This is a genomic window from Kytococcus sp. Marseille-QA3725 (assembly GCF_054950055.1).
Map to the genome: position 1 here is coordinate 336,478 of NZ_JBUCLA010000001.1, position 115,343 is coordinate 451,820.

The window sequence follows — 115,343 nt, forward strand, 5'->3', positions numbered from 1 at the left end:
GCCCACCCCGGAGGGCGGCTACCCGGGTGAGTACGTGCAGGAGCTCGGGGCGAAGGTGCTGGAGCAGCGCGCCGACCTGAAGGACCTGCCCCGGGACGAGGGGATCGCCGTGGCGCGGGAGCTGGGCTACCCGCTGATGCTGGGCATGATCCGCTCCACCCTGGACCGCTTCGGGGTGCACTTCGACGTGTGGTTCAGCGAGAAGTCCCTGCACGACGCGGGGGACGTGGACCGCGCCATCAACCGGCTTCGCGAGCAGGGCCACGTGTACGACGCGGAGGGTGCCACCTGGCTGCGCACCACCGACTTCACCGACGACAAGGACCGCGTGCTGGTCCGTTCCAACGGTGACCACACCTACTTCGCCAGCGACGCTGCCTACTACCTGTCCAAGAAGGACCGCGGGTTCACCGAGAAGATCTACCTCCTGGGCGCCGACCACCACGGCTACGTCAACCGGCTCAAGGCCATCAGCGCCGCCGCGGGGGACGACCCCGCGCGGAACATCGAGATCCGCATCGGTCAGCTGATCTCCATCAACGGCGCCAAGCTGAGCAAGCGCGCCGGCAACGTGGTGGACCTGGACGACATGCTCGACTGGATCGGCGCCGACGCCATCCGCTACTCGCTGGCCCGGTACCCCGCGGACACCCCGCTGAGCCTGGACGGGGAGGAGCTGCGCAAGCAGACCAACGACAACCCGGTCTTCTACGTCCAGTACGCCCACGCGCGCACGGCCAACGTCGCGCGCCTGGCGGACGCGGACGGCGTGGACCGCGCCGACGGCTTCGACCCCGCCCTGCTGGACCACGAGACCGAGGCCACCCTGCTCGCCGCGCTCGGTGACTTCCCGCGCGTGGTCGCCCAGGCCGCGGAGCTCCGCGAGCCGCACCGGGTGGCGCGCTACCTGGAGGGCCTGGCCGGTGCCTTCCACAAGTGGTACGACGCCTGCCGCGTGCGCCCGCGCGACGGTGAGGAGGTCACGGACCTGCACCGCTCCCGCCTGTGGCTGAACGACGCCACCGGGGTGGTGCTGCGCCGCGGTCTGGACCTGCTGGGGGTCTCCGCGCCCGAGCGCATGTGAGCCCCTGTCCCGGTGTGCTGAGTGCCTGCCGGGGCCGGGTGATACGGTGACTGCGTCGGCAGGGACAACGTTCCCTCCCGGCTTCCCAGACCTGAGGGTCGTCCCCCCGCTTCGGGCACACACGTCCGACGCGTGGACGTGATGACGGACCCGGTTGCACATACCCTCCTCGCCACGACGGCGATTCCCGCAGGTCGACCATCGAGCACGACGGACCACGCCCTCCTTCGGCGTGCCCGCGGCGTGCCGACATCCATCACCGCTGCGCCGTCCGGGCGCAGGTTGGAAGGACTTGCATGACAGACCAGACCCAGCCGGCCGAGAGCCCCAAGCGCTCCACTGCGCTGAGCACGCTGCGCCTGGCCGAGCTCCAGGAGCTGGCCGCGAGCATGGGCATCGACACCACCAAGAAGCGCAAGGGGGACCTGGTCGCCGAGATCCGCCAGGCGCGGGTCGACGCCGGGTCTGCGCGTCCCGAGCCGCAGCCCGAGTCCACCGTCACGGCCCCGGCCGCAGCGGTGACCAAGGTCGAGGAGACCGGGGCGGCCGAGTCGCGCGCGCCGGAGTCCACCGACGAGTCCTCGACGGTGGGGAACCGCCGGGGCGAGGACGCCGACGACTCCGAGGGCGGCTCCTCGCGCACCCGCCGCGGTCGCCGTGGAGGTCGCTCGCGGGGCGAGTCCGGGTCCGAGGAGGGCGACTCCTCCCGCCAGGGAGAGGCCGAGCAGGGCACCGACTCCCGTGATGAGGACGCCGAGCGTCGCCCGGAGGGTGGCCGCGACCGCCGTCGGGACGACCGGGGGCGTCGGCAGGACGACGACCGCGACCGTCGCCGCGAGGACGACCGTCGCGACGACTCGGGCGAGGAGCGCTCGCGGGACGACCGTCGTGACGACTCGCGCGGGGGCCAGCGGGACGGCAACGGCCCGAACCGGGGCAACGGTTCGGACCGCCGCGACGACGAGGAGCGGGGCGGCCGTCGCCGCAACCGCCGCAACCGTCGCAACCGGGGCCGCAACCGCGACGACAACAACGACGGTCGCGACCAGCAGGGGCGCGGCGGGCAGGAGAACGACGCCGACCTGGTGCCGATCGCCGGCATCCTGGACGTCTTCGACTCCTACGGCTTCGTCCGCACCACCGGCTACCTGCCCGGCCCCAGCGACGTGTACGTGCCGATGCAGATGATCAAGCGCCACGGCCTGCGCAAGGGTGACGCCGTGGTCGGTCGCATCAAGCCGCGCCACGACCTGGACGACGACATGCCGACCCCGCAGCCGCAGCAGGGCCGCCGCAACCAGAAGGCGAACAAGAACAAGTTCAACGCCCTGGTGAAGGTGGACCAGGTGAACGGGATGTCCGCCGAGGATGCCCGTCGTCGCGTGGAGTTCGGCAAGCTCACCCCGCTGTATCCGCAGCAGCGCATGCGGCTCGAGGGCGAGCAGAAGAACTACACCAACCGCGTCATCGACCTGGTGGCCCCCATCGGCAAGGGGCAGCGCGGTCTCATCGTGGCTCCGCCGAAGGCCGGCAAGACGATGATCCTGCAGTCGATCGCCAACGCGATCACGGAGAACAACCCCGAGGCGCACCTCATGATCGTCCTGGTGGACGAGCGCCCCGAGGAGGTCACCGACATGCAGCGCACGGTCAAGGGTGAGGTCATCGCCTCCACCTTCGACCGCCCGGCCGACGACCACACGACCGTCGCGGAGCTCGCCATCGAGCGCGCCAAGCGCCTGGTCGAGATGGGGCAGGACGTCGTGGTGCTGCTGGACTCCATCACCCGTCTGGGGCGCGCCTACAACATCGCCGCCCCGGCCTCCGGCCGCATCCTCTCCGGTGGTGTGGACTCCTCGGCGCTCTACCCGCCGAAGCGCTTCTTCGGTGCCGCCCGCAATATCGAGAACGGCGGCTCGCTGACCATCCTGGCCACCGCCCTGGTCGAGACCGGCTCGAAGATGGACGAGGTGATCTTCGAGGAGTTCAAGGGCACCGGAAACATGGAGCTGCGCCTCTCGCGCCAGCTGGCCGACCGCCGCGTCTTCCCGGCCGTCGACGTGAACGCCTCGGGCACCCGCAAGGAGGAGATCCTGCTCTCCTCCGAGGAGCTCAAGGTGGTCTGGAAGCTGCGCCGGGTGCTCACCGCGCTGGACACCCAGTCGGCGATGGAACTGCTCCTGGACCGCATGAAGAAGACCTCCGGCAACGGGGAGTTCCTCATGCAGGTGCAGCAGACCTCCTCGATCAAGCTCGACGACGAGGACTGACCCGCTCCGGGGCGAGCCTGCACTCGAGCCCCTGGTGGGAGAACCCGTGACCCCCTGACGCATCGCAACGCGTCAGGGGTCACGGCTGTCCGGGGAGGTGCTCGGGGTGCGGCGCGAAGGGGGAGTGCCGCCGGGCTCGGAGCGGATGCGGCGGCGGTGTTGCACCGTTAGGGTGAGTGACATGACACCCACCGAGAAGCCCGCCGCCAACGCACCCACCGAGGGTGGGTACGACCGGGACGCCACCTACGTCGAGGACCGCATCAGGGCCGACGCACCGGCCGGCGGGCCCACCGGCGAGGCCGTCGGTCGGATGGTCTGGCCGGTGGAGCCCGGGCGCTACCGCCTGGTGGCCGCCCGCGCCTGCCCGTGGGCGCACCGCGTCGTCATCGTGCGCCGGCTGCTCGGGCTGGAGGGGGCCATCTCACTCGGGCTGGCCCATCCCGTGCACGGGGAACCGTCGTGGAACTTCAACCTGGACCCCGATGGGAAGGACCCCGTCCTCGGCATCCACCGCCTGCGCGAGGCCTACGAGGCGCGTGTGCCGGGCTACCCGCGAGGCATCACCGTCCCGGCCCTCGTGGACGTTCCCAGCGGACAGCTGGTCACCAACGACTTCCCGCAGATCACGCTGGACCTCTCGAGCCAGTGGCGGCAACACCACCGGCAGGGGGCCCCCGATCTGTACCCCGAGGAGCTGCGGCAGGAGATCGATGCGGTGTCCCGCCGTGTGTACACCGAGGTGAACAACGGTGTGTACCGGGCCGGTTTCGCCGCGGACCAGGAGCACTACGACGAGGCGTACGACCGGTTGTGGGTCGCGCTGGACTGGCTGGAGGAGCGCCTCTCCACCCGCCGCTACCTGGTGGGCGACCACATCACCGAGGCCGACGTGCGGCTGTTCCCCACGTTGGTGCGCTTCGACCCCGTGTACCACGGGCACTTCAAGTGCAACCGCCAGAAGATCCGCGAGATGCCGGTGCTCTCGGCCTACCTGCGGGACCTGTTCCAGACCCCCGGGTTCGGTGACACCACGGACTTCGAGCAGGTCAAGGAGCACTACTACGCCGTCCACCACGAGGTGAACCCCACCGGTGTGGTGCCCAAGGGGCCGGACATGTCCTGGCTGCTGGAGCCCCACGGGCGCGAGACCCTCGGGGGAACGCCCTGGGGTGAGGGGACCGCCCCGGGTGAGGTGCCGCCCGGGGAGCGGGTGCAGGCGGGGCACAACCCGCTGTACCCGGCCTGACCCGGGTACACGGACGAGGGCGCCCTCCCCGGCGGTGGGGAGGGCGCCCTCGGCGCGACCGGTGTGTCAGCCGCGGGGCGGGGTCCCGCCCTGGTCGCCCGGCTGGTCGCGGTGCGGGATCTCGCGGGTGGGCTGGTCCTCGCGCATCGGCGAGTTCTGCTGCGGCAGCTGCTGCGTGCGGCTGTCGGCAGAGCCCGTGTCCAGACCCGGGTCGCTCTGCACGGGGGCCTTGCCGGCCGGCGTGGACCCACCGAGTCCGCCCATGCCCGAGGCCGAGCCGCGACGCGGGGTGTTGGAGTCCGCGGCCTCGTCGGTGGCACCGGCCGCCTCGGCACGCGCCTTGCGCAGCGCCTCGGCCGGGTCCTCCAGCGCGGTCTCCTCGATGTCCAGGTCCATGGCCTCGCCCTGGGTGTTGGCCTTGTGGACCGACGAGCGGTTGCCGTCCATGCCCGGCTGGCCGCCGAGCACGCCACCGACACCCTTGAGCGCGTCCGTGATCTCGCTGGGGAAGAAGAACATCTTGTTCGCCTCGCCCTTGGAGATCTCGGGCAGCGCCTGCAGGTACTGGTAGGCGAACACCTTGCTGTTCGGGTTGCCGCGGTGGATGGCGTCGAAGACCTGCATGATCGCGCGGGACTCACCCTGGGCGCGCAGCACCGAGGACTGGGCGTCACCCTCGGCCGTGAGGATCGCGGCCTGCTTCTCACCCTCGGCCGTGAGGATCTGCGACTGCTTGATGCCCTCGGCGTTGAGGATGGCCGCTCGACGGTCGCGCTCGGCGCGCATCTGCTTCTCCATCGAGTCCTGCACGCTGGGCGGCGGGTCGATGGCCTTGAGCTCCACGCGGTTGACGCGGATGCCCCAGCGGCCGGTGGCCTCGTCCAGCACGCCACGGAGGCGGCCGTTGATCTGGTCGCGGCTGGTCAGGGTCTGCTCCAGGTCCAGCGAGCCGATGACGTTGCGCAGCGTGGTGACGGTGAGCTGCTCGATACCGGAGATGTAGTTGGCGATCTCGTAGGTGGCGGCCTTCGGGTCGGTCACCTGGAAGTAGATGACCGTGTCGATGGACACCACGAGGTTGTCGCTGGTGATCACCGGCTGCGGTGGGAAGCTCACGACCTGCTCACGCAGGTCGACCGTCGCACGGGGCTTGTCGATGAACGGGATGAGTACGTTGAGACCTGCCTGCAGGGTCTTGTTGTAGCGGCCGAGTCGCTCGACGATGACCGACGTGGCCTGGGGGACGATCTTGATCGCCCGCGCCAGGGCCACGACGACGAACAGGAGCAGTAGTCCGATGACTACGGCGATGGCTCCGGGCACGTCTTCCTCCTTGGGGACGGGGTGGGTCGGGTCTGTCAGGCGGGGAGGCGCTCAATGCGGGCCGTGGCCCCGTCGATGCGCACGACGCGGACGCGCTCGCCGACGGCGAACGTCTCACCGTCCCACTGCGGGCGGGCAGTCCAGGTCTCCCCGGCGAGCTTGATGGTGCCGGCCAGCTCGGTGACCGGGTCGGTCACCCGGGCGTCCTGGCCGGCCAGAGCGGCGGCGTTCGTCTCGTGGTACGGCGCGCTCTCCATGAGCCGGCGTCGCAGCACCGGGCGCACCAGGAAGAGCAGGGCCAGGGCGGTGAGGGAGAACAGGACGAACTGGCCGGTGAGGTTGAGTCCCAGCGCGGCGGCCACCATGGCCACCAGGGCGCCGGTCGCGAGCATGAGGAACATGAAGTCGAGTGTCATCATCTCCACGGCGGCGAGTGCCAGGGCGGCTCCGAGCCACCAGAGCCACTGGGATTCGCGCAGGATCTCGAACATGGCTGCACTGTAGGCCGCCGCAGGGGCCGCGAGGATGGAACCGTGGGCGGAGTTCGGTGCGCGTCGCAGGCCCGCGGGTGGGCCGGTGGACGGCGGGTCTGTGCAGCGGTTTGGACGTTCTGGTAGGGGGTGGCAGAATGGCCCGTTGCGTCCGGTTCACGTCACGCCCCGTCGCGGGGCACGCGGCGATCCGTCCACACGGGCACGCGGACGACCCGGACATCCCACCCCCATCGAGGAGAGACCCATGCGCAAGGACCTTCACCCCGCGTATGACACCACCGAGGTCGTGTGCACCTGCGGCGCCACCTTCACCACCCGCAGCACCGCTGCGAACGGTCGCATGAACGTTGACGTCTGCAGCAAGTGCCACCCCTTCTACACCGGCAAGCAGAAGATCCTGGACACCGGTGGCCGGGTTGCGCGCTTCCAGCAGCGCTACGGCAAGAAGGCCGGCAACTGAGACATCTGGTCATGGCCGGGGTACCCCACGGGGACCCCGGCCATCATCATGTCTGGATGAGGACGACGACATGAGTGACGCCCTGCAGGAGGCCCTCGCCGAGCACGCCCGGCTGGAGGAGCTCATGGCGCAGCCGGAGGTGGTGGCCGACCCGGTGCGCCTGCGCAGGGCCGCGCGTGAGTACGCGGCGCTGGAGCCGGTGGTGCGTGCGGCGGGACGGGTCGAACAGCTGGAGGGGGAGCTGGACGCGGCCCGGGAGCTGGCGGCCGACGACCCGGACTTCGCCGCGGAGGCCGAGGGGCTGTCCGAGGACCTCAAGGCCGCCCGGGACGAGCTGACGCGCACCCTGCTGCCGCGTGATCCCGACGACGACCGGGACGTGATCCTGGAGGTCAAGGCTGGCGAGGGTGGTGCCGAGTCCGCCCTCTTCGCCGGGGAGCTGGTGCGGATGTACCTGCGGCACGCCGAGCGGGAGGGCTGGTCCGCCAGCGTCATGGAGTCGACGGACTCGGACCTGGGCGGCGTCAAGGACGCCCGGGTGGCGATCCGCGGGGGTTCCGGGCAGGAGCCGGGCCGTGCGCCCTGGTCACGGCTGAAGTTCGAGGGGGGCGTCCACCGCGTGCAGCGGGTGCCGGTGACCGAGTCGCAGGGGCGCATCCACACCTCGGCGGTCGGGGTGCTCGTGCTCCCCGAGGTCGACGACCCGGCCGAGGTGGAGATCGCCCCGGCGGACCTGAAGGTCGACGTTTTCCGCAGCTCCGGGCCCGGTGGACAGAGCGTGAACACCACCGACTCCGCGGTGCGGATCACGCACCTGCCGACCGGGGTGGTGGTCACCTGCCAGAACGAGAAGTCCCAGCTGCAGAACAAGGAGGCGGCGCTGCGGGTGCTTGCCTCGCGCCTGCGACGCGCGGCGATGGAGGAGGCCGCGGCCGAGGCGAGCGAGGCCCGGCGGGCGCAGGTGCGCACCGTGGACCGCAGCGAGCGGGTGCGCACCTACAACTTCCCCGAGAGCCGGATCAGCGACCACCGCAGCGGGTACAAGGCCCACAACCTGCCGGCGGTGTTGGACGGCGACCTCCGTCCCGTCGTCGACTCGCTGGTGGCCGACCACGAGGCCAGGCTCCTGGCGGGGGAGGGCTGAGTGGTGTCGCAGGGCCCCGCGGGGGATTCGCTGGACTCCCTGCTGCGTTCCACCACGGCCCGGCTGGGGGAGGCGGGCTGCCCCAGCCCCGCGGCGGACGCCGCGACCCTCCTGGCCCACGTGCTGGAGTGCGACGGCTCCGAGCTGCACCGGCAGGTGCTGTTGGGCCGGGGGCTGTCCGGGGACGACCCGCGCAGGAGCCGGCTGGAGGAGCTCGTGGGGCGGCGGGTGGCCCGGGAGCCGCTGCAGCACCTCACCGGTGTCGCCTGGTTCGCGGGCGTACCGCTCGAGGTCGGCCCCGGGGTCTTCGTGCCCCGCCCGGAGACCGAGCTGCTGGTCACGCGGGCCCTCGAGCTGCTGGAGTGCCCCGGGCGTGACCCTCAGCAAGAGGTCGAGGTGGTGGACCTGTGCGCAGGCAGCGGGGCGGTGGTGCTCGGCATCGGCTGCGGCGTGGAGCGCCTGCGTCAGCAGGGGGAGGACGCGCCTGCGCCGGTGCTGCGGGCGGTCGAGATGGACCCCGTCGCCGCCGAGTACGCACAGCGGAACATCGAGCAGCTGGGGCTGACCGTCGACCTCAGGGTGAGTGATGCGCGGTTCGAGTTCGACGACCGGGAGGGTCAGGTGGACCTGGCCGTGAGCAACCCGCCCTACGTGCCGGACGGTGCGCTGCCGGTGGACCCGGAGGTCCTGGAGCACGACCCGGCCGCCGCCCTCTACGGCGGATCGCCCGACGGCCTGGCCCTCCCGCTGGCGCTGACACGCCGGGCGACGGGGCTGCTGCGTCCCGGTGGTCACCTGCTCATGGAGCACGACGACAGCCAGGGGGAGTCGATGCCGCGCATGCTCACCGAGCTGGGCTTCACCGACGTGCGTGACCACCTGGACCTCGCCGGCCGCCCGCGTTTCGTCGAGGGGCGCTGGCCGGGGCGCTGAACCGGCTCGGGCGCGGGTGGCCGGTGCGGTCGCCCCCCCCCCGTGAAAGACTGCACCGACCGCACTTCAGGAGGACTGGATGAGCCCGGTGTTCGACTGCACGGACCCCACGGACGAACAGCGCGACGAGGCGCTCGGGGCGGCCCAGGAGGCCATCTCCGAGGGCCGTGTCGTCGCCCTGCCCACGGACACCGTCTACGGGGTGGGGGCGGACCCCTTCCATCCCGATGGCGTGCCCAACGTCCTGGCGGCCAAGCGCCGCACGGCCTCGATGCCACCGCCGGTGCTCGTGCCCTCGGTGCGGACCCTGGACGGCCTGGCCACAGCGTTGCAGCCCTACGTCAAGGGCATGGTCCGTGAGCTCTGGCCCGGGCCGCTGACGATCGTCGTGCAGGCCCAGCCCTCCCTGCAGTGGGACCTGGGTGAGACCAATGGCACCGTCGCCCTGCGCATGCCGGACCACGACCTGGCCCTCCGCCTGCTGGCGCGCACCGGCCCGCTGGCGGTCACCAGCGCCAACATCACGGGACAGCCGGCCTCGACCACCGTGCTGGAGGCCGCGACCCAGCTGGGCGCGGCCGTGGAGGTCTACCTGGACGGCGGAAAGACGGCCGGCAACCGCCCGTCGACGATCGTCGACTGCACCCGACCCAGCCCGGTGATCCTGCGCCTGGGCGCCCTGTCCGTCGAGCGGCTGGAGGAGGTGCTGGGAGAGGACGTGCATCTGCGGCTCTCCCCGGCCGAGCCGGAGCCGGCGGCCGACCGCGAGGCGCTGGAGAAGGAGCTGAAGGCCACCGGTCGCTCGGTCTCACCGGGTGCTGAGTCCGCACCGGTGAACGAGGCTCCCGGACTGGCTCCGGGGGAGGGGGAGTCGGACGGCGTCGACGCGATCGACGACGAGGACGAGGAGGCCGGTCGCCGCGAGGAGGCCGAGCAGGAGGCCTGGCTGGCCCAGCTGGGGGAGCAGGAGAACGCGCCCGACGAGTCGACGGGGGCGGCGTCCGAGTCGCCGCCCGTGCCCGAGCTCGAGCGGCGCACCGCGGGGGCGACCAGCCTCTGGTCCACCGCGTCCGACGCGTCCTCCGAGCCGGAGCCGGATCCGATCGAGGACGACGGTGTGAACCAGGCCCACGAGCCGACGGCGTCCACCCTCCGCACGGTCGCGGTGCCGGTGGAGCAGGAGTTCGACCTGGTCGGCGTCGACGCGGAAGGACACGAGCTGCACGACCAGCCGGCGCGTAGGCTGCGCAGTGGTCGCGCCCACGACGCAGATCCCGCGGCGCCGGCGCAGGACGCCCCATCGGCCAACGACGACAGGAGCACAGCATGAGTCGGACCCCCTTCTTCGGGCCGGACTACGACCTTCTGCAGCAGCAGGACCCGCAGATCGCGGAGATCCTGCTGTCCGAGCTGGAGCGCCAGCGCACCGGCATCCAGCTGATCGCCAGTGAGAACCAGACCAGCCCGGCCGTGCTGGCCGCGCTGGGGTCGACGCTGTCGAACAAGTACGCCGAGGGCTACTCCGGCAAGCGCTACTACGGCGGCTGCTCCGAGGTGGACAAGGCCGAGAACCTGGCGATCGAGCGCGCAAAGGGGCTCTTCGGGGCCGACCACGCGAACGTCCAGCCGCACTCCGGTGCCTCGGCGAACCAGGCCGTGTACGGCGCCTTCGCCAAGCCGGGCGACACCATCTTGGCCATGAGCCTGGACCACGGTGGACACCTGACCCACGGGTTCAAGGTGAGTTTCTCCGGCAAGTGGTTCAACGCGGTCCACTACGGCGTGAACGCCGAGACCGAGCACATCGACTACGACGAGGTGGAGCGCCTGGCCAAGGAGCACCGCCCCAAGATCATCTTGGCCGGCGGCTCGGCCATCCCGCGCCTCATCGACTTCGAGCGCTTCCGCGCGATCGCCGACGAGGTCGGGGCCATCTTCTGGGTGGACGCCGCGCACTTCATCGGCCTGGTGGCCGGTGGCGCCATCCCGTCGCCGGTGCCCCATGCCGACGTCGTCTCCTTCACGACCCACAAGGTGCTGCGCGGTCCGCGCGGCGGCGCCATCGTGTGCAAGGAGGAGCACGCCTCCAAGATCGACAAGGCCGTCTTCCCGATGATGCAGGGCGGCCCCCTCATGCACGGCGTCGCGGCCAAGGCGGTGAACTTTCACGAGTGCCTGCAGCCGGCCTACAAGGAGTACGCCGCCCGCGTGGTGGAGAACTCCCAGAAGCTGGCCGGCGCGCTCGGTGAGCACGGGCTGCGCCCGATCTCCGGCGGCACCGACACCCACCTGTCGCTGCACGACCTGCGTGAGCTGGGAGTGTCCGGCAAGGACGCCGAGGCGCGCTGCGACGCGGCCGGCCTGGTGCTGAACAAGAACACCATCCCGTTCGACCCGGCCCCGCCGATGCTGGCCTCAGGTGTCCGCGTGGGCACCCCGGCCGTCACCACGCAGGGCATGGGCACCGAGCAGATGCAGGTGATCGCCGACCTCATCAAGAAGGCCGTCACCGAGGGTGACGCCGACCGCGAGTCCGCGGTGTCCCGGGAGATCCGGGCCCAGGTCGACGAGCTGACCGACCAGTTCCCGGCCTACAAGCGCTGAGCCGACGTGCGGCCCGGCCCCGGTGACGGGGCGGGGTCGTGACCCGCTGCCCGACCGACGAGGAGGTGTTCGCCCGTGCGTGAATACCTCCTCGTCATGCTCGTGGCCGGCGTCATCACCCTCTGGGTCACGCCGCTGGTGCGCTGGTTCGCGGTGCGCGCGGGGGCCATCACCCCCGTGCGCGGCCGGGACGTGCACGCCGTGCCCAAACCGCGGCTCGGGGGGCTGGGCATGCTGGCGGGGCTGCTGGCGGCCACGCTCGTGGCGGCGCACCTGCCCTACCTGAGCCAGATCTTCGCCGACACCCAGGTCTACGGGGTGCTGCTCGCGGCGCTCGTGGTCTCCGCCCTCGGGGCCGCCGACGACCGCTGGGACCTCCACTGGGCGCTCAAGCTGGGAGGGCAGGCGGCCGCGGCGATCGTGCTGGCCTCGCAGGGGGTGCAGCTGGTGAGCCTCCCCGTGCAGGGCTACACGATCCTGCCGGGCCCGGTCTCGCTCGCGCTCACCATCCTGCTGGTGGTGGCCACGATGAACGCGGTCAACTTCGTCGACGGGCTCGACGGCCTGGCCGCGGGCATGGTGGGCATCGCCTCGGCGGCCTTCTTCGTGTGGAGCTACGAGCTGTCGCACACCTACGACCCGCCGAACGTCTTCTCGACCGCCACCTTCCTCACCGCGGTCCTGCTGGGTGTGACGGCCGGGTTCCTGCCGCACAACTTCCACCCCTCCCGCCTCTTCATGGGGGATGCCGGGTCGCTGCTGCTGGGTCTGCTGATGGCCGCGGCCACCATCTCTCTCACCGGGACGGTCGACCCCGCCGCGGTGGACGGCAGCTCCCGGACCGCCGCGGTCGTGCTGCCGCTCGCCCTGCCGGTCGCGGTCGTCGCCGTGCCCCTGGTCGACATGCTGCTCGCGGTCGTCCGGCGCACGCTCGCGGGGCTGAAGCCGTGGGACGCCGACGCCCGTCACCTGCACCACCAGCTGCTGCGGCTGGGGCACAGCCACCGGTCGGCCGTGCTCACCATGTACCTGTGGTCCGGAGCCGTGGCCGGGGGAGTGCTGGCCTTCAACTACCTGCCGGCCTGGGGCGCGCTCGTCCTCCTGGCCGCGCTGCTGCTGTGCGCCGTCGTGGTCACCTGGGTGGTGCCCCGTCGTGTCACCCCGAAGGAGTCCGCCGCGTGAGCAGGTCCCCCTGGTCCCTGATGGTCGCGCGAGGGCCGCTGGCCTCGCTGCTGATGCTCGCCGTGGCCGTCCCGGTCGCGTTGTGGACCCGTGGTCCGGAGGGCGCGGTCACCGCCGCCGGTGTGTGCCTGACGACCGCGGTGGTGCTCACCGGGGGACTGGTGATGGTGCGGGTCGTGCTGGGCGGCGCGCCGGCGCTGGTGGTGCCGATGGCGCTGCTCGTGTTCTTCCTGCAGGTGGGCCTGTTCGCGGCTGCCGTCTTCCTGGTGCCCTGGCCCGACGGGTACGTCTTCGCCCTCGTCGGGGGCCTGGCGGTCGTCGCCTGGCAGGCGGGGGTCGTCCAGGGCTACCTGGCCGGTCGCCACGAGATGGTGGTGGATCCCTGCGAGCCGGGGAGCCGAGATGGTTGACGGCCGACCGGAGCCGCCGGAGTACCGAGGGCCCTGGGTGGGTGACGACGAGCCGGAGGACGAGTGGGCCAAGGAGGCCTGGCGCGGCGGCAGCAGCCGGGGGGCGGACCTCGGTGCGGCCGTCCTCGGGACCCTTCTCACCGGCATCCTGGTCTTCGCCGGTCTGGGGTGGCTGGTGGTCGAGCTGACGGGTCTCGACTGGCTGATGCCCTTTGTCATCCTCCTCGGCGTGGGCGTGTCCCTTTTCACGCTCATCCTCAGGTATGGTGACGCCTGACAACGACGACGCATCGTTTCCCGCGGGCCGTCGCCCTGCCGGATCATGACCCCTCGTCGCCGTCTGACCCCGTGCGTCACGCACGAGATCGGGGTCGACACCCCAGACCCCGTGGAGGAGTAACACGTGAGCCACGCACCGGCCATGCTTGCGAAGGTGGAGTTCCACCAGCCGAGCACCAACGACTTCTGGCTCCCGTTGTTCGAGGTGGGTGGCTTCGCGTTCACCCGCCAGATGCTGGTCGTCGTGCTCGTCACCGCCGCGCTGTGCGCGTGGATGATGTGGGCCGCCAAGCGGGCCGCGGTTGTCCCCTCGAAGGGCATGTTCGTCACCGAGGGCATCTACGACTTCGTGCGCAACGGCATCGCCCGTGACCTCATCGGCGGTGAGAAGTTCAAGCCGTTCGTCCCGCTGCTCTTCTCGCTGTTCGTCTTCATCCTGGTGAACAACCTGATGGGCATCATCCCGCCCGTGCAGATGCCGACCATGGCGTCCATCGCGTTCCCGGTCGTCCTCACGATGATCGTCTACGTCGTCTACCACGTGGTCGGCATCCGCAAGCACGGCTTCGGTGGCTACCTCAAGACCTTCGTCCCGAGCGGCCTCCCCAAGGTGATCGTCCCGGTCGTGTTCTTCCTGGAGTTCATCTCCAAGACCGTCACCCAGCCGCTGACCCTCGCGCTGCGACTGTTCGGAAACATGCTCGCCGGTCACATGGCCCTGGTGCTCTTCATCATGGGTGGATGGTTCCTTGTGAACTCCGGCCCGATGCTGGCGATCGCCGGTGCCGGCTCCTGGATCATGGGTCTGCTCATGACCTTCTTCGAGATCCTGATCCAGTGCCTGCAGGCCTACGTGTTCACCCTGCTGTCGGCCAGCTACATCGGCGCCTCGCTCTCCGAGGACCACTGATCCGGCGCGTCGCGCCCACCGGCGGGGAGACCCGCCCCCAGACTTCCTGACGTACAACTGAACAGCACCACCCCCTGAACCCAGCCCTGTGCGGAACGACCGCGTGGGACACAAGGAAAGAGGAACATCCATGGAAGGCTCGCTGAACCTCGTCGGTTACGGTCTCGCCACCATCGGCCCGGCCATCGCCGTGGGTCTGATCTTCGCCGCCTACATCAACGGTGTCGCGCGTCAGCCCGAGTCCCGCTCGCTCCTGCAGCCGATCGCTATCCTCGGTATGGCCATCGCCGAGGCCCTCGCCATCCTGGGCTTCGTGCTGACCTTCATCCTCTGACGGATCCGCGTCACACCGCGTGACCACCTCGGTGGCACGCACCCCCTGTCGAATCCGTTGAAGGAGACACCGTGCACTACCTGAGTGTGCTGGCTGAGGGCGAGGAGCACGCCGCCGGTCGTAGCGGCACCGACGCGCTCATCCCGTACCTGCCGGAGCTCATCTTCGGTCTCATCGCCATCGGCATCGTCTACTTCGTGGCCAGCAAGTTCTTCGTGCCGGCCATGGAGAAGGCCTACGCCGAGCGGCGGGACGCCATCGAGGGCGGCATGGCCCGCGCCGAGCAGGCGGAGGCCGACGCCAAGGCTGCGCAGCAGAAGTACGAGTCGCAGCTCGCCGAGGCCCGTGCGGAGGCCAACGCCATCCGCGAGAAGGCCCGCGAGGAGGGCGACGTCATCCGTGCGGAGAAGCGTGAGCTCGCCGATGTGGAGGCGAACCGGGTCCTGGAGACCGCGCAGAAGCAGATCGCTTCGGAGCGTCAGCAGGCCCAGGTGCAGCTCCGCGGTGAGGTCGGCCGCCTGTCGACCGACCTGGCCGGCCGCATCGTCGGCGAGTCGCTGACCGACGAGGCCCGTCAGAAGGGTCTGGTCGACCGCTTCCTGACCGAGCTCGAGTCCGGTCGGGCGGACGTCACCACGAAGGCCCGCTGATGCAGGGGACTTCGATCGGTGCCTACGCCGCCTCGCGCCAGGTGCTCGAGCAGCAGCTCGAGGGCGGTGCGCAGGGTATGGACCTGGCCGACCAGCTCTTCGGCGCGGCCGAGGTGCTGGGCGACAGCGGACAGCTGCGGCGGGCGCTGACCGACCCCACTCGTGAGGGTGGGGACCGGGCGGCCCTGGCGGAGAAGGTCTTCTCCCCCGTGGCCGAGCCCGCCCGCGCGGTGCTGTCCGCGGCCGCCGGCCAGCGGTGGCGCACCGAGGGCGACCTCGGTGAGGCCGTCATCCGCCTGGGGGTCGAGGCCCTCATGGCCTCGGCCGAGCGGTCGGGCAACGACCAACGCGTGATGGACGAGTTGTTCACCGTGCAGGAGCAGTTCACCGAGGACGCCGCCCTGCGGAGCACCCTGACCGACCGCCGTGTCGAGCGGGGAGCCAAGCGGGACCTCGCTCAGCGCCTGCTGGGCGACAAGGTGGCCCCCGAGACGCTGCGGCTGACTCAGCAGGCCGTCGCCGGCGCCAAGTCGCTGCGCTTCGACCTCGCCCTGCGGGCCTACCGCGAGATCGCCGCGGCCCGTGCCGAGCGTCTGCTCGCGGTGGCCCACACCGCCGCCCCCATGACCGACGAGCAGGTCCAGCGCCTGCGCGCGGCGCTGACCACGCAGTACGGCCGTGAGATCACGCTCAGCACCGTCATCGACCCCGAGGTCGTCGGCGGCGTCCGCGTCGAGGTCGCGGACGACGTGATCGATGGCACCGTCTCGCGCCGCCTGGCCGAGGCCCGCGACGGGATGGTCGGACGCGTCTGAGCGTCAGTCCCCCCACCCCACATACACCGGCCGAGACACTGACCCGGGCCCACGAGCGGCCCACCAAGGAGAGATCATGACGGAGCTGTCGATCCGTCCGGAGGAGATCCGGGACGCTCTGGACTCGTTCGTCCAGTCGTACGAGCCCCAGGCTGCTGCCAGCCAGGAGGTCGGCCGCGTGGCCGATGCCGGTGACGGCATCGCGCACGTGGAGGGCCTGCCCTCGGCGATGACCAACGAGCTGCTTGAGTTCGCCGACGGGACCCTGGGCCTGGCGCTGAACCTCGACGTGCACGAGATCGGTGTCGTCGTCCTGGGCGACTTCGCCGGCATCGAGGAGGGGATGGAGGTCCGCCGCACCGGTGAGGTCCTCTCGGCCCCCGTGGGCGACGCCTTCCTCGGCCGCGTGGTGGACCCGCTGGGTCAGCCGATCGACGGCCTGGGCGACATCCCCGCCGAGACCCGTCGTGCGCTGGAGCTGCAGGCCCCCTCGGTCGTGCAGCGCCAGTCGGTGCACGAGCCGATGCAGACCGGCATCAAGTCCATCGACTCGATGGTGCCGATCGGCCGCGGTCAGCGTCAGCTGATCATCGGTGACCGCCAGACCGGCAAGACCACGGTGGCGATCGACACGATCCTCAACCAGCGTCAGAACTGGGAGTCCGGCGACGTCAACCAGCAGGTGCGCTGCATCTACGTGGCGATCGGCCAGAAGGGCTCGACCATCGCCGAGGTGCGCCGCACCCTGGAGGAGAACGGCGCGCTGGAGTACACCACCATCGTGGCGGCCCCCGCGGGCGACCCGGCCGGCTTCAAGTACCTGGCCCCGTACACCGGCTCGGCCATCGGCCAGCACTGGATGTACGACGGCAAGCACGTCCTGATCGTGTTCGACGACCTGTCGAAGCAGGCCGAGGCCTACCGGGCCGTGTCGCTGCTGCTGCGCCGCCCGCCGGGTCGTGAGGCCTACCCGGGTGACGTGTTCTACCTGCACAGCCGCCTGCTCGAGCGCTGCGCCAAGCTGAGCGACGACATGGGCGCCGGTTCGATGACCGGTCTGCCCATCATCGAGACCAAGGCCGGTGACGTCTCGGCGTACATCCCGACCAACGTCATCTCGATCACCGACGGTCAGATCTTCCTCGAGTCCGACCTGTTCAACTCGGGTGTCCGCCCCGCCATCAACGTGGGTGTCTCGGTCTCCCGAGTGGGTGGTGACGCTCAGATCAAGTCCATGAAGGAGGTCTCCGGCCGACTGCGCACCGACCTGGCGCAGTACCGCGAGATGGAGGCCTTCGCCATGTTCGCCTCGGACCTGGATGCCGCGTCCAAGGCCCAGCTCGAGCGTGGTGCCCGCATGGTGGAGCTGCTCAAGCAGCCGCAGTCCGCGCCGATGTCGGTGGACCGTCAGGTGGCCGTCATCTGGGCCGGCACCAACGGTCACCTTGACGACGTGCCCACCCAGGACGTGCAGCGCTTCGAGGCCGAGTTCCTCGACTTCATGCAGCGTGAGCACGCGGGCTTCTTCGAGTGGGTCCGGGAGAACTCCGGGTCGAAGCTCAACGACGACTCGCGTGGGATGCTCGAGACCGGGATGGCGCAGTTCAAGCGCCAGTTCCAGCCCTCCGAGGGCGCGGGCATCCGCCCGGGCTCCGACGAGGCCGAGGAGAACACCCCCGAGCTGGAGGACGGCGACGTCAACCAGGAGCGGATCGTCAAGGCCAAGCGCTGAGCGGCTGCCGGGGAGACGCCACGGCGTCTCCCCGGCCGTCCCCGGCAGCGCCCCTGGACGGGGCGCACCGCCCGAGCGATCGGGCCCCGGTCGTCCTCGGACGACCACCCGCAGGACGCGGGACCTGGAGAACGTGCACTGACCACCACCGGAAGGCGGAACGACATGGCAGCGGGGCAGCGGGAGTACCGCCAACGCATCAAGTCCGTCAAGGCCACCAAGAAGATCACCAAGGCGATGGAGCTGATCGCGGCCTCCCGGGTGATCAAGGCGCGCACGCGGGTCGAGGAGACCACGCCGTACGCGCGGGCACTGACGAAGGCCGTCTCGGCCGTGGCCACCAACTCGAACGAGGACCATCCCCTGACGACCGAGCACGACGACCGTCGTCGCGGCGGCATGGTGGTCATCTCCTCCGACCGCGGGCTCGCCGGCGGCTACCCGTCCGCCCCGCTGAAGTTCTCGGACCGTCTGGCCGAGCAGCTCCGCGACGAGGACGGCCTCGAGGTCGTGCCCTACCTGGTGGGGCGCAAGTCGGAGGGCTACTACCGCTTCCGCAACCGTGACTGGGCGCGGGACTGGTCCGGCTTCTCGGACGCGCCGACCGTCGAGGCGGCGCGCGAGATGGCCGACGCCGTGATCGAGGCCTTCATGACCCCGACCGAGGAGGGTGGCCTGGACGAGGTGCACGTGGTGTACACGCGCTTCGTCAACATGGTCAGCCAGGAGGTCACCGCGGCGCGCATCCTGCCGCTCGAGGTGGTCGACGCCGAGGAGGGCGTGGGCGCCGAGGGCACGCAGCAGGACGGCGACGGGCTCGTGCCGGAGTACGACTTCGAGCCGAGTGCCGACGAGGTGCTGGACGCGCTGCTGCCGCAGTACGTGACCTCGCGCATCTACAACATGATGCTGCAGTCCGCGGCCTCGGAGCTGGCCGCGCGACAGCGGGCCATGAAGTCGGCGACGGACAACGCCGAGGAACTCATCAAGGACTACACGCGACTGGCCAACCAGGCCCGTCAGGCCGACATCACGCAGGAAATCAGCGAGATCGTGGGTGGCTCCGCCGCCCTCGCCGACTCCCAGTGACTCCAGCAGTGACGGACAAGAAGGAAACGGATCACATGAACGCCACCATCGCCGCGGAGAACTCCTCCGCCACTCAGCAGGCCGGTGCGGTCGGCCGTCTGGCTCGGAGCATCGGGCCGGTCGTCGACATCGAGTTCCCGCCGGACGCCGTTCCGCCCATCTACAACCTGCTCAAGGCCGAGGTCGACCTCGGCGGCGTGACCAAGACGCTGAACCTCGAGGTCGCCCAGAACATCGGTGACAACCTGGTCCGCGCCATCTCGCTGCAGCCGACCGACGGTCTGGTGCGCGGCGCCGAGGTGCGCGACACCGGCGGCCCCATCAGCGTGCCCGTGGGTGACGTCACCCTGGGCAAGGTCTTCAACGCCACCGGTGAGTGCCTGAACCTCGCCGAGGGCGAGCAGCTCGAGGTCACCGAGCGCTGGGGCATCCACCGCAAGGCGCCGGACTTCGACAAGCTGGAGTCCAAGACCCAGATGTTCGAGACCGGCATCAAGGTCATCGACCTGCTCACCCCGTACGTTCAGGGTGGGAAGATCGGCCTCTTCGGTGGTGCCGGTGTGGGCAAGACGGTGCTCATCCAGGAGATGATCGCCCGTGTGGCCCGCGACCACGGTGGTGTGTCGGTGTTCGCCGGTGTCGGTGAGCGCACCCGTGAGGGCAACGACCTCATGGTCGAGATGGAGGAGGCCGGCGTCCTCGGTCAGACCTCCCTGGTCTTCGGCCAGATGGACGAGCCGCCGGGCACCCGTCTGCGCGTGGCCCTGTCCGCGCTGACGATGGCGGAGTACTTCCGCGACGTTCAGAAGCAGGACGTGCTGCTCTTCATTGACAACATCTTCCGCTTCACCCAGGCCGGTTCCGAGGTCTCCACGCTGCTGGGCCGCATGCCCTCCGCGGTGGGCTACCAGCCGACCCTGGCCGACGAGATGGGTGTGCTGCAGGAGCGCATCACCTCGACCCGTGGCCACTCGATCACCTCGATGCAGGCGATCTACGTGCCGGCCGACGACTACACCGACCCGGCCCCGGCCACGACCTTCGCCCACCTGGACGCCACGACCGAGCTCTCGCGCCCGATCGCGTCGATGGGCATCTACCCGGCCGTGGACCCGCTGACCTCCACCAGCCGCATCCTGGACCCGCGCTACATCGCCCGGGACCACTACGAGACCGCGGCCCGTGTGAAGTCGATCCTGCAGAAGTACAAGGAGCTGCAGGACATCATCGCGATCCTCGGTATCGACGAGCTCTCCGAGGAGGACAAGATCCTCGTCGGCCGTGCCCGTCGCATCCAGCGCTTCCTGTCGCAGAACACCTACGTCGCCAAGCAGTTCACCGGCATCGAGGGTTCGACCGTGCCGCTGGCCGAGACCATCGAGGCGTTCACCAAGATCGCCGACGGTGAGTACGACCACCTGCCCGAGCAGGCCTTCTTCATGTGCGGTGGCCTCGAGGACGTCGAGCGCCAGGCGCACGAGCTGGAGAAGAACAGCTGATCGCCCGGTCCTCTTGGACGACACGACGGAGCCCCCACCTGGAAGGCGGTTTCAAGGGGTCCTCGCAACACCTGATGGCCTAGTTGGTTGTCAGTAGATCACGCAGGCGCTCGGCTGGGTTTGCCCAGCCGAGCGTTTTGCGTGGGCGGCCGTTGAGTTCCTGGGCGACGTATTCGAGTTCGGCCGGGCCGTGGACCGACAGGTCGGTGCCCTTGGGGAAGTACTGCCGCAGCAGTCCGTTGGTGTTCTCGTTCGACCCGCGCTGCCAGGGTGAGTGTGGGTCGCAGAAGTACACCGGTACACCGGTGGCGATCGTGAACTGCCGGTGAGCGGCCATCTCGCACCCCTGGTCCCAGGTCAGCGACCCACGCAGGTGCTCTGGCAGGGTCCCGATCAGGTCGACCAGGACGTCCCGGACCTCCTCAGCGGTGTGCCCACCGGGCAGGTGCCCGAGCATCACGTACCGGGTGGAGCGTTCCACCAAGGTCAGGATCGCGCTGCGTCCACCAGCGCCCAGGATCAGATCACCCTCCCAGTGGCCCGGCACGGCCCGGTCTTCCACCTGCGCGGGACGATCACTGATCATGACCATCGGGTCGGTGAACCTCTTCTGCCGCTGATCGGGCCTGGTGCGGGGCACCCGGCGGGCCCGCCCGGTCCGCAACGCGGTGGCCACCTCGCGGCGCAATCCGCCGCGGGCCTGGAAGTACAACGCCTGGTAGATCGTCTCGTGACTCACCCGCACAGTGTCGTCCTGCGGGAACGCCCCTGGCAGGGAACGGCTGATCTGTTCCGGGGACCACCGCAGGGCGAGTTTCTCGCTGACGTAGTCCCGAAGCGCTCCCGGTCGAGCCAGCTTCGACTCCTTCGGCCTGGCCCGCGACCGGGCCCAGGCCCGCTGGGCCCGGTGGGGCAGGTACACCCCGCCAGTGCTGTACGTGTCCAGTTCCCGCTTGACCGTGGACGCCGACCGGCCCAGCACCCGGGCGATCCCTCGCAACGACATGCCCTGCCGGTGCAGGTCAGCGATGGTCTCCCGGTCCGTCACGGTCAGATACCTGGGGTGCAGGCGTTTCTCCACCACCGACAGGGAGGGCTCTACCGACACGATCCTGGTCATACCCGTGGTGTAGTCCACCCGTCGCCCATCGGGATAGATCCTGGCCCCGTTGGTCCTGCGCACTCCCCGGTCCCAGTCCTCGGCCGTACGCACGTGCACCCCGACCCGTTCGGCGGCATCCCGACGGGTGACTCCAGCAGCACGTAACCGGTCGTACTCACCCCGCCGCGGATGAGGCCCTGTCCCCGGCCGACCCCGACCAGACAACCCCGCCTTGCGCACCCACCCAGCAGCGGTGTTCTCGTTCGCCCCGACCGCACGCGCAGCAGCCCGCACATTCCCCTGATGAGCATCCAACGCCGCCCAGAACGCGCTCTTGACCTCAGACAACCACATGGTCCTCGCAACTCCCTGAAGAACAGGGTGTTGCGAGGACCACTAGAACCCGCCGAACGGTGGGGGCTCCGTCGTGCGTGGGGCCGATGCGCCGGGAACGGGTCCCGGCCTCGGCGTCACTTGCGGTGGAACAGGAACCAGCTGGTGGCGATGTACTTGTCACCGCCGCGGGGCATATTGCCGCGGTGGGTGTGGGTGAAGGCGGCCGGGGCGATGACCAGGGAGCCGGTGCGCGGCTCCACCAGGCGGTCCTGGTAGAGGAACTCGGTGCCGCCCTCGGAGAAGCCGTCGTTCAGGTAGGCGGTCCACAGGCAGTGTCGGTGCAGGGCCTCGTGGCTGGAGTCCGTCGGCATGGTCTCGCAGTGCCAGTAGGGGTAGCCGCCGTCGTCGGCCGTGTAGCGCTGCACGTTGATGCCGCCGGGCCGCAGGGCGACGCCGGCCATGTTGATGACCTCCTGGTCGCTCATCTGCGACAGGTCCTCGGCCGTCAGCCGGGCGGTGCCCCCGTCGGGCGTCTTGCGCTGGAACATCATCGGCGCCAGCAGCACGTGCGGGTAGGTGCGCACGTACTGCACCAGGCACCGGCTGGCCGCCGCGACGAGCTCGCTCTCGAGCTCCCGCCACTCCGGCTTGTTGGAGATGAAGACGTCGACCGACTTCTTCATGCTCGGGTCCACCCCGCCGCCGGTGCGACCGGGGGACTGGGCCTTGCTCGCCTCGAACGCGTCGATGAGGCGCTGGCAGAGCTCGGGGGAGAGGGCGTCGGGGTAGACCTCGATGAAGTCCCCCCGCCCGGGGGCGGGTGCGTGTTCGGTGGTCGTCATGGGGCCATCGTGGCACCGTCGCCCACCGATGGCGGGGCGCCCCTCCGAGGAGGTGCCGGGCCGGCGGTCGGGCGGGGCGGATCCGACCGCGATGCCGCGTAGTATGGGGGCCTCCCACCCCCGAAACCCCTCAGGAGTACCCGGTGAGCCACCTGACCGTTGACCTCGTCGCAGCCGACCGCCAGGTGTGGAGCGGTGAGGCCTCCATGGTGACCGCACGCACGACCGACGGCGACCTGGGCATCATGCCGGGTCACACCCCGATGCTGAGCACCCTCGTGTCCGGTGCGGTGGGCATCCACACGTCCGCCGGCAAGCAGGAGGTCACCGTCGACACGGGCTTCCTGTCCGTGGACAGCGACAAGGTGACCGTGGTGGCCGAGAAGGTCGACGCGAGCTCCCTCTCCGCCTGACCGTTCGTGGGGACCACCTTCCTCACCGTCGAGTTGGTCCTCGGCGCCCTCCTGCTGCTCCTGCTCGCGTGGCTGGTCTTCAGCTGGTGGCGGCGGGTGCGGATCGCGGGCGGGTGCTTCACCGCCCTCTGCCTGGTGCGGCGTCCTGAGTCCACCCGTTCGGCCATTGTGCGGCTGGGCCCGCGCGCCGTCGAGTTCCACTCGCTCTGGGGCGCGGGGACCACGCCGTTCCTGGCCCTGGGGCGCACCTCCGTCGAGATGGAGTGGCTCGACGAGAGCGGCCCGGCCACCGGGGGGCGCTGGGTCCGCCTGACGGGCCTGCCGGCCTCAGGGATGCACGCGAACCCCTGCTCCGGTGCGGACGCGGGGGTCGACGTGGCGCTCTCCGCGGGGGACGGGCGCGCGCTGCGGGCGTGGCAGGAGACCCTGCCGCCCGGTCACTCCTTCTCGGCCGAGCTCTGACGGCCCTTCGGCGCGTTCTGGCGACCGCCGCCCGGCTGCCAGAGCACGTCCCCGTCGGGGCCGGCGGCACTGCGGGCCAGGATGAACAGCAGGTCCGAGAGCCGGTTGAGATAGCGACCCGGCAGCGGTGAGACGCCGCCGGTGCCCTTCTCCGCGCCCTCCGGGGCCTTCTCCTGACCGTGCACGGCGACGGCCGTCCACGCGGCGCGCTCGGCGCGGCGGGCGATGGTGCGGGCGACGTGCAGGTGCGCCGACAGCGCACCACCACCGGGCAGGATGAAGCTCCGCAGGGCCGGCAGGTCGGTGTTGAACCGGTCGCAGTCGGCCTCCAGGTCGTCGATCCACTCCTGCGCGACGCGCAGCGGTTCGTACTCGTAGCTCGACCGCAGCGGCAGGGAGAGGTCGGCGCCCACGTCGAAGAGCTCGTTCTGCACGCGGCGCAGCACCTCGGCCACGTCGGGCCGGTCGGCCGTGTGCAGCATCGCGACGCCGAGTGCGGCGTTCGTCTCGTCGGTGTCGGCGTAGGCCACCAAGCGGGGGTCGTCCTTGCTGGTGCGCCCGAAGTCGCCGAGGCCGGTGGTGCCGTCGTCGCCGGTGCGCGTGTAGATGCGGGTGAGGTTGACCATGGGCACAGCCTGTCACCGTCGCGGGCGGACCCCGCGGTGGGGCGGGGCCGGCTGCCGGCTCAGAAGAGCTTGCCCTCGGCGTCGTCGAGTCCGCGCAGGGCGTCGTAGTCGAGGGTGACGCAGCGGATGCCGCGGTCCTCGGCCAGGGTGCGGGCCTGCGGGCGGATGACCTGGGCGGCGAACACGCCCTGCACCGGTGCGAGGTGGGGGTCCCGGTTCAGCAGCTCCAGGTAGCGGGTCAGCTGCTCAACGCCGTCGATGCCACCCCGCCGTTTCACCTCCACGGCCACCGTGCCGCCGTTGGCGTCGCGGCAGAGCAGGTCCACGGGGCCGATGGGCGTCATCCACTCCCGGCGGACGAGGCTCCAACCGCCGCCCAGCGTGGTGATGTGCTCGGCCAGGAGGGCCTGCAGCTGCGACTCGACGCCGTCCTTGACCAGACCCGGGTCGATGCCGAGGTCCCGCTGCAGGTCCTCCAGCACCTCGTGGAGGTGGATGACGAGCTGGTCCCCGGACTTGGCGTGGGTGACGGTCCAGACGGCCTCCACGCCCTCCTCCCGCAGCTCCTCGCCGGGTTCGGACTCCACCGTGGTGCAGGGCGGGCTCATCCAGTTCAACGGCTTGTAGGAGCCGCCGTCGGAGTGGACGAGCACGGACCCGTCGGCCTTCACCACCAGCAGGCGGGTGGCGAGGGGCAGGTGGGCGGTGAGCGCGCCGGTGTAGTCGACCTGGCAGCGGGCAATGACGAGTCGCACGGGGGAACTCTAGGTGAGGGGCCGCGTCCGGGCGGGGGGAGCGGGGCGGGAGTGTCCGCCGGGCGCGGACGGGTGGGAGAGTGGGGTGCATGACGCAGATCGCATCGGTGGGAGTTGTGGGCCTGGGCACCATGGGTGCCGGCATCGTCGAGGTCTTCGCGCGGGGTGGCCTGCGCGTGGTGGGGGTCGAGATGACCCCGGAGCTGGCGGAACGGGGGCGCTCCCTGCTGGAGGCGTCCACCGCTCGCGCCGTGCAGAAGGGCCGGCTCGACGAGCAGGGGCAGCAGGCCGTCCTGGGGGCCGTGACCTTCACGAGCGAGCTCGGGGACCTGGCGGACGTCGACCTGGTCGTCGAGGCCGTGCCGGAGCGGATGGAGATCAAGCAAGACATCTTCGCCCGGCTGGACGAGGTGACCCGTGACGACGCGATCCTGGCGACCAACACCTCGAGCCTGTCGGTCACGGAGATCGCCGCGGGCACCGGCCGTCGCGAGCGCGTCGTCGGCATGCACTTCTTCAACCCGGCCCCGGTGCAGAAGCTGGTCGAGGTGATCCACACGCCGGTCACCGACCCGGGTGCCGTCGAGGCGGTGCGCGAGCTGGCGTCCTCGCTCGGCAAGGAACCCGTCGTGGCCGGTGACCGCGCCGGCTTCGTGGCCAACCACCTGCTGTACGGGTACATGAACCGGGCCGGCCGGCTCTACTTCGACGGTGCGGTCGACGCGGCGGACCTGGACACGGCCATGCACGTGGGGGCGGGGCTGCCGATGGGCCCGCTGACGCTCATGGACCTGGTCGGCCTGGACGTCTGCGTGGGGATCGGCCCGATCATCCACTCGCTGACCCACAAGGACATGCACGCGCCCTCCTACGAGCTGGCGACGATGGTGCGGGCGGGCCTGCTGGGCCGCAAGAGCGGTGCCGGCTTCCACCCCTACTCCCCGGAGGCGCGGGCCGCCGCGGCCGAGCGCACCGCCGACCCCGCACGGGCACGGGAGGTGTCCGTCGTCGGCGTCCTCGGTGCCGGGCAGGACGCCGAGGACCTCGCCGCCGCCCTCACCGGGGCGGGGGTGGAGGTGCTGCGGGTCAGCGAGGCCGGGGCGGACCTGTCCGAGCTGTCGCGCGCCGAGGTCGTGTTCGAGGCCGCCGAGGTGGTGGACCCGGTCCAGGAGGACTGGGACGAGCCCGACGCCGGGACGCTCGAGGAGGACGACGCGCTCATCGAGCTCGACGCCCTCTTCCTCGAGCTCGGGCGGGTGCTTCCCGCCGACGCCGTCGTCGTCTCCCTCACGGCGGACACGACGCTGGACCTCGCGGCCACCAGCGGCCGGCACGCCGCCGCGCTGCGCGGGGTGCTCCACGAGGCGACCCCGCACGGGCGCCTGCTGGAGCTCGGCCGGATCACGACCACCTCCCCGGAGGTGGAGGCGACCCTGCGGGCGCTCGCCGAGCGGGCCGGTCTGACCGCCGTCGTCGTGCGGGACCAGCCGGGGCTGGTCGTCGAATCGCTGTTGATCCCCTTCCTCAACGAGGCCGTGCTGATGGCCGAGTCGGGCTACGCGAGCGCCGCCGACGTCGACGCGGCGATGGTCCACGGCTGTGGCTACCCGATGGGCCCGTTCGCGATGATCGACCACCTCGGGGCGGACCACGTCCTGGACGCCCAGGCCGAGCTGTTCGCCGCCACCCAGGACCCGGGTCTGGCGCCCGCGGCGGCGCTGGTGGACCACGCGGTGATCGACCTCCCGTTCGGGGCCTGAGGTGGGTCGCGGACGTCGCCGTGGCGGGGCCCGGGGGAGTGCCCGGGCCCGCCAGACGCCCTCCGTCCCAACGCCGGTGGGCGGTTCGCTGCGCCACACCCCCGACCAGGTGGAGTGGCGCGGCGGCCGCGAGTTCCTGGTGCGGACCCTGCACGGCAACGACCAGGGGCGGGTCTACCGCTGTCCCGGGTGCCACCACGAGGTGCTCTCCGCCCAGCCGCACCTCGTCGTCTGGCCGCACGACGGCGTGCTCGGGGTGGAGGAGCGACGTCACTGGCACACCCGCTGCTGGGCGATGGGCTGACCGGGTCACAGGACGAGCACAGTCAGCTCACAACCCACCCCGTGACGTGCCCCGGACCGCTGTGGCGCGTACGGTGGAGGTGTCGACCGAGGCCCGCCCGGGTCGCAGTGGCACCCACCGGGGGTGTCGCGAGGTCGCCCACGAAGGAGGGGAACGCATGACTCACGAGAACGCACTGATCGTCGATCGCCGCCACGCCCTGACCGGCGCCGCCGCCGTGGCAGCCGGAGGGGCGGCTGCCCTGGCCGGTGCGGAGGGGGCCTCGGCCGCCTACCGCGTCAACCGCCGCACGCTGCGCAAGGGTGACCGCAACGACGACGTGCTGTACTTCCAGCGCAAGGCTCGTCAGGCCGGCTTCTACCCGGGCAAGCCCGACGGCATCTACGGCTTCCAGACCCAGCAGGTCGCTTGGGCCGTGCAGAAGGCCTACGGCCTGGTCCGCGACGGCGTGGTCGGCCAGAAGACCTGGCTGAAGGTCATCCGCCAGCCGCAGATCAAGGTCCGCACCACCTCGGGCACCCGCATCGAGGTGGACCTGGACCGTCAGCTGCTCTTCTACATCAAGAGCGGTGAGCTCCAGGAGATCCACAATACCTCCACCGGCAACGGCGAGGGCTACGAGTACCGCGGCAAGTACTACCCGCACGCCCGTACCCCGCGCGGCACCTGGGGCGGCATGTGGAACGAGGACGACGGCTGGCGCAACGGCGAGCTCGGCAGCATGTGGCGTCCGTACTTCTTCGCCGCCGGCGGCTACGCCATCCACGGCTCGCGCTTCATCCCGCCGTACCCGGACAGCCACGGCTGCGTGCGCCTGTCGATCAAGGCGATGAACCACCTCATCTCCATCGGCGCCATGCGCTGGAACCGCGACACGCTGATCTACGGCACCGGCCCGAACCAGGACCCGGAGGGCGCCTCCGTGGCCGGTGCGGCCTCGGGCTCGGCCGCCGGTGGTGCGCCGCAGCACGTGGTCGACCTCCGCCTGAAGGACGTGCGCAGCACGATCTGAGCCGATCCGGCACCGCCGTGGGCGGGCGTCACGTGAGCAGGTGGAGAACCAGCCTCGTGGCGCCCGCCCACGCGCATGCCCAGAGGATGCTGGCGAAGGTGCCGATGATGAAGCGCTCGGAGACCGCGCCCGTCTTGGCGGTGCGCAGCTCGGGGTAGCGCCCGAGCGCCTTGACGGCGACGACCAGTGCGAGGGCGTAGTCGGACCCCGCCAAGACGGCGGAGTAGGCCGAGGCGCGCTCCAGCAGACCGATCCACCGTCCGCCGGGCAGCTCGAGGCCGTCCGGGTCGGGGGACTCGACGTGGCCGAGGAACCACACGACGACCGGTCCGCCCAGCAGGGTGGCGGCCACCCCGCAGAGCAGCACGACGGGGATGACCTGCGGGTCCCACCAGTTCACGTCTGCTCCTGCTCGTCGGACGGCTCGGGCCCGCCCAGCGTCGCACAGGCGTCCCACGCGTCGTCCAGGAGCGCTGCGCAGAGCAGCCGGGCGCGCTCGTCCTCGGCCCATCCCGCGGCGCGGAGGCGCTGGCTCACGGCGCTGGGGGAGACGCCGAGGTCAGCGGCGACGGCCCGCTGGGTGGGGGCGGTGGCCATGGCGTCCACGACCTCCCACCCCTCGTCCGTGCGCCGGGTGAGCAGGGCGCTCCAGAGCCACAGCGCACCCTCCGCCCGGAGCAGCAGGTCGAGCTCCTCGGCGGCCCGGTCGACGGTCGTGTTCGCGTCCAGCGCCACCGGCTGGGGCGTGCGGTGACTGCGCTCCACGGCCCGGCGGGCCGCGATGAAGGCCGGCCCCCTGGCCTCGCGGACGGAGGCCGGCAACGGTTCCTCGACGGGGCCGATGCCGATGCCGATGCGCCAGGTACCGCTGCGCAGGAGCCGGCCGACCAGCTCGACCACCTCCGCCCCCGAGGTCACGAGCCCTTGGACCTCGTCCCCTGCGGCCCGCTCGAAGGGCAGTCCGTGCTCCGGGGAGGTGGGTGCGTCGGTGAGCAGGGCGAGGGCGTCGGGGACCGCGTCCGCGTGGTGGCGCGAGTCCCGCTGGTCCGCGGTGAGGACGAAGTGGCGCCCACCCGGGACCCTTTCCTGCAGGGTTTTCCCTTCACTCATGGGGGTGAAGGGTAGTATCTTCACGGCGTGGGTGGCAGGTGTCACCGTCCGTGGCGGGGATCGCGGCGTGGGCCGACCGGGGCCTGACGGTGGTGCCGCCTACGCTGTGCGCGTGGCAGACACCCGTACCCGACGTTCCTCGACCACCTCCCGCTCGACCGCCTCCCGCTCCGCCGGAGGAGCGCGGCCCGCCCGGGGTGGTTCGCGGAGCCGTGGGCCGGCGGAGGGGCGCAGCCCCCGGTCGTCGGGAGCCAAGGCGGCTCCGCGCGGGGGATCCGGTGCACGGGGTGGCTCGCGCAGCCGCAACGCGCCGCAGCGCCCGGCCGGCTCGGGTGTCCTCGGCCGCGCGGTCGCGGGGGTCTGGAACGGGCTGACCGGTGTCGTCGGCGGAGCCGTCCGCAGCGTCGGCGGGTCCGCCCGCGGCCTGGAGCGCGACCACGCGCGCGACGGCGTCGCGTTCGTGCTGCTCGCGCTCGCGGTCATCATCGCCATGCGCGAGTGGTGGGGCCTGGCCGGTGCGCTGGGCGGGGCCATCCACGCGGTGGCCGCGGGCACCTTCGGGGTCGTCGCCCTGGCGCTCCCGCTGCTGCTGCTCTGGGCCGGGCTACACATGATGCGGCGGCCCGCGGACCAGGCGGACAACGCACGACTCGTGGTCGGTTCGGTGGCGGCGGTCTTCGCGGCCTGCGGGCTGACGCACGCCGCTCTCGGCTTCCCGGACGCGACCCACGGTCTGGGCGGAGTGCGCGAGGGCGGAGGGATCCTCGGCTACCTGGTGGCCAATCCGCTGCGCGTCGGCCTGACCGGTGTGGGTGCGGTCGTCGTGCTGGTGCTGCTGGCACTGTTCGCGCTGCTGGTGCTCACCGCCACGCCGGTCCACCGCATCCCCGACCGGCTGGTCGAGCTGGGGGACCGCCTGTTCCACCCCGGTGACGTGTACGACGACGAGGTCGAGCACGACTCGCGCGGCTTGCCGCGTCGGCAGCGGGACGAGGAGGACGAGACCGCCCCGCGTCGTCGTCGGCGCCGGGAGGTGGACGAGGACACCGTCCCGTTCGACCAGGCCGCGGAGGTCGACGACTCCTCGCGTCGCCCGGTGCGGACCGCCCGCCGGACCCGGAAGGCCGACCTGCCGGAGGAGCCGGTGGAGGACTCCTCGACCCGCGCCCTGCCGGTCCAGGAGGAGGCGCAGGACGAGGCGGCCTCCCCGGCGCCGGAGGAGAAGCCCGCCCGGTCGGCCCGCCCGGGTGCCAGGCCGGGTGCGAAGCCGAAGCCCGCCCCCGAGCCGGACCCGGTGCCGCCGCCCACCTCGCAGCTGCCGCAGCGGGTGGAGCAGCTGGCGCTCTCGGGCGACATCACGTACACGCTGCCGGACACCTCGCTGCTCAAGCCGGGTGGCCCGCACAAGGAGCGCTCCGCGGCGAACGACGCGGTGGTCGCGGCCCTGACGAACACCTTCGACGAGTTCAATGTCGACGCCGCGGTGTCCGGGTTCACCCGTGGCCCGACGGTCACCCGCTACGAGATCGAGCTCGGCCCGGGTGTGAAGGTCGAGCGCATCACGGCGCTGTCCAAGAACATCTCCTACGCCGTGGCCAGCGCCGAGGTCCGGATCCTCTCGCCGATCCCGGGCAAGAGCGCCATCGGCATCGAGATCCCGAACACCGACCGCGAGAACGTCTCGCTGGGCGACGTGCTGCGCAGCGACAAGGCCCGCAACCAGACGCACCCGATGGTGATGGGCGTCGGCAAGGACGTCGAGGGCGGCTACGTCATCGCGAACCTGGCCAAGATGCCCCACCTGCTGGTGGCCGGTGCGACCGGATCGGGTAAGTCGAGCTTCGTGAACTCGATGATCACCTCGATCCTCGTGCGCGCGACGCCGGAGGAGGTCCGCATGGTGCTGGTGGATCCCAAGCGCGTGGAGCTGACCGCCTACGAGGGCATCCCGCACCTGATCACCCCGATCATCACGAGCCCGAAGAAGGCGGCCGAGGCGCTGCAGTGGGTGGTCCGCGAGATGGACCAGCGCTACGACGACCTGGCCAACTACGGCTTCAAGCACATCGACGAGTTCAACAAGGCCGTCCGCGCCGGCAAGGTGCAGACGCCCCCCGGCTCGGAGCGGGAGCTCGCTCCCTACCCGTACCTGCTGGTGGTCGTCGACGAGCTCGCCGACCTCATGATGGTGGCCCCGCGCGACGTCGAGGAGTCGGTCGTCCGCATCACTCAGCTGGCCCGTGCCGCCGGCATCCACCTGGTCCTCGCGACGCAGCGCCCGTCGGTGGACGTCGTCACCGGCCTCATCAAGGCCAACGTGCCCAGCCGCATGGCCTTCGCGACATCCTCCCTGGCCGACTCCCGCGTGGTGCTCGACCAGCCCGGTGCGGAGAAGCTCATCGGCCAGGGTGACGCGCTCTTCCTGCCGATGGGGGCGAGCCGCACCCTGCGCGTCCAGGGCGCGTGGGTGAACGAGTCCGAGATCGTCGACGTGGTGGCCCACGTGAAGGGCCAGTTGTCCCCGAGCTACCGCGAGGACGTCACCCAGGCCGCGCCCAGCAAGCAGATCGACGAGGACATCGGCGACGACCTCGACGTGCTGCTGCAGGCCACGGAGCTGGTGGTCAACACGCAGTTCGGCTCCACCTCGATGCTGCAGCGCAAGCTGCGCGTCGGCTTCGCCAAGGCCGGTCGTCTCATGGACCTCATGGAGTCCCGCGAGATCGTCGGCCCCTCCGAGGGGTCCAAGGCGCGCGACGTGCTGGTGACTCCGGAGGACCTGCCGGCCACGCTCGCCCGCCTGCGCGGCGAGGAGCCGCCCGAGGACGCCGCGGAGGACGCGGCGGCGCAGGCCGCGGCCGATGGTTCGGTCGACGATGAGCCGACCGCTCCCGAGCAGCCGTCCGAGGTGGACGGTGCGCCGGCTCGTCCGGCCACTGACCGCTACGCGCAGGTCGACATCGGTGAGGGGGTCGTCTCCGAGGAGGAGGAGGACGACGACGAGGACGCCTGGCAGCTGACGGGCCGATGATGTACCGCAACCGGGTGCGGCCGCCGACACCGTGGCACGTCAGGGCGCGTCGCGGCATCGCGAGCAATCCCTCCGCGGTGCTGCTGGTGGTGCAGCTGCTCAGCGTCATCGCCTACCCGTTCACCAGCGCGAGCGGTCCCGGACGGCTGGCGATCGCCCTCATCGGCCTGCTGGTGCTGGTGCTGGCTGTGCGCGCGGTGCGGCGCACCCCGCTGCTCACCTGGGTGGCGGTGCTCGTCGGGGGGCCGGCGGCCCTGCTCACCGTCGGGGAGGTGGTCTGGCCCGACGTGGCGGGCGTCCAGCTGGCCTCGACGATCTTCCACGCGATCTTCTACTTCTACGTCGTGTTCGCGCTGCTGGTCTACATGTTCGCGGACAACTGGGTGACCAGCGACGAGCTCTGGGCCACCGGGGCCACCTTCACGGTGGCCGTGTGGGCCTTCGCCTACACCTACGGGGCGGTGCAGATCATCTGGCCGGGCTCCTTCTCCGCCCCCCACGGCGGTGAGCTGACGTGGTTCGAGCTGATCTTCCTGTCGTTCACCACCATGACCGGCACCGGGCTCTCGGACATCACGCCGGCGGGCAACCACGCGCGCTCGTTCATCATCCTCGAGGAGATGGCGGGCATGAACTACGTGGCCCTGGTGGTCGCCCGCCTCATGGGTCTCACGCTGGCCAAGTTCCGCGGCCGCTGAGCGGGCCGCGGAACCGGCAGCGGGTTCAGCCGTCCAGCTGGCCGATGCGCCAGCGGCGGCTGGGTTCGTCGGAGAGCACCTCGGCCACGGTGTCGGCCGTCTCCAGCACCCGCAGCACGTTCGCGCCGCAGAGCTTCTCGAGGTCGTCCCGGCTCCAGCCGCGGTCGTCGAGCGCGGCCAGCAGGCGCGGGTAGCCGCTCACGTCCTCCAGCCCGGCCGGCAGGGAAGGGGTGCCGTCGTAGTCGCCGCCGAGCCCGATGTGGTCGATGCCGGCGACCTCGCGCAGGTGCTCCACGTGGGCCACCACGTCCTCCAGGGTGGCGCCGGGCACCGGGTGCTCCTCGGCCCAGGTCTCCATGAAGGGCTCCCACCCGTCGTCGGTGGGCTCCAAGCCGGCGGCCCGGGCGGCCTCCTCGCGCTGCAGGCGGTGGTCGGCCGCCCCCTGGTTCACGAAGCTGGGCACGAAGGTGGCCATGCAGACCCCGCCGTTGTCGGGCAGGCGCTCCAGCACGTCGTCGGGCACGTTGCGCGGGTGGTCGGTCACGCCGCGGGCACCTGAGTGGGTGAACAGCACCGGGGCACGGGTGGCGGCCAGGGCGTCGCGCATGGTGCCGGCGGAGACGTGGGAGAGGTCCACCAGCATGCCGATGCGGTTCATCTCGGCCACGACCTCGGTGCCGAAGCGGCTCAGCCCGCCGATGTTCACCTCGTCGGTGGCGCTGTCCGCCCAGTCGACGTTGCTGTTGTGGGTGAGTGTCATGTAGCGCACGCCCAGCTCGCGCAAGAGGCGCAGCGTGGCCAGGGAGTTGTTGATGCTGTGGCCGCCCTCGGCACCCATGAGGCTCGCGATCCGGCCGGCCGCGTGGATGCGCCGGACGTCGGCGGCCGTGTCGGCCAGCTCGAGGCGGTCGGGGAAGAGCTCGACCAGGGCGCGCACGCGGTCGATCTGCTCCAGGGTGGTGCTCACGGCGTCGTCACCCGCCAGGTGCGCGGGCACGAAGACGCTCCAGAACTGGGCGCCGACGCCACCGTCGAGCAGGCGCGGCAGGTCGGTGTGGGTCTCGGCCGTCGTGCCCAGGGTGCCGGCCCCGATGTCGGCCACCGTGAGGTCGGTCGACTCCGCATCGGCTGCGGACAGCGCGTGCAGGCGCCAGGGGAGGTCGTTGTGCCCGTCCACGAGCGGGACCTCACGGAGCAGCGAACGGATGGCGGCGATGTCGGTCATAGGCCCCATTGTGCCCGGAGGCGTCTATACAGGTGGTAGCCGAACCGTCTATCTGAGGGAACCACCCGAGGACGCGCCGAGTGCAGGCAGCGTGATTGCCACGGTGGCATACGGGTTCCCCCAGAATCGAGGCAGCGCGGCGGGTCGGTAGGTGCAGGGGGTGGACAAACGGCTGGAACTCGATATCCTCGCAACCGGGCCGTTTCCGGCCTGGGGAGGGCCCAGATCGCACATCGCAACTCACGAAGAGTCACCGTGAACGTCAAGACGCTCGGCGCCGAAACATTCGGCGCTCAGACAGGTCTGGCACCTGCCGGTGCCAGCTGCTGTTGCTGCAACTGCTGGACATGTTGTTGCTGCTCCTGTTGTGCGGTGGGCGCCGCAAGCGCCTGCAGCACGCTGGATAGCCGAGAACTTTCTGGCGGGCTGTACCCCGTCTGAGAGCGAGGTCTTCAATGTCCGACGCCATTGCGCCCGTCATGTACGCGACCATTCCGACAGCGACCTACTACCCGCTTACCCCCAACGAGGTGATGGTCAAGGGGAGTCTCTTCGAGGGCTTTACCGTGCTCATTGAGGACCCCGATTCCCGCAACCTCACAGACTCGTTGATAGGTAAACTGCAGGAGCGTCCGCACACTGTTTCGGAACTAGTGGAGTCGACGGGCGCAGTGGCGTCGTACGACGCGCTTGAGTCGCTGTTAGAGGATCTCGTTGACGGCGGCGTCCCGATTCGATCGTCAACGGATCGCGGAGCAAGCGAGCGGGAGGCAGCGTGGCACCGATTTGTTCGCTTTGGCGTTCTCCCGCCCAATGACTTGCTGATGAACGTCACGGTGGTGGCCGACTCGGATATCTCTGAGATTCTCGAGGTGGCCAATGACTGGGGGATCCCGACGACTCAGGAACACTCCTCTGAAGTCGAGTTCCAGGCCTTTCAGCGTGGCAGTGAAACAAATGAGGGGGCTGACCAGCGAGTCGTCGCGAGCAGGACCGCGACACCCCTTGTGCACGTCAGCACCACCGGAGGCCGAACTGCGCAGCAGACTTTCAATTCTGAGGCGGCTCGGAGTGGTGTTCCGGTCCTGTACGTCACAGTCGACGGAGTTGAAACGGTCTTGGGTCCTTACGTCGTTCCCGGCGAGACAGCATGCTATTGGGAAGCGGAACGACTCCTGTCTCGGACGGTGTCTGACCGCCCGTACATGGATGTTCTGGACCGAGCACGCCGCCATCAATGGGGGGCGCAACCTGCAGAGGCCGGTCGCGCGATGTTTGCCGTCGAGCTGGCCGTCGCCGTGCTCGAGGTTTCACTACGTGGGACGTCCCAGTTTGCTGGCCAGGTTCGGCACGCACGTGCCACCTCTCTCCAGTCCTCCGTCCACCAGGTGATGCGCCTGCCGCGATGCCCGGTATGTGACCCCCTGACCCCCCAGCCGCGAAACGCGCTTTATTGAAGGAGGACGGAATGAGTTCCAGTATCCCGGAAGATATCACACTCATTGGGGATCCCACTGGTGAGACTTTCTGGCGGGACAGGCTGAGTGACTGGGACGAAGTGAACCGGGCGGGGGAGACCTTTCTTCTCAATTCGCATGTCACGCCGACACCTACTCGTCGCACACAATTAGTGCCGCCTGATAGTCGGGAGCAGGTTGCTTCGTGGCTCCGGTCATCCACGCCGTCGCAATCCACAGGACAGGAAGACGACGATGGGTCCGCATCCGATGGCCTCTTGAGGTCATTCGGTCTCTCTTGGGAAGACCTTCCCGCCGCCCACGAAGGTTGGCGATTTTCCACTGAATTATACTTGATCGCCGAAAGAGCCGTCTACCTGACATCAAACCGTAGATTGATTCGAGGGCAGTCACTTACACCGGCAGCCTACGCCGATCTCCTCGCACCGAGCTGTCTGCCGTTCGCGGACGAGGAGGCAGATCCGAATAGTGGAGTGATCGTGGTGGTAGGCGTGCCCAACCGGCAAGCGGCCATCGGAGGACTGCGTGGGTATCGCAGCGCGCTTCTTGAGTGCGGGGCTGCTTTGATGGAGTTGCAGATGATCCTGGAAGGACGCGTAGAGGCGAAGTGGCATTCGCAGTTCTATGATGAGAGGGTTTCGCGAATCCTTGAACTGGACGGTCTTGAGCGATTCATTGCGGGGATCGCGACCGTAGACCGCGTGACGGAGGCAGCATGAGGGAGAACGAAGATCCGCTCGAATGGTCCGAAGAGGTCGGCGAGGGGTTGGTAAGACTTGCACGGGAGAATGGAGTTGAGGGTGGCACGGCTTCAGCTTCGATCCTCAACCTCCTCACCAGGATCTCGACCGCTCCTGACTCAACTTTCGCGACGCCGCCTGAGCACGTGCGTGCCATTCCTTCGTCACCGCCCATGACGCCACCGGAGCCGGCGCTCGCCTCTGATCACACATTTTTCGACGTGGTGAAGGCGCGAGCGTCAAGGCGGGACTTCACGGGTGCGCCGTTCAGCGCGGATCTGGCGCGCTCCCTCTTGGCCTGGTCCTTCGGAAAGCGGGGAGACGTGCCGGCGTACGACTGGGATGGCTTCCCCCAGAGGTACGTGCCGAGTGCTGGAGGACTAGTTGGTATCGACGCCTACTGTCTAGCATTCAACGTGGAAGGTCTGGAGCCGGGCTCCTACTACTATGATTACGAGCGTGGAATGGTCCCAATCTTTGAAGGTGGCGCCGCTCACGTGATCGCGGGCGCAATGCCCGGGCAAGAGTGGGTGGAGCGCGCTGCTATGCTCGTCGTGCTGGTGGCAAATACCAGTCGTGTTGACCAGAAGTACGGGTCCATGGCTGCGAAACTGCTCCTGCTCGAGGGAGGCGCAACGGCCGCCCACCTCGAGTTGGTGGCTACCGCGCTAGAATGTAGGGCCTGCATCCTCGGGGGGCTTCCTCACGGACCTATCCGTGAAGTGCTAAATCTTGACGAGACCCGGGTCCCTCTCGTCTCGCTAGCCATGGGGGCTCGAGCATGACACTCGCGCAGATCGTCGGAGTGTGCGCGCTGGGAGCGCCACTCTTGCAATTGATTGCCATGGGGTTCATCGGTTACCCGATCGCTCGCCGTTCCCTTGCGGAAATGGAGCGTTTCAATCGTTCCGGATTACTGTGGTGGATCGGTGTCCTGTTGGCCATCGTAGTCTTTGCAATGTGGGTGGCGCCCTCGCTTCTGGGTGTTTCGAGCCCTGATTCCGCGCCCGGCTGGGTCACGTGGATGATCTGGACTGTGGGCGGCATGGTGGTGCTGCTAATCAGGCTCATCCGATCTGAGGGTGTAGTCGTGGTCTGAAGCCGCCGGCTTCGAGGAGGGATCGGGCGACGTAGTGGGTCAGGTTGCGGAAGCCGAGGGCGGACCCTCGGAGGTGCTCGAGGCGGCCGTTGATCGCCTCGGTCGGGCCGTTGCTCGTGCCCGGCAGGTCGAAGAATGCGAGTACGTCTTCGGCCCGCTTGGTCAGCGTCCGCCCGAGCGTGACGAGCTCGCTCAGGGCGGTGGGAACGCCACGAGTCACCGAGTCGATCACGGCGGTCATCAGTGCCCGGCCTTCGCGCCGGTCTGGGTGGCGGTAGGCGGCGATCATGCGTTGGTAGATGCCCCAGGTCGCCTCGACCTCGACGTGCTCCTCGTCGGCGAACAGGGACTCGATCCTGCGGGCCTGCTTGTCGGTGAGCAGGTTGGCGCCAGTGTGCAGGGTCCGCCGCGCGCAGTAGAGCGGATCGCCGGCCCGGCCGCGGTGGCCGTGGAGATCTTGCTGGACCCGTCGGCGACAACGGTCCAGGGCGTCACCAGCGAGCCGGACCACGTGGAAGGGATCCATCACCGCGACCGCGTCGGGGAGCTCCTCGGCCGCAGCAGTCTTGAACCCGGTGAACCCGTCCATCGCCACCACCTCCACCCTGTCGCGCCATGCCTGGGTGCGGGCAGCGAGCCAGGTCTTGAAAGTGCTCTTCGATCGCCCCTGGACCATGTCGAGCAGGCGTGCTGGACCCGTCCCGTCGCGGATCGGGGTCAGATCGATGACGACGGTGACGTACTTCTCGCCGCTTCGGGTATGGCGCCAGACGTGCTCGTCCACTCCGACCACGGTGACGCCGTCAAACCGGGTGGGGTCATCGATCAGGACCCGTCGGCCCTCGGCCAGGACCGCGTCATTGGCGGTGTCCCAGGCCACTCCCAGAGCCTCGGCCAACCTGGCGACAGTCAGGTGCTGGGTCACCAGGGCCACCAGCGCCCACCGCACCGCTGCACGCGACAGCTTCGCCCGCCGGTCCGCCGCCGCAGTGGTGTCCTGGCGCCACACCCGCCGGCACGCCTGACAGCCGAAGCGACGCACCCGGATCAGCAGCGTGGTGGGCCGCCACCCGAACGGCTCATGCGCCAGCTGCCGGGTCACCGTGCCCCGCGCGGCGCCCTCGGCCCCGCAGTGCCGGCAGAACGCGTCGTCATCGCCCGCGACCACCCGGCATTCCAGCACCGCCCGGTCAGGCTCCACGCGCTGGCCAACCGCAACGAGGCCAAGCTCGTCCAGGCGGGCGAAGGTCGTCAGATCAGGGGCATCAAAGGTAAGTTCACGCACGTCGAGGTCTTCTGGTCGGGTCGGTGTAGGAACCCCCATCATCAGGGGACCTCGACCCCTACCTCGGCCCGGTCACACCACCACTGCTACACCCTCAGATCGGAAGAGCCCCGTAAGTTGGTGGACTTCCTGGGAATCAATGCCGGGGTGATGTTTCTCTTGGTCATCGGGATCTACGGCATGGGGGTCGGGCTTGCGTCGATGATCGAGTCCAGGACCTTGGCCGGCGCTGCGATCCGACCGGGGGGCGCCGGGTTGATCGTCGGCGCTTACGCGCTGGTCCTCATTCTTCTTGTTGTCGTAGGGTGGTCCATCTCCGTGCTGGTTCTGCGCCTTGGCTGGGACGCGGCGCTCCCTGAGAACGTTCCGATGGTCATCCTCCTAGCGGTGCTCGGGATGGTCTCGTTTCTCGGGCTGGGTACTGTCTTCGCTGCCTTAGGTGGCAATGCGCGAAGTGCCCAGGGTATCTGTTCGGCGTCTTTCTTCCCTTTGCTGTTCCTGTCTGGGGCGGTTTTCCCGCTGGAATCGTTTCCGTCGTTCGTGCAGCAGTTGGCGGAAGTGCTCCCGGGGCATCACGTGACCGCGGCCTTCACCTGGGCATGGTTCTCTGGCGAGCCTGTTCCGTCAGGCAGCCTAGTCTACCTGGCGCTCATGCCATTTCCGATCATCCTGTTGGCACTCTGGGCTCTGAACCGTCGTGAGGACGTGTGAACCTTGGGGGTGGCCGCCTTGGCCTCCTGACATCCGGGGCCTAGAATGGGGCCATGGGATTGGGGCCGATGAACGATCACTGCGATACTGTCGGGCGCAGCGTCCACATCGCGACCCTCGGTTGCACCCGCAACGAGGTCGACTCCGAGGAGCTGGCCGGGCGCCTCTCGGCCGCCGGGTGGGAGCTCGTGCAGGACGCCGACGGTGCGGACGTGACCGTCGTGAACACCTGCGGCTTCGTCGACTCGGCCAAGAAGGACTCGATCGACGCCCTGCTGGACGCCCACGACCTCAAGGAGGAGGGGCGCACCGGGGCCGTCGTCGCGGTCGGCTGCCTGGCCGAGCGCTACGGCGCCGAGCTGGCCGCCGAGCTGCCCGAGGCCGACGCCGTCCTCGGCTTCGACTCGTACGCGGACATGTCCGCCTCCCTGCGTGCGGTGCTGGCCGGCCACGCCCCCGAGCCGCACACCCCCGGCGACCGGCGCCGGCTGCTGCCGCTGTCCCCGGTCGCCCGGCAGGAGGGTGCCGCCGCGGTCTCGCTGCCCGGGCACGGCACCGCCTCGGCGCAGGAGCTGGCCGAGGCAGGACTGACGACGGTGGAGGACATCGCCCCGGTGGAGCCGGGGGACGCGGGGCTGGACGCACCGGCACCCGCCTCGGGGCCCTCGACGATCATCCGCCGCCGCCTGAACGACAAGCCGTGGGCGCCGCTGAAGATCGCCTCGGGCTGCGACCGGCGCTGCGCCTTCTGCGCGATCCCCGCCTTCCGCGGGGCCTACCTCTCGCGCCGACCGCACGACGTGCTCGCCGAGGCCCGGTGGCTGGCCGAGAACGGCGTCAAGGAGCTCTTCCTGGTCAGCGAGAACACGACCTCCTACGGCAAGGACCTCGGCGACCTGCGGCTGCTCGACACGATGCTGCCGGAGCTGGCGGGGATCGAGGGCATCGAGCGGGTGCGCGTGAGCTACCTGCAGCCGGCCGAGATGCGGCCCGAGCTGCTGCGCACCATGGTCGAGACGCCCGGGGTGGTGCCCTACTTCGACCTCTCCTTCCAGCACGCCTCCGGCCCGCTGCTGCGACGGATGCGCCGGTTCGGCGACGCCGAGGGCTTCCTCGGCCTCATCGACCAGGTGCGCGAGCTGGCGCCCGAGGCGGGGCTGCGCTCCAACGTCATCTGCGGCTTCCCCGGCGAGACCGAGGAGGACGTCGACCTGCTGGCCGACTTCGTCGCCCGCGCGCAGCTCGACGTGCTCGGCGTCTTCGGCTACTCCGACGAGGACGGCACCGAGGGCGAGGGCCTGGACGGCAAGCTCCCCCAGGAGCTCGTCGACGAGCGGGTGGCCCGCATCCGCGACCTCGCCGAGGAGGTGATGGCCCAGCGAGCGGCCGACCGCGTCGGCGACCGTGTGAGCGTGCTCGTGGAGGCCGTCGAGGACGAGGGCGAGGCCGGCCTGCAGGTCGTCGGTCGCGCCGAGCAGCAGGGGCCGGAGGTCGACGGCGTGACGGTCCTGGTGGACGCCTCCGGTGCGCCCGTCGAGGCCGCCGCGGGCGACGTCGTGGACGCGACGGTGGTGGACAGCCAGGGCGTCGACCTGGTGGCGCGCGTCGAGGGGAGCGCGGCATGAGCACCGCCGGCCGGAACGGGGTGGACGGGACCGACGTGACGACCGCGGGCGATCCGCCCCAGGCGAGCCCCTGGAACATCGCGAACGCCCTGACGGTGCTGCGCATCCTCATGGTGCCGCTCTTCGTGTGGCTGGTGCTGCGCGACCCGGGCGCCGGGCAGGAGCACCTCGAGCTGTGGTGGGCCTTCACGGTGTTCGCCCTCGCGGCGATCACCGACCGCATCGACGGCGAGCTCGCCCGGCGCAAGAATCTCATCACCGACTTCGGCAAGATCGCCGACCCCATCGCCGACAAGGCACTGGTGGGCTCGGCGCTGGTCTGCCTGAGCCTGATCGACATCCTGCCCTGGTGGGTGACCGTGGTCATCCTCGCCCGCGAGCTGCTGGTGACGGTGGTGCGCTTCGTCGTGATCCGCTACGGCGTCATGGCGGCCAGTCGCGGTGGCAAGCTCAAGACGGTGCTGCAGTCGGTGGCCGTCGGGCTCATGCTCATGCCCGTGGGTGGCATCGTCGCCACCGTCGCGTGGGTCGTGATGCTGGCCGCGGTCGTCGTGACCGTGGTGACCGGCATCGACTATTTCGTCGACGCCCGCCGGCTGTGGGTGAAGGGCCACCGGAAGTCGTGAGCACGGCGCCGTCGGAGGGTGCTGCGGCACGTCTGGTGGCCGAGCTCACCCGGCGCGGGCAGACGGTCGCGGTCGCCGAGTCGCTGACCGGGGGACTGGTGACCGCGGACCTCACGTCCGTGCCCGGCGCCTCGGTCGTCGTGCGCGGAGGCGTGGTGTCCTACGCCACCGAGCTCAAGGCCGAGGCCCTGGGTGTCGACCCCGACCGGCTGGCCGCGACGGGTCCGGTCGACGGCGTGGTCGCCGAGCAGATGGCGGCCGGGGTCGCCCGGTGGGGCGGTGCCGACTGGGGGGTCTCGACCACCGGCGTCGCGGGGCCCGGGCCGGCTGATGGCCACCCGGCCGGGACCGTCCACGTGGGGGTGGCCGGGGAACACGGGACCCGGCACCGAGCGTTCCACCTGCCGGGTGACCGGGCAGCGGTCCGACGCGCCGCTGTGGACGCCGCGTTGGCCGAGCTGCTCGGCCAACTAGACTCCGTGGAACCCCTCGGGGAGTCCCGGCCGGACCGGCCGACCCCGGAGGGCGACACCGACCCCGACCCCCGGTCCTGACCGCGGGGCGACCGACCCGACGACCTGAGGAGGCGCGCATGGTGATCATTCGACGCGAGATCGGTGACGTCCTGCGCGAACGCCGCCGTCACCAGGGCCGCACCCTGCGCCAGGTCTCCTCGGACGCCGCGGTCTCCCTGGGCTACCTCAGCGAGGTCGAGCGCGGCGAGAAGGAGGCGAGCTCGGAGATGCTCACCACCATCTGCCGCGCGCTGGACCTCCCGGTCTCCCAGATGCTCAACGACGTGGCCGTGCGCGTGGCCATCGCCGAGGCCGAGGAGGCGATGTCCGTTCCGGACTCGCCGGCCGACATCCGCCCCGGCGGCCCCACCGAGGAGGCCCTGCGCCCCGCGCCGGTCGGCTGACGCCGCCGGTCCGCCCGCGGTGCGGTCTGCGCTACACCCCGCCCGGTCGTCGGACCCGGCCCGCCTGACAGGCCGGGCAGTGGAAGAGGACCCGGTCGGTGGGGGCGACCCCGATCGGGTCCACCCGGATCAGGGTCCCGCAGCGCAGGCACGGTCGGCGGGCACGCCCGTGCACCCACGTGTCCTCCGGCACCGACGGCGGGGTGGTGCGTTGGACCGCCCGCGCACAGTTGGCCGCCAGCGCCGAGCGCGCGGTGGTGAGCACGGCGGCCAGAACCTCCGGTGGCAGGGCACCGACGGGGCTCCACGGGTGCACGCGCCGCAGGAAGAGCGACTCGGCGGCGTAGAGGGTGCCGATGCCGCAGGCCAGCCGCTGGTCGAGGAGCACCTCGCCGACGGGCCGTTCGCCCTGGGCCGCGTAGCCGGCGGTGACCTGCTCGGTGTCCCAGTCCGGGCCCAGCAGGTCCGGTCCGAGGTGGCCCACGAGCCGGTGCTCGTTCCCTGTGCACACCAGGTCGAGCATGCCCAGCGAGGTGCCCACCGCCACGTGCCCGTCCGTCGCGAGAACCGCCCTGGTCGTGCCAGGCAGCCGGTCCGGGACGGGCGCTGGGCGCACCCGCCACGCGCCCTCCATCCGCAGGTGGGAGTGCAGGGTCGACCCGTCGTCGAGGCGGTGCAGCAGGTGCTTGCCGCGTGGCACCACCTCGACGGTGGTGCGACCGGTGAGGTCCACCGTCGCGAGCGTGGGCCAGCGCAGGTCGCAGTGCGTCAGCGGACGGCCCGCCAGTGCGAGGTGCAGCCGACGCGCCGTCCGCCCGACGGTGTCGCCCTCAGGCACGCAGCCGCCAGCCCTTGGGTGTCGCGGAGAACCCGGCCTGCTCGAGGGCGGTGAGCAGGGGCGACTCGCTGCGCAGCGCGGGCTCCCCGTCGACGGTCTCCACCGACAGCCCCGCGATGCGGCGGGAGGTGACGGCCTCGGCTGCGGCCCGGGACGCCACGGCGAGCCGCTGGGGGTCGGTCGTGAAGGTCAGTGCGGTCCGTCCGCCGCGTTCCCACCAGACGGCTGGGACGCCGTCGACGAGAGCGACCATCGCGCCCGCCTTGCGTGCCGGCCGGTGTCCGCCGCCGGTGGTCGTGGGCCAGGGCAGGGCGGCGCCGTGGACCACGGCGGGGTCGCACGCGCTGAGCAGCAGGGCCACTGGGGAGCGGTCGTCGCCGCGGGTGGGTTCGCGGTCGGCCCGGAGCAGGTCCACGGCCCCGGTGGTGGCGAACTGCGCCGCGCCCAGCGACTCCACGAAGTAGCCGCGCCGTACCCGGCCGGCGTCCTCGGCCGCGGCGAGCACCCTGTAGAGCGCCGCGAAGCCGCCGCTGACCTCCTCCACGGTCACTGCGCCCCGGGTCACCACGCCGTGCCGGTCCAACGCGACCTCCGCGGCCGCCACCGTCCGCAGGGTCGGGTCCTCGTCGACCACCGGCAGGAGCGACCAGCGGCCGGCCAGCACGTCCGGGGTCGGGGTGGTGCGCCCCGCCGGGCGCGCCGCCCCGGACAGGCCCCGCAACGAGGCCGGCCGCCCGGAGAGCCGTGCCCGACGGGCCCGGGGACGGCTCTTCTGGGCCGTCCGCCCGCCCGCCAGCCGCGCCCGCACGGGGGCGAAGGTGTCGCAGGTGACCCGGCCGGACCCCACCAGGCCCCAGACGGCCTCGGTCCACTCGGTGTCCGTGCCGAGCGGCACCTCCAGGTCGGGGACGGCCTGCTGCTCGTGGGCCGTCCGCAGCTCGGCCAGTCGCTGCGCACCGCCCCCGGAGAGCAACGTTCGCACCCGCTCCGCGGCCGGAGTCGGTGCCTCGTCCGGTGGGGGCAGGGTGGCCGGTGCCTGGTCGGCGGGGTGGAAGGAGACCCAGAGGTCGTCCCCGGCCAACAGCCCGTGCGACGCCCAGACGAACTCACCGCTGGCCAGCAGCTCGTCCAGCAGGGCCGGGGCGTAGTCCCGCACCCGGGCGGGCAGCACCAGGCTCTCGACCGCGCTGGCCGGCAGCACCGCCCCGGTGAGCTGCTCGAGGGCCCGGGCCACCGCGTCGATGCCGCGGGACGGGGCGTCCAGCCCCTGCCAGCGCAGGGTGAAGCGGGCCAGGTCGTCGCCGTCCACCGGCTCGACCTCGGCCCGCAGCGCAGCCAGGGAGCGTCGGCGGATGCGGCGCAGCACCTGGGCGTCGCAGAAGTCCGGTCCCACACCGTCGTCGGCGTCCCGGCCGCCGAGGGCGGTGGGCAGCAGTGCGCCCTCCACGAGGCGGCCGTCGGCCACCAGGGCGCGCAGGGCCGCCACGGCCACGGCACGCCCGAGGCCGAGGCGCTCCGCGAGCGCGTCCGCCGTGAAGGGGCCGTGCGTCCGGGCGTGGCGCACCACGAGGTCACCGAGCGGGTCGGTGCTCACCACCATCGCGGCCTGTGGCAGCCCCGGTGGGACGGGCGTGCCCAGGGCGTCGCGCAGTCGGGCGAGGTCGTCCACGGCGGCCCAGCAGGACCGACCCCCGACGGCCACCTGCGCTGCGCGTCGCTGCTCCTGCAGGTCCGCCAGCCAGGCCCCGGGGTCGCCGTCCTCGACGCACCGGGCCACGAGCTCGTCGTGGTCCAGCGGTCCCAGCACACGCAGCAGGTCCGCGAGGTCCTCGGCGTCCCGGGCCCGGCGGTCGGGTGCCGTGTGCTGCAGCTCGGACTCGGTGTCCACCACCGCCTGCGGGTCCACCAGGTCGCGCAGGGCGGTGCCCTCGGAGCGGCCCAGCAGGTCGGCCAGCAGGGTCGGGTCCAGCGCGAGCGCCGCCGCCCGTCGCTCGGCCAGGGGCGAGTCGCCCTCGTAGAGGAACTGGGCCACGTAGCCGAGGAGCAGGTTCTGGGCGAAGGGGCTGGGCGTCGGGGTCTCGACGAAGGCGAGCCGCACCTCGCGGGTGGCCACCTGCCGCATCAGGCGGGTCAGGGCGGGCACGTCGTAGACGTCCTGCAACACCTCGCGGACCGTCTCCAGGACCACCGGGAAGTCCGGGTGCCCGGAGGCCACCTCCAGCAGCGAGGCGGCCCGCTGCCGCTGCTGCCACAGCGCCTGACGGCGGTCGGGCCGCCGCCGCGGCAGGAGCAGGGAGCGCGCCGCGCACTCGCGGAACCGGGCAGCGAACAGCGCCGAGCCGCCGACCAACGCGGTCACCTCCTCGTGGAGGGTGTCGGGGTCCAGCGCCACCAGCTCGGCGAGCGCCTCGTCCAGCGAGCGGGCGTCCAGGGCGCTGGGGGCCGCGTCCGTGCCGGGGGTCGGGTCGGCGTCGGGCACCGACCAGGCGTCCCACCCACCGAGGTCGGGCAGCCGCAGGACGATGCCGTCGTCGGCGTGGAGCGCCTGCACGTCCACGCCGAAGCGCTCCCGCAGGCGCTCGGCCAGGACGAGGGCCCACGGGGCGTGGACCGGGGAGCCCCAGGGGGAGTGGACCACGACGCGCCAGTCCCCGAGCTCGTCGCGGAAGCGCTCCACGACGATCGTCCGGTCGTCCGGGACGGTGGTGGTGGCCTGCTCCTGCGCCTGCACGTGGGCGACGAGGTTGTCCACGGCCCAGTCGTCCAGCCCGCTGCCGGTCAGCCGCTCCCGGGTGGCCTCCTCCTGCCCGGAGGCCAGCTCGCGGACGAAGGCGCCGACGTTCCCGCCGAGCTCGGCCGGGCGCCCCAGCCCGTCGCCGTGCCAGAAGGGGAGCTTGCCCGGCTGCCCGGGGGCGGGGGAGACGAGCACGCGGTCGTAGGTGATGTCCTCGATGCGCCAGGAGGTGGTGCCGAGGGTGAAGACGTCCCCGACGCGGGACTCGTAGACCATCTCCTCGTCGAGCTCCCCGACCCGGCGCCCCGGGCCGGAGCCCCCGGCCAGGAAGACCCCGAACAGGCCGCGGTCGGGGATGGTGCCGCCGGAGAGGATGGCCAGGCGCTGGGCGCCGGGGCGGGCGCTCACGACGTCGTCGGCGCGGTCCCACACCAGTCGTGGGCGCAGGTCGGCGAAGTCCTCCGAGGGGTAGCGCCCGGTGAGCATCTCCAGCACCGAGTCGAGCACGGCCCGGGAGATGCCCGACCACGGTGCGGCCCGCCGCACCATCGCGTGCAGGTCCGGCACCGACCAGTCGTCCACGGCGCAGGCGGCGACCACCTGCTGGGCCAGCACGTCCAGCGGGTTGGTCGGCACGTGCAGGGCCTCGATGCCACCGACCCGCATCTGCTCGACCACCACCGTGGTCTCCAGCAGGTCCTGCCGGTGCAGGGCGTGGAAGCTGCCACGGCTGACCGCCCCCACCTGGTGCCCGGCGCGCCCGACCCGCTGCAGGCCGCTGGCGACGCTGGGAGGCGACTCCACCTGGACCACCAGGTCCACCGCGCCCATGTCGATGCCGAGCTCCAGGGAGCTCGTCGCCACCACCGCGGGCAGGGTGCCGGCCTTGAGCGCGTCCTCGATCTCGGCCCGGTGGTCCTTGCTGACCGACCCGTGGTGGGCCCGCGCCAGGACCGCCGGCGCCCCGGTGGAGGCCCCGGCCTGCGCCATGAGCTCGGCGGGAGGCCGCTCCTCGGGGGCGGTGGGCACGGCGGTTCCCTGCCGCTCGGCCCAGATCTCGTTCAGACGCGCGGTGAGGCGCTCGGCGGACCGGCGCGAGTTGCAGAACACGAGCGTGGAGCGGTGGGCGGCGATCTCCTCGACGATCCGCTGCTCCACGTGCGGCCAGACGCTGGCGTGCTCACGGGGGTCGTCCTCACCCCCGAGGTCGCTGAGCGTCAGGTGCTCGGGGAGGGCCAGGTCGTCCGGCACCTGCGCACCGGCTGGTGGGGGCGTGGGTGCCGCCGGGTCGGCCACCGGCTCCTCCGGCGTGGCCGACGGCGCGGTCGAGAGGTCGGACAGGTCCGGGACGTCCGCGTGCACCGCCAGGTCCCACTCCTTGGCGGCCGGTGGCTGCACCACAGTCACCGGCCGCCCTCCGGCGAGCCAGCGGCCCACCTCCTCGACCGGGCGCACCGTCGCCGACAGGCCGATGCGCTGGGCGGGCCGCTCCAGGAGCGCGTCGAGACGCTCCAGCGACAGGGCGAGGTGGGCGCCCCGCTTGGTGCCGGCCAGCGCGTGCACCTCGTCGACGATCACGGTGGTCACCCCGGAGAGCTGCTCGCGGGCCCGTGAGGTCAGCAGCAGGTAGAGCGACTCCGGGGTCGTGATGAGGACGTCGGCACCGTGGGAGGCGAAGCGCCGCCGCTCGGCGGCCGGGGTGTCGCCGGAGCGCAGGGAGACCGAGACCTGCGGCGGCTCGCTGCCCAGTCGCGCGGCGGCGTGGCCGATGCCGGACAACGGGGCGGCCAGGTTGCGCTCCACGTCGACCGCGAGGGCCTTCAGCGGGGAGACGTAGATGACGCTGCAGGGCGCGCGGGGTGGCTCGTGCCCCTCCCGGGCGACGAACTGGTCCAGCGACCAGAGGAAGGCCGAGAGGGTCTTGCCGGAGCCGGTGGGTGCCACCACCACGGTGTGGTCACCACGACTGATCGCGTCCCACGCACCGGTCTGGGCAGCGGTGGGCGAGGCGAAGCTCGCCCGGAACCACGCGCTGGTGGCGGGCGAGAAGCGGTCGAGGACGTCGGCTGGCATCGGGCACAGCCTGCCACCGACCACCGACACCCACCGCCGTGCGGGACCCCGCCGGCTCCTCGCCACCGGGTGGGTCCGACACTGGGGCGATGCTGGACGTGCTGCTGGGGTTCTGGACGATGACGGCCCTGGTCCTGGTCGGCTGGCTGCTGGCGCGCCTCGAGACCGTGCCGATCAGCGCCGTGGAGGTGCTGACCACCCTGGCCTTCCGGGTGGCGACGCCGCTGCTGCTGTTCACCGTCGTGGCCCGGGCGCCGCTGGAGCAGGTGCTCTCCCCGCTGGTCCCCATCGCCGCGGTCACGGCGCTCACCGTCGGGCTGCTGGCCGTGGCCCTCACCCGGCGCCCGGCCGGGGATCGCGGTGTCGGGGAGGCGGTGGTGGTCGCCAACGCGGCCGGCTACGTGAACTCGACCTTCCTCGGCATCCCGATCGCCGTGTTCGTCCTCGGCGACGCGGTGTGGGCCACCCCGGTGATCCTCGCCCAGGTGCTGTTCCTGCAGCCGCTCGCGCTCGCCGTGCTGGACTCGAACGCCGGTGTCCGCCCCTCCGGGCCGGTCGCCCGGGTCTGGCAGGTGGTCGGCAACCCGCTGACCCTGGCGTCGCTGAGCGGCGTGCTCGTCTCGGGGCTCGGGTGGGACCTCCCGCCGGTGGTCGCGGAGCCGGTCGGCCTGCTGGGGGACATGGCCGTTCCCACCATCCTGCTGGCCTACGGCATGTCCCTGCGCTGGGGTCCGAGGCCCTTCTCCGGCGGTGACGCGCGGGAGCTGTGGACGGTCGTGGCGCTGAAGGTGCTGCTCATGCCGCTGCTCGCGCTCCTGGCGGCCCGGGGCCTCGGGCTGGAGCAGGACGAGGTGCTGGCGGCGGTCGTCGGTGCGTCTCTGCCGACCGCGCAGAACGTGTTCATGCTCTCGACCGTCTACCGCACGCGGCAGGACCTCGCGCGGGACGCGGTCTTCGCCTCGACCCTGCTGACGGTCCCGGTCGTGCTGTTCGTGGTCGCCCTCCTGGGGTGAACCGGCTCGGCCACCGACCGGGTACGCGAGAGGGCCCGCATCTCGTGGGTGCGGGCCCCCTCGGACTGCGGCAGGAGCCGGGCTCCCGGGGCGGTGTCCTCGGCGCTGCCGGAGTCGGCGCCCTCCTCGTCACCCTGGGTGGTCATCGAGCCGTTCGAGGCGGGCTCCGCGGTCTCGGCCTGGGTCGGGGAGACGGCCGCGAGCGGAAGCGGGGGTCGGTGCCCAGTTTGTGAGACTGCCCCCATGCGCATCAGTCAGCTGAACGAGCTCATGGCCGACGAGTTCGGCGTCGCCATGGCGGGGCACATCCGGGGCAACCACGTGCTCTCCTCGGTCCCCGGTGACCGCACCGTGGACGGGGCGCTGGCCGACGGTGTGTCGCCGCGCGAGATCTGGCGGGCGGTCTGCGACGACTTCGACGTGCCGGAGGAGCGGCGCTGGGGACGGGATCCCGGGCGCCGACCGGGGGAGCGCTGAGGTGGGCGCCGCGAGGGACCGACACGCCGAACAGAGGTAAATGTGGTGCCGAACAGGTGTTCTGTAGTGTCTGCGGCAGGTCCACACCGGTGACCGCTCCCGTCGTCCACAGCCGGATGCGAGGAGCGAGGAGGTTGTCGGTGGTGGCACCTAGCGTCTGACGCAGACCCGCAGGCGACCCACGGGGATCAACCGTGGGGCCCTCCGGGAGGCCTGCGTCGAAGGTGGGCGCGCCCGTCCCGATGTGAGAAGGAAGTGGTGAGCATGGCCGGCAAGAAGACCAGTGACCCGACCTCGGACCGCGCACGGTCCCTGGACACCGTCATGGCCCAGATCGAGAAGCAGCACGGCAAGGGAGCCGTGATGCGCCTGGGCGACGACGTGCGTCCGCCGATCGCGACGATCCCGACCGGATCCATCGCGTTGGACGTTGCCCTGGGGCTCGGCGGCCTGCCGCGCGGCCGCGTCATCGAGGTGTACGGCCCCGAGTCCTCCGGCAAGACGACCGTGGCCCTGCACGCGGTGGCGAACGCCCAGAAGAACGGCGGCATCGCCGCGTTCATCGACGCCGAGCACGCCCTCGACCCCGAGTACGCCAAGAAGCTGGGCGTCGACGTCGACAACCTGCTGGTCTCCCAGCCGGACACCGGTGAGCAGGCGCTGGAGATCGCCGACATGCTGATCCGCTCCGGCGCGCTGGACATCATCGTCGTCGACTCCGTGGCCGCGTTGGTGCCGCGGGCCGAGATCGAGGGCGAGATGGGTGACTCCCACGTGGGTCTCCAGGCCCGCCTCATGAGCCAGGCGCTGCGCAAGATCACCGGTGCGCTGAGCAGCACCGGCACGACGGCGATCTTCATCAACCAGCTGCGCGAGAAGATCGGCGTGATGTTCGGCTCCCCGGAGACCACCACCGGTGGCAAGGCGCTGAAGTTCTACGCGTCGGTCCGCATCGACGTGCGCCGCATCGAGACGCTCAAGGACGGTTCGGAGCCGGTCGGCAACCGCACCCGCGCGAAGATCGTCAAGAACAAGGTGTCCCCGCCGTTCAAGCAGGCCGAGTTCGACATCCTCTACGGGCAGGGTATCTCCCGTGAGGGAGGCATCATCGACATGGGCGTGGAGCACGGCTTCGTGCGCAAGTCCGGTGCCTGGTACACCTACGAGGGCGACCAGCTCGGACAGGGCAAGGAGAACGCCCGTCAGTTCCTGAAGGACAACCCGGACCTCACCGAGGAGCTGGACCGCAAGATCAAGGCGAAGCTCGGCATCGGGGTGGACCCGAACGCTCCGGCGGAGGACGTGGACGCCGAGGCTGCCGCCCTGGCGGCGGGCCAGCCCGACGAGGTCGAGGTCACCTTCTGATCGTGACCTCCCACCGGCGCCGAGCGCACACCACCGTCCCCGAGAGCACCCGTGCCGATGGGTGACGGCCCCCTGACCCCGGGCCCCGACGCGTCGACCCCGCGTCGGGGTCCGGCCCGCGTGCCGGACATGGACGAGCTTCGGCGGATCGCCGCCGGGGAGGTGCCCCCGCAGGGCGGCGGGGAGAGCGACTCGGCAGCGCCCGCCGAGCGGCCGGGGGCGGTGAGGGGCGGTGAGCCCGAGCCCGAGGGTGAGGGAGCGTCGCGGCGTCGACGCGGCCGCCGTCGTGACCGGGACCAGGTCCCGCCACCGCCGGACCCGGCCGAGGAGGCCGCCGACGCGGATCCGCACGAGGTGGCGCGGCAGATCGTGCTGCGGCAGCTCACCGCGGCGCCCCGGAGCCGCAAGCAGCTGGAGGACAAGCTCGCCCAGCGGAACTGCGACCCGGACGTGGCCGCCGAGGTCCTCGACCGCATGGAGGCCGTCGGACTGGTCGACGACGAGGCCTACGCGCACATGCTGGTGCGCTCCCAGCAGCAGGGGCGTGGACTGGCGCGCAGGGGTCTTGCACACGAGCTGCGCAAGAAGGGGATCGATGACGAGACGGCCCAGCAGGCGCTGGCCGACGAGGTCACGGCCGAGGGGGAGCGGGCCCGCGCCGAGGAGCTCGTGGCCAAGAAGCTGCGGACGATGTCGGGGCTGGAGCGTCAGGTGAAGACGCGCCGACTGGCCGGGATGCTCGCGCGCAAGGGCTACTCGGGGGAGCTGGCGTACTCGGTCATCCGGGAGGCCCTGGACCAGGATCCCGAGCACACCCGGGACTGAGAATGTCGCCGCAGCGGCGTCAGGTGACCCGGGCCCAGACCCGCGGGGCGAGGTGCGGCAGCAGGGTGCGGTAGCCCAGCCCGCTGAGGTGCAACCCGTCGTCGGCGAACGCTCGTGCGCCGAGGGGCTGCACGATCCTGTCCGCTCGGATGACCGTGGCCGCGTGCTCTCGCACGACCGTCAGTGCCGCGTCCCGGTAGGCGCTGACCCGTGCGGTGGTCCAGCGCTCTCCTGCGGGCCGGGACGCGATGATGCCGGGAGGGGCCAGGTACGCCACCGGTCGGCCGCGGAGTCGCGTCAGGACACCGCCCAGCCCCGCCGTGAAGTCCTCGAGACTGACACCACGACGTTTCGCGGCGTCGTTGGTCCCGACGGACAGCACCACCGGTGCCGATGAGCTGTCCGGGGGAGGAGGGGAGTCGATCCGGTCCAGCTGCCCGCGCAGGTCGAGCACGGTGGACCCGCCCACGGCCAGATTGCGCACGGACGGGCCCACCACGGTCGACGCCCGACGGATCCGGGCCAGGTGGCTGTCGCCGACGAGCAGGACCGTCAGGACTGCTGACCGTCGCTGCCGCCGGCTACGTCGAACGACCACAGCTCGGCACTCATGCCCACCGGCTTCTGGCGGGGCTGCTCACCCTCACCGGAGTGCGCGTCGCCCTGGCCCGCCCCCGGCTGACCGCTCTCGCCCTCGGGGCGGCTGCCCTCGCCGTGCGCCTTCTGGAACTCCCGGCCGGAGGTCCACGCCTCGAAGGAGGCCTCGTCCTCCCACCGCGTCACGACGAGCCACACGTTGCGGTCGTCGGTGGGGCGCAGCAGCTCGAAGCCCTTGAAGCCGGGCTGTCCGTCGACGGCGCCGGCCCGCTTTGCGAAGCGGTGGGCCAGCTCGTCGCCGGAGTCGGCGGGCACGGTGATGGCATTGATCTTGATGACGTCGCTCATGGACCCATCGTGGCACCGCCGCCCTCGGACGGGGGACCCGGTGGGCAGGGCGCGACATGTGGCCGACGGCTCCCCCGCGAGGGCCGGGTGTGTCACCGGCGGCGCGTAGAATCCTCGCCACCATGAGCAGCACCTCCACCCCCCTGACCTACGACGTCCGCACCCACGGGTGCCAGATGAACGTGCACGACTCCGAGCGTCTCTCGGGTCTGCTCGAGGGGGCCGGGTACACCGACCTGGAGGCCCTGGACACCGGTGACCGCCCGGAGACCGCCGACGTGGTGGTCTTCAACACCTGCGCGGTGCGCGAGAACGCCGCCAACAAGCTCTACGGCAATCTGGGCCAGCTGCGGCAGGCCAAGCTGCGCAACCCGGACCTGCAGATCGCCGTCGGCGGCTGCCTCGCGCAGAAGGACCGCGACACCATCGTGGAGCGTGCGCCGTGGGTGGACGTCGTCTTCGGCACCCACAACATCGGCTCGCTGCCGGTGCTGCTGGAGCGGGCCCGCCACAACCGCGAGGCCCAGGTGGAGATCCTGGAGTCGCTGGAGACCTTCCCCTCGACGCTGCCCACGCGCCGCGACAGCGCCTACTCGGGCTGGGTCTCCATCAGCGTCGGCTGCAACAACACCTGCACCTTCTGCATCGTCCCCAGCCTGCGCGGCAGGGAGAAGGACCGTCGCCCCGGCGACATCCTCGCCGAGGTGCGCGCGCTGGTGGAGCAGGGCGTCGTCGAGATCACCCTGCTGGGCCAGAACGTGAACACCTACGGCGTCGAGTTCGGCGACCGCCAAGCCTTCTCCAAGCTGCTGCGCGCCTGCGGTGAGATCGAGGGGCTGGAGCGGGTGCGCTTCACCTCCCCGCACCCGGCCGCCTTCACCGACGACGTCATCGACGCCATGGCCGAGACGCCGAACGTCATGCCGAGCCTCCACATGCCGCTGCAGTCCGGCTCGGACAAGGTGCTCAAGGACATGCGCCGCAGCTACCGCAGCAAGAAGTTCCTGGGCATCCTCGACCGGGTGCGCGAGCAGATCCCGCACGCGGCCATCACCACCGATCTCATCGTCGGCTTCCCGGGGGAGACCGAGGAGGACTTCGACGAGACGCTGCGCGTGGTCGAGGCCAGCCGGTTCTCCAGCGCGTTCACCTTCCAGTACTCCATCCGCGAGGGCACCCCGGCGGCCACGATGGACGACCAGGTGCCCAAGGAGGTCGTGCAGAACCGCTTCGACCGCCTCATCGAGCTGCAGGAGCGGATCTCCTGGGAGGAGAACCGCAAGCAGGAGGGGCGCACCGTCGAGGTGCTCGTGGCCCCCGGCGAGGGGCGCAAGGACGCCGAGACGCAGCGCCTGTCGGGCCGCGCGGACGACAACCGGCTGGTGCACTTCGCCCTGCCGGCCGACCTGTCCGAGACCGACCGCCCGCGCCCGGGTGACATGGTCACCGTCGAGGTCACCTACGGCGCCCCGCACAACCTCATCGCCGACTCCGCGGTCGACGGCGGCACCTTCTCCGTGCGCCGCACCGCCGGCGGTGACGCATGGGAGCGTGCCCAGGGGATGCCCGCGAAGAAGCCGGCCGTCGGGCTGGGCATGCCCGGCATCGGCCAGCCCCCGGCGCCGGACGTCACCGCCGCGCCCTGTCAGGTGGACTGACTTTTCAGGGCGGACACGCTTTCCTGCTGGGGGGGCAGGTTCCCGCTGGAGGAGTCGGCTTCTCGTCGCCTGGGGTCGCACCCTGACGTGACCTTTTGCCGAAAGTGTCGGCGTCAACGGGGAGTCGCCCCCCGGACCCCGCGAGAACAGGACAACGAACGGTGCGTACCCGTCTGCCCGCGGCCCCGATGGCCGCCCTCACCTGTGTGCCCCTCACCCTCACCGCGACGCCGTCGTGGGCGGACGCCCCCGCGGCCTCGGCCGCCGGTGAGGCGCCCCACGAGGCGCCCTCGGACCAGCCCGCCGACGCGGCGCCCGACGACGCCACTCCCGAGGGGGCCGAGCTTCTGGACGTGCGCTCCATCGATCTGATCGGGGCCCGGGCCGGTGGTCTGATCATCGACACCGGTGTGACGGCGGGTTCTGCCTTCGGCCAGGCCCAAGCGAGGGTGGGCGCGATCGCCTCCTGACGCCAGGGGAGGGGCGGGTGCTGAGCCTGCCCCTCCCCGGAACGGACGAACGCCTGAGGGCGGCCCGGGGGAACCGGGACCGCCCTCAGGCGTTCAGGAGCGGCGGCTCAGGCTGCTCCGGGTCTCACTCGCCCTGCTTCTCCTGGGCGTCCTGCACGGCACGGGCCGCGGCGAAGCGGGCGATCGGCACGCGGTAGGGGGAGCAGGAGACGTAGTTCAGACCGAGCTCCTCGAACAGGCCGATGGAGGCCGGGTCACCACCGTGCTCACCGCAGACACCGAGCTTGATGTCGGCCTTGGTGGACCGGCCGCGCTCGACACCGAGGCCGACCAGGCCGCCGACGCCGTCGCGGTCGATGGAGCCGAAGGGGTTGCCCTCGACGATGTCCTCGTCCACGTAGTGGGCCAGGAAGGCGCCCTCGGCGTCGTCGCGGGAGATGCCGATGCCGGTCTGCGTCAGGTCGTTCGTGCCGAAGCTGAAGAAGTCGGCGTGCTCGGCGATCTGGTCGGCGGTCACCGCGGCGCGGGGCAGCTCGACCATCGTGCCGACCGTGAAGTCCAGCGTCTCGCCGGCGGCCTCGAGCTCCTCGGCGACCGTCTGCTCGATGATCGCCCGCATGCGCTTGAGCTCCTCGGCGAAGGCCACCAGCGGCACCATGATCTCCACGTGCGGGTCGTTGCCGCGCTTCTTGGAGGCCAGGGCGGCGCGCACGATGGCGCGGGTCTGCATCGCCGGGATCTCCGGGTAGACCAGCGCCAGGCGGACCCCGCGGGTACCGAGCATCGGGTTCTGCTCGGTGAGCTTCTTGACCTGCGCCAGCAGGGTGCGGGCCTCGGCCAGCTCGGCGTCGTCGTCGCCCTTGCCCTCCAGCTCCAGGCGCTGCACCAGCAGGGCCTGGTCCACGAGGTTCGGCAGGAACTCGTGCATCGGCGGGTCGAGCAGGCGCACGGTCACCGGGAGGCCGGTCATCGCGTCGAAGATCGCCTCGAAGTCCTCCTGCTGCAGCGGCAGGATCTCGGCCAGCGCCTGGGTGCGGGCCTCGTCGGACTCGGCCAGGATCATCTTGCGCACGGCCGGCAGGCGGTCGGCCTCCATGAACATGTGCTCGGTGCGGCACAGACCGATGCCCTGGGCGCCGAACTCACGGGCCTTGGCGGCGTCGGCGCCGTTGTCGGCGTTCGCGCGCACCTCCATGCGGCGGATGTCGTCGGCCCAGCCCACGATCGTCTGGAAGTCGTCGTTCAGCTGCGGCGGCACCAGTTCCAGGGCGCGGTCGTAGACCTCGCCGGTGGAGCCGTCGAGGGTGATCATGTCGCCCTCGGACAGCACCGAGTCACCGATGGTGAGCTTCTTGCCCTCGGGGTCGATCTTGATCTTGGAGGCACCGGCGACGCAGGGCTTGCCCATGCCGCGGGCCACCACGGCCGCGTGCGAGGTCATGCCGCCGTGGGCGGTCAGCACGCCCTGGGCGACGATCACGCCGGCGATGTCGTCCGGGGTGGTCTCCCAGCGCACCAGCACGACCTTGTCGCCGGCCTTGCCGCGCTCGGCCGCGGTCTCGGCGTCGAACACGACCTCGCCGACGGCCGCACCGGGGGAGGCGTTGAGGCCCTTGGTGACCGGCTTCTCACCGTGGTCGGGGTCGATCGCCGGGTGCAGCAGCTGGTCCAGCTGGGCCGGCTCGATGCGCTTCAGCGCGCCGGCCTTGTCCAGCTTGCCCTCGTTCACCATGTCCACGGCGATCTTGAAGGCCGCCGGGGCGGTGCGCTTGCCGTTGCGGGTCTGCAGCAGGTAGAGCTTGCCGTCCTCGACGGTGAACTCGATGTCCTGCATGTCGCCGTGGTGCTCCTCCAGGCGGTTCATCGTGTCGAGGAGCTCGCGGTAGGCGTCGGGGAGCACCTGCTCCATCTCGGCCAGCGGCTTGGGGGTGCGGATGCCGGCCACGACGTCCTCGCCCTGCGCGTTCACGAGGAACTCTCCGTAGAGCTCCTGGGCGCCGGTGGAGGGGTTGCGGGTGAAGCAGACACCCGTGGCGGAGGTCTCGCCGCGGTTGCCGAACACCATCTGCATGACGTTCACGGCGGTGCCCAGGTCGTCCGGGATGCCGTTGGCCTTGCGGTACACGCCGGCGCGCGGGGTGTCCCAGGAGGAGAAGACGGCGTTCACCGCGCGCTTCAGCTGCTCCTTCGGGTCGGTCGGGAACTCCTCGCCCATGTGGTCGCGGGAGACCTGCTTGAAGGTCTCGACCAGGCCCTTGAGGTCCTCGGCGGTCAGCTCGGGGTCGTTCTCGACGCCGCGCTCGGCCTTCAGGGCGGACAGGGCGTCCTCGTAGGCGTGGTGGGGCACGCCCTCTACCACGTCGCCGTACATCTGGATGAAGCGGCGGTAGGTGTCCCAGGCGAAGCGCTCGCCGAACTCCTGCGCGAGCGAGTCCACGGTGTCGTCGCTGACGCCCAGGTTGAGGATCGTGTCCATCATGCCGGGCATGGAGATCACGGCGCCGGAGCGCACGGAGACCAGCAGCGGCTTCTCGGCGTCACCGAGGCGACGGCCGGCACGCTCCTCGAAGCGGGCGAGGGAGTCCTCGACCTGGCCCCACAGCTCGGACGGCCACTGGCCGCCGTTGTTCATCGTGTCGATGCAGGCCGCAGTCGTCACGGTGAAACCGTCCGGCACCGGCACCCCGAGCTTGATCATCTCCGAGAGGTTGGCCCCCTTGCCGCCCAGCAGGGGCTTCATCGAAATGTCGCCCTCGGAGAGGTCGTAGGTGTACTTCGTGGCGCCGCCGGTCATGCGGGATCCTCCAGGTCACGTTATGCGCGTCAGGTCAGATCAGCCCGTGGTGGGCCTCACATCACCGGCAAGGGTAGCGCGGCGACCCTCCACCAGTTCGATGACGCGTCCGGCCGATTCCTCGAGAGCCAGCTGCGTGGTGTCGATGGTGGGGCAGCCGACCTTGCGGAACACGTTCTGCGCGTGGTCGAGCTCGTCGTAGATCTTCATGAGGTCGGCGTAGCCGTCGCGTCCCTGGTGGCCGCCGAGATGCTGCACGCGACGCGTACGGATGTCCTGCAGCCGGGAGGGGTCGATGGTCAGCCCGACCACCTTCCAGCGCGGCACGGAGAACAGGCGCTCGGGCGTCTCGATGCCCTTCACCAGGGGGATGTTGGCCGTCTTGTAGCCGAGGTAGCCCAGGTACATCGACAGCGGTGTCTTGCCCGAGCGGGATACGCCGATGAGCACGATGTCGGCCTGGTCGAGGCGCTGGTCGGGGTTGCCGTCGTCGTTGGCGACGGCGTACTCCATCGCCGCGATGCGGGTGAAGTAGTCCGCACCGATGCCCACCGGGCGCACCTTGTGCTCGGCCTGGCGGTGGCCCACCCGTTCCACGGCGCCCAGGGCCGGGCCCAGCAGGTCCACGTGCTCCAGGCGCAGCTGCTGGGCCAGCTCGTGCACGAGGTCGTGCAGGGAGGCGTCGACGATGGTGGAGTACACGACCACCGGTGCCCCGTCCTCGGCGATGCGTGCCATCACCGAGCGCAGCGTGGACTCGGTGGTGATGCGGGGGTGTCGCACGATGTGGGTGTCGATGTCCGGGAACTGCGCGGCCGTCGCGCGGGCCACGCGGGCCGCTGTGTCGCCGGTGGAGTCCGCCACGACGTGGAACTCGATGGCCTGGGTGCTCATGGCCCCAGCGTAGGTGCGGGAGGATGGGCCCGATGTCGCACCGCACCTCGCCGCCTGCCCCCGCCGGCCAGACCTCCGCCGACCACCCGCTGGCCGGGCCGGTGCCGGTGGTGGCCGTGGTGGGGCAGACCGCCACCGGCAAGTCCGACCTCGGGCTCGCGCTCGCCGAACGGCTGGACGGGGAGGTGGTCAACAGCGACGCCTCGCAGCTCTACCGGGGCATGGACATCGGGACGGCCAAGCTCTCGGTGGCCGAGCGGCGCGGCGTGCCGCACCACCAGCTCGACGTGCTGGACGTGACCCAGGAGGCGACGGTGGCCCGCTTCCAGGCCGACGGGCGCGCCGACATGGCCGGCATCCGGGCCCGGGGGAGGGTGCCGGTGGTGGTGGGTGGCACCGGCCTGTACGTACGGGCGCTGCTCGACCGGCTGGAGATCCCGCCCACCGACCCGGCCGTGCGCGCCGCCCTAGAGGAGCGGCTGGAGGCCGAGGGGGTGGAGGCGCTGTACGCCGAGCTGCAGCGCCGGGACGCCCCGGCCGCGGCCGGCATCGAGCCGCGCAACGGGCGCCGGGTGGTGAGGGCGCTGGAGGTCATCGAGCTCACCGGGCGGCCGTTCAGCTCCACCATGCCCACGCGCGAGTTCCTCGTGCCGACCGTGCTCATCGGGCTGCGGGCCGACGACGCGGTGCTGCACCCCCGCATCGACGCGCGGGTGGAGCGCATGTGGGAGGCCGGCCTGCTCGAGGAGGTGCGGGCCCTGGACGCCGCCGGGCTGCGGGCCGGGCCGGGGCGGACCGCGCGGCGTGCCATCGGGTACTCGCAGGCGCTGGCGCAGCTGGACGGGGAGATGACGCGGGTCGAGGCGGTCGCCGACACCCAGCAGGGCACGCGGCGGCTGGCCCGCCGGCAGCGCGCCTGGTACCGGCCGGACCCGCGCATCCACTGGCTGGAGCACGACGCCGACGACCTGGTGGAGCAGGCCCTGGAGGTGGTGCGCGCCGCCCCACGAGCCTGAGGGCCCCGCCCAGCCGGGGCCGGGGCGGCGCGGGCACGGAAAAGGCGTGGCGCGGACCTGCGCGCCGGTGGTGGGGTGGGGGCATGACCGAGCAGACCTTCCACCTCGTGCAGCTGGACGTCGCCCCGTCGGACGCTCCGCCCTCCGCCCTCACCGAGCAGGTGGTGGAGCTCGACGCCCTCCTGGGGCAGGAGCTGCTGGGCCACGACGACATGACCGGCAACGACGCCGCCGGCGTGCTGCGCAACCTGCAGGAGACCGTCGCCCACCGGCGCTGGCTGGTGCTGGCCGTCGACCGCCTCCCGGAGGGCGTGGAGGTGGGAGGGCTCGGCCTGCCCCTGCTGCCCGGCCGCGGTGACTCGGGGGAGGTCAGGGTGCTGGGGTCGGTGCTGGTCTCCCTGGGCCGTCAGGAGAATACCGACCGGGCCCACGTGGTACTCGAGGTCCACCCCGACCACCGCCGTCGTGGCATCGGTACCGCGCTGCACCGGGTGGCCGAGGAGGTCGCCCGCGCGGAGGGGCGCAGCGTGCTCGACACGTACACCGGGCACGCGCGGTCGGCCGAGCCGGGGTCGGAGCACGCCCTGGAGGCCCCCACCGGGTTCGGCGTGCTGGACCGCCGCGAGGGCCCGGCGGCCTTCGCGCTCGGTCACGGGTGGCGCCTGCTGCAGACCGAGACCCACTCGCAGCTGGACCCGGCGCAGGGCATAGTGCGGGTGGACGCCCTCGAGGCCGCGGCGTGGCCCCTGGCGCAGGGGTACGAGGTGGTCACCTGGGCCGGGCGCACGCCGGCCGAGCACGTGGAGGGCATGTGCGACCTCTACCGCCGCATGAGCACCGACGTCCCCCAGGGCGGTGCCGGGCGCGAGGAGGAGGTGTGGACGCCCGAGCGGGTGCGGGCCAACGACGACCGACGTGCCGAGAGCGGGGCCCGGACGGTGTTCGCGATGGCGCGCCACACCGCGTCGGGGCAGGCGGTGGCCTACAGCTACCTCCAGACCCCGCGACGTCGCCCGGCCGCCGCATACCAGGAGGACACGCTGGTGGCCGCCGAGCACCGTGGCCACCGGCTGGGCACGCTCGTGAAGACCGCAGCCCTGCGCCGGGCGGTGGCCGAGTGGCCGCAGGTGGAGCGCATCCACACATGGAACGCCGGGGAGAACGCGCACATGCTGGCGATCAACAACGCGCTGGGCTACCGGTCCGTCAGCCTCGAGGGCATCTGGGAGAAGCAGCTGGCCTGACGGGCGCTCACCAGACCTCCCAGGACCCCTTGCCGGCGACCACCACCGTGGTGACCGGCTCCGTGGTGGCCCAGCTGGGCGCCCCCTCCACGGTGGCCCCTGCGCCTCTCGAGACCAGGGGCGTGCCCTTCGGGACGCGCAGGTGCAGCGTGTGCCCCGCCGTGAGGGCGCCAGGGTCCGGCAGCACCACCTTCGTGGCGCCGTCGGCCGCGACGCGCAGCGAGTCCGCCGTGCCGTCGATCGTCGTCAGGTCCACCTCGCCGGTCGCCGGGGAGCGCAGGTACCCGGTGCGCGGTGCCACCGGGCCAGCAGTCGCGGGGGACGCCTCGCCCGGCTGGGTGCGCAGGCCGTAGGGGAACTGCGTGGGCGAGCCGTCCACCTCGAGGTAGGCACGCGCCGCCCCGTGCCCGGTGACGCCCTGCGGCCAGTGGCCCACCACCCGGTGCCCCTCGCCCGCCTGGAGGTCGATGCGGGGTGGGACGGCGCCGCCGTGCTGCTTGGAGTAGGTGTTCTCCAGAGTGGTGCGGTGGCTGTTGGCCACCCGGATGGTGGCGTGCTCGGTGTGGAAGTCCCAGTGGCAGTCCAGGACCTTGTTGCCGGTGCAGTTGTCGCCCCGGCCCTCGAGCCCCCACTCGTTGGTGGCCCCGATGCTCACGGCCACGTACGGCTCCTCCGCGGTGGCCTCGTGGTGGTCGGTCTCGAAGTAGATGCCCTGCAGGACGTTGTTGAAGGACGACTGCTCCAGGACCACCTGGCCCTTGCTGGCCGGGTTGGACTGGATGACGCCGCCGAGGAAGAAGTTGGTGGAGGAGTGCGTGAGCAGGATGCCGATCTCCGAGCAGCGCTCCACGTTGACGCCCAGGAAGAGGTTGCCGTTGAAGGCGTACCCGGTGGCGATGCCGATGCGGCAGGCCATCACCAGCAGCGAGACGAAGACGCTGTTCTCGCAGGTGGACTGGTAGCCCACGTCGAAGTTGGCGATGGAGACGTTGTCCCACCGCTGGCGCACGGGCCAGCCGCCGCCGGAGGCGCGCTCGCTCGGAGTGGTGGGGTTCTGGCTCACCCAGCCCAGCCGCACGCCCACGCCGTGCCCGGGGCCCACGAGCGCCAGGTCGCGCAGCGTCGATCCCTCGGCCCCGGAGGCGTCCCCGATGTCGAGCCAGGGCTGGTCGGGGGCCAGGGTGTCGGGGGCGATGAGCACGGTGCCGCGGGGTCCCAGCTCGGGGTCGCGCCAGGTGGCGTCGCCGAAGGTGAGCCGGCGGGCGCCGTCAGCGGCGAACGAGGCCCCGCTGCCGCGCCACATCACCGGCAGGTGCCCGGCGCGCTCGACATCGGGCCCGGGGTCGAGGTCCCGGGTGGAGATGGCGTCCACCTCGTACCGCCCGGCCGGGATCAGCACCTCGCTGCGGGTGCGCTGGGCCTCGACGGTGGCGGCCACCAGCGCGGCCTTGTTCTCCGCGGCACTGCGGTCGGGCGACATGCCACCCGCGAAGGACGGGTCCGCCGCGGAGAGCAGACCCAGCCCGCGAGCGGCCTTCCGCCAGGCGTCCGACGAGTGGGACCCGGAGTCTCCGAGCAGCGCGGCGACCTTCTCGTCGAGCTCCGGTGGCAGGTGACCACCAGTGGGCTGGTGGGGGTCGGTCTCCCGCGACCCGGTGCAGGCCGCGGCGGTCACGGCGACGGCGCCGGCCATGCCAGCCAGCATCGCGCGTCGTGGGTGGGGGGTCTCCTCCACGGGATTCACCTCGGTGGTCTGGGGATGGTGGTCGGTCTCTCAGTCGCCCGGGGCGGGGCGGGCCTCGAGCACCCAGAAGGCCTTGTGGCGGGCCACCCGCTCGCACGTGAAGGCCGTGGCCTCAACACCCACGGGTGAAGGCACGAGGCTGGACAGGGTCGCGGTGTCGAGCTCGGCGATCCACCGCTGCAACGACGGGGCACCCAGGTTCTTGCCCACCACCAGGTGCGCCACCCCCTCGGGCCGCAGGCGGGGCAGCCAGATGGCGAGGATCTGGTGCAGCACCTCCTTGCCCACCCGGATGGGCGGGTTGGACCAGAGGCCGTCGAAGCGCACGTCGGCGGGCACCTCCTCGGGCAGGCACACGGTGACGCCCGCGCCACCGGGCGCGTCGGCCAGCACCCCCAGGCGCCGCGCGTTCTCCCGGGCCAGGTCGGCGGCGCGCTCGTTGACCTCCACGGCCCACACCACGGCGCCGGGGCACTGCAGGGCCAGTGAGAGCGCCACCGGCCCCCAGCCGCAGCCGACGTCGAGCAGCACCGGCGCGTCGGCCGACCCGGGGGCCAGGACGTCCTGGACCGGGGAGGACTCCAGCAGCAGCGCCGTCGCGTGGTCCAGGTGCTCGGGGGAGAAGACGCCTCCGGCGGTCACCAGCCGATGGGTGCGGCCGGCCAGCTCCACCTCGATCTCGCGGCGCTCGTCGGCCGATGCGGGGGCGGCGGAGAAGTAGTGGTCGGCCATGGCCCGGACTGTACTGACCCGGTGGACGACTCCCGTGCACCGTGCAGGGGCGCCGGTCGCCGGCAGGCCCGTCACCCGCCGGTCACCGGGCGCTCACTGCGTCGACGCCCGGGCGGCACCCCGACGCAACCCGCGGCCGGGAGGGTGCCGCCATGACCCCCACCTCACAGAACCACACCCCGTTCCGCCCCACCCGCCGTGCCGTCCTCGGCGGCGCCCTGGCCGGCACCGCCGGCGCCGCGCTCGCCGCCCCGGCAGCCTCCGGTCTGGTGGTGGCCCGCCCCGAACTGACCTCCGGGCTGCAGTTCGGCGACGTGGGCACCGACTCCGGCATCGTCTGGTCCCGCTCCTCCGTGCCCGGCCGGATGCTGGTGACCCTCACCGACGAGCGCGGTCGCACCCGCCGCCTGAAGGGCCCGTGGACCGACCCGCGCCGGGACAACACCGCCAAGCTCGAGCTCCGCGGCCTGCGGTCCGGCGCGCACCACGAGGTGATGGTGTCCTTCGTCGACGACGAGGGCCGCGAGGGCGAGCGCGCCACCGGCTCGTTCACCACCGGTGACACCGAGAGCGGGGCCACCTCGTTCGTGTGGACCGGCGACACGGCCGGCCAGGGCTGGGGCATCAACCCCGACATCGGCGGCATGCGTACCTACGCCGCGATGGCGGCCACGGAGCCCGACTTCTTCCTGCACTCCGGCGACACGATCTACGCCGACGGCCCGATGGAGGAGACGGTCGTCGAGCCCGACGGCAACGTGTGGCGCAACCTGCTCATCGACGAGGTGACCGAGGTGGCGCAGGACCTGCGCCAGTTCCGCGGCCGCCACCGCTACAACCTGATGGACGACAACATCCGCGTCCTGTACTCCCGGGTGCCGGTCATCGCCCAGTGGGACGACCACGAGACGACGAACAACTGGTACCCGGGCGAGGTGCTCGACGACCCGCTGTACGACCGCGAGAACCGGGTGGACGTGCTGGCCGGGTACGCCCGCCGGGCCTTCTTCGAGTACCAGCCCCTGGCCGACGGCCACGGTCGTCGCCCGTGGACCCCCGAGGGCGGTGGCCGCATCCACCGCACCATCCGCCGTGGCCGCCACCTGGACGTGTTCAGCCTCGACATGCGCACGCACAAGGGCCCGAACACGGCCAACACCGAAGACCGTCGCACGCCGATCCTGGGGCAGGAGCAGGTCGCCTGGCTGATCCGGGAGCTGCGCCGGTCCACCGCCACCTGGAAGGTGATCGCCGCCGACCTGCCGCTGGGCCTGGTGGTGCCCGACGACCCCGCCCAGGAGGGCGTGGGCAACGCCGACCAGGGCCGACCGCTGGGCCGCGAGCAGGAGATCGCACAGGTGCTCAAGGCCATCAACGACCACGGCATCACCGGCGTGGTCGTGCTGACCGCGGACGTGCACTACTGCGCCGCGCACCACTACGACCCGGAGCGCGCCGCGTTCAAGGACTTCACCCCGTTCTGGGAGTTCGTGGCCGGCCCGGTGAACGCCGGCACCTTCGGCCCGAACGACCTGGACGGCACCTTCGGCCCGCGGCTGGACTTCCAAAAGGTGGCCGGCACTCCGAACGAGTCGCCCCGCGTCGGCAACCAGTTCTTCGGCCACGTGGACATCGACGAGGCCGGCGTGTTCACGGTGACGCTGCGGGACGCGACCGGCACGGTCCTCTACACCCGTGCCCTGCAGCCGGAGCGCACCGGACCGATCGTCGACACCGGGGTGGCCGACGGGTCGGCCGCCGGCCGGGCTCGCGACCTGGTGAACGGACTGGTGGGCCGCTGACCCAGCCGGTGCGGGGACGCGGTCACCCTGCGACCCGGGGGGGGTCGTAGGGTGACCGCATGTCGACACGAACCGGTGTGCTGGCAGCGTCCACGCTGGCGCTCGGTCTGCTCGCGGGGTGTGTCGGCGGGGGGTCCGGGGACGAGACGTCCAGCACGGGGGACACGCCTGCCGACCACTCGGTCGAGCCGAGCCCGAGTGCGTCGAGCGGGAGCCCCGGCACAGGACCCAGCACGAGCCCGGACGACTCCGCGAGCGGGAGCCCCGTGAGCCCTGACCCGAAGGCTTCGGGCGACGCTCCCGGTCCGGACCCGTCGAGCTCCGGAGGCGGGTCGAGTCCCGATCCGTCCGGCTCGGGGGATGGTGCGGGTGCGCCGACCCCGGACCCGGCAGCCGCGCCGAACCCGCGGAAGGGTCAGGACGGTGTGGAGTTCTCCGGGCCCTACCCGCACCCGGAGAGCGTCACCCCGCACGAGGTCACCGAGGTGGGGCCGGGCACGATCGTGAACCGGGTGAACGCGCTGCCGGAGGACTTCGAGCCGGAGGGGCTGCGCGAGGTGCCGGGGGCCGCGCCAGACGCGAAGGGCACCATGCGGCTGGCCCCCGAGGCCGCGACCGCCTGGGAGGAGCTGCGGGCCGCGGCGCAGGAGGACGGCATCGAGTTGCGGCTGAACGCGGCCTACCGCTCCTTCGCCGAGCAGGAGAAGGTCTGGGAGCACTACGAGTCCAAGGACCCGGAGTACGTGATGGTCTACACCGCGGCACCGGGCCGCAGCGAGCACCAGACCGGGCTCGCGGTGGACATCGCGGGGCAGCCGAAGTTCCCGGAGGCCGTGGACTCCAACGAGCAGGGCCGCTGGCTGGTCGAGCACGCCGCGGAGCACGGCTGGATCCTGCGCTACCCCGACGGGCGCGAGGACGAGACGGGCTACCGCTACGAGTCCTGGCACTGGCGCTGGGTGGGGCCCGAGCTGGCGGAGGAGCTCACCGAGAGCGACCAGACGATGGAGCAGTGGGCCGGCCTGACCCGATGACGCGGGGAGGCGCGGGCAGAAATCGGTGGCCGCGGGTGTTGACGGGCTGAGAGGCTGGAGCACCGCACCACCGAAGGAGACCATGACCCACCCCCACGAGACCCCCGTCGAACAGGATCGGGCGATGGACCCGGCGTCGGCGGACGAGGTCACCACTCCCACCATTGGCCGTGCCGCGGCCCTGGCCGAGGAGACCGGCACCTTCCACACCGCTGACTGGGACGGCGAGCAGCTCGACCGCGAGGAGCGCCGCTCCCTGCGCCGCGTGGACTCGCTCTCGACCGAGCTCGACGACATCACCGAGGTCGAGTACCGCCGCGTCCGACTGGAGCGCGTCGTGCTGGCCCACGTGCAGACCGAGGGTGGCGCCGAGGAGGCCGAGAACTCCCTGGCCGAGCTCGCCGCCCTGGCCGAGACCGCCGGGTCGACCGTGCTGACCGGCGTGATCCAGCGCCGGCAGAAGCCGGACCCGGCCACCTGGATGGGCAAGGGCAAGGCCGAGGAGCTGCGCGACATCGTGGCCGCTGAGGGCGCCGACACCGTCATCGCCGACGACGAGCTGGCGCCCAGCCAGCGGCGCGCCCTGGAGGACGTCATCAAGGTGAAGGTCATCGACCGCACCGCGCTGATCCTGGACATCTTCGCCCAGCACGCGAAGAGCCGGGAGGGCCGCGCCCAGGTGGAGCTCGCCCAGCTGCAGTACCTGCTGCCGCGCCTGCGCGGCTGGGGTGAGTCGATGTCGCGCCAGGCCGGTGGACGCGTCGCCGGCGGTGAGGGCATCGGCTCGCGCGGCCCCGGTGAGACGAAGATCGAGCTCGACCGACGCCGCATCAACACCCAGATGGCCAAGCTGCGCAAGCAGATCGCGCAGATGAAGACGGTCCGCGACACCAAGCGGTCCTCGCGCCGGGACAACCGGGTGCCCTCCGTGGTGATCGCGGGGTACACGAACGCGGGCAAGTCCTCGCTGCTCAACCGCCTGACGCGCGCCGGGGTGCTGGTGGAGAACCAGCTGTTCGCGACGCTGGACCCGACCGTGCGCCGCACGCAGGCAGCCGACGGGCGCGTGTTCACGCTGGCCGACACGGTCGGTTTCGTGCGCTCGCTGCCGCACCAGCTGGTGGAGGCCTTCCGCTCCACCCTGGAGGAGGTGGCCGACGCCGACGTCGTCCTGCACGTCGTCGACGGTTCGCACCCCGACCCCGAGAGCCAGATCTCGGCCGTGCGCGAGGTGCTCTCGGAGGTGATGGACGAGCACGGTGCCGAGTCGGTGAACGAGATCATCGTGGTGAACAAGGCCGATGCCGCCGACCCCGAGGTGGTCTCGCGCCTGCTGCGCGAGGAGAAGCGGTCCGTCGCCGTGTCCGCGCGCACCGGTGAGGGCATCGAGGAGCTCCGGGAGCTGGTGGAGAGCGAGCTGCCGCACCCGCAGATCGAGGTGGACGTCGTGGTGCCCTACGACCGGGGCGACCTGGTCGCGCGCATCCACGAGGAGGGCGAGGTGCTGGCCGAGCGCCACCTGGCCGAGGGCACGCACCTGCGTGCGCGGATCAACGAGGATCTCGCCGGGGCGCTCACCCCGGTGGTGGAGCAGCAGACCGGCTGACCGCCCGGTGCGGGGTGGGACGTGCTGCCCCGTGCGGCCGGCACCCCGGCCCTGGGTGGCCGGCACGCCCACGGTGGGTCCTGGCGGGCAGATCGTTCAGACGAACCGGGCGCGCCGTGCCGCGCGCCGCAGGACCGCGAGCACGGCCGGTCCCACCACGACCACGAGCAGCGCGTTGGTGAGTGCGCGGCCGGCGTTCCAGCCCATCGCGGTGGCGAGGTTGAACAGCCAGAAGCGGTGCAGGTTCTCCCGCACCGAGGCCCCGGGGGAGTAGGACAGGGCGGTCTCGTTGCCCAGGGTGAACGGCCAGAAGGACAGGTCCATGAGCGCGCCGTACACGAACGACGCCAGGACCGCGTACCCGGCCAGGAGTGCGACCTCCCCGCGGCCGCGCAGGGGCGGCAGCACGCCCGCACCCAGGCCGACGAAACCCGCGGCCAGCATCTGGAAGGGTAGCCACGGCCCGATCCCCGCGGTGAGCAGCGCCGAGGAGAACAGCGTGGTGGTGCCGAGCACGAAGCCGAAGCCGGGCCCGAACACGCGCCCGCCGAGCAACACCAGGAAGAGCACCCCCTCGAGCCCGGCCACGCCCGCACCGAGGGGGCGCAGCACCGCCCCCAGGGCCGAGAGCACGCCGAGCACCGCGAGGGCCTTGACGTCCATGCCCTCACCGGTGAGCTGGCTGAGCGCGACGGCGATCACCACCGGCAGCAGCAGTGCGAACACCAACGGCGCCTGCGTCGTGCCGGCGAGCGTCGACTCCGGTCGCACGAGCAGCGGCCAGGTGAAGGCCAGCAGCCCCAGGACGGCCACGACGGCCAGCAGCACGGCGCTGCGGGCGTCGAGTCGGACGGCCCGGGCAGGTGTGCGGCCACGCAGGGTGGCGGCGGCCGGCAGGTCCTCGGACCCGCCGGCCGCTTGCGTGGGGACCGGAGCGCTCGTCTCCCGCGGGCTCACGACGTCCCCTCCGGTGGGTGCACCGCATCGGCCGTGAGCACCGGGCGCGGAGCGAAGGTCTTGGACACCTGCGGGGCGAAGGTGGGGGAGCTCGTGGCCACCCGGGCGGTGGGCCCGTCGGCGACGAGGTCCCCGTCGGCCACGAGCAGCATCCGGTCGGTCGCCGCCGCCGCGAACTCCACGTCGTGCGTGGCCACCACCACGGCCGCGCCGTCGTCGGCCAGGCGCCGCAGCAGGGTCGCCAGGTGGTCCTTGGCGGCGTAGTCCAGTCCGCGCGTGGGTTCGTCCAGCAGCACGACACCGGGCGCGGCGGTGAGCTGGATGGCGAGCACCAGCGCCAGCCGCTGCCCCTCGGAGAGGTCACGCGGATGGGCGTCGGCCGGCAGCCGCACCCCGAGGCGGTCGAGCACCGCCCACCCGGTGCCGGGGGCGGCGCCGGACTCGAGGTCGGCCTGGGCCAGCTCGTCAGCGACCGTCTCCAGCCAGAGCAGGGAGGCGGCGTCCTGCGGCACCAGCGTCACCTGACGTCGGGCGGCCGACGGGCTCAGCGCTGCCGGGTCGTCGCCGGAGGCGGTGGTCACCTGCCCCGCCGCGCGCCGCCCGGTGCCCTGGAGGGCCCACAGCAGGGACGACTTGCCCGAGCCGTTGCGCCCCATGAGCGCCACCACCTCACCGGCCGCCAGGTCGAGGTCCACGTCTGCCACGGCCAGCAGCGGTCCGTGCTCCACTCGGACCCCGCGGGCGGCCAGCACCACCGGGCCGGGTGCGGTACGGCGGCCCAGTGGGCGGGCCGCGGTGTCCGGCGCCGGGGCGACCTCGGTCCCCAGGAAGGCCTCCGGGCCACCGGCGGCGGCCACCCGTCGCCGCGCCTCGCGCACCGAGAGCGGCACGTCGGACCAGCCGGCGGCGCGGGCGAGGCGGGCCAGCGGTGGGGTGAGGTCGGCATCGGCCAGCACGGCGCGTGGCTCGCCGGAGCGAACGCTGCCGTCACCGGGCAGCCACACGAGCTGGTCGGCGGCGTGCAGGACCCGCTCCAGCCGGTGCTCGGCGAGCACCACGGTGAGCCCGACTTCGTGCACCAGCGTGGTGACGGCCGAGAGGACGTCCTGCGCGGAGGTGGGATCGAGCGCGCTGGTGGGCTCGTCGAGCACGAGCACCCGGGGCTGGGCGGCCAGCACGGCGGCGATGGCCACGCGCTGCTGCTGACCACCGGAGAGCTCGGCCAGCCCGCGGCGGCGCAGGCCGGCGATGCCCATCACGTCGAGCGTCTCCTCCACCCGCTTGCGCATGGCCTCGGGGTGGATGCCGAGCTGCTCCATGCCGTAGGCCACCTCGTCCTCGACGGTGTCGGTGACGAACCCGGCCACCGGGTCCTGACCGACCCAGCCGATGGTGTCGGCCAGGTCGCGCGGGGCGTGGGTGCGGGTGGACCGCCCGTGGACGAGGACGTCGCCCTGCAGGGTGCCTCCGGAGAAGTGGGGCACCAGGCCGTTGAGCAGGCCGAGCAGGGTGGACTTGCCCGCGCCGGTGCGCCCGACCACCACGGAGAGGTCGCCCTCCCGCACGGTCAGGTCGACCCCGGCGAGCACGGGGTGCGGGGCCTCGGCGTGGGTGAGGGTGACGCCATGCAGCTCGAGGGCGGGGTTCATGCGGGCTCCTCGGTCGGGGCAGGGGCAGGGGCGCGCCCGGGGGCGGTGCGCGAGCCGTCGCCGCGCGCGCCACCCGGTGCGAGCGGCGGTCGAGGTGCCACCAGCGCCGGCAGCGCCGCGAGCGCGGGGACGACCAGCATGAGGGGGTGCAGCTGCGGGGCGGCCAGCGGCTCCACCGGTGGGTTCAGCCACGCGGCGCGCAGCGGGGAGGCGAGCGGCAGCTCACCGGCCAGCCACAGCACCGTCAGCAGGCAGCCGAGCCCCGCGAGCGCCACGACGCTCTCCGGTGCCCGCCACGGGTCCGGCCGGTGGCGGGTGGTGGAGCTCCCGCGGCCGGAGAGCCACAGCCCCGCGGCGGCCAGGGCCACACCGAGCGCGAGCACGCCCGGCCCGGCCGCGGCGGGCACCACGGTGCCGTGCAGCGGACCGGCACCGCCCAGCAGCACGAACGTGCCGTAGGTGAGGGCGAGCACCGAGCCCAGCAGCAGCACGCTGACCAGACGGCGGGGCGCACCGGTGCGGGTGCGGCCGAAACCCCGGGCCTCCATGCCGGCGGCCAGCGCGAGGGACTGCTCCACCGCGTCCTCGAGCACCGGCACCAGCAGGGTGCGCACGACGCGCAGCCCCCGGGTGCGGCCGCCGCGCAGGCGCCGGGCCCGGTGCGCGCGCACCGTCGAGACCACCAGCTGCGGGGCCACCGTGAGCGCGATGACGACGGCCACCGACACCTCGTACAGCGCCGAGGGGACCGAGCGCAGCGCCCGTCGGGGGTTGGCCAGCGCGTTGGCCGCCCCGACGCACAGCAGCATCGCGCCCAGGCGCAGGGCGTCGTGGACGGAGGCGAGCAGGGGCTCCGCGCGCACGGGACCGCCCACGCGGATGCCGGCGGCCCAGGCCGGCAGCGGCAGCTCGGGCAGGATGAACAGCACCGTGCCGGGGCGGTCGGAGCCCAGCAGCACCTGGAAGACCACCCGCAGCACCACCACCGTCGCGGCCAGCAGCAGGTAGACGCGCAGGCTGCGGGCCCACAGGTCGTCGGTGCGCTTGAGCAGCGTCACGGCCACCACGGCGGCGGCCACGAGCACCACGAGCAGCGGGTTGGTCGTCATCGAGACCGCTGCGGCCACCAGCAGCGCCCAGGCCCACCACGCCCACGGGTGCAGCCGGCGCCCCACGGTGCGGGACCCCACGTCGGCCGTCGGTGCGGGACGGTCGGCGGCGGGTGCCGGGACGGCACCGCCCGTCGGGGCCACCGCGGAGCGCGGCGGTGCCGACGGGCGGGCGCGGTAGGTGGCCGTCACCTGCGGCCGAAGCGCATCCAGGCTCCGACGGCGAGGGCGGCCGCGGCGAGCAGGCCCAGGGTCCACAGCAGGCCGGAAGCGCCGCCCTCGGGAGCCACCTGCGAGGACTCGGAGGACTCCGAGGCGCTGGGGGACGGCTCGGAGTCGGAGGCCGACGGGGAGGCCTCGCCCTCCGAGGGGGCGGGGGAGTCCTGCGCGGATCCGCTCGGGTCGGCTCCCGCCCCGGTGGACTCCGACGGGGACGACGAGGACCCGTCGCCGCCTGCGGCAGGGGCCTTCGCGCCGGGCGGCTCGCTCTCGCCCGCGCCCCAGCTCCAGCCCTCGACCTCGCCCGGGGCCGGGTCGGTCTGGTCGGCGGCCTCGGCGGCGAAGGCCCACGTCGCGCCGGGGCCGTCGGCCTGGAAGTACCCCCAGAAGTTGGTGCCGTCGAAGTCGCCGCACTTCCACCCCTTCTCCTCGCGGGGGAAGGGCTCGCCGTCCACGGAGATCTGGCAGATCATGCCGTTCTTGTCGTGGGTGACGTCGAAGCCGACGTCGTCCAGGGCGGCCTCGCCGGACTCCGGGTCTCCCAGGGCACAGCGCGTCTCGGTGGCCTCGGGGGTGCGCACCACCACGGTGACGCCCTCGTCATCGGAGCAGGGGCCGGGGGCGCCGGACCGGGGGGTGGCCGGGTGGACCACGGGGGCGGCAGCTGCACCGGTCGTGGTGACGGCAGTGGCCGAACAGGTCGGGGCCAGCAGCGCGAGACCGGTGGCGGCGACGAGCAGGTGGTGGGAACGGCGCAAGGGAGGTGCCTTTCGGTCCTGGCCGAGGGGACCAGGCGGCCGGAGCGGGCTCGCGACGGCGACTGGCTCCCCGCAGACCACGGCGGGTGTGTGAGCCGAGGTCCAGGGGGCGCTCCGACTGCGGCACACCGGGTGCCTCACGGTTGCGGGTCAGTGCCGGACTCCCACCGGCTTTCCCCACCTGGAACTCGCGCGGCGAGGCTACCACCGGGCGCTCTGGGCGGCCTCGCTCTGACAGACTCGGTGCACGTGACCGAGCACCCCTGCATCCCGGACCAGCGACGCAGCACCGCCGAGCACCACCGACTCGCCGACTCACCCGCGCAGGGCGATGCGTGGCGCCTGTGGGGGCCCTACGTCGCCGCACGGCAGTGGGGGACGGTGCGCGAGGACTACTCCGCCGACGGGGACGCCTGGAGCTACTTCCCGTTCGACCACGCCCACCAGCGCGCCTACCGGTGGGGGGAGGACGGACTGGCCGCCGTGTGCGACCGGTTCGGCTTCCTCAACCTGGGTGTCGCGCTGTGGAACGGCCGGGACGACCGCCTCAAGGAGCGCCTGTTCGGGCTCTCCGGCCCGCAGGGGAACCACGGGGAGGACGTCAAGGAGTACTGGTGGGCGCAGGACGCCACGCCCACCCACTCGTGGAGCTCCTACCTGTACCGCTACCCGCAGGCCGCGTTCCCGTACGAGCAGTTGCGCCACGAGAACGCCACGGCGGGGCTCGAGAGCGACGAGATCGAGCTCGCCGACACCGGGGTGCTGGCCGAGGACCGCTTCTTCGACGTCGAGGTGCAGCACGCCAAGGCCAGCGAGAACGACCTGCTGCTGCGCATCGTCGTGACCAACCACGGACCCGATGTCGCGCCGGTCCACGTGCTGCCGCAGCTGTGGTTCCGCAACACCTGGTCCTGGGGTCGGGACGACCGGCGCCCGCACCTGCAGCGCGTCGGGCAGGACGACCAGGAGCCGGTGCGCTCCTCCCGGGTGCGGGCCCGCCACGCGTGGCTCGGCACCTACGAGGCGACCGCGGTCGACGGTGACGGCGGTGCCCCCCGACAGCTGGTGTTCTGCGAGAACGAGACCGACGAGGTGGCCGTCTTCGGGGTCGAGCAGCAGGGCAGCCCGTACCCGAAGAACGTCGTCGACCGGGTGGTCGTGCACCAGGAGGACGCCGCGAACCCCGCCCAGGAGGGCACCAAGTGCGCCTGGCACTTCGTCTTCGAGGCGGTGGAGCCGGGGGCCTCGGTGAGCGTGGACGTGCGCCTGGCGGGCATGGCACCGGCCGACGTCGCCGACGGGTCGGCCGTCGCCGAGCACTCGCAGCCGGCCGGGGTGGCCCCGATGCCGTCCGCCTGGGGCGAGGACCGCGAGGTCATGCTGGACGGCCTCGAGGAGGTGATCGCCGCCCGCCGTGCCGAGGCGGACGCGTTCTACGACGAGGTGATCCCGGCCGACGTGGACGACGAGCGCCGCCACGTCGCGCGCCGGGCGTTCGCCGGCCTCATGTGGGCCAAGCAGCTCTACCGCTACTCGGTGGCCGAGTGGCTGGAGGGTGACCCGGCCTCCCCGCCCCCGCCCGCGGAGCGCCGCGAGCGCCCGGAGGGGCGCAACACCGACTGGTCGCACCTGGACCTGGCGGACGTCATCTCGATGCCGGACGAGTGGGAGTACCCCTGGTTCGCCACCTGGGACACCGCCTTCCACACCGTCGCGATGGCGCACGTGGACCCGGAGTTCGCCAAGTGCCAGCTGGTGCTCATGGTCCGCGAGTGGGCGCAGCACCCCAACGGCCAGCTGCCCGCCTACGAGTGGGACTTCGGGGACGTGAACCCGCCGGTCCACGCCTGGGCCTGCTGGCAGGTCTACAGGCTGGACGGCGCCCGGGACCGGGGCTTCCTGGTGACGATCTTCACCAAGCTCATGATGAACTTCCAGTGGTGGGTCAACCGCAAGGACCCCGAGGGCTCGTTCCTGTTCACCGGCGGGTTCATGGGCATGGACAACATCGCCTTCTTCGACCGCTCGGCCACCCCCGATCAGGTCCGCCTGGAGCAGAGCGACGCGACCAGCTGGATGGCCTTCTTCTCCCTCTCGATGCTGCGGGTGGCCCTGGAGCTCAGCCGCGAGGACGACGCCTGGGACGGGGCGTGCACCACCTTCTTCGAGTACTTCCTGCGGATCGACGACGCGATGGAGTCGCCGGGCTCCGGCGGTGTCACCCTGTGGAACGCCGAGGACGGCTTCTTCTACGACTCGCTGGTGCAGCCGGACGGCACCGCCGAGCAGCTCAAGGTGCGCTCGACCGTGGGGCTGCTGCCGCTCATGGCCGTCGGCATCATCCCGAGCTGGGTGTGGAGCGAGGTCCGCGGCTTCCACAACGAGGTGGACTGGCTGCAGCACCGCCGCCCGCACCTGACCAAGGGGCTCGTGGTGCGCGAGACCGAGGGGGACCGCTCCGCGGTGCTGCAGCTGGTCGGTGCCGAGCGGCGCGGCCGCATCCTCTCCCGCATGCTGGACGAGGGGGAGTTCCTGAGCCCCTACGGGCTGCGCTCGCTCTCGGCGGCCCACCGTGACGGGGTCTCGGCCACGCTCGCCGGTCGCTCCTTCGAGCTGCACTACGTCGCCGGGGTGAGCGACAGCCACATGTTCGGGGGCAACTCCAACTGGCGCGGACCGGTGTGGTTCCCGACCAACCTGCTGCTGGTGGACGCGCTCGCGGTGACCGCAGAGGGCGACCCGTCCGCCACCGCCGAGTTCCCCACCGGGTCGGGGGTGCAGGTGCCGCTGGGGGAGATCGCCCAGGACCTGCGCAACCGCCTCGTCGGTCTCTTCCTGCCCGGTGAGGACGGCCGACGGCCCGGCACCCCGCGCCACCACCCGGGCGGTCCGCTGTGGGACGTGCACCCGACCTTCTCGGAGTACTTCGACGGCGACCTGGGCGTCGGCCTCGGGGCCTCGCACCAGTGCGGGTGGACGGGCATGGTGGCCCACCTCATCTGCGCCGACCGTCCCCACCCCTGAGCCGGTGGCGACCACGGGGCTGGGCGACGACCTAGAGTTCTCCCCATGCCGTCGCCCTCCGCCCCGCCCGCCAGCGGACCCGACGCAGTGGCCGAGCTGCTCACCGACGCGGTTGCGGCGGTGGGGGGTTCACCCCGCGAGGGGCAGGAGCGCATGGCCCGTGCCGTGGCCGAGACCGTCGAGCGCACCGAGCACCTGCTCGTCCAGGCCGGCACGGGCACCGGCAAGTCGCTGGCCTACCTGGTGCCGGCGGTCGCCCACGCGGTGGCCACGGGCAAGCCGGTGGTGGTGGCCACGGCGACCCTCGCGCTGCAGGCGCAGATCGTGGACCGCGACCTGCCCCGCGTCGCGGAGGCGCTGCGCTCGGCGATGGGACGGCCGATCACCTACGCCCTGGTGAAGGGGCGCAACAACTACCTGTGTCAGCACAAGCTGCTGGGCGGTTTCCCGGACGACGACGAGGGCGCCCTGGTCTCGATGGGGCAGGTGGACTCCGAGCGCTCCGCCCTGGGGGAGGAGGTCGTCCGGCTGCGCGAGTGGGCCGAGGTGACCGAGTCCGGGGACCGGGACGAGCTGGTGCCGGGCGTCTCGAACAAGGCCTGGCGGCAGGTGTCGGTGAGCGCCCGCGAGTGCTTCGGCGCCTCGCGCTGCCCGGTGGCCTCGGAGTGCTTCGTCGAGCAGTCGCGCTCCGCGGCGGCCGACGTCGACGTCATCGTGACCAACCACGCCTTCCTGGCGATCGACGCCATCGAGGGGCGCGCGATGCTGCCGGAGCACGACCTGCTGGTGATCGACGAGGCGCACGAGCTGGTCGACCGGGTGACCGGGGTGGCCACCGACGAGCTGACGCCCGGAGCGGTCGCCGTGGCGGCGCGCAGGGCCGGCAAGTACGCGGGCGTCGACCGGCTGGAGGAGGCCGAGGAGGCCCTGGCCCAGGCGATGGCCCCGCTCCCGGAGGGCACCCTGCGGGGCGCGCCCGACGCGCTCGCCGACGCGCTGGTGGTGCTGCGCGACGCGGCCCGTGGCGTCTCGACGGACCTGAAGCCCGAGAAGGGGGAGAAGGCGGACGGTCCGCAGCAGACGGCGCGCGCCGCCGTGGACGAGGTGGGTGACGTCGCGCAGCGGCTGCTCGAGGAGCGCGAGCTCGACGTCGTGTGGGTGGCGCCCGACCGGCGGCGCGACGAGCAGGGCAAGGTGCTGCGGGTGGCGCCGCTGAGCGTGGCGATGCTGCTGCGCGAGAAGGTCTTCAGCGAGCGCACCGTGGTGATGACCAGTGCGACGCTGGAGCTCGGCGGCTCGTTCGACGCGGTGGCCGGCACCCTCGGGCTGATCGGCGCGGAGGCCCCGGCCTGGACGGGGCTCGACGTCGGCAGTCCGTTCGACTACCCCCGGCAGGCGATGGCCTACGTCGCCTCGCACCTGCCGGCGCCGGGGCGGGACGGTGCGGCCCCCGAGCAGCTCGACGAGATGGAGGCGCTCATCCGCGCCGCGGGCGGACGCACGCTGGGGCTCTTCTCCTCGATGCGGGCCGCCCGGGTGGCGACCGACGAGATGCGCAAGCGACTCGGCGACGACATCGAGGTGCTCTGCCAGGGGGAGGACCAGCTGCCCACGCTGGTGCGCCGGTTCGCCGGGGACGCGAGCACCTGCCTGTTCGGCACGCTCTCGCTGTGGCAGGGCGTGGACGTGCCCGGCTCGGCCTGCCAGCTCGTGCTCATCGACCGCCTGCCCTTCCCGCGGCCGGACGACCCGCTGAGCTCTGCGCGCTCGCAGGCCGTGGCCCGCAACGGCGGCAACGGGTTCATGGCCGTCTCGGCCACGCACGCGGCGCTGCGCCTGGCACAGGGGAGCGGGCGGCTGGTGCGGCGGGCGGACGACCGCGGAGTCGTGGCCTTCCTGGACCCCCGCATCATGACGGCGCGCTACGCGGGCTTCCTGCAGCGCAGCCTGCCGCCCTTCTGGCCGACGCAGGACCGTGCCCTGGTGCTCGGGGCGCTGGAGCGGCTGGACGCCACGGCGCCCGAGCCGTTGCCGGTGACCGAGGTGCGGGCGCGCACCCTGGTGGGTGGCGGACGGGCTGGGGCGCCGCCGGTGTCGCGCTCTGCGCGGACCGCGGTGACCGGTGGCGAGGCGTGGACCGACGCCGACGACGAGGCCCTGCGGGAGGCCCTGGCGGATGCGCGCGACGAGGGCGGTGTGGCCCGCATCGAGCAGGTCGCGCAGGGAGTGGGGCGACCGCCGGACGTGGTGGCCGCCCGGTTGGAGCAGCTGGACCTGAGCCTGGAGGCGAACGATGGCTGACGTGCCGCAGCTGGTGCTGGTGAAGGGCCCCGAGGAACTGCTGGTGGACCGGGCCGTGGACGACGTGGTGGCCGCGGCGCGGGAGGTGGACCCGGAGGTGGACGTGGTCCGCGTGCAGGCCGACTCCTTCGCCGCCGGCGACGTGGCGATGGCGCTGAGCCCCAGCCTGTTCGGCGGGGGCAGCGTGGTGGTCGTGCGCGCCTTCGAGACCGCGGGCGACCAGCTGGCCGAGGAGGTGCTGGCCGGTGTGAAGAGCCCGGGGGAGGGCAACGTGCTGGTGGTCTCGCACCGATCGGGCAACAAGCACAAGCGGGTGCTGGACGCGATGGCCCGGGCGCACGCGCACACCCTCGAGGCGCCGGCGCTGAAGCGCGACGGTGACAAGGCGGCCTTCGTGCAGAAGGAGTTCCGGGCCGCCCGGCGGCGGATCGAGTCCGACGCGGTCCAGGTGCTGGTGGGCGCGGCGGGGACCGACGCGCGGACCCTGGCCGCGGCCTGCCAGCAGCTCATCGAGGACACCGAGGGCACAGTCACCACCGAGCAGGTGAACCTGTACCACGGCGGCAAGGTGGAGACGACCGGGTTCAAGGTGGCCGAGGCCGCGTTCACCGGGCAGCGGGCCGAGGCGCTGCGGCTGGTGCGCCACGCGATGCTCGGTGGGCTGGACCCGGTGCCGATCGTGGCGGTGATGGCCGGGCAGGCGCGGCAGATCGGGCTGGTCGCCTCGGCCGGGAATCGCGGGTCGGGCCAGGTGGCCAAGGAGCTCGGGCTGGCGCCGTTCATGGTCGACAAGGCGCGGCGGATGATGCGGGGCTGGGACGGTGCGCGACTGGGCGCGGCGGTCCAGGCGCTGGCGCGCTGCGACCACGAGGTGAAGGGTGCGGCGCGCGATCCGCACGCGGCGGTGGAGCGGGTCGTCGACGAGATCTGCCGGCTGCACGGCTGAGCCGGCGGGCTCAAGGGTGCATGCGGGGCGGTGATGCGCCGGGTGTGCGGACCATGCGGTAGCCTGTCCGGGTTGCTCGCGCGCCAGAGGGTCGTGCGCGTGGGCCATGCATTGCGAGTACCGCTCAACCACGGGCATCCCCACGTCCGGTCCCGAGCGAATGCTCTCGCCCTCCAGCGATCACCTCGTGACGCCACACCATCGGGAGAACCCGACGTGGACGACGAGTGGACGCAGTGACACAGACATCGACGACCTCATCGGGAGAGACCCACGTGGCGAACATCAAGTCGCAGAAGAAGCGCGTTCTGACCAACGCCAAGCGCACCGAGCGCAACCGCGCCTACAAGTCGGAGCTGCGCACCTGGATCCGCAAGTTCCGCGCCGCCGCCGAGTCCGGCGACGCCACTGCCACCCAGGACGCCCTGCGCGTGGCCAGCAAGAAGCTGGACAAGGCAGTGAGCAAGGGCGTGATCCACAAGAACCAGGCCGCCAACAAGAAGTCGGCCATGGCCAAGCGCGCCGCCGCTCTCTGAGCAGACGGCACCCACGCCTGACGGGGCGGTCACCTTCGGGTGGCCGCCCCGTTCGCGTGCCCCGGGGGGGATTTCTGGGGAAACAGGGGTGCGTTAGGGTGCCCCGGGCCCCGGACCGTGGGCTCGACGCCGAATCGGAGGACACCCCATGCCCGCCTGGTTGATCGTGCTCATCGTCGTGGGGGTCCTGCTGGTCCTGGTGGCCATCTGGGCCGTCAGCGTCTACAACTCGCTGGTCCGTCGCCGCAACGAGTCCACCGAGGCGCTGCGTGACGTCGATGCCGCCCTCGAGCAGCGCTACGACAACATCAAGGCGCAGGCCCAGGCCGTGTCCGGTGGGCTGAAGAAGGAGATCGAGTTGATCCTCGGCGCCACGGCGCTGCGGACCGGGCGTTCTGTGCGCGAGCTGTCGGTCGCCGAGAAGTCGGAGCTGGACGGTGCCCTCACCCAGGCCCAGGCGAAGCTTCCCGGGGCGGCCGCCTCGTTCGAGAGCTACCCGAACAGCGGGTATGACGACAACGTCGAGCTGATGCAGCGCAGCGTCAACGAGCTGGAGGAGCGCCTCGGCGCAGCCCGTCGTCACTACAACTCGGCGGCCACCGAGTACAACACCGCGCGCCAGAGCTTTCCGACGGTCCTCATCGCGCCCGTGCTGGGCTTCAAGCACCACGAGCTCTTCGAGCTGAGCAACGGTGTCAAGCGTGAGTCCTACGACCTCGAGGGCTACCTCGACTGACCCCGGCACCAGCTGCCGTCCCGCCCCGCCCTCGATGACCGCTCGCCGGCGGCGAGGGCCCCATCGCCAGGAGGCGTCGTGAACTCCAGCATGCCCCCGACCCCGCAGCGGGTGACGGTTCCCCCCTTCGACGAGGTGTGGCCGGACGTCGCCGAGGCGGCTGAGTCGTCCCACGAGGCGTCCGCCAAGTACACGGGGTGGAACGTCACCGGGTGCATCACGGTCGCGGCGATGGTGCTGGGTCTGCTGCTGGTGTTCGGCGGGTTGCTGGCCGGCGAGGGTCTGGTCGCCCTGCCGGGGCTGCTGATGGTCGCGGTGCCGATCGTGGTGGTCCTGCCGAAGGTGAAGCAGCTCAAGGAGCAGCACCAGGAGAGCGTGGTCGGTCCCTTGGTGCAGTCGATCGTGGCCCGCACGCACCTGGACGACCCGGTCGCCGGTGAGCGGGTCCGCCTCGAGGCCTCTTACGACCCCGCGGGTCGGGTGGACCGCCGGACGGTGGCCCTCAGCGGGATCGTGGCCGATGCGGACGTCGCGGGGGAGGACCTCGTGCGGGGGGTGTTCGGGCAGACCGACTTCGAGTTCTGCGACCTCCGCTGGATGGAGGCGCCCCAGGGCGGGGGCGGGTCCGGTGGCGAGGCGAGCGACAAGGCGATGGCCTGGCTCCAGGAGCACGCGAGTGCCGTCGGCGCCACGATGGTCTTCTTCTCGGCGGACTTCCACAAGGACTTCACGAGCCGGACGTACCTGTACTCCCGCAAGGCGTCCCACCGTCTGCGCCGCCTGGACGAGGCCGCGGCCGAGCGACTGGGCGCAGCGCCGCTGCGGCTCGAGGGTGTCGAGTTCGGCCAGCTCTTCGAGGGGTGGACCACCGACCAGGTGGAGGCGCGCTACCTCGTCACCCCGGAGATGCTGGAGGCCGTGCTGCGTTTCGCGGAGCAGTGTGGGGCCGACGAGTACGCGCTCTCCTTCACCGGTAGCCGGATGAACATCGCCGTCGGGTTCGAGGGGGACCGCTTCGGCCTGGACTTCTCCGGCAAGGGCGGTGCTCGGGAGAAGACGGAGCAGATCTACCGGGACTTCGTCTTCTACCTGACGATGGTGGAGCACTTCCGGCTGAACACCCGCATCTGGTCCAAGCGCTGAGGCACCCCGTCGCCGCAGCGCGCACCGGCCTCCGCACTGTGCACGGTTGGGTGCGGTTCGCGAACTGTGTGGTGCACCGTGCTCTGGGTCAGCACGGTACGAGGTTGTCGTGCACCATCGGGTTCGCTGAGTGGTTCGAGCGGTACACGCTCCCGATGGCTCCACCTCCACGCCATCGGCACCCCACCGGAGCGGTCCACAGACATGCCCACCAGCCTCGTGGTGACATCAGCCGATCCACAGGGCGGCGGGGCTCCCTCGGCACCATCCTCGCGATCTGGTGTGGCATGCGGCCATGGGCATCCCACGACGGCCGCTGGAGGGGCTCGGGGCCTCGCAGCGCGGTCTCGTGACGCGGGGTCAGTTGCTCGAGGCCGGGTTCTCCGCTGCCTCGGTGGTCAGGGCGGACCGGTGGCCGACCCTCCTGCCGGGCGTCTACTGGACGACACCGACTGCCGAGGTGGCCGAGCTGCACCGGCTGGGAGGCCCACGGGACGGCTGGTTCATGGGTGGGGCCGTACCGTGGGAGGTCCGGGCCCGGGCGGTGCTGCTGCGTTGGCCCGAGGCCCGGCTGGGTGGGACCAGTGCGGCACACGTGGAGGGGTGGGCCGACGAGCCCACCCGGGTGTCGGCGCTGCTGCCCTACGGCCGTCGTGGGCGTGCCCCGGCCGGCGTGGTGCTGCGGCGGGAGCGGCCCGGGGTGAGGACCGCCTCCCGGCCCGGTGACCTCCGGCGGACCCGCTCCGAGGACACGGTGCTCGACATCGTGGGGTCACTCCCCGCAGGGGAGGCCGAGGCAGTGTTCACCTGGGTCGCTCGCTGCGTCGGCCACCGGGTGACGAACCCGGAGCGGATCCTCGCGACCCTGGGGAACCGGGGCCGGATGCGGTGGCGCCGGGAGCTGGTCACGGCCTTGGAGGACACGCTGTCCGGCGCCGCATCCCACTTGGAGCGTCGGTTCGTCCACGGCGTGCACCGGCCGCACGGTCTGCCTGCCGTGCGGCAACAGCTGCGGCGACCGCTCGGGGAGGACACGGCCACCTACGCGGACGTCGCCTACGAGGGCCAGCAGGTGCTGGTGGACCTGGACGGGCGGCTGGGCCACCAGGGGGCCGGGGTGCTGCGTGACCGGCGCCGGGACAACGCCAACACCCTCGCGGGGTGGACGACCCTGCGCTTCGGGTGGCACGACGTCGTGGGGCGCCCGTGCGCGGTGGCGGCCGACGTCGCGGGGTGCCTTCAACGGAACGGATGGGCGGGGCGGCCGCGCCGGTGTGGTGCCTCCTGCGAGGTGGGGGCCTAGGGCTGCACAGCGTGGGGGCGGGGACTGGTCGCCACGGCTGACGACGGCTGCCCCCAAACGCGGGCGTCGTGGTGCACCGTTGGGTTCGCGGAGCGGTCCGGACGGTGCACGGTGCCCCTGGGAGGCGGGGTGCACGTGGCCCGAGTGCTCCGGCCCACGGCGCAGGTAGCCCGGCATGTGCACAGCGCGACGACACACCGCGCCGCGCCGCCGTGCGCTAACCTGTGCGCATGCCGACCGCGCCCCTGCTCCTTCCGCAGCCGCGATGACGCACTGAGCATCGCGGCCACCCCTCCTGTGCGAGGGGCTTTTTCATGTCGGGACGCAGTCCGCGCGGTACGCCGACCGTCACGCACGCCTCACCGTCAGGAGAACTCATGAGCGAGAACGACCGCGACGAGACCCCGTTCCGGTACACCCCGCGCCTGGCCGACGAGATCGAGGCCCGCTGGCAGGACCGCTGGGAGGCCGAGGGCACCTTCCGCGCCCCGAACCCGGTCGGCGACCTGGCGCCGCAGGACCCCGCCGAGCGCGAGGCCGTGGCGCAGCGCCCCAAGCTGATGATCCAGGACATGTTCCCCTACCCCTCGGGGGCGGGCCTGCACGTCGGCCACCCGCTGGGCTTCATCGCCACCGACGTCTACGCGCGCTACCAGCGCACCACCGGCCGCAACGTGCTCTACACGATGGGCTTCGACGCCTTCGGCCTGCCCGCCGAGCAGTACGCGGTGCAGACCGGCCAGCACCCGCGGACCACCACCGAGGCGAACATCAAGACCTACCAGCGGCAGCTGCGCCAGCTGGGCCTGAGCCACGACGACCAGCGCACCTACGCGACGATCGACCCCGAGTACTACCGCTGGACGCAGTGGATCTTCACCCGCATCTACGACTCCTGGTACGACCCCGAGGCCCCCGGCCGCCGCCCCGGCACCACCGGCCGCGCCCGCCCGATCGAGGAGCTCGAGGCCGCCTACGCCGCCGGCGAGGTGCCCACCCCCGACGGTCGTCCTTGGGACGAGCTCGATGCGGGGGAGCGCGCGGACGCCATCGACTCCCGCCGTCTGGCCTACCTGAGCGACGCCCCGGTGAACTGGGTGCCCGGCCTGGGCACCGTGGTGGCCAACGAGGAGGTCACCGTCGAGGGCCGCTCCGAGCGCGGCAACTTCCCGGTCTTCCAGCGCAACCTGCCGCAGTGGATGATGCGCATCACCGCCTACGCCGACCGCCTGGTGGACGACCTGGACCGCCTGCAGTGGCCGGAGTCGGTGGCCAGCATGCAGCGCAACTGGATCGGCCGCAGCACCGGCGCCGCCGTGTTCTTCGACGTCGCCGTGCCGAAGGACAGCGGCGTGGGCACCGGCCCCCACGGCCAGCCGCACCTGGAGGTGTTCACCACCCGTCCGGACACGCTGTTCGGCGCCACCTTCATGGTCGCCGCCCCCGAGCACCCCGTGGCCGATGCGGTGCCCGCCGCCTGGCCCGAGGGCACGGTGGAAGCCTGGACCGGCGGGCACGCCACCCCGGCCGAGGCGGTGGCCGCCTACCGGGAGGCCACCAGCCGCAAGTCCGACCTGGACCGGCAGGCCGACGACAAGGCCAAGACCGGCGTGTTCACCGGCATCTGGGCCACGAACCCCGCGACCGGCGAGCAGATCCCGGTCTTCGTCGCCGACTACGTGCTCATGGGCTACGGCACCGGCGCGGTGATGGCCGTGCCGGGGCAGGACCAGCGCGACTTCGACTTCGCCACCGCCCACGAGCTGCCGGTCGTGCGCACGGTGCAGCCGCCGGAGGACCACGACGAGACCACCGCCTTCACCGGCGAGGGCCCGGCCATCAACTCGGCCAACGACGAGGTGGACCTCAACGGCCTGGGCGTCGACGAGGCCAAGGAGCGGATGCTGGAGCACCTGGAGTCCACCGGCGCCGGTCACCGCACGGTCACCTACAAGCTGCGCGACTGGCTGTTCAGCCGCCAGCGCTACTGGGGCGAGCCGTTCCCCATCGTGTGGGACGAGGACGGGCGCGCCCACGCCGTCCCGGCCGACCAGTTGCCCGTCGAGCTGCCCGAGGTGGCCGACTACAGCCCGAAGACCTACGACCCGGAGGACTGGGACACCCAGCCGGAGTCCCCGCTCGGCCGGAACGAGGAGTGGGTGAACGTCACCCTCGACCTGGGCGACGGCCCCAGGCAGTACCGCCGCGAGACGAACACGATGCCCAACTGGGCCGGCTCGTGCTGGTACGAGCTGCGCTACGCGGACCCGACCAACTCCGAGGCCTTCGTGGACCCGGAGCTGGAGGAGTACTGGATGGGCCCGGGCCGCGGCTTCGGCGAGGGCGTGGACGGCGACCCCGGTGGCGTGGACCTGTATGTGGGCGGCGTGGAGCACGCGGTGCTGCACCTGCTGTACGCCCGCTTCTGGCACAAGGTCCTGTTCGACCTGGGCCACCTGAGCTCCGACGAGCCGTTCCGCCGCCTGTTCAACCAGGGCATGGTGCAGGCCTACGCCTACCGCGACGACCGCGGCCAGCCGGTGCCGGCGGCCGAGGTCGAGGAGGTCGAGGCGACCGACCACCCGGAGGCGCAGAACGGCGTCCTGTACACGTGGAACGGCCAGCCGGTCACCCGCGAGTACGGGAAGATGGGCAAGTCGCTGAAGAACGTCGTGACGCCGGACGAGATGTGCGAGCAGTACGGGGCGGACGTCTTCCGCGTCTACGAGATGTCCATGGGCCCGCTGGACGCCTCCCGTCCCTGGGAGACGCGTGCCGTGGTCGGCTCGCAGCGCTTCCTGCAGCGGCTGTGGCGCGCCGTCGTCGACGAGTCGACCGGTGAGGTCCGCGTGACGGCCGACGAGCCGGACACGGAGACCAGCCGGGCGCTGCACCGCACCATCGCCGCGGTGCGGGAGGACTACGACAACCTGCGCTTCAACACCGCGGTGTCCAAGCTCATCGAGCTGACCAACGTGGTGACCAAGCTGGACGCCGTCCCCCGCGCGGTGGCCGAGCCGCTGGTGCAGATGGTGGCGCCACTGGCCCCGCACCTGGCCGAGGAGCTGTGGGCCCGTCTGGGGCACGAGCAGTCGCTGGCCACCGAGCCCTTCCCGGAGGCCGACGAGTCTCAGCTGGTGGCCGAGACGGTCACCTGCGTGGTGCAGATCAAGGGCAAGGTGCGGGACCGGCTGGAGGTCGCCCCGGACATCGACGCCGCCGCGCTGGAGGAGCAGGCCCTCGCGAGTGAGCGCGTGCAGTCGTTCATCGACGGGGCACCGGTGCGCAAGGTGATCGTCAAGCAGCCGTCCCTCGTCAACATCGTCATCTGATGACGGCCCGCGTCGCCCTGGTGACCGACTCCACCGCCGAGCTCGCGCTCGATGGTGGGGCCGGTGACGAGGCGACCGCCGTGGGGGTGGTGCCGCTCCACGTGGTGGTGGACGGCACGAGCCACCGCGAGGGCGAGGACCTGGACGCCGGCGAGCTCGTGACGGCGCTGGAGTCCCGGGCCGCCGTGAGCACCGCCTCGCCGGGGCCGGCGGACTTCGAGCGGGTCTGGCGCGAGGCGCTGGACGCCGGGGCCGAGCACGTGGTGAGCGTTCACCTGTCGGGTCGCATGTCGGGCGCCGTCGAGGTCGCCCGCGGGGCCGCCGAGAGCACCGGGCTGCCGGTGACGGTGCTGGACTCCCGCAGCGTGTCCGGCGGGCTGGCCGCGCCGGTGCTCGCCGGTGCCCGGGTGGCCGCGGCGGGCGGCGACGTCGAGGAGGTGGTGCGCGTCGTGGAGGCGACCGCGGACCGTACCCAGGCGCGCTTCGTCGTGGAGTCGCTGGACCGCCTGCGGCGGGGTGGCCGCATCGGTGCGGCACAGGCCTTCCTCGGGACGGCGCTGGCCGTGAAGCCGTTGCTGCAGGTGGCCCGGGACGGCACGGTCGACGGCTGGCAGAAGGTGCGGACCCTGCGGGCGGCGCGGCAGGCGCTGCTGGCCTGGGGACAGGAGGCGGCGGCCGCGCAGTCGGACGCGGTGGTCGACAGCCTCACCGAGGACGAGTTCGCCGAGGGGCGGGGCGTGGCGGTCGACGTGTCGGTGCACCACCTGGGCCGTGAGGACGTGGCCCGGGAGATGGCCGAGGGGCTGGAGGCCGTGCTCGACGACCCGGTGGACGTCCGGGTCTCGCACCTCGGCGCGACGGTGGGGGCACACACGGGTGTGGGAACGGTGGCGATCGTCGTCACGCCGCGGGTCGAGGGTGACCCGGGGAGGTGGGCCCCGAGCGCCTGACGGCTCGTCCACAGGCCGCTGCTCACCCGGCCCCCTCCGCTCGTGCGCCGCTCCTAGCGTGCGGTCCAGGGGGTGGTGTCCGTGGACCGGGAGTCGGACGACCGGCTGGTGTGGGCCGCGCGGCGAGGAGCTGACGCGGAGCAGGAGGCCGTGCAGGGGCGGGGAGTCGTCGGGGTTGCGCTGGATGCTGTGGAGCTGCCCTCGTCGGTGGCCGGGGCGCGCGTGGCGCCGGGTGCCTCCGCGGTGCGGGCGCTGGCGGTCCTCGTGCTGGTGGTGGTGCTGGCGCTGGCGGGGTGGACCTGGTGGACGGGGCGGCAGTCGGCCGTGCACCCGGTCGCCGGGACGGCTGGTGCAGGGGCGGACCCGGCCGGCTCCCCGGGAGGTGACGGTGCGGGTCCCACGGGGGAGGCGCCGGGCGACGGCGGTGGCCCACCGGGGAGCGGGGAGGCGGCCGCGCCGTCCGCCTCTGCGGGTGGGGCGCCCGGCTCGTCCGGCCCTGACGGATCTGCTGGACCTGCCGGGACGAACGGGGCAGGTGGTCCCGGCGGTCCTTCTGGTGCGGAGTCGGCCGCCGCGCAGGAGGTGACGGTGCACGTCGTCGGGGCCGTGCGGGATCCCGGGGTGGTGACCCTGCCGGTCGGCGGCCGCATCGGGGACGCGGTCGAGGCGGCCGGTGGCATGACGCGGGAGGCCGACCGGACGGCGCTGAACCTCGCGCGGCCGGTGACGGACGGTGAGCAGGTGGTGGTGCTGCGACCGGGCGAGGAGCCACCGACCCCGGCGGCCGGTGGAGCGGGCGCTCCGGGCAGTGCTCCTGGCGGGGCGGCTGCCGGTGGTCCGGGTGGAGGCGCTGGTGAGGGCGCGTCCGGGGACGGGGCAGGTGGCGCGAGCGGTGACGCCGCTGCCGGGGGCGCAGCGGCTGGGGCGGTCGTGGACCTCAACGCCGCCGATCAGTCCGCCCTCGAGGAGCTCCCCGGTGTGGGGCCGGTGACGGCGGAGCACATCCTGGCCTGGCGGGAGGAGAACGGGCAGTTCACCTCGGTGGACGAGCTCATGGAGGTCAGCGGCATCGGGGAGAAGACGCTCGAGACGCTCCGGCCCCACGTCACCGTCGGGTGAGGGCCGCGGAGGTGGTCGGCGAGCAGGTGTTGGCGGCGCGGCCGGCCACGCGGACGGGGCAGGTTCCGGGGACTGGGCAGGTGACGGAGGTGGGAGAGGCAGACGGGGTGCTGGGCCCCTCTCATGCGGGCGCACCCGCTGCGGGGCCGCACGAGCGGGTGGCCGAGGTGGCCGACCTGCGCCTGCTGCTGCCGGCCCTCGTGGCGTGGGCCGTGGGAGCGGCCGCCCTGGCCTGGGTCACGCCCCTGCGGTGGGCGGTGGTGGCCACGTGCGCGGTGGTCGGCGTGGCGGGACTGCTGACGGCGCACCGTGCCCCCTGGGGACGCACCGTGGTGGCCACCGCCCTCGTGACGGGACTGGTCGTGGGCGCCTCCACCTTGGCCGCCACGCAGCGCCAGCAGGGGGTGGTGGCAGGGGCGGTCGAGCAGGAGTCGGTGGTCACGGCGGACGTGGTGGTCGAGGCCGACGCGCGACGGGTGGTGACCGAGGGGCGCTTCGGCCGCAGCGAGCTCGTGCTGGTCCGGGCCCGGGCGAAGCGCATCGTCCACCGGGGACAGGAGTCCCGCAGCGACGCCCCGCTCCTGGTGCTGGCGCGCCCGGACGCCGCGTGGGAGGACCTGACCTGGCGCACCCGACTCACCGTGAGCGGACGGCTCTCGCCGAGCGAACCGGGTGACGACGTGGTGGCCGTCCTCACGCCCTCGCGCGGGCCGCAGGAGGTGGTGCCGCCCGGTGGTGGGTGGCGGGTCGCCGAGGGCCTGCGGGCCGGGCTGCGGGAGTCGGTGGACCCCGTGTGGGCCGATGCGCGTGGCCTGGTGCCGGGGCTGGTGCTCGGGGACACCTCGTTGACACCGGAGGAGCTCACCGAGGCGATGACCGAGACCGGCATGACGCACCTCAGCGCGGTGAGCGGATCCAACGTGGCGATCGTCGTGGGCGCGGTGCTGTGGGCGGCTTCCGGGCTCGGGCTCCCGAGACGGGCCCGGCCGTGGGTGGCCGGTGCAGGTCTGGTGGGGTTCGTCGTGCTCGCCCGCCCCGAGCCGTCGGTGCTCCGGGCCGGGGCCATGGGTGCGGTCGCCCTGGCGGGCATGACCGTCTCGCAGCGTGCGGCGTCCTTCCCCGCGCTGGCCACGAGCATGGTCGTGCTGCTGGTCTGGGACCCCTGGCTGGCCCGCTCCTACGGGTTCGCGCTCTCGGTGCTCGCGACGCTGGGTCTGGTCGTCTTCGTCCGTCCCTGGGCCGCGGCGCTGCGCCGGCGGTGGCCGCGGGTGCCCGAGCCCCTCGCGCAGGCGCTGGTCATCCCCGTCGCAGCGGCGGTCACGACCTCACCGGTGGTCGCGATGTTGCAGGGGCAGATCAGCGTCATCGGGCTGCTGACCAACCTGCTGGCCGCTCCGCTCGTGGCGCCGGCGACGATCTGCGGGGTGCTCGTAGTGCTGGTGCACCCGGTGCTGCCACCGGTGGCCGCGGCGCTGGCCTGGGCGGCCGCCGTGCCGGCACAGCTCATCGGTCTCGTGGCCCGCTGGGGAGCAGCTGTCCCCCACGGTGCGATCCCCTGGCCGGCCAACGGCCCGGCGGCGCTCGGGCTCGGCGTGCTCACCACCGCCATCGTCCTGCTGGCGCCCGCGGTGGGGCGGGGTGTGCGGGTCCTGTCGTGTCGCGGTGTCCTGTGGTGGGGAGGGGCGGCGCGGGGACGGCCGGTGGGAGCACGGCCGGGGTCGGGAGGAGTCGGTCCTCCGGTCGTGGCCCTCGACCTGGGGCTGGTGCTGCTGGCGGGGGCCGGGGCGGCCTGGCTGCTCGGGCCCCCCTGGTGGTGATGGCGGAGATCATGGCGCTCTGCGCGGCGTTTCTAGCCGGCGGCGCCGCCTCCGGTAAGCTGTGGTTTTTTTTTAGATGTGTATAAGGGCCAGCTCGTGGACACCGGACCGCCGGACTCCCGCGTCGCCCGGTGCCTGGACCGGGCGGGGGTGACCGCCCTGGACGCCGTGGTGGTCACCCACAGCCACGCCGACCACAGCGGCAACCTCGCGGCGGTGCTCGACGCCGTCCCGGTGGAGCGGGTGTGGGCCTCCTCGGCGGACCTGGCACGTCCGATGCAGCCCGGCCACCCGGCGGAGTGGCGCGAGGTCGCGCGGGCCCGGGGAGTCCGCATCGAGGCCCTGGCCCCGGGAGCGACCGCGGTCACCGGGAGCACGCAGTGGAACGCCCTCTGGCCGCGGGAGCAGGCTCGGCTCGCCGAGGACGACAGCCGCAACGACGGCAGCCTGGTGCTGCACGCCACGGTCGCCACCCCAGGTGCCGAGGGGGAGGGCCGGCCAGTGCACGTCCTGGTCACCGGGGATCTCGAGGAGACCGGTGGGGACGCCGTGCACCGGCTCAGTCGGGAGATGCCGGTGGACGTGCTCAAGGTGCCCCACCACGGATCGGCCAGTCAGGGAGAGGGCCTGCTCGAGCGAGGTGCACCACTGGCGCTGGTGAGCGTCGGGCAGGACAACGACTACGGGCACCCCGCCCCGCGGACCCTGGAGCGGCTCGCGGCCGCCGGGTCGACGATGGTGTCCACCCTCGACCACGGCGACGTCGTGGTGGGGCGGGAGTCCGGCAGCGGTGCCCTGTGGTGGGGTCGCCTGTGACGAGGTGCCCGCTGAGGGGAGGGACATCTCGCCCGGGTGAGATGTCGACCGGGGACCGGATCCTGGCCCCCGGCCAGGTGTGGCCCCGGGCGCGGCCGTCAGGAGGTCGCGACCGGACCGGTGCCGGTGAGCTCCTGCTCCATCACGTGGGCGGCACCGCACAGGGCGTCCATCATCGCGGAGACGGAGGGGACGCGGAGCAGGTCCGCCGTCGTCACGGCGTGGATGGTGCGCCGCGAGCTCTCCTGCAGCGGCAGGGCGACGACACCGGCGTGCCGGACGTGGCGCAGCACCATCCGCGGCACCAGGGCGGCGCCCAGCCCGGCGGAGACGAGGCCCAGCACGGCGACGTAGTCCTCGGTCTGGAACTCCACGCGGGGCACGAAGCCGGCCTCCTGGCCCAGGTGCATGAGGTGCCCCCGGCAGCGCGCGCACCCGGCGATCCACGGGTCGTCGGCCAGTGCGGAGAGGTCGACCGTCTCGCCGGTGGCCTGCGGGTGGTCCTCGGGCAGGGCGATGAGCATCTCGTCGGTGAGGATGTCGCGGATCTCCAGCCCGGCCAGGTTGTCGACCTCGCGCCCGACGGTGGTGCCCGAGTGGGAGAACGCGACGGCGAGGTCGCAGCGACCGTCCCGCAGCGCGGCCAGGGACTCCGGCGGCTCGGCCTCGGTCAGCTGGATCTCGATGGCGGGGTGCTCCGAGCGCAGGTCGCGCAGCGCCTGCGGGACCAGCGAGGCCGTGGAGGAGGGGAAGGCGGCGACGCGCACCCGGCCGGACTCCAGCCCCGCGATGGCGCTGAGCTCCTGCTCGGCGGTGTCCAGCAGGGTGAGCACGGTGACGGCGTGCCGTGCGAGCACCTGCCCGGCCTGCGTCAGCCGGACGGTGCGACCCTGGCGCTCCACCAGCGGGGTGCCGATGCGCCCCTCGAGACGACGGACCATCTGCGAGATGGCAGGTTGGGTGTAGCCCAGCGAGTGGGCGGCAGCGGTGAAGGACCCCTGCTCCGCGATGGCGCGCATGATGCGCAGCCCAGCCGTGTCGATCATGGGGTCACTGTAAGCGTTTGTTAGTCGCCCGCAAAGTGTTGCGCCATTGTGTAATTCGTCGCGGCGATCGAGAATCGTTCCATGTCAGCACCTGCCCGCTCCGAGCTGCCCACTCGGTCGACGAGATCGACCCCCGCCCACGCCGTCGAGCCGCCCGAGCTGCAGGACGTCGCCTGGCTGCGGGACCAGTTCGCGACCACCGGGGGCTACCTGAACGCCGCCACGTGCGGGCTCCCGACGCGGGCCACCACCGAGGCGATGGCCCGGGACGCGCGGCGCTGGACGACCGGTGACGTCTCGCCGACCGGCTACCACGAGCTGGTCGAGCGGGCCCGGGCGCTCTACGGACAGCTCGTGGGCGTCCCCGCCGAGCGGGTGGCGACCGGTTCGCAGACCTCGGTGTTCGTCGGCATGGTCGCCGCGGGGCTGTCGGACGGGGCCGAGGTCGTGGTGGTGGAGGGGGACTTCTCCAGCCTCGTCTACCCCTTCCTGGTGCAGGCGCAGCGGCCGCACCCGAGCGGTTCGGGCGGTCGGATCACCGTGCGGTCGGTGCCGCGGGCCGAGCTGTGCTCTGCGCTGACCGACCGGACCGCCGCGGTGGTCTACAGCCACGTCCAGTCGGCCTGCGGCGGCCTGACCCGTCCTGAGGACGTGCGGGCCGCGGCCGCCGAGGTCGGCGCGCTGACCGTCTGCGACATCACCCAGTCGGCCGGCTGGTCCCCGGTCGATGCCTCGCTGGCGGACGTGACCGTCTGCTCGGCCTACAAGTGGCTCTGCCACCCGCGAGGGGTGGCGTACATGACGGTGTCCGACCGGGCGGCCGGGATGCTCGTGCCGCTGGACGCGGGCTGGTACGCCGGGGACGTCGTATGGGACTCGATGTACGGCCCCACGATGACGCTGTCCCCGCGGGCCTCGCGCTTCGACGTCTCCCCGGGGTGGCCGCTGTGGCCCGGTGCGGTCGCGGCGCTGGAGGACTTCCTCCGGGTGCCCACCGCCGCGGTGCGGGCGCACGACGTGGGCCTCACCAACGCGCTGCGCGAGGGGCTGGGGCTGCCGGCCTCGGACTCGGCCATCGTGAGCCTGGCCATGCCGGAGGGGGCCGCGGCGGCCGCCGAGCGGGCGGGCCTGACGCTCTCCCAGCGGGCCGGCGGGGTGCGGTTGAGCTTCCACGCCTGGAACACCCGCGCGGACGTCGACCGGGCGCTGGAGGTGCTGAGCCCCTTCGCGGTGCGCTGACCCGCGGGGCGTCGTGCGCTGAGCCGCGGGCGTCGCACCCGGAGGCCCTGGCGCCTAGGGTGCGCGAGGCAGAAGGGCCCGGAGGTCGGTGGGTCGGGTGTGGTGTGATGCTCCACGTGCCTGAGACCCACCTCCCGGACCCCGCCGGCGCGCAGATGGCCGCCGCGCGGGACGAGGCGCACCACGGCCCCAGCTGGCGAGGACCGCGTCGCGGGACCGCGCTGTGCCTCTCGGGTGGTGGCTTCCGGGCGGCCCTGTTCCACCTGGGGGCGCTGCGCCGCCTCAACGAGCTGGGCATGCTCGGTCAGCTGCGGACGGTCTCGGCGGTCTCGGGCGGCTCCATCGCGGCGATGCTGCTGGCCGCCCCACGGCTCGGGTGGCCCGACGCGGACGCCCTCTCGCAGAGCATCGACTCGGCCGACCTCGTGGAGCCCGACCCCAGCGCACCGCCCCTGCCGCGGGGCGACACGGTGCCCGGTGGTCTGTTCTCGGCGCCCCGCGTCACCGGTTTCGAGGAGTACGTGGCCGAGCCGGTCCGGCGGCTGACCAGCCGCAACCTGCGCACGCGGGCGATGGTCTCCGGGTTCGGCCCCAAGGTGCGCCGCTCGCCGGACACGAGCTCGCGGATGCTGGCCGACCAGCTCGTCGGTCAGGTCGACTGGTGGGCGACCGACCTGCGCGACGCGCACCGCACCAGCGGCCCCGCCGTGGTGGTCGAGGCGACCGAGCTCGCGCACGGGGTGAACTGGACCTTTGCCGACCCCCGGGCCCACGCGCCCCGCGGGCGGGTGGGGGACTACCGCCTCGGGTACGGCGAGCCGCCGGCGGGGCTGCGCCTGGCGGACGTCGTGGCGGCCTCCAGCGCCTACCCGCCGTACTTCGCGCCGTTCGACATCGACGCCTCGACGCTGGACCTCACCGGCGGCCGGGTGGGGCAGGTGGACGCGGCGGCGAGGCCCCGGATCTCGCGCACGGTGCAGCTGCTGGACGGCGGCATCTACGACAACCTCGCGCTCGAGCCGGTCTGGCGCGACCACGCCTCGGTGCTGGTGAGCGACGGGGGAGCGGTCTTCCGGGCCCGCAGCGCGCGGACGCCCTTGGGGCGGATCCTGCACGTCATCAGCATCGCGGCCGGTGGTGGGGAGGTCACGCGGCTGCGCTGGCTGCACTCGGCCTTCAACTGGGGTGTGCTGGAGGGCGCGTCCTGGGCGATGGACTCGCGAGTCCCGCAGAGCTATCCCGTGGAGGTGGCCGCGCAGATCAACCAGATCCGCACGGACATGGACGCCTTCAGCGACGAGGAGCAGAAGATCATCGAGCGCCACGGGTACGGCGTGGCGGACTCGGCCATCCGCCGGTACGCGCCGCAGCTGATCATGCGCGACGCACCCGCCCGCTACCCGTACCCGGAGGTGGCCGACCCCGAGGTCGCGCTGCGGGCGCTGCGGGGGTCGGGGCGGATGTCGCTCGTCGGGCGACGGGCACCCCGCCGTTGGGCACGCGCCGGACGACGGCAGCTGGGTCGCAGGACGGCTGGGCGTCGCCGTGGCTGAGGGGTCCTCGGGCGCCGCGATGCCGGAGGTGGACAGCCCGGTGACCCTGCCGCCCGTGGTCCGGGCCGCCCCGCAGGAGGTGGAGGCCCTGGCCGAGCTGCTGGCCGGGCAGCGGCTGGCGGTGGTGACGGGGGCGGGCATGTCGACCGCCTCGGGCATCCCGGACTACCGGGGGCCGGACGGGGTGCGGCGTGTGCAACCGATGACGATCGGCGACTTCCGTGCCGGTCCCGAGGCCCGGCGGCGCTACTGGGCGCGTGCCTTCGTGGGGTGGGAGCGCTTCACCGGTGCCCAGCCGAACGCGGGGCACCGGGCGCTCGCGGCGCTCCAGGCCGAGGGCGCGGCGGGTGGTGAGGTCGCGGGCATCACCGGGGTGATCACGCAGAACGTGGACGGGCTGCACCAACGGGCCGGGTCGCCGGACGTGCTGGATCTGCACGGGACGCTGTCGCGCATCGTCTGCCTGGTGTGCGGGGCGGTCGAGGAGCGGTCGTCGCTGCAGGCGCGGCTGGGTGAGCTGAACCCGCACCACCGCGACGTCGCGCTGCGGGGCGGGCAGGTCCGTCCGGACGGCGACGTGGCCCTGGACGAGGAGGTGGTCGCCTCGTTCCGCACGGTCGACTGCCTCGTGTGCGGGGCCGACGAGCTCAAGCCGGACGTCGTGTACTTCGGGGAGAACGTCCCGCGGGAGCGCGTGGACCGGGCCTATGCGATGGTGGACGGCGCCGACGGGCTGCTGGTGCTCGGCTCGAGCCTCAAGGTGATGAGCGGCTACCGCTTCGCCCGGCACGTGCACCGCGCCGGTGGGCCGGTCGCCGTGGTGACCCGGGGATGGCACCGAGCCCACCGGGAGGCGACGCTGACCGTGGACGCGATGGTGGACGAGACGCTGCTGGCCGTCGCCGATCGGCTCGGGGTGGCCGTCGAGGCGGGGTGACCCCGTGTGGGAGGGCTCGGGGACGTGCTCCGATCCCACCCGTACCGGAGCCCCTCGGACCTGCCGGACCCCGACGGGTCCCCGGAGACCTGTCGCACCCCGCTCGGGCCGGGCGCGGCCCGGGCCCGAGCGGTCCGGACGCGATCAGACGCGGCGCAGGACCGCGGTGACCTTGCCCAGGATGGTGGCGTCGTTACCGTCGATCGGGTCGAACATGGGGTTGTGCGGCTGCAGCCAGATCTGGTTCTTGACCTTCTTGTAGGTCTTCACCGTCGCCTCGTCGTCGATGAGCGCGGCCACGATGTCGCCGTTGATGGCGGCCTGCTGGCGGCGCACCACGACCCAGTCGCCGTCGCAGATGGCCGCGTCGACCATCGAGTCCCCCTTGACGCGCAGCAGGAAGAGCTCGCCGTCACCGACGATCTGCTTGGGGAGCGGGAAGACGTCCTCCACGCGCTCCTCGGCCAGGATCGGTCCACCGGCGGCGATCTGCCCCACCACGGGCACGTAGCTGGCCGGCGGCTGGGCGTCGGCGGCCTCGGAGGGGTCCCAGGTGTCCTCCGGCAGCTTGCGGTACCCGCGGTCACCCGGCCACTGGGCGTCCAGGATCTCCAGGGCGCGGGGGCGGTTGGGGTCGCGGCGGATGTAGCCCTTGCGCTGCAGCGCGTTGAGCTGGTGCTGCACGGAGCTCGCGGAGGCGAGCTCCACCTGCTCGGCGATCTCGCGCATGCTCGGCGGGTAGCCCCGCTCGTCGATCGAGTGTCGGATGACCTCCAGCACCCTGGTCTGCCGGTCGGTCAGCGGCTCGTTGCGGCGCAGGCCCGGCTCGTTCCTCCGGTTGGTCATGGTCCCCCTTCGCTGGGTCGTCGCGGCGGTCGTCTGGCGTGCCTCGGGCGATGTCGCTGACCGCCGCCGTGCTCAGCAGATCGCCGTCCTCCCAACGATCTCCCGATGTTGTCGGTGGTCACCGATTGACTTCAGGTGTTGTCGGACGGACCCGCGTTCCCCCCCCGCGAAGGAGGAGTCGATCACGCGCTCGGCCGACAGCCGTGCGGTCACAGGGTACGACGCCCCGGCCCCGCGCGAGCGGACATCCGTTCGGGCGTGTCTTGGAGGGCGTCGACCACCTGTGCTACACATAGTACAGACATCCGACGGACAGGCGTCCGGAGGGGAAGGAGTGGACATGAGCGCGATCACCTGTGAGGCACCTCGTCTCGGTCGAGGCGTCGTGGGGCAGCGTGCGGGCGTGCACGCTGCGCCCTTCCGGCGGCAGGCGCAGCGACCGGCTCCGCGCATGCGGCTGACGGCTCGCGGACGTGCGGCCCGTCAGGTGCTGGGCCTGGTGCTGGCGGTTGCGCTGGTGCTGCTCGTGGCGTGGCAGTCGGTCGGGGCCGGGCCGGACGCCTCCGGCGCGCAGCACGTCGTGGTCGGGGACGGGCAGACCTTGGGGCACGTGGCCGTCGAGCACCTCCCCGAGGTGCCGGTCGAGCAGGGCGTGCTGATGCTGCAGGAGGCCAACGGGCTCGGGACCTCCGAGGTGCAAGCCGGTCAGGAGCTGGTCGTCCCGGAGCCCTGAGGGAGGCCTGGGCCGTGAGCGGCCCGGGGCGTCGGGCGAGGCCGGAGCCCGACAGGGAGGTCGAGGGGCGCCGGCCGAGGGGGAGTCGAGGGGAGGGGGCGAAGGGTGTTGCTCGAGGGCCGTCAGTCGAGGGTGGTGCCGGTGACGCGACGCCACATCGGGCTCAGGCCCTCGAAGGGGGCGAACCAGCCGGAGATGTGCACGTCCATGACGATGCCCTCCACGCCGGAGGCGATGAAGTCGTCCGCGCCGCGGACGATGTCCGCCGGCTGCTTGGCCAGCAGGTCGGCGGGCTCCTCCGGGTCGGACATGCCCTGCTCCACCGCGAAGTGACGGGCCCGCTCGCTGCTGGTGAAGCCGAGGAGCATCATCGTGCCCTCGATCTCGGCGGCGACGGGAGCGACAGCACCCTCGGGCCCTGCGGGGAGGAACCACCAGCGCGGGAGCGCGAAGCCGGCCTTCCAGAGATCGGTGATGGCGTCGTGGTCCGCGGAGTCACGACTGAGCTCGTGCAGCCGGTCGGTCTCGTTCGGTGCGGGCATGGGGAGGTGCATGGCGTCACTCCACCACACATCGGGGAGCCGGCGCCGAGGACCCTCCGGGAGGGCCTGTGCTGCGGAGGCAGGGGCTGGTATCGGGGACGTGGAGGAACGCTGGTCATCGGGAGGGGATGGCGCGCGGTGGGGTACAGGGTGGACTCCCGCCACAATGGAGGCGTGGAGCAGAGGCAGTCCGGCCGAGGTGCCGCCCAAGTGCGAGGAGCGGCCCGTGCCCTCCTGGCCACGGGTCTGCTCGTCACGTCCGTGGGGCTGGGGTCGGTCCCCGTGGCGCAGGCGGAGGACCACCCAGCCGGTTGGCCCGCCACGGAGTCGGCGGTGGACCCCGTGTCGTCGGACAGACTGGAGCAGCTCGCCTGCCAGGACGTGCTGGTCGTCGGTGTGCGGGGATCGGGGGAGGAGGCGCCGTGGGGTGCCACGGTCGGCGGGGTCGCGGACTCGCTGACCCAGCGGCTGTCGGGCGACGTCCGGTCGGTCTATCTCGACTACCCGGCGGTCGACCCGCACACGCTGGGGGCACACGAGCTGGAAGCGCACGTCCTGGAGTCCGTCGCGCCCTCGACGGACTACTTCGAGTCGGTCGACGCCGGGCGCGAGGAGCTCCGACGGGTCCTCCAGCACAGTGCCGAGAGGTGCCCGGACCAGGCGGTGGTGCTGGCGGGCTTCAGCCAAGGTGCCCAGGTCATCACGAGGGCACTGGCCTCCGGTGCGGACAGCTCGACGCTTGCCGGTGCGCTCCTGCTCGGCAACCCTGCCCACCACCCGGGGCAGAACACGCGGGAGATCGCGGGGCTGCTGGACACGCCCTCCATCGGCTTGGCGGCGACGCTGACCTACCTGCGCTCCCAGGCGAGGCCAGAGGGTGACACGTCCCGGCGTGCTGCGGTGCGCAATCTCATCGAGGAGGTCTTCGCGCTCCACGGCGGGTCGGTGCCCAACAGCCGCATCGCTCGGGTGCTGGCCGAGGACCAGGACGTCATCCCGCCGGAGCTGTACTCCCGGGTGCTGTCCATCTGCAGCGAGGGCGACCTGGTCTGCGACGCGGCGCCGGGGATGAGCCGGATGCTCACCTCGTCGACCACGTTGGAGGAGGAGTTCCACAGGGCCCGCCCGGTGCACGGCGGGTACACCGAGGACGTGGTCGCGCCCGGGGTCGCGGAGCTCCTCGTGCTCGCGAGCACCTGGTCGCCCGATGGGGGCCCTGCGCGGGTCCCCGACACGCCGTCGCCCAGCACCTCGCCGGGTCGGGATCCGTCCGCGTCCGGTGAGAACGGGGCGGATGCGTCCCCGGGTGAGGTGCCCCCGGGTCTCCCGACCGGGCCGGCGAGCGTGGAGCCCCTGCCCTCGGAGAGCCTGGCCGACGAGTCGGGGGATTCGCAGGAGGAGCCCAGGGGCGGGGACGGCGATGACGAAGGCGACCCGGCTGGCGACCCCGCGGGTGACGACGACGAGGACGCCCCGGACGACGGGGACGCCGGCTCGCAGCCCGAGCCCACCGGGGACGCCTCTGAGGGCAGCGACGACGGGAGCACTTCCTCCGAAGGCACGCAGGACGGCGGGGGCCCTGGCGGTGACGGCGGGGCGGACTCCGACGGCGAGGAGACGGCGGCCTCCGACCAGGGTGTGGGCGCCTCCGGGCACCCCGTCTGGTTGGTGCCCGTGCTGGGCACGGCCGTCGCCGTCCTGGCCGCGACCTCGGCGGGCCTCGCCTGGCAGCTGGGGGGACGGCGTCGATGACCTGGCTCACCCGGCGACGCCTCATCGCGCTGGTGGTCGTGTTGTCGATCCTGCTGCTCGCACAGATGGGTGACGGGCTGCTGCGACGCTACGTGGAGGGCCGCATGGCCTCGGAGGTGCACCGCACCTCAGGCGGTGAGGCCCATGCGCACGTCGAGGGGTGGCCGGCGGCCTGGTCGGTCCTGCGTGACGACTACGGGACCATCACCGGCGGGGCCCAGGACGTGCGGGTGACCGTTCGGGGTCACGAGGTGGAGGCGGACGTGGACGTCGTGGCCCACGACGTCACGGGGCTGGCCCGAGGGCCCGTCCACGTCGGTGATGCGACCGGCCGTGTGGACACCACCTGGGAGGACCTGTCGGAGGCCACCGGTGTGCAGCTCTCGGGGTCGGACGACGGCCTGCTCACGATCACCACGGAGGTGGACGCACTGGGGGAGCGGCTGCCGGTGCGGGTCACGGGTCGCCCGGTGGTCGACGGCGCCACCGGACAGCTGGGCCTGCGTGACGCGGAGGCCTCCCTGGACACGGTGGACGTTCCCCGGGACGTGGTCGAGGGGCTGCTGCCCCGGGTGGCGACCTACGCGTACCTGCCCGTGGTCGACGGCGTGACCTGGACGGGTGTGCAGGTGGGGGCCGACGGAGCACAGCTGGACTTCCGTGCTGACGACGCCGATCTGCCGCAGTGGTGACCACGGCGGACGACAGCCGAGCGGCAGGACGGGGCGTGCGGCGGTGCGGACGGCTGCTTGGAGTCCGAATGAGGCTGCGGAGTGCGGCCGTTCGAGAGGCCGGAGACGGTCGACAGGGGAGAGGGAGGGCCACCATGGCTCGTCAGGAGATCGCACTCGTGCTCACCGCCGCGGTGGTGGGCCTCGGTTCCGCCCAGAGCGCCGTGGCGGCACCCGATTCGATGTTCCCGGCGCAGGACCCGCTGGACATCACCGTCGAGCTGGGTGAGGGGAAGACCGGTGGGGAGCGGCCGTGGACCGTGTCCGTCGACGGTGAGTTCACCCAGCCGGAGTTCAGCGAAGACGGCCTGGCCATCTGGGACGTCAGGTCGTCCACCTCCTACGACGGCTGGGACGGCCTGGATCTGCTGGGGGCGCAGCACGACACGGGAAAGATGGCCACGGAGGACGAGTGCACCAGGACCGAGGAGCTCGCGCCGGCGCCGGTCACGGTGACCAGTGACGCCGAGTCCTACACCCGTGACTACTCCCGTGACGAGGCGACCCCGGTGGAGACGCTGGGTGTGCCGGCCGACGCACGGATGGTGACCGTCGAGACCCAGACCTGCATGGCACCGAGCAAGGACAAGGGGTTCGGGCCGTATCTGTTCAGCGACGCCACCTACCTGGTCACTCCCGACGGTGAGCTCGAGCTCATCTACCGCACCACGATGGAGGCCAGCGGGATGGAGGGCTCCGAGGTGCACTACTTCCCCGAGCCCGGCTGGGAGTGGATCGAGGAGTACAGGTCGGTGGACCGGCACGGCTCCGGCATGAGCGACGACGAGTGGGCCGACCACATGGTCGCCGAGGGTGTCCTGCCTGCCGACAAGCGCTGGTACGCGGCCAACGAGGAGCCGCCCGCCGGTCCGATCGTCGACACCGGTCGCGTCGGCACCGCCAGTGACGCGCCCGCCGTCGCTGAGACGCCGCAGACAGGTCGACCACCTGGGCCCCGCACCCATGGGTGCGGGGCCCAGGTGCGGGTAGGCGGGCGTGGGTGAGCGTGGTGCGTGGAGGGGCGAGGCGTTGCGTGGGCAAGCGCGGTACGTGCAGGGACGAGGCGTTGCGGGGTGAGCGTGGGACGTGCAGGGGCGTGGCACGACGCCCCGGAGGGGCTCCACGCCCCGCCCCGCGGGGTGCTGTCGGCGGTGTGACGCGGGCGTCGCCGAGGGGGTTTGCAGTCGGCGGAGGTGACGCCGTAGTCTCTACATCTAGTGGTGCTGGTCCGAGATCAGCACAAGATGATCCAGATTTCGCCATTTCGAGGGAGTTTTCGTGCACTGTCCGTTCTGTCGCCACGAGGACACCAAGGTGGTGGACTCGCGCGTCCAGGACGAGGGCACGCAGATCCGTCGTCGGCGTCAGTGCGCGGGGTGCGGCAGGCGCTTCGGGACCGTCGAGTCGGCCACGCTCAGCGTGGTGAAGCGGTCCGGGGTGAGCGAGCCGTTCCGCCGCGACAAGGTGATGTCCGGGGTGCGCAAGGCGTGCCAGGGCCGCCCGGTCACCGATGACCAGCTCCACCTGCTGGCGCAGCAGGTGGAGGAGAACATCCGCTGCGAGGGACTGGCCGAGATCGACGCCCACCAGATCGGCATGGCGGTCCTCCCGGTCCTGCGGGAGCTCGACGTCGTGGCCTACCTCCGGTTCGCATCGGTGTACCGCAACTTCGACAGCCTGCAGGACTTCGAGGACGCCATCGAGGAGCTCCGGACGGCGCGCAGCGCACAGGTTGTCGGCGCCGGCTGACAGCCTCATCCACCCGGCCCGGGTCGCGGCACCTGCCGATCTCGCGCGCCCACCCTCGCTCGGCCACCGACCAGCGAGCCCAGACCACCAGCCCACAGATCCCGACCGACGGCCACCGGCCGCCCGCCCACCAAGGAGAGGTCATGACCGACACCACCCAGGCCCCCGCACCCACCCGGACCCCGGGCGGCGGACTCACGATCAACCGCATCCACACCACCCCGGGCGTGCACCCCTACGACGAGGTCACCTGGGAGAAGCGGACCGTCGAGCAGACCAACTGGAAGACCGGTGAGGTGATCTTCCGGCAGGAGGACGTCGAGTTCCCGTCGTTCTGGTCGGCCAACGCCTCCACCATCGTCACCACCAAGTACTTCCGTGGCGCCGTGGGCACCCCGGCCCGTGAGACCGGGCTGAAGCAGCTGATCGACCGCGTCGTGCTCACCTACGTGGCCGCCGGCAAGAAGCACGGCTACTTCGCCACCGAGGACGACGCGCTGGTGTTCGAGCACGAGCTCACCTACGCGCTGCTGCACCAGATCTTCAGCTTCAACTCCCCGGTGTGGTTCAACGTGGGCACCAAGAGCCCGCAGCAGGTGTCGGCCTGCTTCATCCTGTCGGTCGACGACTCGATGGACTCGATCCTGAACTGGTACCGCGAGGAGGGCTTCATCTTCAAGGGCGGCTCCGGTGCCGGCCTGAACCTCTCGCGCATCCGCTCCTCCAAGGAGCTCCTGAGCTCCGGTGGCAACGCCTCGGGTCCGGTGTCCTTCATGCGTGGTGCCGACGCCTCGGCGGGCACCATCAAGTCCGGTGGTGCGACGCGTCGTGCGGCCAAGATGGTCGTGCTCGACGTGGACCACCCGGACATCGTGGAGTTCGTCGACACCAAGGCGCGCGAGGAGGACAAGATCCGCGCGCTGCGTGACGCCGGGTTCGACATGGACCTCGGCGGCGACGACATCACCTCCGTGCAGTACCAGAACGCGAACAACTCCGTGCGCGTCTCCGACGAGTTCATGCGCGCCGTGGAGAACAAGGAGGAGTTCGGCCTCCGTTCGCGGACCACCGGTGACGTCATCGAGACCGTGGACGCCGGCGACCTGTTCACCCGCATGGCCAAGGCCGCGTGGGAGTGTGCCGACCCGGGCATCCAGTACGACGACACGATCAACCACTGGCACACCAACCCCGAGTCCGGCCGCATCAACGCTTCCAACCCGTGCTCGGAGTACATGTCGCTGGACAACTCGTCCTGCAACCTGGCGAGCCTGAACCTGCTGAAGTTCCTGAACGACGACGACACCTTCGACGTCGAGCGCTTCCAGGCGGTCACCGAGCTGGTCATCACGGCGATGGACATCTCGATCTGCTTCGCGGACTTCCCGACCGACCCGATCGGCGAGACCACCCGCGACTACCGCCAGCTCGGCATCGGCTACGCCAATCTGGGTGCCCTGCTCATGGCCACCGGCCACGGCTACGACTCCGAGGGTGGCCGCCAGCTGGCCGCCGCGATCACCTCGCTGCTGACCGGTGCGTCCTACAAGCGCTCGGCCGAGCTCGCCGCCGTGGTGGGCCCGTACGCCGGCTACGCCCGCAACGCCGAGGCCCACAACCGCGTGATGCGCCAGCACCGCGACGCGAACGCGCAGCTCGCGCCGATGCACGAGATGGACGCCCACATCCAGGACGCCGCCACCGAGGCGTGGGACGCCGTCGTGGCTCTGGGTGACGAGAACGGCTACCGCAACGCGCAGGCCTCCGTGCTGGCGCCCACCGGGACCATCGGCTTCATGATGGACTGCGACACCACCGGCATCGAGCCGGACTTCTCGCTGGTGAAGTTCAAGAAGCTGGTGGGCGGCGGCTCCATGCAGATCGTGAACCAGACCATCCCGCGTGCGCTGAAGCTGCTGGGCTACGACCAGGCCACGACCGACGAGATCGTCGAGTACATCGCCGAGCACGGTCACGTGGTGGATGCCCCCGGCCTGGCCGAGGAGCACTACGAGATCTTCGACACCGCGATGGGTGAGCGCGCCATCGCCCCGATGGGGCACGTCCGCATGATGGCGGCGGTGCAGCCGTTCCTGTCCGGTGCGATCTCCAAGACGGTGAACCTGCCCGAGCGCGCCACCGTCGAGGAGATCGAGGAGGTCTACCTCGAGGGCTGGAAGCTGGGCCTGAAGGCACTGGCCGTCTACCGCGACAACTGCAAGGTCGGCCAGCCACTGAGCTCCGGCAAGGGTGAGAACAAGGGCGCCGAGGCCGAGGGCGACGACGCCACGGCCGAGACCGCCGCCCCGCAGGTGGAGAAGGTCGTGGAGTACCGCCCGGTGCGCCGTCGCCTGCCCAAGCGCCGGACTGCTCAGACCACGAGCTTCGCCGTGGGCGGCGCCGAGGGCTACCTCACCGCCGGGACCTACGAGGACGGTTCGCTGGGCGAGATCTTCCTGAAGTTCGGCAAGCAGGGCTCCACCCTGGCGGGTGTGATGGACGCGTTCTCCATCGCCGTGTCGGTGGGCCTGCAGTACGGCGTGCCGCTGGAGACCTACGTGGAGAAGTTCAGCAACCTGCGCTTCGAGCCGGCCGGCATGACCGACGACCCCGACGTGCGCATGGCCCAGTCGCTCATGGACTACGTGTTCCGTCGCCTGGCGCTGGACTACATGGACTTCGAGACCCGTGACTTCATGGGCATCCACACGGCCGAGGAGCGCACCCGCCACCTGGAGACGGGCTCCTACGCGCCGCAGGGTGGCTCGTACTCCTCGGACTCCGGTTCGGGTGAGCAGGACGAGCAGGACATGGAGAGCCAGCTCGAGTCCTACAGCCAGTCGATCGCCCCGGCCGCTGCGAAGCGTCCCGAGGGTGTGGCCGGGTCCTCCCGGGTGGAGCCGGCGGACACCGCGGTCCAGGGTGACGCCGCCGCCGACGCCCAGGCGACTGCGGCCGAGGCCGCGAAGCCGGCAGGCTCGCAGGTGCACTCCTCCGCGGAGCTCATGGAGGCCAAGTTCGGCAAGGCCGCCGACGCGCCGCTGTGCATGACCTGCGGCATCAAGATGCGCCCGGCGGGTTCCTGCCACATCTGCGAGGGCTGCGGCAGCACCTCCGGCTGCAGCTGATCCCCGCCGGCTGGCGGGCCGGAGCCCGGCCCGCCAGCCCACGCGTCCGCCCGTGGCCAGCGCGGCTCGCCCGCTTGGCAGACCGCCAGGCCCGCCGCCACGTCGTCGGGGTGACGCCCGCCCACGCCCGTAGGGCCCACCATGCAGCATCGAGACCAACGAGTGGGTCCACGCACGCACGCCCACGCCCGTAGGGCCCACCAGGACGCCACGTCCCGGTGGGCCCTACGGGCGTTCGGGCCAGGTGGACGAGTGCTCAGGCCCACCACGCACCGGTGCGTGGTGGATCGACGGATCCGCCCGCTTCCGGCAGCGTCGGGTCGCGCCACTCCACCCCGTCGGGCCGCACGGTGGCGACGAGCCCGTCGCGGTGCACGATCGTGTGGTGCCGCCGACACAGCAGCGTCAGGTTGTGCAGGGCAGTCTCGCCCCCGTCCGCCCAGTGGCGGATGTGGTGTGCGTCGCACCACCCTGGTGGTCGGTCGCAGCCCGGGGCGGTGCAGCCCCCGTCACGGGTGGCGAGTGCTGCGCGCATCTCCGGTGTGGCCAGACGGTGGACCCGTCCGGTGTCCAGTGGTGCTGACGGGCCGCCGAGGACCTGCGGCAGGACGTCCGCGTCGCAGGCCATCCGTCGCAGCTGACCGGCGGTGAGCACCTCACCGGTGTGCGTGGTGCCGAAGCTCGCTGCTCCGGCGTCCGCCGCAGGCAGGATGCCCCGCGCCCACCCACGCCCACGCCCACTCCGGGGCCGGGGCCCGGTCAGGATGCTGCTCGTGCCCTCAGCGGGCAGGTCCCCAACCTCGTCGACGCGCTCCTCGAGAGCCTCCCGGAGCGCTGCGGCGTCGGCCGTGACGATCAGGGTCGTCGAGCCCGACAGGCCGCAGCCACCGGCGGTGGCGCGCGAGTCCTCCGCCTGGGCGCGCTCCAGCAGCTCCAGAAGTGCTTCGGCCCGACGCTGGGCGGGGGAGCGGTGGTCGGTGACCAACGGGTCGAGCCCGCACGTGGTGTCAGCTGCCCACGGTCCTCCGGCAGCGTCCTCCCCGGTCGTTCCCGTCTCGGGGCGCGGTCCGCTGAGTCCGGCGATCGCGGCGTCGAAGCGCGCTGCATCCGGCACGCACAGCTCCAGCGTGTAGCGCACCCGTCCCGCCATGCGGCGCGATGTCGTCAGAGAGTTCACCTGGCGGGCCCGTTCATCCATCTCGTCGAGGACGTCGTCCCCGTACCGGGCGATGATCTCCCGCGTCAGCTGGTCCATCGCCCGCTGCGAACCGTCACTGGCCGCAGCGCGGTCCAAGTAGTGCCCGGTGATCTCCGAGACGTCGGCGTTCGGCACCAGCGGCGTGGTCCGTCGGGCCTCGCGGACGGCCCTGGCCGCCAGCCTCACCCCGATCCCGTCCTCCCACAGCGCCGTGCGCAGCGAGGCCCCGTCCGGCCCCTTGGAGGCGGTGGCCAGCAGGGCCACCGCGCTCGCCGAACCCGGCTCCCGCTCACCGGCCCGCTGCCGCACCCACTGGGTGGTGCTCGCACACCGACTGGCCGCCACCACGCCACGCTCCGTCGCCTCGGCGGTGACACCGACGATCGCGGACTCCGCCGCCCGCGCCAGGGCGCCGAGGGTCTCCATCGCCTCGTCCAGCTCGTGGTCCTGCACCTGCCACAGGCCCTCCCGGGCACCTCGTAGCTCCTCGAGCAGGCCTCGGGCGTCCTCCAGGACCTCTCGTGCTCCCCGCATGTCGTCACCCCCCCGGTGCTTCACATCCTGCATCCATGGTACACAAAAGCCTAATGCAATGCAACAAATGTACGCATCTGTGGACGGATCCCCACCCGACTCCCCGTAGGCTGTCGCGCGATGACGCCCGTCTTCCTCTTCCTGAGCGCGCTCCTGTTCCTCCTGCTGGGGGTGCTGGTGTTGGACCTGCGTGCCGTGGGGCGCCCCGTGCGCAGCACCACCGGCATGCTGCTCCTGGCCAGCCGGCAGGCGTCCCACTGCGACGGGTGCCGCCGCGCCGTCCACCTGCGGGCCCGCCCGTGGGTGATGGTGTCGATGGCCGTCATCCTCATCGGCCTGGCCTGCGGTGCGCTCATGGCCACCTCGCCCAGCGTCCCCAGCGGTGTGCCCGGCTCGGTGCTGTGCCTCACCGCCCTGCTCGCCGTCCTGCCGCTGGCGGTGGTGAACCACCGGGCCTCCCGCCACGTCCGGGAGAGCACCGGTCACGACCCGGGCCTCTGACCCCCCCCGCCGGGGCACCCAGCACGCTCCCCGCGTCCGTTCGGCATCCGTGCGGCGCCCGTTCGGAGGCCATGTGGCACGGCAGGTGGCCCCCGTATTATGACGGGATGAGTTCCTCCACCCTTGGTGCCCTCCTCCCGGGCGCCAAGGCGTCCGACCCGCGTCGTGACACCGAGGCCTCCTCGCCGTGGCAGGAGCTCCTGCTGCTCCTCATCGTCTGGCTGGCGGGGCCTGGGGTACGTCCTGCTGATGTTCTGGACGGGGGACAAGGACCTGGGCGAGGGCTTCCGGCACCGCCTGGAGACCCTGCGCACCGTCGACCTGGTCATCGGCCACCTCAGCCTGCCGCTGCTTCTGCTGCGGCACCGCCGGCCGGTGTCCACCACCGTCGTGCTCGGCCTGCTCATGACGGTCTCGACCTTCGTGGTCATGAGCTTCCTGTGCGCCCTGGTGACCCTCGCCTCGCACCGTCGCCTGCCGGAGATCGGCCTGGCGGTGGTCACCCTGCCCGTGTCCTCCCTGTTCTACGCGCTCTCCGTGGACAAGTGGCTGCAGCGCGATGAGGCCGAGGGGGTGTTCACCTTCGGCTTCGGTGCCAACCTGGCCTACGGCCTCGTCATCGCCCTGGTCTTCGTGCTGCTCGGCTGGAACATCGGTGCGCGGCGGGAGCTCGCCATCAGCGTCGCCGAGCAGGCGGCCAGCGCGGAGCGCGAGCAGGCTGCCCGCCTCGCGCAGGCTCGTGTGACCGAGCGCAACCGCATCGCCCGCGAGATGCACGACGCCCTGGGCCACCGCCTCTCCGTGCTCACGATGCACGCGAACGGGCTGGCCTACCGTCACGACCTCAGCGCTCAGGAGGTCCGGGAGGCCTCGGGCACCATCGCCACCCAGGCGCGCACCGCGCTGAACGACCTGCGGGAGATCCTCGGCGTCCTGCGCTCGGACACCACGGGCGACACGGTGCTCGAGAACTCGCCCACGCCGCCGGATCTCTCCGGTGTGGCCGTGATGGTCGAGAACGCGCAGCAGGCCGGCTGCCCGGTCACCCTCGACGTGCCCGAGGCGCTCTGCGAGCAGGCGAAGGGGCTGCTGCCCATCTCCACCAGCCGGCACGCCTTCCGCATCATCCAGGAGGCGCTCACCAACGCGCTCAAGCACGCCCCCGGGTGCCCCGTGCTCATCGAGATCGGCGGCCGTGCCGGGACGGGGCTGACCGTCCGCGTCGTCAACGAGCTGCCGCAGGAGGGGGAGGAGCCCACCGACGTCGTCAGCGGCGGTCTGGGGCTCACCGGCCTGCACGAGCGCGTCGACCTCGCCGGCGGCCGGGCGACCACGGGCGAGGTCGACGGGGAGTTCGTCGTCGACGTGTGGCTTCCGTGGTCGCGCCGCTGACCCTCAGGGACGCACGATCATCTTGCCGGTGTTCGCACCGCGCAGCAGGTCGATGAACGCCTGCGGGGCGTCCTCGATGCCGTGACGCTCGGTCACCTGCCACTGCAGTGAACCGTCCGCCACGAACGGTGCCACCTGCTCGATGAAGGCGTCCTTCTCGGCCGCGAAGTCGGCGGCCAGCAGCCCCTGCAGGCGCAGCCGCTTGCCGATCACCAGGGCCAGGTTCCGCGGGGCCGTCGGCGGCTCGGTCGCGTTGTACTGGCTGATCGCGCCGCACATCGCCACGCGCCCGTGCACGTTCAGGGCACCCAGGGCGGCCTCCAGGTGGTCGCCGCCCACGTTGTCGAAGTACAGGTCGATGCCGTCGGGCGCCGCCTCGGCGAGCTGCCCCGGCAGGTCGCCCGCGCGGTAGTCGATGGCGGCGTCGAAGCCGAGTTCCTTCAGGTGGGCGGCCTTCTCGGGGCCGCCGGCCGAGCCGATCACCCGGGAGGCGCCCAGCAACTTGGCGAGCTGGCCCACCATCGAGCCGACGGCGCCGGCCGCGCCGGAGACGAACACGACGTCGCCCTCCTGCAGGCCGCCGGTGCGGGTGAGGCCGCCCCAGGCCGTCAGGCCGGGCATCCCCAGCACGCCCAGGTAGGCGGCATCCGGTACGGACCCGGTGTCCACAACGGTGGCGTCCGCGGCGTCCACCACGGCCAGGTCGCGCCAGCCGAGGAAGTGGGTCACGTGGGCGCCGACGGGGACGTCCTCGGAGCGCGACTCGATCACCTCGCCGACGGCGTGGCCGGTGAGCGGCTCGTCGATTCCGAAGGGCGGGATGTAGGACTTCACGTCGTTCATGCGGCCGCGCATGTACGGGTCGACGCTGACGGCGCTGTTGCGCACCAGCACCTGGCCGGGCTCCAGGGGCGGCAGCTCGACGGTCTCGGTGCGGAAGTTCTCGAGCGTCGGCTCACCCGTGGGGCGGGAGGCCAGGACGATGCGGGTGGAGGTGCGGTCGGTGCTCACGGTTGCCGCCTTCTCGGGTAGGGGAGCGGGGCGCACGGGGCAACGCGGCGGGGTGGGGGTGTGTTCCGTGGGTCAGGCCACAGCGCTCGCTGCCTGCTGGATCTCGGCGGAGAGCGGCCGGTCGAGCTCCCACGTGATCGACATCGGTGCAGACCCCTCGTGAGATCGATAGCGCGCAGTGCCCAGACAGACGAAACCGGCTCTTCACGAATGAGGGTGTAGCGCGGGTCTGAACCCTCCGGCTTCGAGCAGCGACCGAGCGATGTAGTGGGTGAGGTTGCGGAAGCCGAGGGCGGAGCCGCGGAGGTGTTCGAGTCGCCCGTTGATGGCCTCGGTCGGGCCGTTGCTGGTGCCGGGGCGGTCGAAAAACGCGAGGATGTCGCCCGCCCGCTGCTTCATGGTCCGGCCGAGCTTGCGGACCTCGACGAGCGCCGCGGGAACGCCGCTGCTGATCGCAGCGATCACCTCCTGCATCATCGCCTTCGCTTTCTTCTTGTCGGGCTCCCGGTAGGCCGCGACGATGCGCTGGTAGATGCCCCAGGTCGCCTCGACCTCGACGTGCTCCTCGCTCGCGAACACTGCGTCCAGGCGTGCCCGCTGCCGGTCGGTGAGCAGGCTCGCCCCGGTGTGCAGGGTGCGGCGGGCTGTGTAGAGCGGGTCGCCCTTGAGCCCGCGGTGACCGGTGGTGTCTTGCTGGACCCGACGCCGGCAGACATCCAGCGCGTCGCCGGCGAGGCGGACCACGTGGAACGGGTCCATGACGGGGACGGCGTCGGGGAGTTCCTCGGCGGCAGCGGTCTTGAACCCGGCGAAGCCGTCCATCGCGACCACCTCGATCCGCTTCGCCCAGTCCGCAGGGCGGGCGGCGAGCCACTGCTTGAACACCGCCTTGGAGCGGCCCTCGACCATGTCCAGCAGCCTCGCCGGCCCGGTCTTGTTCCTCGCGGGCGTGAGGTCGATGATCACGGTGACGTACTTGTCGCCCAGCCTCGTGTGTCGCCAGACGTGCTCGTCGACACCGATCGTGGTGACCCCGTCGAACCGGGCGGGGTCGTCGATCAGGCGCCGCTTGCCTTCCGCGAGGACGGCGGCGTTCGCGGCACTCCAGGACACCCCGAGACCTGCGGCGACGCGGGTGACGGTGAGGTGGTCGATGACGATGCCCCGCAGCGCCCACTCCAGGCCGCCGCGGGAGATCTTCGCACGCGGCGCCGCTGCCCGCGTCATGTCCTGCCGCCACGTGCGCCGGCAGTGTCCGCACCGGTACCGGCGCACCCGCACCAGCAGGGTCGTCGGCCGGTGCCCGAACGGCTCGTGCGCCAGTCGACGCGTGACCGTGTCCCGCGGCACGCCCTCGACGCCGCACGTCCGACACCACGGGTCGTCCTCGACGACGCGGCACTCGATCGTGGCCCGATCCGGCTCGATCAGCTGGCCGACGGCGACGAGGCCGAGCTCGTCGAGGCGGCAGAACGTGGTCAGGTCAGGGGTCGCGAAAGTAGGGTGGAGCACGTCGAGGTCTTTCGGGATGGCGAGCGTGAAGAACTTCCATCATCCGGGAGACCTCGACCCCTACCCGGCCACCGACGCGCTCAACCGACTACACCGTCAACTGCGAAGAGCCACGAAACCAGGGGTGTGCCCGAACTCGTCCTTCGTGTTCACCGCTCGTGCGAAGAGCACCACGTGGCAACCGCGCTCCTCGTGGTGGATGTAGCGCTGGCCGGTGGGACTCGATGGTGTGGTGCGCGATTGCGACTGCCAATGGAAATGCCGCGAGCCGAGGGCATAGTCCTGATACATCGTGCTGGGAGAGAACAGGGCCTCGGACTTCTTCACGGTGATGAGCAGGGCATCTGTCTCCCAGGTCGCAGACCAGTACACGCCTTCACGATGGCTGATGGTCTGGGTGGCTTCAGCCGCGTAGTCCAAAGCAGCCAGGATCTCCTCCCGGGCATAGGTGGCATGCGAGGCCAATCCCGTTTCTTCCAAGCTGCCGGTCAGGGGTCGCGCGATGTGCCGGATACGTGACTCTGCGATGTCCAGCACCTGGAGGAACTCCTCGCACGCGGGGCGGGAACGAGCCAGGTGTGCCAACCCCTCGGCCCACGTGGTGCGCCCTCCCTTGGGCCAGATAATGCTGTGCAGCATGCGGCCAAAGCGCTGCATCTGCGGGGACTCGTCGTCGTAGTCAGGAGCATCGGGTGCGAGCCAGCGGCGATAGGCATGCAGCCGTTCCTGATCGTCGATGCGGAAGAACATGTGGCGTCGCTTAAGGAGCTCTTCCTCGTCGGCGGATGCCGGCTCCTTGTCGATCAGACCCGCCTGGCGCTGCAGCGCCGTCCACGAGCTGTTCTTAACGATGCGTTCTGGATCCGTTCTCAAGGCCGACGCGAAATCTGTGAGAGAGGGTGCCGCGTGCTTCTTGAGCTCCGCCACCAGCCGGGGGCGATTGAGCTGCAGCGAGACCCGGAGGGATTCCAGGACCTCCTCCTGCGCGACATCGTCTAGCACGATCTGGCTGCCTGCTGGCAGGAACGGGAAACCGTGGCGTACATGCCGGCCCAGCTCACCGCGGGTTACACCGGTCATGGCGAGGAAGCGCTGTTCTAGACGAAAGTTCTCGTGGTGGTGGCCCACGAAGTCCAGAGCAGTGAGAACCGCCTTGGACGCATGCCGACGCAGTCCCCGGCCGAGCTGCTGCAGGAAGATCGTGGGGCTGTCCGTGGGACGCAGAAACAAGACGGTGTCGACTTCCGGGATGTCGACACCTTCGTTAAACAGGTCGGCGGTGAAGATGGCGGAGATGTCGCCAGCGACTAGGGCTGACCGCGTATCGAGGCGTTCCGCGGTCTTTGAGTCCCCAGACAGCGCGCGGGCAGGGATGCCGGCCTCGGTGAAGACGCGCGCCATGAAACGGGCATGTTCCACCCCGACGCAGAATCCCAGGGCGCGCATGGCCAGGGGATCGGTGACCTTGTCCCGCACCGCTTTGAGAATGATGCGGGCTCGTGCCTGATTTCCCGTGTACAGAGTGGTGAGCTGGTCCTGGTCGTACGAGCCGCGCGTGAAGCTGACCGACCGGAGGTCTGTCGCATCCGCGATGCCGAAGTAGTGGAAGGGAGACAGAAGGTCGCCGGCCAGGGCATCCCACAACCGCAGTTCGTAGGCCGTCCGCCCGTCGAAGAATGCGTCCTGGATGCGTATGTCATCGGCACGCTCGGGAGTGGCAGTGAGGCCGAGCAGCTCCCGAGGCTGGAAGTGGTCCAGAAAGATGCGGTAGGTCTGCGCGGCGGCGTGGTGGAACTCGTCCACGATCACGATGTCGAAATGGTCGCGGGGAAGATCGTCCAAGCGGTTGGAGAGACTCTGGACGGTTGCGAAGACATGGTCCCAGCGATGCGTCGTGTAGTGAGATCCCAGGATCTCGCCGAAGGACCCATCGCCCAGAATCTCTTGGAAGGTCCGTCGAGCCTGCTCGAGGATCTCGACCCGGTGAGCGACGAAGAGCAGGCGTGGCCGTGTCGAGGATGCTTCGGCGAGATTCCGGTAGTCGAATGCTGCGACGACGGTCTTGCCGGTTCCTGTGGCCGCCACCACCAGATTACGGTGCCGGTCATGAATCTCCCGTTCGGCCTGCAGCGCGTCCAGCATCTCCTGCTGGTAGGGGTATGGGCGGTGTTGAAGTCCCGACAGGTCCATCACCAGGGACGTGGCGGATGTGCCTCCAGCGATAGCCAGCGCATCGTCGAGTCGGTCGCCATCACGTTCGGGCAGGTAGGTCTCGAATGATGGGTCGTTCCAATAGGAATCGAAAGTGGCCCTGAACTTCTCCAGCAGGTGAGGGGTTCCGCCTTGGGTCAAGCGGACGTTCCATTCCACACCGTCCAGCAGCGCTGCCCGGGAGAGATTTGACGACCCGACGTACGCCGTGTGGAAGCCCGTTCGCCGGCGGAAGAGCCATGCCTTGGCGTGCAGCCGCGTTGCGCGGGACTCAAAGTGCACCTTCACCTGGGCGCCGAACTGGTGCACCAGCCAGTCGACTGCTCGCCGCTCTGTGGCGCCCATGTAGGTGGTGGTGATGATGCGCAGCGGCACCCCTGCCTCGCTCAGGAGCCGGAGCTCTCGCTCCATCGTGCGCACGCCAGCGAACTTAATGAAGGCGCACAGGAGGTCCACTTCGTCAGCACTGTCGAGTTCACGGGTGAGTTCGGCGCCCATGGACGGTTCGCCGTGAGCATTCGTCAGCAGCGCTGACTCACTCAGCGGCGTACTGGGGGATCGCCGGTAGCGGGGAGCCTCCCCGATAGCGGGTGTGTCGATGACAGAGACCAGCCGCCGGAGCTGTTCATTGGCGGGGGACTCGGCGGCGGCATCGATGGCCTGGGTGACGGTCTCGACCAGTGCCACCCGGTCTCGACCGGGCCGTGTCTGGCGCAACCTGCGGCGCAATGCCTGCGTCAGGTGAGTGACGGCGAACTCCACCTCGTCCTCGTCCGGGACGGATTCGTACTCGACCTCCGCATGTGTGGTCGCGAGGCGGTCACGCAGCGCATGCGTCACCAAGTGGTCGTAACGCCCCTCGGGCAAACGGTCCGTCATGGTGGGCAGCTTGCCAGCTGCCACTCCTATTTGCCGGCGCTCGCGGAGGCGGCCGTGCCTCAACCGCTGTGCGCGGCCGCGTTCCCCGCCTCGCCTTCCCGGGGTGTGCCGCACTACGTCACGGCCCCACAGGGTTTCCCGCGTGGTGGGCGGCGGGATCGCCGTCACCATGGGCCACAATTCCGCCCATGGCCGTCGACCCGAACAAGATGTCCCCGCAGGACTACCTGCAGCACCTCAACGAGGAGTCCGCGCGGCGCCGGGCCGAGCAGACCGCCCGCCTGCTGGGGGACCGGGCCACCACCCAGCCCTCCGCGCAGGGCGGGGACCTGGTGGAGACGACGGTCAGCACGGAGCGCTCCACGAGGGCCAGCTCCCACGCGGCAGCCCCATCGACCTCGACGACCTCGGACACCACCACCTCGCCGACCGTCAGTGGTGAGGAGGAGGGCGCCCAGACGATCGGCCAGCGTCTGGTCTCGCCCGGCCACTGGGTCGGTGGTCTGCTCTGGGCGGCACTCGCCGGTGGGGCCACCGCCCTGTGGCCCGGTGTGGGGCAGATCCTCACCGGACGCTGGTTCACCGGGCTCGCGCTGTTCTTGTTCTACGGCCCGATCGAGGACTTCCTGCGGTGGAACCCCGACCTGCAGCTGGCCGTCGGCCAGACCGGCGAGACGTTGGCGCGCTGGTTCTGGTGGGTCGTCATCGCCCACGCGATGCTGTCCGCCCTGCGCTCGACCTTCGCGCCCAAGAACCCCACGGGCACGTCGAGCACCGAGGACGACGAGGCCGAGGCGAGCAACGAGGGGAGCGGCTCCGACGATGCCCGCCGGGCTGCCCGGGGGACGCACGAGGCCGGCGACGACTGAGCGTCGTCGCCGGCCCCGGCCGGTCGATGGGGCTACGGGCCGACTGGCCCGAGCCGGGACCCGTCAGTAGCGCCGATCCCCGGGCGGGGCGTAGGGGTCGTGCTCCCACGGGGCAGGCTGACCCTGCGGGGGCTGCGGAACCTGGCTCTGCGGGGGCACCACGCCGCGGGGCGGCACACCGCCGGGCTGACGCGTCGGATCCTCCGGCCGACCCGGCGCCGGGGCCTGCGCACCGGGGGGCGGGGGAGGCGTGCCCGGCTGGCCGAACGAGGACGGGTTCTGCGTGTACCCGCCGCCGGGCTGCGCGGGGGAGGCGCCGTAGCCGTACTGGTCGTACCCACCGGGGCCGCCGTACCCGCCCGAGCCGCGGCGGTCCCGCTT

Annotated in this window: 99 protein-coding genes (2 of these 99 only partly in view); 69 read left to right on the top strand and 30 right to left on the bottom strand. The window is 71.9% G+C overall.

The window, feature by feature from the left end:
- The 3 genes from argS to ACY8FT_RS01605 form a co-directional block, all read left to right on the top strand.
- Positions 1–1,084, top strand: partial view of an arginine--tRNA ligase gene (argS, locus tag ACY8FT_RS01595; protein ID WP_462417198.1) — the 3' portion only. The gene continues 560 nt to the left of window position 1, outside the view; the window shows 1,084 of its 1,644 coding nt (coding positions 561–1,644); the start codon falls outside the window, past its left edge; the stop codon is at positions 1,082–1,084.
- 296 nt (positions 1,085–1,380) lie between these two features.
- Positions 1,381–3,354, top strand: coding sequence for a transcription termination factor Rho (rho, locus tag ACY8FT_RS01600; RefSeq protein WP_462417199.1), 1,974 nt, complete (start codon positions 1,381–1,383; stop codon positions 3,352–3,354).
- A 181-nt stretch (positions 3,355–3,535) separates the two neighbouring features.
- A complete protein-coding gene (locus tag ACY8FT_RS01605) occupies positions 3,536–4,603 on the top strand; it encodes a glutathione S-transferase family protein (RefSeq protein ID WP_462417200.1) in 1,068 nt (355 codons plus the stop codon).
- A 66-nt stretch (positions 4,604–4,669) separates the two neighbouring features.
- Here the strand turns inward: ACY8FT_RS01605 and ACY8FT_RS01610 are convergent, their stop codons facing one another.
- Both ACY8FT_RS01610 and ACY8FT_RS01615 read right to left on the bottom strand, forming a co-directional pair.
- Positions 4,670–5,926, bottom strand: a complete 1,257-nt coding sequence (locus tag ACY8FT_RS01610) for an SPFH domain-containing protein (protein ID WP_462417201.1) — start codon at positions 5,924–5,926, stop codon at positions 4,670–4,672.
- Positions 5,927–5,961: 35 nt separating this feature from the next.
- Entirely contained in the window at positions 5,962–6,417 is a 456-nt protein-coding gene (locus tag ACY8FT_RS01615; protein WP_462417202.1) for an NfeD family protein, read from the bottom strand.
- A 247-nt stretch (positions 6,418–6,664) separates the two neighbouring features.
- On the opposite strand from ACY8FT_RS01615, the gene rpmE reads away from it, so the two are divergent.
- From rpmE to atpD, 15 genes are all read left to right on the top strand, one after another.
- Entirely contained in the window at positions 6,665–6,880 is a 216-nt protein-coding gene (rpmE, locus tag ACY8FT_RS01620; RefSeq protein ID WP_462417203.1) for a 50S ribosomal protein L31, read from the top strand.
- Between the two features lie 70 nt (positions 6,881–6,950).
- Entirely contained in the window at positions 6,951–8,024 is a 1,074-nt protein-coding gene (gene prfA / locus ACY8FT_RS01625) for a peptide chain release factor 1 (protein ID WP_462417204.1), read from the top strand.
- Between the two features lie 3 nt (positions 8,025–8,027).
- Entirely contained in the window at positions 8,028–8,957 is a 930-nt protein-coding gene (locus ACY8FT_RS01630) for a N5-glutamine methyltransferase family protein (RefSeq protein ID WP_462417205.1), read from the top strand.
- 79 nt (positions 8,958–9,036) lie between these two features.
- A complete protein-coding gene (locus ACY8FT_RS01635) occupies positions 9,037–10,287 on the top strand; it encodes an L-threonylcarbamoyladenylate synthase (protein ID WP_462417206.1) in 1,251 nt (416 codons plus the stop codon).
- The gene (locus ACY8FT_RS01640) at positions 10,284–11,561 is read left to right on the top strand and encodes a serine hydroxymethyltransferase (RefSeq protein ID WP_462417207.1); all 1,278 of its coding nucleotides are present in this window, start codon (positions 10,284–10,286) and stop codon (positions 11,559–11,561) included. The genes ACY8FT_RS01635 and ACY8FT_RS01640 overlap by 4 nt, the downstream gene beginning before the upstream one ends.
- 75 nt (positions 11,562–11,636) lie before the next feature.
- Complete coding sequence (locus tag ACY8FT_RS01645; RefSeq protein ID WP_462417208.1) at positions 11,637–12,743, top strand: glycosyltransferase family 4 protein; 1,107 nt, start codon at positions 11,637–11,639, stop codon at positions 12,741–12,743.
- Positions 12,740–13,153, top strand: coding sequence for a hypothetical protein (locus tag ACY8FT_RS01650; protein ID WP_462417209.1), 414 nt, complete (start codon positions 12,740–12,742; stop codon positions 13,151–13,153). Before ACY8FT_RS01645 ends, ACY8FT_RS01650 begins: the two co-directional genes overlap by 4 nt.
- A complete protein-coding gene (locus ACY8FT_RS01655) occupies positions 13,146–13,430 on the top strand; it encodes a hypothetical protein (protein ID WP_462417210.1) in 285 nt (94 codons plus the stop codon). Before ACY8FT_RS01650 ends, ACY8FT_RS01655 begins: the two co-directional genes overlap by 8 nt.
- 126 nt (positions 13,431–13,556) lie before the next feature.
- The gene (gene atpB, locus ACY8FT_RS01660) at positions 13,557–14,342 is read left to right on the top strand and encodes a F0F1 ATP synthase subunit A (RefSeq protein ID WP_462417211.1); all 786 of its coding nucleotides are present in this window, start codon (positions 13,557–13,559) and stop codon (positions 14,340–14,342) included.
- A 130-nt stretch (positions 14,343–14,472) separates the two neighbouring features.
- On the top strand, positions 14,473–14,676 hold the full coding sequence (locus ACY8FT_RS01665; protein WP_015779769.1) for an ATP synthase F0 subunit C: 204 nt from the start codon (positions 14,473–14,475) through the stop codon (positions 14,674–14,676).
- A gap of 80 nt (positions 14,677–14,756) precedes the next feature.
- A complete protein-coding gene (locus tag ACY8FT_RS01670) occupies positions 14,757–15,326 on the top strand; it encodes a F0F1 ATP synthase subunit B (protein WP_462418376.1) in 570 nt (189 codons plus the stop codon).
- Positions 15,326–16,141, top strand: coding sequence for a F0F1 ATP synthase subunit delta (locus tag ACY8FT_RS01675; RefSeq protein ID WP_462417212.1), 816 nt, complete (start codon positions 15,326–15,328; stop codon positions 16,139–16,141). Before ACY8FT_RS01670 ends, ACY8FT_RS01675 begins: the two co-directional genes overlap by 1 nt.
- Positions 16,142–16,217: 76 nt before the next feature.
- Positions 16,218–17,873, top strand: a complete 1,656-nt coding sequence (gene atpA / locus ACY8FT_RS01680; protein ID WP_462417213.1) for a F0F1 ATP synthase subunit alpha — start codon at positions 16,218–16,220, stop codon at positions 17,871–17,873.
- A gap of 165 nt (positions 17,874–18,038) precedes the next feature.
- Positions 18,039–18,962: a F0F1 ATP synthase subunit gamma gene (locus ACY8FT_RS01685; protein ID WP_462417214.1), complete on the top strand. Its 924-nt coding sequence runs from the start codon at positions 18,039–18,041 to the stop codon at positions 18,960–18,962.
- Between the two features lie 35 nt (positions 18,963–18,997).
- Positions 18,998–20,461 (top strand): F0F1 ATP synthase subunit beta, encoded by a 1,464-nt coding sequence (atpD, locus tag ACY8FT_RS01690; RefSeq protein WP_462417215.1) that lies wholly within the window; start codon positions 18,998–19,000, stop codon positions 20,459–20,461.
- 79 nt (positions 20,462–20,540) lie between these two features.
- On the opposite strand, the gene ACY8FT_RS01695 is transcribed toward atpD, so the two are convergent.
- Together ACY8FT_RS01695 and ACY8FT_RS01700 are read right to left on the bottom strand one after the other, a co-directional pair.
- Positions 20,541–21,917, bottom strand: coding sequence for an IS30 family transposase (locus ACY8FT_RS01695; protein WP_462417188.1), 1,377 nt, complete (start codon positions 21,915–21,917; stop codon positions 20,541–20,543).
- 116 nt (positions 21,918–22,033) lie between these two features.
- Positions 22,034–22,741: a 2OG-Fe(II) oxygenase gene (locus tag ACY8FT_RS01700; RefSeq protein WP_462417216.1), complete on the bottom strand. Its 708-nt coding sequence runs from the start codon at positions 22,739–22,741 to the stop codon at positions 22,034–22,036.
- A gap of 143 nt (positions 22,742–22,884) precedes the next feature.
- Between ACY8FT_RS01700 and ACY8FT_RS01705 the strand changes: the two genes are divergently transcribed.
- A complete protein-coding gene (locus ACY8FT_RS01705; RefSeq protein ID WP_462417217.1) occupies positions 22,885–23,154 on the top strand; it encodes a F0F1 ATP synthase subunit epsilon in 270 nt (89 codons plus the stop codon).
- A 6-nt stretch (positions 23,155–23,160) separates the two neighbouring features.
- A complete protein-coding gene (locus tag ACY8FT_RS01710; RefSeq protein ID WP_462417218.1) occupies positions 23,161–23,616 on the top strand; it encodes a hypothetical protein in 456 nt (151 codons plus the stop codon).
- Here ACY8FT_RS01710 and ACY8FT_RS01715 read toward each other — a convergent pair.
- On the bottom strand, positions 23,592–24,242 hold the full coding sequence (locus tag ACY8FT_RS01715; RefSeq protein WP_462417219.1) for a cob(I)yrinic acid a,c-diamide adenosyltransferase: 651 nt from the start codon (positions 24,240–24,242) through the stop codon (positions 23,592–23,594). The genes ACY8FT_RS01710 and ACY8FT_RS01715 overlap by 25 nt on opposite strands.
- A gap of 59 nt (positions 24,243–24,301) precedes the next feature.
- Positions 24,302–24,997: an endonuclease NucS gene (nucS, locus tag ACY8FT_RS01720; protein ID WP_462417220.1), complete on the bottom strand. Its 696-nt coding sequence runs from the start codon at positions 24,995–24,997 to the stop codon at positions 24,302–24,304.
- Between the two features lie 89 nt (positions 24,998–25,086).
- On the opposite strand from nucS, the gene ACY8FT_RS01725 reads away from it, so the two are divergent.
- The 3 genes from ACY8FT_RS01725 to ACY8FT_RS01735 all read left to right on the top strand — a co-directional run bounded on the left by ACY8FT_RS01725 (position 25,087) and on the right by ACY8FT_RS01735 (position 28,073).
- Positions 25,087–26,757 (top strand): 3-hydroxyacyl-CoA dehydrogenase NAD-binding domain-containing protein, encoded by a 1,671-nt coding sequence (locus ACY8FT_RS01725; RefSeq protein ID WP_462417221.1) that lies wholly within the window; start codon positions 25,087–25,089, stop codon positions 26,755–26,757.
- A 76-nt stretch (positions 26,758–26,833) separates the two neighbouring features.
- Positions 26,834–27,061 carry a hypothetical protein gene (locus ACY8FT_RS01730; protein ID WP_462417222.1) on the top strand — a complete coding sequence of 76 codons (228 nt, stop codon included), beginning with the start codon at positions 26,834–26,836 and terminating at the stop codon, positions 27,059–27,061.
- 157 nt (positions 27,062–27,218) lie between these two features.
- Positions 27,219–28,073: a L,D-transpeptidase family protein gene (locus ACY8FT_RS01735; RefSeq protein WP_462417223.1), complete on the top strand. Its 855-nt coding sequence runs from the start codon at positions 27,219–27,221 to the stop codon at positions 28,071–28,073.
- A gap of 28 nt (positions 28,074–28,101) precedes the next feature.
- On the opposite strand, the gene ACY8FT_RS01740 is transcribed toward ACY8FT_RS01735, so the two are convergent.
- Both ACY8FT_RS01740 and ACY8FT_RS01745 read right to left on the bottom strand, forming a co-directional pair.
- Positions 28,102–28,473 (bottom strand): hypothetical protein, encoded by a 372-nt coding sequence (locus ACY8FT_RS01740; RefSeq protein WP_462417224.1) that lies wholly within the window; start codon positions 28,471–28,473, stop codon positions 28,102–28,104.
- A complete protein-coding gene (locus tag ACY8FT_RS01745) occupies positions 28,470–29,183 on the bottom strand; it encodes a hypothetical protein (RefSeq protein WP_462417225.1) in 714 nt (237 codons plus the stop codon). Before ACY8FT_RS01745 ends, ACY8FT_RS01740 begins: the two co-directional genes overlap by 4 nt.
- A 112-nt stretch (positions 29,184–29,295) precedes the next feature.
- Here ACY8FT_RS01745 and ACY8FT_RS01750 point away from each other — a divergent pair, with 112 nt between their 5' ends.
- Positions 29,296–32,214, top strand: a complete 2,919-nt coding sequence (locus tag ACY8FT_RS01750; protein WP_462417226.1) for a DNA translocase FtsK — start codon at positions 29,296–29,298, stop codon at positions 32,212–32,214.
- Positions 32,211–32,912, top strand: coding sequence for an ion channel (locus ACY8FT_RS01755; protein WP_462417227.1), 702 nt, complete (start codon positions 32,211–32,213; stop codon positions 32,910–32,912). Before ACY8FT_RS01750 ends, ACY8FT_RS01755 begins: the two co-directional genes overlap by 4 nt.
- Positions 32,913–32,937: 25 nt before the next feature.
- Here the strand turns inward: ACY8FT_RS01755 and ACY8FT_RS01760 are convergent, their stop codons facing one another.
- The gene (locus ACY8FT_RS01760) at positions 32,938–34,137 is read right to left on the bottom strand and encodes a dipeptidase (protein WP_462417228.1); all 1,200 of its coding nucleotides are present in this window, start codon (positions 34,135–34,137) and stop codon (positions 32,938–32,940) included.
- A 455-nt stretch (positions 34,138–34,592) separates the two neighbouring features.
- On the opposite strand from ACY8FT_RS01760, the gene ACY8FT_RS01765 reads away from it, so the two are divergent.
- The 4 genes from ACY8FT_RS01765 to ACY8FT_RS01780 are packed head-to-tail and all read left to right on the top strand — an operon-like array spanning position 34,593 to position 37,454.
- Positions 34,593–35,594, top strand: a complete 1,002-nt coding sequence (locus tag ACY8FT_RS01765) for a TOMM precursor leader peptide-binding protein (protein ID WP_462417229.1) — start codon at positions 34,593–34,595, stop codon at positions 35,592–35,594.
- Between the two features lie 11 nt (positions 35,595–35,605).
- Positions 35,606–36,334 carry a nitroreductase family protein gene (locus ACY8FT_RS01770; protein ID WP_462417230.1) on the top strand — a complete coding sequence of 243 codons (729 nt, stop codon included), beginning with the start codon at positions 35,606–35,608 and terminating at the stop codon, positions 36,332–36,334.
- Complete coding sequence (locus ACY8FT_RS01775; RefSeq protein ID WP_462417231.1) at positions 36,331–37,140, top strand: SagB/ThcOx family dehydrogenase; 810 nt, start codon at positions 36,331–36,333, stop codon at positions 37,138–37,140. Before ACY8FT_RS01770 ends, ACY8FT_RS01775 begins: the two co-directional genes overlap by 4 nt.
- Entirely contained in the window at positions 37,137–37,454 is a 318-nt protein-coding gene (locus tag ACY8FT_RS01780) for a hypothetical protein (protein ID WP_462417232.1), read from the top strand. Before ACY8FT_RS01775 ends, ACY8FT_RS01780 begins: the two co-directional genes overlap by 4 nt.
- On the opposite strand, the gene ACY8FT_RS01785 is transcribed toward ACY8FT_RS01780, so the two are convergent.
- On the bottom strand, positions 37,423–38,778 hold the full coding sequence (locus tag ACY8FT_RS01785) for an ISL3 family transposase (protein ID WP_462418377.1): 1,356 nt from the start codon (positions 38,776–38,778) through the stop codon (positions 37,423–37,425). The two genes, ACY8FT_RS01780 and ACY8FT_RS01785, sit on opposite strands and share 32 nt — an antisense overlap.
- Here ACY8FT_RS01785 and ACY8FT_RS01790 point away from each other — a divergent pair.
- The 5 genes from ACY8FT_RS01790 (at position 38,719) to ACY8FT_RS01810 (ending at position 42,620) form a co-directional block, all read left to right on the top strand.
- Positions 38,719–39,450 (top strand): ABC transporter permease, encoded by a 732-nt coding sequence (locus ACY8FT_RS01790; RefSeq protein ID WP_462418378.1) that lies wholly within the window; start codon positions 38,719–38,721, stop codon positions 39,448–39,450. The two genes, ACY8FT_RS01785 and ACY8FT_RS01790, sit on opposite strands and share 60 nt — an antisense overlap.
- A 68-nt stretch (positions 39,451–39,518) precedes the next feature.
- A complete protein-coding gene (gene rimO, locus ACY8FT_RS01795; protein WP_462417233.1) occupies positions 39,519–41,075 on the top strand; it encodes a 30S ribosomal protein S12 methylthiotransferase RimO in 1,557 nt (518 codons plus the stop codon).
- A complete protein-coding gene (gene pgsA, locus ACY8FT_RS01800; RefSeq protein ID WP_462417234.1) occupies positions 41,072–41,701 on the top strand; it encodes a CDP-diacylglycerol--glycerol-3-phosphate 3-phosphatidyltransferase in 630 nt (209 codons plus the stop codon). Before rimO ends, pgsA begins: the two co-directional genes overlap by 4 nt.
- Entirely contained in the window at positions 41,698–42,255 is a 558-nt protein-coding gene (locus ACY8FT_RS01805) for a CinA family protein (RefSeq protein WP_462417235.1), read from the top strand. The genes pgsA and ACY8FT_RS01805 overlap by 4 nt, the downstream gene beginning before the upstream one ends.
- 38 nt (positions 42,256–42,293) lie before the next feature.
- Positions 42,294–42,620, top strand: coding sequence for a helix-turn-helix domain-containing protein (locus tag ACY8FT_RS01810; RefSeq protein WP_462417236.1), 327 nt, complete (start codon positions 42,294–42,296; stop codon positions 42,618–42,620).
- Between the two features lie 31 nt (positions 42,621–42,651).
- Here ACY8FT_RS01810 and ACY8FT_RS01815 read toward each other — a convergent pair whose 3' ends face one another.
- Together ACY8FT_RS01815 and ACY8FT_RS01820 are read right to left on the bottom strand one after the other, a co-directional pair.
- Positions 42,652–43,458 carry a DNA-formamidopyrimidine glycosylase family protein gene (locus ACY8FT_RS01815; RefSeq protein ID WP_462417237.1) on the bottom strand — a complete coding sequence of 269 codons (807 nt, stop codon included), beginning with the start codon at positions 43,456–43,458 and terminating at the stop codon, positions 42,652–42,654.
- Entirely contained in the window at positions 43,451–48,265 is a 4,815-nt protein-coding gene (locus tag ACY8FT_RS01820; protein WP_462417238.1) for an Lhr family helicase, read from the bottom strand. The genes ACY8FT_RS01815 and ACY8FT_RS01820 overlap by 8 nt, the downstream gene beginning before the upstream one ends.
- 89 nt (positions 48,266–48,354) lie before the next feature.
- Between ACY8FT_RS01820 and ACY8FT_RS01825 the strand changes: the two genes are divergently transcribed.
- The 4 genes from ACY8FT_RS01825 (at position 48,355) to ACY8FT_RS01840 (ending at position 51,945) form a co-directional block, all read left to right on the top strand.
- A complete protein-coding gene (locus ACY8FT_RS01825) occupies positions 48,355–49,278 on the top strand; it encodes an AEC family transporter (protein ID WP_462417239.1) in 924 nt (307 codons plus the stop codon).
- A 243-nt stretch (positions 49,279–49,521) separates the two neighbouring features.
- Positions 49,522–49,755, top strand: coding sequence for a DUF3046 domain-containing protein (locus ACY8FT_RS01830; RefSeq protein WP_462417240.1), 234 nt, complete (start codon positions 49,522–49,524; stop codon positions 49,753–49,755).
- Between the two features lie 264 nt (positions 49,756–50,019).
- Positions 50,020–51,120: a recombinase RecA gene (gene recA, locus ACY8FT_RS01835; RefSeq protein ID WP_462417241.1), complete on the top strand. Its 1,101-nt coding sequence runs from the start codon at positions 50,020–50,022 to the stop codon at positions 51,118–51,120.
- A gap of 57 nt (positions 51,121–51,177) precedes the next feature.
- The gene (locus ACY8FT_RS01840; protein WP_462417242.1) at positions 51,178–51,945 is read left to right on the top strand and encodes a regulatory protein RecX; all 768 of its coding nucleotides are present in this window, start codon (positions 51,178–51,180) and stop codon (positions 51,943–51,945) included.
- A 19-nt stretch (positions 51,946–51,964) separates the two neighbouring features.
- Here ACY8FT_RS01840 and ACY8FT_RS01845 read toward each other — a convergent pair whose 3' ends face one another.
- The gene (locus tag ACY8FT_RS01845) at positions 51,965–52,429 is read right to left on the bottom strand and encodes an SGNH/GDSL hydrolase family protein (RefSeq protein WP_462417243.1); all 465 of its coding nucleotides are present in this window, start codon (positions 52,427–52,429) and stop codon (positions 51,965–51,967) included.
- A 68-nt stretch (positions 52,430–52,497) separates the two neighbouring features.
- A complete protein-coding gene (locus ACY8FT_RS01850; protein ID WP_462417244.1) occupies positions 52,498–52,890 on the bottom strand; it encodes an antibiotic biosynthesis monooxygenase family protein in 393 nt (130 codons plus the stop codon).
- 122 nt (positions 52,891–53,012) lie between these two features.
- Between ACY8FT_RS01850 and miaB the strand changes: the two genes are divergently transcribed.
- Both miaB and ACY8FT_RS01860 read left to right on the top strand, forming a co-directional pair.
- A complete protein-coding gene (gene miaB / locus ACY8FT_RS01855) occupies positions 53,013–54,548 on the top strand; it encodes a tRNA (N6-isopentenyl adenosine(37)-C2)-methylthiotransferase MiaB (protein WP_462417245.1) in 1,536 nt (511 codons plus the stop codon).
- A 161-nt stretch (positions 54,549–54,709) separates the two neighbouring features.
- Complete coding sequence (locus ACY8FT_RS01860) at positions 54,710–55,018, top strand: hypothetical protein (protein ID WP_462417246.1); 309 nt, start codon at positions 54,710–54,712, stop codon at positions 55,016–55,018.
- Between the two features lie 124 nt (positions 55,019–55,142).
- Here ACY8FT_RS01860 and ppdK read toward each other — a convergent pair whose 3' ends face one another.
- Both ppdK and ACY8FT_RS01870 read right to left on the bottom strand, forming a co-directional pair.
- The gene (gene ppdK / locus ACY8FT_RS01865) at positions 55,143–57,812 is read right to left on the bottom strand and encodes a pyruvate, phosphate dikinase (protein WP_462417247.1); all 2,670 of its coding nucleotides are present in this window, start codon (positions 57,810–57,812) and stop codon (positions 55,143–55,145) included.
- Between the two features lie 39 nt (positions 57,813–57,851).
- The gene (locus tag ACY8FT_RS01870) at positions 57,852–58,706 is read right to left on the bottom strand and encodes a pyruvate, water dikinase regulatory protein (protein WP_462417248.1); all 855 of its coding nucleotides are present in this window, start codon (positions 58,704–58,706) and stop codon (positions 57,852–57,854) included.
- 32 nt (positions 58,707–58,738) lie between these two features.
- Here ACY8FT_RS01870 and miaA point away from each other — a divergent pair, with 32 nt between their 5' ends.
- Entirely contained in the window at positions 58,739–59,722 is a 984-nt protein-coding gene (miaA, locus tag ACY8FT_RS01875; RefSeq protein ID WP_462417249.1) for a tRNA (adenosine(37)-N6)-dimethylallyltransferase MiaA, read from the top strand.
- Between the two features lie 83 nt (positions 59,723–59,805).
- Complete coding sequence (locus ACY8FT_RS01880; protein ID WP_462417250.1) at positions 59,806–60,966, top strand: GNAT family N-acetyltransferase; 1,161 nt, start codon at positions 59,806–59,808, stop codon at positions 60,964–60,966.
- A 7-nt stretch (positions 60,967–60,973) separates the two neighbouring features.
- Here ACY8FT_RS01880 and ACY8FT_RS01885 read toward each other — a convergent pair whose 3' ends face one another.
- Both ACY8FT_RS01885 and ACY8FT_RS01890 read right to left on the bottom strand, forming a co-directional pair.
- Entirely contained in the window at positions 60,974–62,701 is a 1,728-nt protein-coding gene (locus ACY8FT_RS01885; protein ID WP_462417251.1) for a hypothetical protein, read from the bottom strand.
- Positions 62,702–62,740: 39 nt separating this feature from the next.
- Complete coding sequence (locus tag ACY8FT_RS01890) at positions 62,741–63,442, bottom strand: class I SAM-dependent methyltransferase (protein WP_462417252.1); 702 nt, start codon at positions 63,440–63,442, stop codon at positions 62,741–62,743.
- 152 nt (positions 63,443–63,594) lie between these two features.
- Between ACY8FT_RS01890 and ACY8FT_RS01895 the strand changes: the two genes are divergently transcribed.
- From ACY8FT_RS01895 to hflX, 3 genes are all read left to right on the top strand, one after another.
- Positions 63,595–65,244 (top strand): alkaline phosphatase D family protein, encoded by a 1,650-nt coding sequence (locus ACY8FT_RS01895; RefSeq protein WP_462417253.1) that lies wholly within the window; start codon positions 63,595–63,597, stop codon positions 65,242–65,244.
- A 425-nt stretch (positions 65,245–65,669) separates the two neighbouring features.
- Positions 65,670–66,278: a M15 family metallopeptidase gene (locus tag ACY8FT_RS01900; protein ID WP_462417254.1), complete on the top strand. Its 609-nt coding sequence runs from the start codon at positions 65,670–65,672 to the stop codon at positions 66,276–66,278.
- A gap of 82 nt (positions 66,279–66,360) precedes the next feature.
- Complete coding sequence (gene hflX, locus ACY8FT_RS01905; RefSeq protein ID WP_462417255.1) at positions 66,361–67,884, top strand: GTPase HflX; 1,524 nt, start codon at positions 66,361–66,363, stop codon at positions 67,882–67,884.
- 96 nt (positions 67,885–67,980) lie between these two features.
- On the opposite strand, the gene ACY8FT_RS01910 is transcribed toward hflX, so the two are convergent.
- The 4 genes from ACY8FT_RS01910 to ACY8FT_RS01925 are packed head-to-tail and all read right to left on the bottom strand — an operon-like array spanning position 67,981 to position 72,576.
- Positions 67,981–68,841: an ECF transporter S component gene (locus tag ACY8FT_RS01910; RefSeq protein ID WP_462417256.1), complete on the bottom strand. Its 861-nt coding sequence runs from the start codon at positions 68,839–68,841 to the stop codon at positions 67,981–67,983.
- On the bottom strand, positions 68,838–70,490 hold the full coding sequence (locus tag ACY8FT_RS01915) for an ABC transporter ATP-binding protein (protein WP_462417257.1): 1,653 nt from the start codon (positions 70,488–70,490) through the stop codon (positions 68,838–68,840). The genes ACY8FT_RS01910 and ACY8FT_RS01915 overlap by 4 nt, the downstream gene beginning before the upstream one ends.
- Positions 70,487–71,791: a CbiQ family ECF transporter T component gene (locus ACY8FT_RS01920; RefSeq protein WP_462417258.1), complete on the bottom strand. Its 1,305-nt coding sequence runs from the start codon at positions 71,789–71,791 to the stop codon at positions 70,487–70,489. Before ACY8FT_RS01920 ends, ACY8FT_RS01915 begins: the two co-directional genes overlap by 4 nt.
- Positions 71,788–72,576 (bottom strand): hypothetical protein, encoded by a 789-nt coding sequence (locus tag ACY8FT_RS01925; protein ID WP_462417259.1) that lies wholly within the window; start codon positions 72,574–72,576, stop codon positions 71,788–71,790. Before ACY8FT_RS01925 ends, ACY8FT_RS01920 begins: the two co-directional genes overlap by 4 nt.
- 249 nt (positions 72,577–72,825) lie before the next feature.
- Here ACY8FT_RS01925 and ACY8FT_RS01930 point away from each other — a divergent pair, with 249 nt between their 5' ends.
- The 12 genes from ACY8FT_RS01930 (at position 72,826) to ACY8FT_RS01985 (ending at position 90,599) form a co-directional block, all read left to right on the top strand.
- Positions 72,826–75,600 (top strand): MGH1-like glycoside hydrolase domain-containing protein, encoded by a 2,775-nt coding sequence (locus ACY8FT_RS01930; RefSeq protein ID WP_462417260.1) that lies wholly within the window; start codon positions 72,826–72,828, stop codon positions 75,598–75,600.
- Positions 75,601–75,645: 45 nt separating this feature from the next.
- Positions 75,646–77,901: an ATP-dependent DNA helicase gene (locus tag ACY8FT_RS01935; RefSeq protein WP_462417261.1), complete on the top strand. Its 2,256-nt coding sequence runs from the start codon at positions 75,646–75,648 to the stop codon at positions 77,899–77,901.
- Positions 77,894–78,847: a DNA polymerase III subunit delta gene (gene holA, locus ACY8FT_RS01940; RefSeq protein WP_462417262.1), complete on the top strand. Its 954-nt coding sequence runs from the start codon at positions 77,894–77,896 to the stop codon at positions 78,845–78,847. The genes ACY8FT_RS01935 and holA overlap by 8 nt, the downstream gene beginning before the upstream one ends.
- Positions 78,848–79,122: 275 nt before the next feature.
- The gene (rpsT, locus tag ACY8FT_RS01945) at positions 79,123–79,383 is read left to right on the top strand and encodes a 30S ribosomal protein S20 (RefSeq protein WP_462417263.1); all 261 of its coding nucleotides are present in this window, start codon (positions 79,123–79,125) and stop codon (positions 79,381–79,383) included.
- A 148-nt stretch (positions 79,384–79,531) separates the two neighbouring features.
- Entirely contained in the window at positions 79,532–80,119 is a 588-nt protein-coding gene (locus tag ACY8FT_RS01950; protein WP_462417264.1) for a LemA family protein, read from the top strand.
- 78 nt (positions 80,120–80,197) lie between these two features.
- On the top strand, positions 80,198–81,262 hold the full coding sequence (locus ACY8FT_RS01955; protein WP_462417265.1) for a DUF3137 domain-containing protein: 1,065 nt from the start codon (positions 80,198–80,200) through the stop codon (positions 81,260–81,262).
- A 295-nt stretch (positions 81,263–81,557) separates the two neighbouring features.
- Positions 81,558–82,565: a hypothetical protein gene (locus tag ACY8FT_RS01960; protein ID WP_462417266.1), complete on the top strand. Its 1,008-nt coding sequence runs from the start codon at positions 81,558–81,560 to the stop codon at positions 82,563–82,565.
- Between the two features lie 377 nt (positions 82,566–82,942).
- Positions 82,943–85,897, top strand: a complete 2,955-nt coding sequence (gene leuS, locus ACY8FT_RS01965) for a leucine--tRNA ligase (protein WP_462417267.1) — start codon at positions 82,943–82,945, stop codon at positions 85,895–85,897.
- Positions 85,897–86,847, top strand: a complete 951-nt coding sequence (locus ACY8FT_RS01970) for a DegV family protein (protein ID WP_462417268.1) — start codon at positions 85,897–85,899, stop codon at positions 86,845–86,847. Before leuS ends, ACY8FT_RS01970 begins: the two co-directional genes overlap by 1 nt.
- 81 nt (positions 86,848–86,928) lie before the next feature.
- Positions 86,929–87,966, top strand: a complete 1,038-nt coding sequence (locus ACY8FT_RS01975; RefSeq protein ID WP_462417269.1) for a helix-hairpin-helix domain-containing protein — start codon at positions 86,929–86,931, stop codon at positions 87,964–87,966.
- 89 nt (positions 87,967–88,055) lie between these two features.
- Positions 88,056–89,783 (top strand): ComEC/Rec2 family competence protein, encoded by a 1,728-nt coding sequence (locus ACY8FT_RS01980; RefSeq protein ID WP_462417270.1) that lies wholly within the window; start codon positions 88,056–88,058, stop codon positions 89,781–89,783.
- Between the two features lie 96 nt (positions 89,784–89,879).
- Positions 89,880–90,599, top strand: a complete 720-nt coding sequence (locus ACY8FT_RS01985; RefSeq protein ID WP_462417271.1) for a ComEC/Rec2 family competence protein — start codon at positions 89,880–89,882, stop codon at positions 90,597–90,599.
- A 98-nt stretch (positions 90,600–90,697) separates the two neighbouring features.
- Here ACY8FT_RS01985 and ACY8FT_RS01990 read toward each other — a convergent pair whose 3' ends face one another.
- On the bottom strand, positions 90,698–91,645 hold the full coding sequence (locus ACY8FT_RS01990) for a LysR family transcriptional regulator (RefSeq protein WP_462417272.1): 948 nt from the start codon (positions 91,643–91,645) through the stop codon (positions 90,698–90,700).
- An 81-nt stretch (positions 91,646–91,726) separates the two neighbouring features.
- Between ACY8FT_RS01990 and ACY8FT_RS01995 the strand changes: the two genes are divergently transcribed.
- The 3 genes from ACY8FT_RS01995 to ACY8FT_RS02005 all read left to right on the top strand — a co-directional run bounded on the left by ACY8FT_RS01995 (position 91,727) and on the right by ACY8FT_RS02005 (position 95,374).
- Complete coding sequence (locus ACY8FT_RS01995) at positions 91,727–92,884, top strand: aminotransferase class V-fold PLP-dependent enzyme (protein ID WP_462417273.1); 1,158 nt, start codon at positions 91,727–91,729, stop codon at positions 92,882–92,884.
- Between the two features lie 116 nt (positions 92,885–93,000).
- Positions 93,001–94,437, top strand: a complete 1,437-nt coding sequence (locus tag ACY8FT_RS02000; protein ID WP_462417274.1) for a patatin-like phospholipase family protein — start codon at positions 93,001–93,003, stop codon at positions 94,435–94,437.
- Entirely contained in the window at positions 94,430–95,374 is a 945-nt protein-coding gene (locus ACY8FT_RS02005; RefSeq protein ID WP_462417275.1) for a Sir2 family NAD-dependent protein deacetylase, read from the top strand. Before ACY8FT_RS02000 ends, ACY8FT_RS02005 begins: the two co-directional genes overlap by 8 nt.
- Before the next feature lie 144 nt (positions 95,375–95,518).
- Here ACY8FT_RS02005 and lexA read toward each other — a convergent pair whose 3' ends face one another.
- Positions 95,519–96,220 carry a transcriptional repressor LexA gene (lexA, locus tag ACY8FT_RS02010; protein WP_462417276.1) on the bottom strand — a complete coding sequence of 234 codons (702 nt, stop codon included), beginning with the start codon at positions 96,218–96,220 and terminating at the stop codon, positions 95,519–95,521.
- Between the two features lie 403 nt (positions 96,221–96,623).
- Here lexA and ACY8FT_RS02015 point away from each other — a divergent pair, with 403 nt between their 5' ends.
- A complete protein-coding gene (locus ACY8FT_RS02015) occupies positions 96,624–96,953 on the top strand; it encodes a LysM peptidoglycan-binding domain-containing protein (RefSeq protein WP_462417277.1) in 330 nt (109 codons plus the stop codon).
- A 122-nt stretch (positions 96,954–97,075) separates the two neighbouring features.
- Here the strand turns inward: ACY8FT_RS02015 and ACY8FT_RS02020 are convergent, their stop codons facing one another.
- Complete coding sequence (locus tag ACY8FT_RS02020) at positions 97,076–97,495, bottom strand: hypothetical protein (protein WP_462417278.1); 420 nt, start codon at positions 97,493–97,495, stop codon at positions 97,076–97,078.
- Between the two features lie 174 nt (positions 97,496–97,669).
- Between ACY8FT_RS02020 and ACY8FT_RS02025 the strand changes: the two genes are divergently transcribed.
- The 5 genes from ACY8FT_RS02025 (at position 97,670) to ACY8FT_RS02045 (ending at position 104,855) form a co-directional block, all read left to right on the top strand.
- Positions 97,670–99,247: a cutinase family protein gene (locus tag ACY8FT_RS02025; protein WP_462417279.1), complete on the top strand. Its 1,578-nt coding sequence runs from the start codon at positions 97,670–97,672 to the stop codon at positions 99,245–99,247.
- Entirely contained in the window at positions 99,244–99,939 is a 696-nt protein-coding gene (locus ACY8FT_RS02030) for a hypothetical protein (protein ID WP_462417280.1), read from the top strand. Before ACY8FT_RS02025 ends, ACY8FT_RS02030 begins: the two co-directional genes overlap by 4 nt.
- A gap of 134 nt (positions 99,940–100,073) precedes the next feature.
- Positions 100,074–100,982, top strand: coding sequence for a hypothetical protein (locus ACY8FT_RS02035; RefSeq protein WP_462417281.1), 909 nt, complete (start codon positions 100,074–100,076; stop codon positions 100,980–100,982).
- A 274-nt stretch (positions 100,983–101,256) separates the two neighbouring features.
- A complete protein-coding gene (gene nrdR, locus ACY8FT_RS02040) occupies positions 101,257–101,727 on the top strand; it encodes a transcriptional regulator NrdR (RefSeq protein WP_462417282.1) in 471 nt (156 codons plus the stop codon).
- Between the two features lie 143 nt (positions 101,728–101,870).
- Positions 101,871–104,855: a vitamin B12-dependent ribonucleotide reductase gene (locus ACY8FT_RS02045; RefSeq protein WP_462417283.1), complete on the top strand. Its 2,985-nt coding sequence runs from the start codon at positions 101,871–101,873 to the stop codon at positions 104,853–104,855.
- Between the two features lie 256 nt (positions 104,856–105,111).
- On the opposite strand, the gene ACY8FT_RS02050 is transcribed toward ACY8FT_RS02045, so the two are convergent.
- A complete protein-coding gene (locus tag ACY8FT_RS02050; RefSeq protein WP_462417284.1) occupies positions 105,112–106,587 on the bottom strand; it encodes an HNH endonuclease signature motif containing protein in 1,476 nt (491 codons plus the stop codon).
- Positions 106,588–106,707: 120 nt separating this feature from the next.
- Here ACY8FT_RS02050 and ACY8FT_RS02055 point away from each other — a divergent pair, with 120 nt between their 5' ends.
- Both ACY8FT_RS02055 and ACY8FT_RS02060 read left to right on the top strand, forming a co-directional pair.
- The gene (locus ACY8FT_RS02055) at positions 106,708–107,088 is read left to right on the top strand and encodes a hypothetical protein (RefSeq protein ID WP_462417285.1); all 381 of its coding nucleotides are present in this window, start codon (positions 106,708–106,710) and stop codon (positions 107,086–107,088) included.
- A gap of 249 nt (positions 107,089–107,337) precedes the next feature.
- Positions 107,338–108,480 carry a sensor histidine kinase gene (locus ACY8FT_RS02060; protein WP_462417286.1) on the top strand — a complete coding sequence of 381 codons (1,143 nt, stop codon included), beginning with the start codon at positions 107,338–107,340 and terminating at the stop codon, positions 108,478–108,480.
- A 3-nt stretch (positions 108,481–108,483) separates the two neighbouring features.
- Here ACY8FT_RS02060 and ACY8FT_RS02065 read toward each other — a convergent pair whose 3' ends face one another.
- The 3 genes from ACY8FT_RS02065 to ACY8FT_RS02075 form a co-directional block, all read right to left on the bottom strand.
- Entirely contained in the window at positions 108,484–109,491 is a 1,008-nt protein-coding gene (locus tag ACY8FT_RS02065; RefSeq protein ID WP_462417287.1) for an NADP-dependent oxidoreductase, read from the bottom strand.
- Positions 109,492–109,695: 204 nt separating this feature from the next.
- Positions 109,696–111,003: an ISL3 family transposase gene (locus ACY8FT_RS02070; protein WP_462417288.1), complete on the bottom strand. Its 1,308-nt coding sequence runs from the start codon at positions 111,001–111,003 to the stop codon at positions 109,696–109,698.
- Positions 111,004–111,099: 96 nt separating this feature from the next.
- Positions 111,100–114,093 (bottom strand): DUF3427 domain-containing protein, encoded by a 2,994-nt coding sequence (locus ACY8FT_RS02075; protein ID WP_462417289.1) that lies wholly within the window; start codon positions 114,091–114,093, stop codon positions 111,100–111,102.
- A gap of 188 nt (positions 114,094–114,281) precedes the next feature.
- Between ACY8FT_RS02075 and ACY8FT_RS02080 the strand changes: the two genes are divergently transcribed.
- Positions 114,282–114,962 carry a hypothetical protein gene (locus ACY8FT_RS02080; protein WP_462417290.1) on the top strand — a complete coding sequence of 227 codons (681 nt, stop codon included), beginning with the start codon at positions 114,282–114,284 and terminating at the stop codon, positions 114,960–114,962.
- Between the two features lie 63 nt (positions 114,963–115,025).
- Here the strand turns inward: ACY8FT_RS02080 and ACY8FT_RS02085 are convergent, their stop codons facing one another.
- Positions 115,026–115,343 carry the end of a hypothetical protein gene (locus ACY8FT_RS02085; RefSeq protein WP_462417291.1) on the bottom strand. The gene runs 489 nt beyond the window's last position, so only the last 318 of its 807 coding nucleotides appear in the window; its start codon lies off the right edge, out of view — the gene reads right to left on this strand; it ends in the stop codon at positions 115,026–115,028.

Coding starts and splice junctions, on each gene's coding strand:
- hflX (WP_462417255.1), top strand. CDS start 66,361: ATGACCCACCCCCACGAGACCCCCGTCGAACAGGATCGGGCGATGGAC.
- rho (WP_462417199.1), top strand. CDS start 1,381: ATGACAGACCAGACCCAGCCGGCCGAGAGCCCCAAGCGCTCCACTGCG.
- ACY8FT_RS01785 (WP_462418377.1), bottom strand. CDS start 38,778: ATGGGGGTTCCTACACCGACCCGACCAGAAGACCTCGACGTGCGTGAA.
- ACY8FT_RS02020 (WP_462417278.1), bottom strand. CDS start 97,495: ATGCCCGCACCGAACGAGACCGACCGGCTGCACGAGCTCAGTCGTGAC.
- ACY8FT_RS02035 (WP_462417281.1), top strand. CDS start 100,074: ATGGCTCGTCAGGAGATCGCACTCGTGCTCACCGCCGCGGTGGTGGGC.
- ACY8FT_RS01615 (WP_462417202.1), bottom strand. CDS start 6,417: ATGTTCGAGATCCTGCGCGAATCCCAGTGGCTCTGGTGGCTCGGAGCC.
- ACY8FT_RS01685 (WP_462417214.1), top strand. CDS start 18,039: ATGGCAGCGGGGCAGCGGGAGTACCGCCAACGCATCAAGTCCGTCAAG.
- ACY8FT_RS01995 (WP_462417273.1), top strand. CDS start 91,727: ATGTCAGCACCTGCCCGCTCCGAGCTGCCCACTCGGTCGACGAGATCG.
- ACY8FT_RS02075 (WP_462417289.1), bottom strand. CDS start 114,093: ATGACGGACCGTTTGCCCGAGGGGCGTTACGACCACTTGGTGACGCAT.
- miaA (WP_462417249.1), top strand. CDS start 58,739: ATGTCGCACCGCACCTCGCCGCCTGCCCCCGCCGGCCAGACCTCCGCC.
- ACY8FT_RS01820 (WP_462417238.1), bottom strand. CDS start 48,265: ATGCCAGCCGACGTCCTCGACCGCTTCTCGCCCGCCACCAGCGCGTGG.
- ACY8FT_RS01765 (WP_462417229.1), top strand. CDS start 34,593: ATGTCCGACGCCATTGCGCCCGTCATGTACGCGACCATTCCGACAGCG.
- ACY8FT_RS01700 (WP_462417216.1), bottom strand. CDS start 22,741: ATGACGACCACCGAACACGCACCCGCCCCCGGGCGGGGGGACTTCATC.
- ACY8FT_RS01745 (WP_462417225.1), bottom strand. CDS start 29,183: ATGAGTGAAGGGAAAACCCTGCAGGAAAGGGTCCCGGGTGGGCGCCAC.
- leuS (WP_462417267.1), top strand. CDS start 82,943: ATGAGCGAGAACGACCGCGACGAGACCCCGTTCCGGTACACCCCGCGC.
- lexA (WP_462417276.1), bottom strand. CDS start 96,220: ATGACCAACCGGAGGAACGAGCCGGGCCTGCGCCGCAACGAGCCGCTG.
- ACY8FT_RS01960 (WP_462417266.1), top strand. CDS start 81,558: ATGGGCATCCCACGACGGCCGCTGGAGGGGCTCGGGGCCTCGCAGCGC.
- ACY8FT_RS02030 (WP_462417280.1), top strand. CDS start 99,244: ATGACCTGGCTCACCCGGCGACGCCTCATCGCGCTGGTGGTCGTGTTG.
- rimO (WP_462417233.1), top strand. CDS start 39,519: ATGAACGATCACTGCGATACTGTCGGGCGCAGCGTCCACATCGCGACC.
- ACY8FT_RS01725 (WP_462417221.1), top strand. CDS start 25,087: ATGACGCAGATCGCATCGGTGGGAGTTGTGGGCCTGGGCACCATGGGT.
- ACY8FT_RS01775 (WP_462417231.1), top strand. CDS start 36,331: ATGAGGGAGAACGAAGATCCGCTCGAATGGTCCGAAGAGGTCGGCGAG.
- ACY8FT_RS01880 (WP_462417250.1), top strand. CDS start 59,806: ATGACCGAGCAGACCTTCCACCTCGTGCAGCTGGACGTCGCCCCGTCG.
- ACY8FT_RS01890 (WP_462417252.1), bottom strand. CDS start 63,442: ATGGCCGACCACTACTTCTCCGCCGCCCCCGCATCGGCCGACGAGCGC.
- atpD (WP_462417215.1), top strand. CDS start 18,998: ATGAACGCCACCATCGCCGCGGAGAACTCCTCCGCCACTCAGCAGGCC.
- prfA (WP_462417204.1), top strand. CDS start 6,951: ATGAGTGACGCCCTGCAGGAGGCCCTCGCCGAGCACGCCCGGCTGGAG.
- rpmE (WP_462417203.1), top strand. CDS start 6,665: ATGCGCAAGGACCTTCACCCCGCGTATGACACCACCGAGGTCGTGTGC.
- ACY8FT_RS01840 (WP_462417242.1), top strand. CDS start 51,178: ATGGGTGACGGCCCCCTGACCCCGGGCCCCGACGCGTCGACCCCGCGT.
- ACY8FT_RS01640 (WP_462417207.1), top strand. CDS start 10,284: ATGAGTCGGACCCCCTTCTTCGGGCCGGACTACGACCTTCTGCAGCAG.
- ACY8FT_RS01695 (WP_462417188.1), bottom strand. CDS start 21,917: ATGTGGTTGTCTGAGGTCAAGAGCGCGTTCTGGGCGGCGTTGGATGCT.
- ACY8FT_RS01665 (WP_015779769.1), top strand. CDS start 14,473: ATGGAAGGCTCGCTGAACCTCGTCGGTTACGGTCTCGCCACCATCGGC.
- ACY8FT_RS02080 (WP_462417290.1), top strand. CDS start 114,282: ATGGCCGTCGACCCGAACAAGATGTCCCCGCAGGACTACCTGCAGCAC.
- recA (WP_462417241.1), top strand. CDS start 50,020: ATGGCCGGCAAGAAGACCAGTGACCCGACCTCGGACCGCGCACGGTCC.
- ACY8FT_RS01715 (WP_462417219.1), bottom strand. CDS start 24,242: ATGGTCAACCTCACCCGCATCTACACGCGCACCGGCGACGACGGCACC.
- ACY8FT_RS01675 (WP_462417212.1), top strand. CDS start 15,326: ATGCAGGGGACTTCGATCGGTGCCTACGCCGCCTCGCGCCAGGTGCTC.
- ACY8FT_RS01915 (WP_462417257.1), bottom strand. CDS start 70,490: ATGAACCCCGCCCTCGAGCTGCATGGCGTCACCCTCACCCACGCCGAG.
- ACY8FT_RS01735 (WP_462417223.1), top strand. CDS start 27,219: ATGACTCACGAGAACGCACTGATCGTCGATCGCCGCCACGCCCTGACC.
- ACY8FT_RS01655 (WP_462417210.1), top strand. CDS start 13,146: ATGGTTGACGGCCGACCGGAGCCGCCGGAGTACCGAGGGCCCTGGGTG.
- ACY8FT_RS01970 (WP_462417268.1), top strand. CDS start 85,897: ATGACGGCCCGCGTCGCCCTGGTGACCGACTCCACCGCCGAGCTCGCG.
- ACY8FT_RS01760 (WP_462417228.1), bottom strand. CDS start 34,137: ATGACCGACATCGCCGCCATCCGTTCGCTGCTCCGTGAGGTCCCGCTC.
- ACY8FT_RS01635 (WP_462417206.1), top strand. CDS start 9,037: ATGAGCCCGGTGTTCGACTGCACGGACCCCACGGACGAACAGCGCGAC.
- ACY8FT_RS01895 (WP_462417253.1), top strand. CDS start 63,595: ATGACCCCCACCTCACAGAACCACACCCCGTTCCGCCCCACCCGCCGT.
- ACY8FT_RS02050 (WP_462417284.1), bottom strand. CDS start 106,587: ATGCGGGGAGCACGAGAGGTCCTGGAGGACGCCCGAGGCCTGCTCGAG.
- ACY8FT_RS01830 (WP_462417240.1), top strand. CDS start 49,522: ATGCGCATCAGTCAGCTGAACGAGCTCATGGCCGACGAGTTCGGCGTC.
- ACY8FT_RS01950 (WP_462417264.1), top strand. CDS start 79,532: ATGCCCGCCTGGTTGATCGTGCTCATCGTCGTGGGGGTCCTGCTGGTC.
- ACY8FT_RS01810 (WP_462417236.1), top strand. CDS start 42,294: ATGGTGATCATTCGACGCGAGATCGGTGACGTCCTGCGCGAACGCCGC.
- ACY8FT_RS01850 (WP_462417244.1), bottom strand. CDS start 52,890: ATGAGCGACGTCATCAAGATCAATGCCATCACCGTGCCCGCCGACTCC.
- ACY8FT_RS01870 (WP_462417248.1), bottom strand. CDS start 58,706: ATGAGCACCCAGGCCATCGAGTTCCACGTCGTGGCGGACTCCACCGGC.
- ACY8FT_RS01605 (WP_462417200.1), top strand. CDS start 3,536: ATGACACCCACCGAGAAGCCCGCCGCCAACGCACCCACCGAGGGTGGG.
- ppdK (WP_462417247.1), bottom strand. CDS start 57,812: ATGACCGGCGGCGCCACGAAGTACACCTACGACCTCTCCGAGGGCGAC.
- ACY8FT_RS01770 (WP_462417230.1), top strand. CDS start 35,606: ATGAGTTCCAGTATCCCGGAAGATATCACACTCATTGGGGATCCCACT.
- miaB (WP_462417245.1), top strand. CDS start 53,013: ATGAGCAGCACCTCCACCCCCCTGACCTACGACGTCCGCACCCACGGG.
- ACY8FT_RS02045 (WP_462417283.1), top strand. CDS start 101,871: ATGACCGACACCACCCAGGCCCCCGCACCCACCCGGACCCCGGGCGGC.
- ACY8FT_RS01780 (WP_462417232.1), top strand. CDS start 37,137: ATGACACTCGCGCAGATCGTCGGAGTGTGCGCGCTGGGAGCGCCACTC.
- ACY8FT_RS01825 (WP_462417239.1), top strand. CDS start 48,355: ATGCTGGACGTGCTGCTGGGGTTCTGGACGATGACGGCCCTGGTCCTG.
- pgsA (WP_462417234.1), top strand. CDS start 41,072: ATGAGCACCGCCGGCCGGAACGGGGTGGACGGGACCGACGTGACGACC.
- atpA (WP_462417213.1), top strand. CDS start 16,218: ATGACGGAGCTGTCGATCCGTCCGGAGGAGATCCGGGACGCTCTGGAC.
- ACY8FT_RS01990 (WP_462417272.1), bottom strand. CDS start 91,645: ATGATCGACACGGCTGGGCTGCGCATCATGCGCGCCATCGCGGAGCAG.
- ACY8FT_RS01935 (WP_462417261.1), top strand. CDS start 75,646: ATGCCGTCGCCCTCCGCCCCGCCCGCCAGCGGACCCGACGCAGTGGCC.
- ACY8FT_RS01755 (WP_462417227.1), top strand. CDS start 32,211: ATGATGTACCGCAACCGGGTGCGGCCGCCGACACCGTGGCACGTCAGG.
- ACY8FT_RS02055 (WP_462417285.1), top strand. CDS start 106,708: ATGACGCCCGTCTTCCTCTTCCTGAGCGCGCTCCTGTTCCTCCTGCTG.
- ACY8FT_RS02060 (WP_462417286.1), top strand. CDS start 107,338: ATGTTCTGGACGGGGGACAAGGACCTGGGCGAGGGCTTCCGGCACCGC.
- holA (WP_462417262.1), top strand. CDS start 77,894: ATGGCTGACGTGCCGCAGCTGGTGCTGGTGAAGGGCCCCGAGGAACTG.